This window comes from Ignavibacteriota bacterium, assembly GCA_016707525.1.
GTDB lineage: Bacteria > Bacteroidota > Ignavibacteria > UBA10030 > UBA6906 > JAGDMK01.
This window is the reverse complement of the sequence record JADJHP010000002.1, coordinates 247,844-363,186: the sequence shown is the minus strand read 5'-3', so window position 1 is coordinate 363,186 and position 115,343 is coordinate 247,844. Positions and strand designations below refer to the sequence as shown.

Below are 115,343 nucleotides of genomic sequence, written 5' to 3'. Positions count from 1 at the left end.
CCCAATGCATGTAACACCTTTGCGAACCCGGACCGGATCGTGCCGCACCCGGTCACCCCGGAGGTCTCAGGGGATACGATCGCAATGACCATGGCTCCCCTCTCCATCATGCATCTTCGGATCACCGTTTCCTGATCCCAGGGGCACGCTGCAACAAGGAAGAACTCCATGATCTCAAGCTCCCGCACTACCCGGTGCTTCATCATCGCGTGCTGTCTGGCCGTCTGCCCGCCCCGGACAGCCAGCAGTACCGGGAACGACAACGACCGTCTCTCATTCCCTTTCGCACCGGCGCGTCACGTGAATGCGATCGGCCTGCCGGATGACTGGCACAAGCCGTTGGTCACCGGGGATGGATCGCTTGCATACGATTTCGGGCCGGGCCCGTACGCCACACCGCTCACGGAGATCGGATTCCACATGAAGGCCGGCCCCGACACCGTAGCCGGACAATGGTACGATGACCCCCGCGTCCCGATAGCGTGTACGCAGCTGAAGAATGGGGCCAATGGCCTGACGGTGGAGGCATTCACCGTGATCCCGCCGCGCGGCCTTCCTCCCCCGTTCCCAGCGGCACACGGAAGGATCCGGCGTCCGGGAGGGCTTGAACGGGACGCGGTACTGGGCGTCGCCTCCCGCTGGGACCGATCCGGCATTCCGTTCTGTGGCATGGGGAACGAACCGTGCGATCCGCTATCGCGTGCAGGTCCCGCCAGGGTCGAGCCGCGTTGTGGCACTCGGCCTCTGTGAACCATACAAGGGCACGAAGCGGGCGCGCCTGGAATCGCTGGAGATCGAAGGAGCTCCTGCCCGCATCGTGGATCCGATGCCCGATGGACAGAGGAACAGGCCGTACGTTCATCTGTTCAAGGGGACGGACACCGATCGCAACGGATGGTTGACCATTGAGGTCCATGCTGCACCGGACAGTCCGGATCCGAACGTGATCCTGAACGCATTCTGGATCTTCCCTTCCGGCGCGGCGGTGACAGCGGCTGATGTGATCTCAGGGGAAGCCCGCCGCTTCGCGGAACTCGCGCACGAGTGCGGAAGTGAATGGGAACAGTGGGCACCGGTGACCCGGAAGGACCTGTTGGTAGCGCGCACCACGGGCAACGCCCAACCCGTCCTCTCGATCCGTTCACGCCGACCCTTGAGCGTCGATACCGGTACCGGGACGATACTTTCCGGTGATGCACCGTTCGTCATCACCGAGCCGAAGGCCGAACGGATCGCGCGCACCGGAGACTCGTTGCAGTTGTACTTCCCGCGCGGCACCGAGCACGTGGTGGCAACGGTGCTCACAGGCAAAGCCGTATCCGCGGGGGCCATCCGCATGCCTGACGCCGACCACGAACGCTCCCGTGCCGTGCGGTACTGGACAACACAGGGTCCAGTCCCTCCTGGTGCTATCACCGTACCGGATGCACGGCTGCAATATCTTCTTGAGACCAGTGCACGGACCATCTATCAGATCCGCGATCGCGTGGACGGCGGCATCCAGTTCCAGCCCGGCCCGAGCGTGTACCGTGGGCTCTGGCTCGGCGATGTGTTCCTGAGCGGGAGTGTCGCCCTGATGCTCGGCGACACGGCCTCCGTCCGCAGTGCGCTCGAGCACGGCTTGCAGTTTCAACGGCCCTCAGGCCAATTCATCGTCCTCCGTCCGGCGGATGCGTTGAACGAAACCCCCGTCTTCATCGCCATGATGTGCCGATACGCGTCCTTCGCGCGGAACGACGCATGGCTGCATCGTCACTGGAATGTCGTGCGGGCGGGCATCGGATGGATCGATGAGGTGCAGCGCCGTACCCGCGAGGTGCCGGGCGCACCGTACGCAGGATTGATGCCACCGGGATTCGTGGACGGCGGCATTGCGCACCGCACCGCGGACTATGGCACGGTCTGGTGGGCATTGATCGCACTCGACCACGCCATCGAAGCGGGATCGCGGCTCGGGTTCGTTCGCGACGCGGCCATGTGGTCGACGCTCCGGCGCAATATGACCGATGCGGTCCGCATCGCCATCCGGCGGGACATGACCGTGGATGAGCGGGGGCTTGCCTATCTTCCCGTCGGGATCGGCGATACAACACAGGGGATCGCACCCCAGCGCGGTCAGTATGCGTTCCTGTTGCCGATCCCATACGCTGAGATCTTCTATAGTGATGACGCTGACGTCGAACACGCCGTACGGTCGACGCTCGCCATGCTCGACAGCACCACGCGTGAGGGGATCATTGCAGGGAGCGGTTGGATGCAGGATGGCATCTGGGGCTGGCTCGGGGGCATTCACTCCCTCGCGCACCTCTACAGAAGGAACAGTGCAGCCGCGTACACCTCCCTGCAGGCGTATGCGGACCATGCGACGCCTCTCGGGACGTGGGTCGAGGAGCAACAACCGAAGGACGTGGGCACGAGGACATCCGGCGACATGTCGAACGCCGAGGCCGCGGCGTTCTTCGTCCAGGCCGTCCGCTCGTTCCTGGTCCGCGAACGTGGCACCACATTGCACCTGCTCGATGGGATCCCCGCTGCGTGGCTGGTCCCGGGGGCGCGGACGTCGGTGTCGAAAGGGGGATCGCTCCTCGGGCCCGTGGACCTGTCGCTTGAGGTCGCAGCAGACGGAGAGACCGCCGTGGTCAAGGTCGGGAAGGTGCCGGGGCGGAATGGGCGCGACCGGATCGTCCTGCATCTGGAAGCGCTCCGGGCATTGGGGTTCCGTCCTTCATCGGGCGGCGACGCTGCTTCCATCGAACTCCCTCTGGGGAGGGCGGCATCCTTCACGTTCGTTCGCAAAAGATAACAGTTTCTCCCGAACCATTCTTTATGTATATTGCACAACACCTGTTTCTGCCACTCCGGAAGTGTCCCATGCGTTCCTTGGCCTCTGTCCTCCTCATGCTGAGCATCATGCTCTGTGCCGGTGTCGCACCGGCCACGGCCCAAACCACCTTTTCCCCCGAAGAAAAGGAGCGCCTTGCCGCGAGCGTGCGGGAAGAATTCGCCCATGCCTGGAGTGGATATAAGAAGTATGCGTGGGGCCACGATGCCCTCCTCCCACTCAGCAAGAAGGGGTTCAACTGGTACAGTGACCCGCTCCTGATAGCTCAGATCGACGCGCTGGACACCATGATCATGATGGGGTTCAAGGCCGAGGCTGATTCCACCCGCGAGTACATCCTCACGCATCTGTCGTTCGACCACGACATGTTCGTGAAGGCGTTCGAGATCAATATCCGCCTGCTGGGCGGGCTCCTCTCCAGCTACCAGCTCACCGGGGATGAACGGTTCCTGAAGCTGGCGCGTGACCTCGGGGACCGGCTCATTCCGATCTTCAAATCTCCCAGCGGGTTGCCGTATGTGGAGGTCAATCTCAGGACCGGAGCTGTGCGCGGCACCAAGACGAATCCGGCAGAGATCGGGACCTATCTGATCGAGTTCGGCACACTCAGCCGCCTTACGGGCGAGGCGAAGTATTACAACTATGCCAAGTACGCCCTCCTCAATCTGTACGAGCGCCGGTCGGATCTGGGACTGTACGGTGACGGGATCGACTGTGTGACCGGCGAATGGACCGGTACGGATTCTCACATCTCCGCGTGCATCGATTCGTTCTTTGAATACCTCGTCAAAGGTGCGCTGATGTTCGAGGATCTCGATTGCCTCACGATGTGGCGCGAAGCCTATGTGGCCCTGAACACGTACGTGGCCGACTCCACCGCCTCCGGGCTGTGGTATGGCAAGGTGAACATGAACACCGGCGCGCGCACGGCAACGGTCACCGGGGCGCTGGATGCATTTTATCCGGCGGTACTGAGCCTTGCAGGCGACGTGAAGCAGGCGGTCGACATGCAGGAATCATTCTTCACCATGTGGAAACGCCACGGGCTCGAACCCACGGAATTCGACTACACCACGATGAAAGCGGTGAAACCCGCCTACTACCTGAACCCCGAGATCATGGAATCGGCATTCTATCTCTACCGGGCCACGGGAGATCAGCGGTATCTGGAAATGGGCAAGGTCTTCCTGGACAGTCTGAAGACCCATTGCCGCACTGATGCCGGCTACGCGGAGTTGAAGAGCGTGATCACGAAGGAAAAGATGGACCGGATGGAGACCTACTTCCTTGCTGAAACGCTGAAGTACCTGTACCTCCTCTTTGCATCCGAGAGCGCTGTGAACCTCGATGGCGTCTTCTTCACAACGGAGGCCCATCCCCTGAGAAAGACCTGGTAGCCGTGGAACGGCCGCTTGGTGCAGAAGAAGAGGCCTCCCGTCTCCTGGCACTGTTCACGGGAAGGGACCAACTCGGTGACGCGATCGAGTTCATGCGCCATCACTTCGACGTCATCCAGGCGCGTTCGCAACTTCTGCTGACGCTGGCGACACTCGCTCTGACGATCACGGGATTTTCCGGGCCGAAGATCGCGCAGACGAATCTCTTCGCCCGATACAGCATGGCCCTCGGGATCGTCTTCGTCCTCTCGGCGGTCGTGATCCTGCTCCTGGGCGGCCTCCGCATCCGGTGGACCACGCAATTCCTGGGCGATGACCCTCAGGAGACGTTGGTCAGGATCATCCGGTATCGCAACCACAAGACACGCCTGTATTTCGTTGAACTTGGCCTCCTGGTCATTGGCCTGACGGCGTACGTTGCCAGCGTGGTGACGTACCTGCTCTACGGCCCCTGACCCCCGCGGCAATCGCATTGTACGGACGATCACTTCATTGGCGAAAGGGCTCACTCATGAAGTTACGCATAGTATTGCCGCTGATCCTTCTGACCACGGCCGTGCTCGGAGGCTGCGGCAAACGCGAAGGTTCTGCGACTTCCGGCAAGATGACCATCGCCGTTATACCGAAGGGAACAACACACGAGTTCTGGAAAGCCATCCACGCCGGCGCCGCGAAGGCGGGACAGGAGATGAACGTCGAGATCATCTGGAAAGGCCCGATGCGGGAAGACGACCGGGAGCAACAGATCTCCGTGATGGAAGACTTCATCAGCCGTGGCGTCAACGGCATCGTCCTTGCACCCCTCGATGACATCGCCCTGCGCGGGCCGGTGGCCAATGCCAAAGCGGCCGGGATCCCGGTGGTGATCATCGACTCCGATCTCAAGAGCGATGACTACGTCAGCTTCGCGGCCACGGACAATTACCTCGGCGGCAAGATGGGAGCCCTGGAGCTGATCCGGCTGCTGCATGGCAAAGGCCGCGTGGTCATGCTCCGGGTGATGGAGGGCGGTGCGAGCACCACCAACCGCGAGCGCGGTTTCCTCGAGACCATTGTCACGGCACCGGGGATCACGGTGGTGAGTTCGAATCAATACGGCGGGCCCACGGTCGAGTCGGCCTACCGGATGAGCGAGAACATCCTGGCGCCGCTCACGGACAAGTCCGGCGCCCTGACGATCGACGGCATCTTCACCCCCAACGAATCCACGACCTTCGGCATGCTCCGCGCATTGCAGGATGGCGGTCACGCCGGCAAGATCACCTTCGTCGGTTTTGATGCCTCGCCGAAGCTGGTCGAAGCGCTGCGGGTCGGCCAGCTGAATGCCTTCGTGGTCCAGAACCCGATGGGCATGGGATATATCGGCGTGAAGACCGTCGTCAGCCATCTGCGCGGCGAGAAGGTCGAGAAGCGCATCGACACGGGAGTCACCCTTGTGACACCGGAGAACATTGACAGGCCTGAAATGAAAGACCTCATTCAACCGGACCTGACACGGTGGCTGGAATGACGCAGGCAACACCGGTCCCCCGTTTCGCGATGCGGGGGATCCGCAAGAGGTACGGTGCCACGGTCGCACTCCAGGGAGTGGACCTCGCCGTCGCCCCGGGAGAGGTCCATGCGCTGATCGGCGAGAACGGTGCAGGCAAAAGCACGCTCATGAAGGTTCTCGCAGGTGCCATCCGACCCGACGAGGGTGAGATGCATCTGGACGGCGCGCCGTTCTCCCCGTCCACGACGCAGGCGGCACGCGAAGCCGGCGTCGCCATGATCTATCAGGAACTCTCCCTCGCGCCGCATCTTCCGGTCGGCGACAACATCATGCTCGGCATGGAGCCGATGCGTTTCGGGCTCCGCGACCGTACCGCGATCCGGGACCGTGCCCACGAGGCCCTTGCCATGCTGGGGTATGGATCGCTCGACACCCGCACACGCGTCGGCGACCTGCCGATCGCAACGCGTCAGGTCGTGGAGATCGCCCGCGCCCTCGCGGTGGGCTGCAAGATCCTCGTGCTGGATGAACCCACAAGCAGCCTGACGCTTGCCGACATCGATCACCTGTTCGGCGTGCTGGACACCCTCCGGAGCAAAGGCCACGCGATCGTCTACATCTCGCATTTCCTCGAAGAGGTAAAACGGATCTCGGACAAGTTCACGGTCCTTCGCGATGGACAGACGGTCGGCTCCGGCGCGATCGCGGACCACAGCATCGACGAGATCGTCAACCTCATGATCGGGCGCAAACTCGAACAGCTCTATCCGCACTCGAAGCGCACACCGGGCGAGATCATGATCCACGCCGTCGGGATCGGCGCTGCACCGAAACCCGTGAACGCCACCTTCGATCTGCGCCGCGGCGAGGTCCTCGGGCTCGCCGGACTCGTCGGAGCCGGACGCACGGAGTTGCTCCGCACCCTGTTCGGACTCGAACCGGTCGTGAGCGGCGAGATCACCCTCCAGGTGCATAGCGGATGGGCCTCGCCGAAGGACCGCTGGCAGCAGGGCGCCGGAATGGTGAGCGAGGACCGGGCCACGGAAGGGCTTGCCGGATCGCTGAGCGTCGCCAGCAATATCACCATGAACCTCTCGCACGATACCAGTCCGTTCGGCATCGTGCGCCCGCGGCACATCGATACGGTCGCACGGGAGTGGATCGACCGCCTTGGCATCCGCACACGCGGACCCGAGCAGGAGGTCCGCACACTGTCCGGCGGCAATCAGCAGAAGGTCGCGATCGCCCGGCTGCTCCATGAGAAGGTGGATATCCTCCTGCTCGACGAGCCGACACGTGGCATCGATGTCGCAAGTAAATCACAGATCTACGAACTGATCGACCGTCTGGCCGCGGGCGACCCGGAGCACGATATCCGGCCCAGGGCCATCCTGCTGGTCAGCAGCTACCTGCCGGAATTGCTCGGCGTGTGCGACCGTATCGCCGTGATGCACCGCGGTACGCTCGGGCCCGCCCGCCCGGCGCACGAATGGACAGAACACGCGCTCTTGCTCGCAGCGACAGGACAAGGTAATCCCGCATGAAACGCACATCTTCACTTGCCCAGACACTCGGACCGCTCATCGGACTCATTCTGATCTTCGCGCTGTTTGCGATCGGCGGGCCGTCGAGTTTCTCGTCGTTGAACAATCTTGAGACCATCGCACGGCAGACGGCGATCGTCGGGACCGCTGCGCTCGGCATGACGCTCATCATCATTGCGGGCGGCATCGACCTGTCCGTGGGATCGATCATTGCCCTCGTCACGGTCATCACCGCGGCACTGCTGCAGGCGGGGCTCCCGCCACTCGTCGCGGCGTCCGGCGGCATCGCCACCGGCCTCCTCTGCGGATTTTTGAACGGCTATCTGGTCACGCGGCTCAAGGTCGTCCCCTTCATTGTCACCCTCGGCACCCTGCTCGTCGTGCGCGGAGCGGCCAAGGGATTTGCGCACGAGCAGAAGATCGACGCCCCGCTCACATGGTTGAAAGAGCTATTGGCAGCGCTCCCGCAGGGCGAGGGCTGGCGCATCGTCCCGTGGGGAGTGTGGCTCGCGATCGGCCTCTCGTTCCTCGTGGCCGGCGTCCTGCTGTACACCCGGCTCGGCCGCCATATCATCGCCATCGGGTCGAACGAACAGACCGCACGGCTGTGCGGCGTACCCGTGGACCGGGTCAAACTGATCGTCTATTCGCTCGGCGGTGCATTCGCCGGCGTTGCGGGTATCCTGCAGTTCTCCCGGCTCACGGTGGGCGACCCGACCGTCGCCTCGGGCGTTGAACTGGATGTCATCGCTGCCGTCGTCATCGGCGGCGGAAGCCTGAATGGCGGCGAGGGTTCGATCGCCGGCACCATCGTCGGCGCACTTATCATGACCGTCATCCGCTCGGGGTGTGCCCAGATGGGCCTCCCGAATTGGGTCCAGGAAATAGTCACCGGCGTCATCATCGTGATCGCGGTCGCCCTGGACCGCTGGAGGCAGCGCCGCAAGGCGTTGGGAGCGGCGTAAAGGAGCAGCATGCAGCAGCATCAGCAGCAATCTCAGCCAAAGATGTCACCCTTCCCGTTCTCAGGCATCCTCGAACTGGACACGCGCGGCGGTGGAGCCGTTCGCACGCGCTCCCTGACCCTCCAGCCCCAACCGGGCGACGTGATGGTCACCGCACGGCAGGTTCGGGACAACAACCTCCGTGCGGGCTCCGTCCTCGAAGGGCTCGCACGACAGGGGCGGAACCCGAACCCGATCATGGAAGAGCTCCATACCGTGAACGGCCTCGCCCCGGGTGCGTGGGTGGCTCTCCCCGACTTCACCAGCCATGATGTGATCTCTCCCTATGAGTGGATCAAACTCGAAGGACGGGACGACTCGGTCGCAGGACGGCTTGGCGACCGGCCGATGCGCGTCGTCGACCTGTTCTGCCCCATCGGCAAGGGCCAACGCGCCCTGATCGTTTCGCCACCCAAGGCCGGCAAGACGATGCTCATGCAACAACTCGCGCATGCGATCAGCCGGAACCACCCCTCCATCGAACTCGCCGTGCTCCTCATCGACGAACGGCCGGAGGAGGTCACGGATATGCGCCGATCGATCAAAGGGGAAGTGTTCGCCAGCTCAAGCGATAGTGAAGGCGGACTGCATGTGCGCCTTGCCCAGCTTGTCCTCGAATATGCGCGCCGGAAGGTCGAAACCGGCAAGGATGTGGTGGTGCTGATGGACTCCCTGACACGCCTCGGACGGGCCTTCAACGTCCACCAGCGCGGTACCGGCCGCACCATGTCCGGTGGCGTGGATGTCCGCGCTCTGGAGATCCCCAAGCGCATGTTCGGTGCCGCCCGGAAGATCGAGGGAGGAGGATCGCTGACAATGATCGCGACCGCCCTGATCCAGACCGAATCGCGCATGGATGAACTGATCTTCCAGGAGTTCAAAGGGACCGGCAACATGGAACTGGTCCTGGACCGGGAACTGGCGGACGAGCGCATCTTTCCTGCGATCAGTCTCAATCTGTCCGGTACACGCCGTGAGGAATTGCTCTTCGGCGAAGAGAACGACCGGCACCAGGCATTGCGGAGGTCACTCTCCCGGATGCGCCCGCGCGAAGCCATGCTGGCGGTCCAGAAACTGCTCGAGCAGTACCCCACCAACGCCATGCTGCTGTCCAAGTTCACGTAACCGCACATCCGGGCCCCGCAGGTTCGATGGGGCCGCGCTGTGCCGATGTGTCACATCCACAGGTCAGGATCCATCATGCGCCTACGCATTCCGACTCTTGCCGTCCTTTCGCTGCTCACGCTCTCCGCGTTCGCCGCCGACAAGAAACCCCTCGATCATACCGTCTATGACGGGTGGAAGAAGATCAGCGGGGAAGCCATCAGCGCAGATGGCGACCATATCGTCTATGTGATCGAGCCCCAGGAAGGGGATGCCGCCCTGGTCATCCGTACCGTACGAACCGGAGCCATGGATACCGTCGCGCGCGGTACAGCGCCCCGGATCTCGTGGGATTCCCGGTATGCCGCATTCATCATCAAAGCCCCCTTCGCCGAAACACGGAAAGCGAAGATCGCAAAGAAGAAACCCGATCAACTCCCCAAAGACTCCCTCGCGATCCTGCGCTTCGGAGCGGATTCCCTGGTGCGGGATCCCCGCGTGAAGTCCTTCAAGTTCCCCGAGAAGGGCGCGGGGTGGATCGCCTGGCAGATTGAGAAGGACTCCACGCGGACAGAGACGAAAAAGAAGGACGGGGCTGATGCCGATGCAGCCGATGATGCGGCGGGTAAGGACAAGAAGGATGAAGGCGCATCCCTCGTCATCCGCCGCCTCGAGGACGGCAAAGAATTCCGGTATGCCGGCGTAACGGACTACGTCTTCAATGAACCCGGGACCGGCCTCCTGTTCACATGCGCGGCGAAGGACAGCACGGTCACGCCCGGTATCTATCGCTTCGACACACGGTCCGCCACAGTGGACACACTGCTGGCCGGAAAGGGTACCTACCGTGCCGCGGCATGGGATGATGCGGGCAACCAGGCCGCGTTCCTTGCCGATCGCGACACCTCCAAAGCGAAGCAACGCTATTACACGCTGTACTACTGGAATGCAGGAGCCGACAGTGCTCTGCCCGTCGCAGATACGACGACGACCGGCGTACCCGACGGCTGGCTCGTCAGCGAGAACCGCACTCCCGATTTCTCGAAGGACGGCACCCGGCTCTTCTTCGGGACCGCCCCCGTGCCGATCCCCGAAGACACGACGCTCTTCGATGAAGAAACAGCAAAGCTGGATGTCTGGAACTGGCAGGATCCTTTCCTCCAGACACAACAGAACAAGAATCTCGAACAGGAACGCAAGCGCACCTACCTCGCCGTTCTGCATATCGATGCACGCACCATCCGCCAGCTGGGCTCCCCTTCGGTCCCCACGGTCATCCTCGCCAACGAGGGAAATGCCGGTACCGCCCTGGGGCTCTCCGACGTCCCCTACCGTCGCATGACCTCCTGGGAGAACACCGGCTCCAATGATGTGTACCTGATCGACGTGCACACCGGCGCTGCCACCCGTGTGATGGAAAAGCGCAAAGGAACCGCAGGCATCTCACCAGGGGGCCGGTACATCTCCTGGTACGACCAGAAGAGCCGTCACTGGTTCACCATGGATGTCGTGACACGAGCGACAGTACAGGTGACCAAAGGCATCACGGTCCCGCTGTACAATGAACTCCATGATATGCCCGATGATCCCCCCGCCCACGGCATCCTCGGTTGGTCCGCGAATGATTCCCTGCTGCTGATCTATGATCGCTATGATATCTGGGTCACCGATCCCACCGGGCACCGTGCGCCGGCGTCGCTCACGGGGGGCGCTGGCCGGAGGTCGCTCATGAGCTACCGATACATCCGCACCGATCCTGAAGAACGGTTCCTGACACCGGGGAACGACATCTTTCTCCGGGCGTTCAACACCAGGACCAAGGATGCGGGATATGCACGGACCTCTCTCCCGGCCTCGGGGGCGCCGGTCACGCTCGTGCAACAGGCGTTCGACTATACCACGCTGATCCGGGCGCGCAAGGACTCGGTGTTCATCTTCCAGAAGAGCAATTTCATCACCTCGCCCGAACTCTTTGTTGCGCGAGCGCCCTTCACGGACCAGACGCGGATCAGCGACATCAACCTCCAGCAGAAGGAGTACCGCTGGGGAACCGTGGAACTCTTCTCATGGCGATCCGCTGACGGCAAGCCGCTCGATGGCCTGCTCTACAAACCCGAAGGATTCGACGCGAAGAAGAAGTATCCGATGATCGTGTATTACTACGAGCGCAACTCCGACCTGTTGAACAGGTACTTCTCCCCCGCCCCGAGCGCATCAACGATCAATCCGGCGTGGTGCGCAAGCAACGGCTATGTGGTCTTCATACCGGATATCGTGTACCGGAGAGGGTATCCCGGCCAGAGCGCCGTGGATTGCATCATCCCGGGAGTGAAGAGACTCATCGCGGCGGGCTTCGTTGACGCTGCACGTATCGGCCTTCAGGGGCAAAGCTGGGGCGGGTACCAGACCGCCTTCATCGTAACGCGGACGCCCATGTTCCGTGCGGCGATGGCCGGTGCAGCGGTCGCCAATATGACCAGTGCCTACGGCGGGATCCGCTGGGAAAGCGGCGTGAGCCGGATGTTCCAGTACGAACACTCCCAGAGCCGTATCGGTGCAACCCTGTGGGAACGGCGCGATCTGTACATCGAGAACTCCCCGTTGTTCGCAGCCGATAAGGTCACCACCCCGTTGCTGCTCATGCACAATGACGAAGACGGCGCCGTGCCATGGTACCAGAGCATAGAATTCTTCTCCGCCCTGCGCCGGCTCGACAAGCCGGTGTGGATGCTCACGTATAACGGTGAGGCCCACAACCTCGTGCAGCGCAAGAACCGCAAGGACCTGTCCGTGCGCCTGATGCAATTCTTCGATCACTATCTGAAGGATGCCCCCGCACCGGTGTGGATGACCAGGGGCATCCCGGCGGTGAACAAAGGAAAAGTGTTCGGCCTGGAACCAGACACACACTGAACACGAGCGAAGCGATGACGAAGATGACTCTGACGGTGATCGAGATGCTGCGAAGATCATTCTCCGCTCTTGCAGTGATCATCCTGGTGACGGGGGCATTGAACACCGCGTTGGCCCAGGCTTCCGCGCCGACCGCGCGCTGGTACTACGAACCGCAATTCGAGCCGCCGGAACATCCGGTGGATATGCTCCATATGCGCCTGGAGGTTTCGTTCGTACCGGCAGAGGGCCTCGTCCGGGGCACGGTCACGCATCGGTTCACGCCTTTGCGCCCGCGCGTGGACTCGCTCTTCCTCAACGGCCCGGGGATCAGGGTCGCATCCGTTTCCTACCGCGGCAAACCAGCGCCGTTCACGTCAACGGACGAAGGACTGACGGTGAAGTTCGACCCGCCCGCCACATGGGGTCGCACGGACAGTATCACCATCCGCTACGACGCAAACCCGCGCCGGGGGCTGTATTTCATCGGGTGGAACGACCTGTCCGGGACAAGCAAGAAGCAGATCTGGTCGCAAGGCCAGGGCATCGACAACCGTCACTGGTTCCCGTGCTACGATGAGCAGAACGACAAGCTCACCACCGAAACCATTGTGACGTTCGATGCGAAGTACAAGGTCCTTTCCAATGGTGTCCTGGTCTCCGAGACGCGCAACCCCGACGGCACGGTCCGGTGGCACTACCGCATGAACCACCCGCACGCAACATACCTTGTCATGCTCGGGATCGGTGACTATGGCATCGAGCGCCGCCGCAGCGCGAGCGGGGTCCCTCTGTCGCTGTACTACTATCCGGAATATCGCGATCGCGTCGAACCGACATACCGGTATTCGGCGGAGGCGGTGGACTTTCTCGAGCGCGAGACCGGGGTCCCCTATCCCTGGGAATCCTATTCGCAGATCCCCGTGCAGGATTACCTGTATGGGGCCATGGAGAACACGACGGCCACCGTGTTCGGGGACTTCTTCCTCGTGGATGCCCGGGGATATCTTGACCGGAACTACGTCTATGTGAACCTGCATGAACTCACGCATCAGTGGTTCGGTGACTACATCACCGGACGGGTAGGCCGCAATGCATGGTTGCATGAGAGTTTCGCCAGCTTCTATCCCAAGCTCTTTGTGCGCGCCACGGCGGGCGAGGACGCCTACCAGTGGGCACGACGGAAAGAACAGGAGACGGCGATCGCTGCCTCGGCACGGAACCGCTTTCCGATCCTTCACTCGGGCGCCGGTTCGGAACGGGTCTATCAGAAGGGCTCTGCCGTCATCGACATGATGCGGTATACCTTCGGCGAGGAACCGGTCCGCACAGTGATCACCGGCTATCTGAAGAAGCATGCATATGGTTCCGTGGAGACCAACGACCTGTATCAGTCCTTCCAGGATGTCCTCGGTCTCTCTCCCGCGTGGTTCTTCGAGCAGTGGATCTACCGGGGGGCGAACCGCAGTATGCGCTCAGTGTCGAAGAGAACACGCTCGGCGGGCTCCGGCGTACGGTCTTCACCGTCAGGCAGACCCATCAACGGGATGAGCTCGTGGGCCTGTTCCGGATGCCGGTTGTCTTCGCGGTCCATTATGCGGACGGGACCCTGGACACCGCCCGTGTGATGATCGAGAACGAGACGCATATGGTCGTCATCCCGAACCCGGGAAGCCGGCCGGTATCGTTCGTCCTCTTTGATCCCGGCAGCTGGATCCTGAAGACCGTATCCTTCCCGAAGCCGTTCGCATGGCTGGCCGCCCAGGCGGCACAGGCCCCGCGGATGATCGACCGCTATGATGCACTCGTGGCGATGCGGACGCTCCCGCCGGAGCAGAAACGTGCCGCACTCATGCGCGCATACGACCGTGAGACCTTCCACGCGATCCGCGGCGAGGCGGTGATGCAACTTGCGGCAGATCGCCACGCCGACGCCCGCGCGCTCCTGCTGCGGGCAGTGCACGACCCCTCCGCCGAGGTGCGTCTGGGACTCATCTCGATCATCAACGGCATCGCCGAAGAAGAGCGGCCGTTCCTCGAGCCCATGCTGGCAGATTCATCCTACGAGGTCGTTGCGATGGCGCTCCGGAAGCTTGCACGGCGGTTCCCGGATGAGGCACGGTCCTACTGTGCGCGCACAGCCGCCGATCGGGGCGTGGGCCAACAGATACGGATCCTCCGTCACGAGATCCTCGCCGGCCTGGGCGAGGGGTCATCGCTCGACACCCTGGGTATGCTTGCCAGGCCGGAGTATGAATTCCGGACGCGTGTGCATGCCTTGGAAGCCCTGCGTACGCTGAACCATTGCCCCGAGGACGTTGTTCGTTCGCTGTGTGATGCGATGTCGCATGCCAATGGCCGCCTCCGGGGGCCGGCCACCGATGTCGCCCGCCACTTCCTCGCCACCTCGGCATACCGGACGCTCTTCCAGCGGGAACTGGCGGATGCATCGCGCCCCGCGTGGAAGCAGCAGATGCTGCGTACCGTGATCGAGGCCGAGTGAACATCATCGGATCATTCATCTCGAAGAAGAGCGAACAGATGCTTTCGTTGTTCGTCACGGTGTACTTCTGGGGGTTCATGCTCCTGACCTCCCTCGCGCTCTTCCCGATCGCCGTGGTCCTGCGCGTGGCCACGGCACCGTTCGACCGGCGGCTGAGACTCCTCCACCGGTTCACCTCGTTCTGGGGGTCCCTGTACACCCGGGCGAACCCGCTCTGGGAGGTCACGATCACCGGCACGGAACACCTCGCCGTCGATGCGCCTGCCGTGATCATCGCCAACCATCAGTCCTTTGCCGACATCCTGGTCTTGTTCCGTCTCCACCTCCACTATAAGTGGGTCTCCAAAGCGGAGAACTTCCGTGTGCCGCTCATCGGATGGAACATGGGATTGAACCGCTACATCCGGATCGAACGCGGTTCGATCCGCGGGAACCTGAAGATGATGAGGGATTGCGAAGTGGCGTTACGGGATGGGAACTCGCTGATGATCTTTCCGGAGGGGACCCGCTCCGTGGATGGACGGATGCGTCCGTTCAAGGAGGGGGCATTCGAACTCGCGATCAGGATGAGAAGGCCCATCCTTCCCATCCTGATCTCCGGCACCGGGAATGCTCTCCCGAAGCGCGGCATCATGCTCCGGGGCCACCACCACATGCAGGTGCGCATTCTTCCACCGATCGACCCCGAAAGCTATCGCGGCAAGAGCGCCGAACAACTCGCGAAGGAAGCGTTCGTGATGATGTCCACGTCGCTCTCCACGGGCATCACGGTGGCGCGGGGCTGACCGTCCCCCTGCTCTTCCTTATTCCTGGAGCGAGAGGGCCCCGGCCGCCGGATCGAGGTACCCGCGCAGCACGGCGTTCTCCCCCTTGAAGACCGCCCAGGTTGGCAGCGACAGGTGGCGCTTCGTCATCTGATACAACTGCAGGGCGCTGTTGCCCGCAAAGAGATAGACCATCCTCCCCGGCGCGAAGGGATTCGGCAGCGCAATGAAGAGCCCCTCGTCGGCCTCCGCATACGTCTTCCCCATCCAACGGAAGGAATTGCGGCCCAGTTCGATACCTGCCGCACGCGCAAGCGTGTCGGCGAGGGTATTGTCTGCCGCACCGCCCAGCACCACAAGGTCGTGTTCCTTCATCATACCGCCTGAGATCTCAGCATCCTGACGCAGCGGCAACAGATACTCCACGAACTGATCCGCGATCATGGTCTGGTACCGGAGGCCCAGTGTGTGGTTCGCTTCCGTCTGCCGCCCGGTCCCGTACACGATCTGTGCCGTGCTGAAATCATCGAAGAGATTCCCGTAGATCGCGTTGTTCTCGCGGCGGACGGGGATGTCATTCCCCGGATTGAACACGACGCGCAGGGGCTTCTTCTTCGTGGTGAACAGGAACTCCTGATCCGGCCCGGTGACCACGACCGGTCTCCATTCCGTATCACCCGCGGTTTCGATCGCCACGGAAGAAGTGAACGTGTACGGCGTTCCCGACTGTTGCACCCGCACTCTCAGCGTCCATGCATCGCCTGCCTGAGCCACTGTAGCGGACGCCACCGGCACGGGGAGGTCATCGCGCGTGAGCCACTGGCGCACAGCCGCGGCAGGACCGGCACCACCGGCCGCCTGCACGGCATCCAGGAATTGTGCGGTCGACATCGTCTTGCTCTTGTACCGGTCGTGCACGCTGCGCATCAACGTCAGGAATGCCGTGTTCCCCATCATCAACCGGAGCTGGTGCAGGGCGAACGTCCCGCGGATGCGCGGGATCACGTAGTGCCCGTAGCGGTCGTACACCCTTCGCGCATTCACAGGGGCGACCGATCCTTCGTGGTCCATCGTGTATTGGAGCCGGCAACTGAGGTCTGCGAACGCATCGCTCGAGCCGGTAGCGGCTCCGGACACATCCGGCGCGAGCCCGTTCAGCATCTGCCAGTACGAAGCGGTCCCGCTGACGAACCAGTTGTCGCCTCTGTGGCAGGGAGTACCGTGTTCATCCAGAGGCCCTTCTTTGCCACGGTGTACACGGATTCGACCTCGGCATATCTCGTGCTCTTCTTCACCTCCGGCATGGCGGCCTGCCTCTTCCCTTTCAACTGATCAGCGATATACACGGGATTGATCACCGTGTATCCCAGCGTCAGATGCGGCAGGGCATTGGGAAGATCGGGCATCAGACGGCTGTTCTTGTCCACGATCTTCTCCCGGAGCGTGACCTTGCCATAGTGCGCAAGGAACATCATGTGTGACGCAAGGGTCGAGTTCGTGATCTTTCCGTCGCATGCGTGCGGACGGTTGATCGGCGAGGTGGCCATGACGTTGACCGCATCCAGTTCATCGATCCGACCCTTGTGCCGCTGGTAATACTGATAGAAAGCGATGTCCCGGTTCACATTTCCGTACACCACATCGAACGGGGCATTGGAGGGATCCGGGATATATTCTCCCCGCACCCCGGGATCCTTGGCATTGTTCACGCTCCAGTAGAAGCCATCCGTTGCACCGGGGAAGTCCTTCTTTGAACTCCGCCAGAGTTTGTGGGTGGCGGTACCGAGGAGAAGGATCGCGGTCTCATCGGTCTTCGTGTCGCCGATGAGCCAATCATTGGTATACAGACCGTTGTTCCCCGTCGTCAGGATCCGCTCCACATCATCGATGCTCGAGGCGTACTGCGCGGCCTTCCGGATACGCGATGACTGCGGCTCCCCCGTGATGTCGAAGGGCGTCTGCATCACGGTAGTTTCACCGATCATGATGCCGGCATCGTTGATATAGAAATCCGCACCGGAGTGGATCCCCCCGGGAAAGGTCTGATAGACCAGCCGATGCCCTTTCGCCGGCTGGACGTCACAGATCACGTCCCAATGCACGCCGGTGTACCCGCTCCACATGAAGAGTTGTCCGAACACGATCCGGCCATCGCGCGACGCACTGCCGTTGGCGAGGAACGAGGAGCATTTGTGCAGCCGCTCCGCGGCACGCGCTTCTTCCTCATCCTTCCGGAAACTCCTGCCTGAAAGCGGATGCGCGGTCTCGGCGAGTGCGCTGCCGAGCTGGCTGAGGTCCACCGCGGAATTGATGGTGACGATATCCAGCAGGTTCACCGTGCGGCCGTGGATCCTGGCAGCGGCCCCTGCCGCACCATCGGCGATGCCCTGCATCTCTTCGAGATACTCGGGATCGTACTGGCGGAGCATGAGCGCGTCGGTCATCGTGCGCAGGTCATTCCATCCGGCGCGCGGATTGTCGCCGTTCTGGCGCACCGCAAGCTTTTCCATGTACGCAACGATCTCGGGCGCAAGCAGCGTCCCGTACTGATATCCCCGTTCGTACGGCTTCCCCTCGATGTGCACGTTGATCCACCCCTTGTCCGTGTACCGGAATGCCGGCCCGAACCACTTCACGGTCTCCGGCGGGATGTACGCACTGATATCGTTCACTTCCTCGAGGAGGACATCATCAAACCACGCCTTCCCCGTCGCCGTTCCATTGTGGCCAAGATGGAGCGCGATGCGGTCCGTGGCACGCGTGGCAAAGAAGAGGACCTCGACCCGTGTCCACTCCCGCGTCCCTGCCACCGCAGGAGAGCTCATGGTGAAGGGGAATGATCGCATGCCAATGGTCGCAGCCAGGGCCGTGGGATAGCGGGAGGTCGGATCAGCGGCCGCATGCGCGGTCCGGACCCAGGCGGACAGCCGGTACAGATGGCCTATGGTGAGACTCACTTCAACGGAAGTTGCAACACTGCTCCCGGGCCCTTTGTTGTCGATGAGAAGGCTGGCGATGCCTGAGCGCGCGATGGTGGTATCCCGGAAGGACCGGTTCTCCCCGTCGGGAGCGATCGAGACGCTCCACCATCGGGGAAGGCCGTCCTTGCCCTCCTCAAATCCTGGATTGGCAAAGGCGTGGGTCTGCCCGCTGGCGACCGGGCAGAAGACCAGTAATGAAATGAGCAAGTGCGGTGACCGTGTGATACGCGGGGCGCATGGTTCTCTTTCTGAAATGGCGATATCGTGTATGCTACGAAATGGCAACGAACGAAGCAAGGTTTCGCGTTGCTCTTGGTGTCTCTTCTTGCTACATTTTTGCAGACATCACATCAGCATCTGCGGAAACGTGATCACCTTCACCTCCATCAGCAAGACCTTCGGCGGCACGACGGCACTCGACGGCGTCTCGTTCTCACTCGAACGCGGCCGGGTCCATGCACTCATGGGTGAGAACGGGGCGGGAAAATCCACGCTCGGCAGGATCCTCGCCGGGATCCTCCGGCCCGACCATGGCGAGGTCCTCCTCGGCGGAACCCCGCGCCGCTTCACCTCACCACGCGATGCGCGCCATGCAGGGATCGCCATGGTCCACCAGGAACTGGCCCTCTGCCCGGATCTGAGCGTGGCAGAGAATCTCTGCCTCGGCAACTATCCCGTCCGGATGAGGCCGCTCATCGACCCGGCAGAGATGACATCCCGGGCGAAGGCCATGCTCGCCGATGTGGGTTCGGCGATCGACCCCCGGGCCGCCGTGCGCACATTGCCGGTCGCACTCCGCCAGGTGGTCCAGATCGCAGGCGCCGTGGGCACAGGCGCGTCGATCCTGATCTTTGATGAGCCGACAAGCTCGTTGTCGGAGGCGGAAACGGGCCATCTGTTCTCACTCATCCGGCAACTGCGCGACCGCGGCACGACGATCCTGTATGTCTCGCACCGCATGAGGGAGGTGTTCGCGCTTGCAGACACGATCACCGTACTGCGTGACGGGAAGTTCATCGGGTCGCTGGGGCGCGATCGGGCGACCGAAGGAGAGATCGTCTCGATGATGATCGGCCGGGAGCTCGACACACATCTTCCCCGCCCCGCCGCACCGGCTCCCGGGGGCAGCATCCTCGAGGTCCAGAACCTTACATCGGAGGGCAGGTTTGCGGATGTCAATTTCACCGTGCATGGGGGAGAGATCGTAGGGATCGCCGGACTCGTCGGTGCCGGGCGAAGTGAGCTCGCGGCCGCGATCATGGGGCTCGACCGCGCAGCCACCGGGGATGTACGCATCGATGGCCATTCACTCCGGGGGCTCCCGACGGGAAGGCGCATTGACGCAGGACTCGGGTTTGTCCCGGAGGATCGGAAAGCGCAGGGCCTGGCCCTCATGCTTTCATGCAGAATGAATCACTCCTTCCCGCTCCTCCGGTCACTCCGGCGGTTCCTGTTCCTCGACAGGAAGAAGGAGACCGGGATGCTGGAAGGATCGTTTCGCGCGCTCGCCATCAAGGCACCGGACTTCGAGACCCCCGTCGGGCATCTGAGTGGGGGCAACCAGCAGAAGATCGTGCTTGCACGATGGTTGGCAGGCAAGGCACATCTGCTCATCCTGGACGAACCCACCCGCGGGGTGGACATCGGCGCGAAGAGTGCTCTGCACGGTACGATCGAGCAGCTGGCCGGTCGGGGAATGGGGATCATCCTGATCTCATCCGAGCTGCCGGAATTGCTCCGGCTGTCGACACGGATCCTGGTGATGCGTGAGGGACGGATCGTCGGCGAAGTGCACAGGCAGGATACCGATCAGGAGCACCTGCTCAGAATGATGTCCGGACTTGCCGCATAGAATTGTCAGCAGAGATCGCAGGAACACAACAAGGGCCACTATCATGACACGTTCCGAACTACGCAAACACCAGAAACGCGCGCTCGGGTATCTGAAGAAGGCGCACCTGCCCGTCACGCCGCAGGAGGCACGGAACATCGAGGTCGCGGATTTCGGGTTGGACGACATCGCCCACTTCGGCCTGGAGCTGGTCGTGTACGAGAACAACGAACGGTACTGTGCCAAGGAATTGGTGATGTTCCCCGGCCAGATCTGCCCCGAACACCGTCATCCTCCCCACGCCCGGACCGGACCGGGGAAGCGCGAAACCTTCCGCTGCCGCTGGGGCGTGGTGTACCTGTATCTCGAAGGCCCACCGGCCCGCCGCCCGAAAGGCAAAGTGCCCGCGGACAAGAAAGACGTATTCACCGTCTGGCATGAGATCGTGCTCAAGCCCGGCCAACAGTACACGCTCCCATCGAACACCCTGCATTGGTTCCAGTCCGGGCCTCAAGGAGCGGTCGTCTCGGAGTTCTCTTCCTCGAGCGACGATGAAAGTGACATCTTCACGGACCCCCAAATCAAGAGAATCCCGGTGATCGAATAATGACATCCAAGCAACGCTTTCTCGCAGTCCTCAACCGGCAGGTCCCCGACCGTCTGCCGGTGACCACGCACCATGTGATGCCGTACTATCTGGACAAATATCTGAACGGCATTTCCAACGACGCGTTCTTCGACATGTTCGGCATGGACCCCATCCAATGGGTCTTCGATCACACACCGGCCCCGGGGACAGGCGACTATTACGACCCCGATCACACGCCCGGGTATCTGGAACCGCGGCGGATCGCCTCGGACAACTGGCGCATCACGACCGAAGAGCTCCCCGATCCGCAGTACAAGACCGTGCGGTACACGTTCCACACGCCGAAGAAGAACCTGACGCTTGTCCTCCAGAGCAATGACTATACATCGTGGGTGACCGAGCGGCTCATCAAAGAGAAGAGCGACATCGACATCATCGGGGAATTTGCGACGAAGCCGCTGTGTGATGTCGATGCCGTGAACGCGAAGGCCGCCGCGTACGGAGAACGCGGATTGATCCGGGGAACCGTCGTCTGTTTCGATGTGTACGGGCAACCCGGGTGCTGGCAGGATGCCTCCGTCCTGTACGGGATCGAGGACCTGATCATGGCAACGTATGACGATCCGGAATGGGTCCATGCCCTGCTGAAGATCCTGATGGACCGGAAGCGCGTCTTCATTGATTCGATGCAGGGTGCACAGATCGATGTCTCCGAGCTGGGGGGGGGCGATGCGTCCTCCACCGTGATCTCGCCGAAGATCTTCGACACATTCGTCGCGCCCTACGATGCGCCGTTGATCGACGCCGCGCATGCCGCCGGGCAGCGCATCGTGTATCACACGTGTGGCGGGATGATGCCGTTCCTGGAGCGGCTCGCGGACATGAAGCCGGATGCCATGGAGACGTTCACGCCTCCCGGCATGGGGGCGGATGTGGACCTGCGCGAAGCGAAGCGGCGGATCGGCGACAGGGTCTGCTTCATCGGGGGATTTGACCAGAAGGAGTACTTCAACCAGTGCACGCCGGAGGAAACGCGCGCGGCGGTGCGTGCATGTTTCGACGCGGCGGGGCCGGGGGGTGGGTATATCCTCTGCCCGTCCGATCATTTCTTCGATGCGAAGTCGCCGTTGCTCGAGGCGTTCGCGGATGAAGCGAGGAAGTGCGTCTACTAGAAGGTATGACGTGCGAAGGGCGCACGCCCTTCGCACGTCATTGCCGCCTGTTCATCCACCGCACACCCTTCCTGAACACCACCACGCCGATCGCCAGAGGGGCAAGGCCACTCACGACCCCTCCGATCACCACATCCACGATGTGCTCCGTGCGCACCACGCCGATCATAAATGCAAGGATCAGCCCCAACGTCACCATCCCGCCGAATGACGCGACGAGCCCTCCCACGACGCTGACGATGATCCCGGTGATGCGCCGGCGGACGCGCGCTGCATCCGACTCCGCCGGCGCAGCATCGGGGGCACCGGACAGATCCGCGGTGGCAGGCGGGAGATCCTGATCATCACCGTCACCGAATACCAGGACACCGGATGACCTACGAGGGAGTGCCAGTGCCGGGCCATGGGCGAGTTGCTCCCTGCGCAGGCGCCGCACCAGCCGGAGGGTCCAGATCCAGCAGCCGAACAACACAACGAGCGTGAACACACCCAGGGCGAAGACCGTCCAGACCTCCTCCACTTCGGCCATCGCCATCAGCGGGAAGTCATAGAGCATGTGCAGGAGAACCGCGAAACCGTAGCCACGAAGGATGTAGCGTGTGCGCTCCGCGGGGAGGCGCCACGCCTGTCCGACATGGTAGCCCATGATCGCGCCGACGAACGCATGCAACGGCACGGCCGTGAACGCCCGCGAGACGGCGACACTGATGCCTCCCCCGAAGACGAACAGGATGTTCTCCAACGTCGCGAAGCCGAGCGATGCGACCACGCCGTAGACGATACCATCCATCGGTTCGTCGAAGGCACGGTGGCGCATATTGTAGCCGAGGAGGACGAGAAGCTTCACGAACTCCTCGGGGATCGCGGCGACGAAGAGTGCGCCGAGAAGACTCGAGGCGATGGGGTTCGGCACCAATGCCACGGCATGCTGCAACGGGTAACCGATGAGGAGGATCGGGAAAACCGTCAGGACGCCGAGGCCGAACGTTGTCCACAGGACCCTCGGCGGCTCGGGATAGGCATCGCGCGCATGGAAGTACCACACGAGGAGCGCGGAGGGAACGACGGCAGAGACGGCGAGCAGCGAAGTCAGCATCGTGCGCGTCAGGCCTCCCATGTGCGGAGGCCATACCGGCTCAGGTACAGAGGAATATTCCGGAACAGCGGGTCGGATTCTTCGATCTCCCGGATCATCTTGCGTTTCATGCTCGACACATCGCCTGCAAGGAGGGTCACCGATCCCCCCGCGCCGCCCGCGCCATTCACCTTCCACCCGATCGCTCCGTGCCGCTTCGCGATCTCGATCACTTTCAGGGCATCCGCGCTCACCAGGTCCGGATGGAGGTGCGACTGCGCTTCCGTGTTCACGACCATCGCATGGCCGAACGCAGCGAAATCACCGGCATACACCGCATCCCGCGACATCTCTGCCGTGCCGCGCAGTGCCTCCAACCGGGGGCAGCCCGGCCCTTCATGTTCGAGTTCGCGGATCACCTTCTTGTGCAGCTCGGTGGAATCGTGGGAACGGCCCAGGAAGATCAGGACCAGGCGGCGTTCAAGTTCCCACCAGATGCTGTTCGGGACCTGTATCTGGGACACCGATGCCCACGGGAATTTCTGCATCTCGATATAGTTGATCCCCCCATAGGCGGAGCAGAGCTGGTCCTGGATGCCACATTGGAGATGCAACATTTCCATCTCCACATGATGGGCGGCCATGGCGACCTCATGCGGGGTCATGTGCCCCGGCGTAAGCCTGTCCAGCGCTCCGAGCAAGGCCACCGACACAGCGGCCGATGTTCCGGTCGATGCACCCGCCGGGGCCTCCGAAAAGATCGTGACCTCCAATGACAGCTCCGCCGGCACTTTCATATACTGGATGGCCGCTTCCAGCAAGGGGTGTTTCGTCCACGCCTGACCCTCCGGTGACATCGCGTAGCGGTCACCGTAGTTCTCGGCCTGGATGATCACCCGATCATGCGAACGGTCGGCGGCGAAGACCTCGACCTGCACCTCCGCATATGGATAGATGCCGATATTGAAGATCTTGCCGTGGCCGGCAAACCAGGTGTCCGTCCACCCCCCGTTATCGACGATGCGTATGGGGGCGACGCTATTGATGACCCGAAGAGGCGTGCGGCTGTTCATGGACGAGGGCTCATGGTAAGTGTATCATATAATGTAGACAGAGCGCTTCCAAAGTTCAAGTTGAGTTTCCGACCAGAATTCCGTACTTTTTCGCAGACGACTCTGCTACCCGAGTGCCAACCAATGGAACGCCAGGACCCCGGTCCTGCAACTGAAAGTGCCGATCACCCCGGAGATCAAGGAATCATGAAAACCATTTATCTTGTCGCCAGTGGCGACCTGCGCGCTTCCGCCAATCAGAAATGCGAGGCCGCACAGGCAGCGATGGAGCAGCAGGTCATCGCCGCCGTCGAAAAACTCGGCGGGTCGGTCACCCGTGCCCACGCCTACGATCCCGTCAAGAAGCACGGCTTCATCGACAGCCAGAAGTATGGCATGGAGGTGTTCCGGTCGATCCCCCCGAAAGCGCCGGTCATCGTCGCCGAAGCCGTGTGGCAGTACACGCACCACGTGCTCCCCGGTCTGATCACGCACAAGGGCCCGATCCTCACCGTCGCCAACTGGAGCGGCCAGTGGCCCGGGCTGGTGGGCATGCTCAATCTCAATGGCTCCCTGACCAAGGCCGGCGTGGAGTACAGTACATTGTGGAGCGAGGACTTCACCGACAGCTTCTTCCTGAAGGGGCTTGCCCAGTGGCTGAAGAAGGGCAGAGTGAAGCACGACACCTCGCACGCCATCCCGTACAAAGAAGCACGCATCCCCGGCCAGGCCGAGAAGGTCGGCGTCGAATTCGCGAAGGCGTTCCGCGAGAAGAAGGCGATCATGGGGATCTTCGACGAAGGATGCATGGGCATGTACAATGCCATCATCCCGGATGAACTCCTGTTCAAGACCGGTATCTTCAAGGAGCGCCTCAGCCAGTCCTCCCTGTATGCGAAGATGCTGACCGTCTCCGACGCCGAAGCCCGCGAGGTGTACGACTGGATCCTGGCGAAAGGGATGAAGTTCACGTACGGCCCGAATGAAGCCACGGATCTCACCGAGGCACAGGTCCTGGGCCAGTGCAAGATGTACATCGCGGCAGTGCGTATCGCCGACGAGTTCGGCTGCTCGACGATCGGCATCCAGTATCAGCAGGGGCTGAAGGATCTTGCGCCGGCATCCGATCTTGCCGAAGGCCTGCTGAACAACACTGACCGACCGCCTGTGCGTCACGAGAAGACCGGCGACGTACTCTATGCCGGCGAGGCGCTCCCCCACTTCAATGAAGTGGATGAATGCGCAGGGTTCGATGGCCTGGTCACGTATGGGCTGTGGCGCGAACTCGGCTATCCGCCGGAGAACACGCTGCACGATGTGCGGTGGGGGCGTTCCTATAAGGATGGTGATGTGCGGGGATTCGTGTGGGTGCTGGAGATCTCCGGTGCGGTACCGCCAGCACACCTCGTCGACGGCTTTGCCGGTACGGTGGGCGAACGCCAGCCTCCCATGTACTTCCGCCTCGGCGGTTCTACGGTCAAGGGCATCAGCAAACCCGGCAGCATCGTCTGGAGCCGCGTGTATGTCGCAGATGACCGCCTGCAGTGCGATCTCGGGCTCGGCGAGGTCGTGCCGCTCCCCATCGAGGAGACACAGGACCGCTGGAACCAGACCACCCCGCAGTGGCCGATCATGCATGCCGTCCTGAAGGGGGTATCGCGCGATCAGATGATGGCCAAGCACAAGGCGAATCACATCCAGGTCGTGTACGCGCCCGATGCTGCAGGGGCACGCAAGGCGATGTTCGCCAAGGCTGCTGCCATGCGCGAGCTCGGGCTGAAAGTGCACTTCTGTGGCGTCGGCAAGTAAACATCCCGTGATACGAGCGCTCCTCTCGCTGGCACTCGTGCTGGCGGTAGGAGCGCTCTTCCATGCGGATGGTGCATTCTTTCAGTGGGACACCCACCGTGACATGCTCAGGGGTGTCTCGGTGTTCGGCATCCTTGCATGCGGCATGACCCTCGTCATCATCGCCGGAGGGATCGACCTTTCCGTCGGCAGTATCCTCGGAGCCTGTGCCGTCGTCTTCTCCCTCCTCTCGATCCATCTGGGCCTGCCTGCCTTCGTTGCCATCGGCATCACCCTGGCGCTCGGACTCGCCTGCGGCGTCGTGTCCGGATCCGTGATCGCCCGGTTTCGCGTGCAACCGTTCATCGCTACCCTGGCCATGATGGTCTTCGCCCGCGGGTTGGCGAAGTTCATTTCCGGCGGACAAAAGATCTCCACGGCGGTCCAGCGTCCGGATGGCACTTATGCGTACGTCGACGTCCCGCCGCTCTTCGATGCTATCGGTGCACGGATCGCCGGCGACAATGTCGCGGTCGTCACGATCGTCATGCTGGTCTCCCTGGCCCTCTGCGGCATCCTCCTTTCACGCACGACCTGGGGCCGGGAACTCTTCGCCGTGGGAGGCAATGAGGAAGCGGCCCGCTACGCCGGCATCCCGGTCGGAGCCACCAAGGTCCTCGCCTATGGCCTCAGCGGACTCTTCTGTGCCGTGGCCGGCATCTGCCAGGCGGCGCAGGAACTCCAGGGCGATCCCGAAGCGGGATCGACCTATGAACTCAGCGCCATCGCCATGGTTGTCATCGGCGGCACAAGCTTGCAGGGTGGCCGCGGATCGGTGTGGCTGACGCTGCTCGGCGTGCTCATCATCGGGTACCTCGAAAAGATCCTGAGCATCAATGCTGTCGGCGAAGAAATGCGCCTCATGCTCACAGGCGTGATCATTCTCGGGGCGGTATTGCTGCAGCGCAACCCGTGACCATACCAGGGCGGTGCATGCACCGCCCCTACAAACGCAATGTGCGGCGCCGATCATTGCATGGACGCATCGTCCCACCGGAACGTCTGCAGCGCGGTGCATATCATGGCACGGATACAAGGTACCACCAGGATGCATTCCATGATCGACCAGTGTCCGGTGTAGGGGCGGTGCATGCACCGCCCCACGGATGTCCCGGCAGACGGAATACTTCATCCCTTCCACCAACGAGAAGGTCCTATGAAACACCTCACCTGTCTCACGCTCTTCACGATCCTCCTCACGGCGACCATCTCCCTCCCCTCCTACGGCCAGCAGCACCGGTGGACGATCGGGATGAGCCAGTGCAATCTCGGCGAACCGTGGCGCGTCCAGATGAACGCCGATATCAAAAAGGCTGCTGAGGCACATCCTGAACTCACCGTCATCTTCAAGGATGCCCAGAACGATAATCTCCGTCAGGGAGCCCACGTCGAAGAGTTCATCCGCGCCGGCGTCGATCTGATCATCATCTCTCCGAAGGAAGCCGCGCCATTGACCAAACCCGTGAGCGCGGCATTCAAGAAGGGGATCCCTGTCATCGTCCTGGACCGCCGCGTCCTCGGGAACGAGTACACGTGCTTCATCGGGGCCGACAACAAACGCATCGGCAAGGCAGCAGGCGCCTGGATCGCGAAACTGCTCGGCGGCAAAGGGAGGGTCGTGGAACTCAAGGGGCTCATGACCTCCACCCCGGGACAGGACCGGAACGCCGGCTTCCGCGAAGGGATCAAGGGGACCGGCATCGACATCATCTTCGAAGCGGACATGAAATGGCTGGAGCCCAATGCCCGCAAGGAGATGGAATCGGCACTCGCCCGATTCCCCGTCATCGACCTCGTCTATGCGCATAACGACCCCGGGGCCCACGGTGCCTACCTCGCAGCCCGCGCCGCGGGACGGGAGAAGAAGATGGTGTTCGTCGGGATCGATGCCCTCCCCCAGGAGGGACAGATGTATGTGAAGCAGGGGCTTCTCGCGGCATCCTTCGAGTATCCTACCGGCGGGCGTGAAGCGATCGAGAACGCGTTGCTCATCCTCTCCGGCAAGACCGCTCCCCGCGAAGTCACCCTGCGGTCCCGTGTCTTCACCAAAGACAATCTCGCCGGTGGCGGCGAGTGGCTGTCCAACTGAAGGAGCACATCATGCGACGCACACTGGTCACTCTTATCCTTCTCATGGTCATCGGAGACGGTATGAACGCACAAGAGCAGTTCAACGGGCTCGGCATGGGGCTGGGCAACCTGTCGCGGCTGTCACGGGCTAAGACGCGCTCGATCAGCGCCGAAAACCCGGACGGGGAGAAGGGCAAGGGAGGCATGGCGACGGAAGGGACGGGCGCCAACGCCGCACGCGACCTGGGGAAGACCTGGAAGATCGCACCCTGTGTCCGTATCAAGCCGAAGCAAACATTCACCGTCGCGGACATCCCGGGCGAAGGTGCCATCCAGCAGATCTGGATGACCCCCACGGGGAACTGGCGGTACACGATCATGCGCATCTACTGGGATGACGAACAGACGCCGTCCGTCGAGGCTCCCATCGGCGATTTCTTTGCATGCGGATGGGGACAGTATGCGCAGATCTCTTCACTCGCCATCTGCGTGAACCCCGGGAGTGCCTTCAACTGCTACTGGGAGATGCCTTTCCGCAAGCGCGCACGGATCACGGTCGAGAACATCGCCGATGAAGAGATGACGCTCTTTTACCAGGTGAACTACACGCTCACCGATGTGCCGAAGGATGCCGCGTACTTCCACGCCCAATTCCGCCGGGTGAACCCCGTGCCCTACAAGTCGGTGTACACACTGCTCGACGGCGTGAAGGGATGGGGGCAGTATATCGGCACGTACATGGCGTGGGGGGTCAACAGCACAGGGTGGTGGGGTGAAGGGGAGATCAAATTCTATCTCGACGGCGATGGCGAGTTCCCGACCATCTGCGGTACGGGGACGGAGGACTATTTCTGCGGCTCATACAACTTCGAGAACCAGAAGACCCATCAGTACCAGGAGTTCACCACACCCTATGCAGGCCTCCCGCAGGTCATCCGGCCCGATGGGCTGTATCAGTCGCAGCAACGGTTCGGACTGTACCGCTGGCACATCATGGACCCTATCCGGTTCGACAGGGACCTGCGTGTCACGATCCAGGCGCTCGGATGGAGGTCCGGTGGGCGTTATCTCCCGCTCCAGGACGATATTGCATCCGTGGCGTTCTGGTACCAGACCGAACCGCATGCCCCGTTCCCGGCATTGCCTGATCGCGATGTGCTCGAGGTGAAGTGAGTCGCGATCCTGACACCGTGACGGACGCCGGGCTCTCAGGCCTCCGTCACGGTGAACCCGAGTTCCCGCAATGCCTGCACCACCGCGGGTGATGCGCCTGCTGCCTTCACCCGTGTCGCCGTGAACTCCCTCCGCACGGGATACTGCGCGCGTAATGCGCGGAACGCCTGCGATCTCTCGTCGGGCGCCAGCAGTTCCGTCAGGCGCAAACGGGCATCATCCTGCTCGATATCGTAACACCGGGTCACCACTCCACGCAGCACCCCGTGCTCGTCCGGCGCACTGTGCACGGAGACCTCGCCATTCCAGGCCGGAGGCACGCCGTGCGGCTCCGGCCATGTGAGCCCGAGTCCGAAGTGCGCCACAAGTGCCTCAAACATCATCCGCGCAGCATTGATCTTTCCATCCAGCGAATAGCCGGCGATGTGCGGGGTACCGAGAAGGACATGGCCGAGCAACCCCACGTCGATCGATGGCTCGCGCTCCCAGACATCCAGAACGGCCCCGCGAAGATGTCCGGAGATGAGCGCCCCACTCAGCGCGTGGCCATCCACAACGGGACCCCGTGCCGTATTGAAGAGCATGCTTCCGCGCTTCATACGTGCGATCCGCGCGGCATCCCAGAGATGCAGCGTGGGGTCGTCGCCGCTCTCCGTCAACGGCACGTGAAGCGAGATGACATCCGCTGTCATCAATTCCTCCAGCGGGCGGTAGCGTGGATCGCCGGTTGCGCGCGCCAGGGGCGGATCATTCACGATGACCTGCATTCCAAGAGCACGGCCAACCCTGGCCACGCGTGAGCCGACATTACCGGCACCGACGATGCCGAGCGTCGCTCCATGCAGGGAGAGCCCGGTCTTCCCCGCTGCGACAAGAAGCGCTGCCGCCATGTACCCGGCCACCGAATCCGCATTGCTGCCGGGGGCGGAGGCGAATCCGATCCCCTGCTCCTGCAGCCACGCCGTATTCACATGGTCGGTACCGATCGTCGCGGTCCCTACGAACCGGACACGCGTCCCTTCCAGAAGGCGCGGCCCGACATGCGTCTCCGAGCGGACGATCACCGCATCGGCTTCCCGGAGATGGTCCGCATCGATCATGGGGGTATGGAGCACGCGCACCTCACATGCCGGAGAGAGCGCTTCCGCGAGGAAGGGATTCTTACTGTCGATGACAACGATCATAACGGGGATCCTGTTCGTATGGCACCAGCACTACTGCGTGCTGCGTGTGTCCGTGGCTCCGGACACCTTCGTGGCTGCCTCGGCGTCCAGCGCATCCACCACGGCATTCGCTTGCTGGGCAGCATTGCTGATATGGAATTGCATCTCGTGATAGGCAGCGTCCTCATCCCGCAGGCGGATCGCCTGCAGGATCCTGCGGTATTCCTCGACCTCTTTCCCCCTGGCTTCGGGCGCGTGCGCATGCACGAGGCCACGGATGCGCGGGATAAGGGCGTACACCGGCTGCATCATCAGCGGGACGACGGGGTTCCGGGTGGCATCCGCGATCATCTGGTGGAACTCCTGGTCCAGGCGGTACTCGGTGACCCGGTCCCCGGGCTCGAGATCCTCCATCATAAGCAGGTGCTTCTCCATCGCCCAGATGTTCGCCGGCGTCCGGTTGGCCGCGGCCCAGCGGCAGACCGTCGGTTCGACCGCCTGCCGCACATTGAATACGTAGAGAATATAGTCCTTGTCGAAGTTCAGGGTGAGATACATGCCGACACCCGCCGTCGCATCGCGCGAAGACAATGCGTTGACAAAGATCCCTGTCCGCTTGCGGATGCTCACCAGCCCTTTTGCGCTCAGCATCCGCAGGGCCTCGCGGACCACCGTCCGGCTGACAGAGAAGGCTTTGCACAGCTCCTGTTCCGTCGGGAGCTTCTGGCCGGCACCGATACCATGCGACAGGATCGAACCTTCGATCGTATCCACGATCTCCTGGCTCAAGGTCGCGGGGCGCTCAATTCGTGTGAAGGGCATCGACATGGTATGCGTGGACTCCTTCGTGGCCTACTACAGCAGGATGATGAACGGCGTGACCTGCCGCCCATAATACCGGGGCGGTGCGGCACACAGGGACATCCCCCGCACACCAGCACCGCCCGGAAACCTTCCACCGATCATTCGCCCCGCTAGGGGGAGGGAGATCAGTGGTTCTTTTGTCCGACGTAGCTGACGATATCCTCCCCGCCGTCCACGCCGATGACGTTGCCGGAGACCCAGGCGCCGCCCATCTGGCACAACAGGACCATCGCCTGAGCGACATCCTCGGGGGTCGTGAGGCGCCCGCCGGGGTTCTTCGCCTGCGCCACTTCCAGCATCTTCACGGCACCGGGGATCTTCCGGAGGGCCGGGGTATCCGTCACGCCGGCCATCATCGCATTCGCGGTGATACCGAGGGGGCCGAGCTCCATGGAGAGCTGGCGGATGTGGGATTCAAGGGCTGCCTTTGCCGCCGACACCGCACCATAGCTCGGGAGCACACTATGCCCGCCGGAGCTGGTCAGGGCGAAGACACGTCCACCCTTCTTCATGAGGTTGCGCATGACGAGTCCCTGCACCCAGTAGACCAGGCTGTTCGCCATGACGTCCACGGTCATTTCCATCTGGGCCTGGGAGATAGTATCTTCCACCTTCTTGCCGATGAACGGTTTCAAGGTGCCGAACGCCAGAGAGTGAAGGAGAACCTTGATCGTGTTCCCCGAATTGGCGGCGAACCGCTCCTGGATCTCGTCCAGCGTCTCATTCCGTTTGATCGCATCAGCCGCATTCATATTGAAGAACACCGCTTCGCGGCCGTAGTGCTTGATCTCCTTGATCACCGCCTGCACCGCCGGCATCGTCGCCTGACGGTCCAGGTGGACACCGAACACGTTCATGCCGTTGCGTGCGAACTCCACCGCCGCCGCCCCGCCGAACCCGCTCGATGCGCCGAGCACCAGCGCCCATTCATTCGGCTTGAAATGCGTTTCCTGCTTCATGCGTTCTCCTTGTGGTTCATCTATTCTACTGTGACACTCTTTGCCAGATTGCGCGGCTGGTCCACGTTGGTCCCGCGCGCGACAGCGATATAGTACGCCAGCAACTGCAGCGGGATGATGTTCAGGATCGGGCCGAAGAATCCGTAGGTGCGTGGCACCCGGATCACGAATTCCGCGAGCTCCTCGATATCCGTATCGTCCTCATTGGCGACCGCGATGATGCGGCCGCGCCGGGCGCGGACCTCCTGAATGTTGCTCACCACCTTATCATAGATCCCATCCTTGGGCACGATGAACACGACGGGCATATTCTCGTCGATCAGCGCGATCGGCCCGTGCTTCATCTCCGCGGCCGGATACCCCTCGGCATGGATGTACGAGATCTCCTTCAGCTTCAGCGCACCCTCCAGGGCGACAGGGAAGTTCGCCCCGCGGCCGAGGTAGAGGAAGTTCTTCGCGTCCTTGAACTCCTCGGCGATCTTCTTGATCTTCTCCGTCTCTTTCAGGATGGTCTCGACCTTGTCCGGCAACGTGGCGAGTTCCCGCGCGAGGATCTGCCCGCGCTCACGCGACATCCCCCGCACGCGCGCGAGAAGGATGGTGATCAGGGCCAGTACCGTCAACTGCGACGTGAAGGCCTTGGTCGAGGCAACGCCGATCTCGGGCCCGGCATGCGCGTACACGCCTCCGTCCGATTCGCGGGCGATGCTGCTGCCGACGACGTTCACGATACCGAGCACCGTGGCACCCTTGGTCTTCGCATCACGGAGTGCCGAGAGCGTATCCGCGGTCTCACCGCTCTGACTGATCAGGAACACCACGTCGTCAATGTTCACGATCGGGTCCCGGTACCGGAACTCCGAAGCATATTCGACTTCCGTGGGGATACGGGCGATCTGCTCGAACATGTACTCGCCCACCAACGCAGCGTGCCACGAGGTTCCGCACGCGGTCAGGATCAACCGGCGGGCGCTCAGCAGCTTGCCGATGATGTTCTGGAGGCCGCCCAGCTTGACGTCCCCCTCTTCCACAAGCAAACGCCCGCGCATGGCGTTGAGGATCGTCGCCGGCTGCTCGTGGATCTCTTTGAGCATGAAGTGATCGTACCCGCCACGTTCGATCTGCGACAGTTCGAGCGTCACCTGGTGGATCGTCTTCTGCACCGTCACATCGTCGATCGTCATGGTCCTGACGCCCGAGGTGGTGATGTCCGCCACCTCCCCGTCATCCAGATACACGACCTTGCGCGTATGCTCGACGATCGCTGAAGCATCGGAGGCAATGAAATTCTCGCCGTCGCCCACCCCGATCAGGAGCGGACTCCCCTTGCGTGCCGCAACGATGCGGCCGGGGTCATTCTTCGCGATCACCACGAGGCCATAGGTACCATCCACTTCCGACAGCGCAAGGCGAACGGCCGTTGGAAGGTCGCGGCACTCCTCGTACATCACACCGACCAGGTGTGCCAGCACTTCGGTGTCCGTCGCGCCAAGGAACGTGTGCCCGTCGCGCAGCAACTTGGTCTTGATCGCCTGATAATTCTCGACGATCCCGTTATGGACCAGCGTGATCTGCTTCTTCTGGTCCCAGTGCGGGTGGGCATTGGTATCACTGGGTTCACCGTGGGTCGCCCACCGGGTATGCCCCATCCCGAGGGTTGCAAAGAGCGTCCCCTCCTCTTCGCCCAACGCGGCGGCCAGATTGGAGACCTTCCCGACCTTCTTCTGGATGAAGAATTCCTTGTCCCGGACCAGCGCGATGCCGGCGGAATCATACCCCCGGTACTCGAGGCGGCGGAGGCCTTCAAGGATGACCGGAACGCAATTCCGGGTGCCAATATAGCCGACAATACCGCACATCTGTCACCCCCTGCGTCGTGGAGAAACCTAAACATATGTATTTCGGTACCGGAAATCAACCAACGCGCCGGAGGCCGATTACCCCCATCATCCTGCCCGATGCTGCACCCTCCCGCCGGTGGGAATGATACAGGTCCGATCCGCAAATGGTACACGCCCTATCCACGATGATCGCCTCATCGCGTACACCGCATCCCATCAACAATTCCCGGTTGGCATTCTTGAGGTCCGCCTTCCGGCCGTCTCCGGCCTCGATAACACAGGAAGCAGGCAAACGGGAGAAGACCTCTTCGCCGACGGTATAGCAGCAGACCCCTGCGGATGGACCGATATAGGCCCTGATCCTGGCCGGCTGTGCTCCCAACTCCCGCACCATCGCCGCCACTCCCGAGGACACGATACCGGCAACCGTGCCCCGCCAGCCGGCATGAACCACGGCAACCGCTTGAGCTTCCGGATCGTACAGAAAGACCGGAACGCAGTCGGCAATGGTGACACACAGATACAGGTCCGCGGTCGCCGTGCAGATCCCATCGGTCGCATCCATGACCCCCGGAGCCTGTACGTGGCGCACCGTGTCGCCGTGCACCTGCCGCTGAAAGACAACCCGGTCCAGGGGCACGCCCGCTGCCCCGAAGAACCGCCGTCGGTTCTCCTCGACGGCGGCGGGATCATCCCCGACGGAGAATGACAGGTTCATCCCGAAGGACCCTCCGCTCACACCGCCGATCCTTGTGCTCAACGCACACACCAATCGATCATCGTCGGCGGCGAGCGCCGGGCGCAGGATCATACGGGCACCTCCCCTGCAGGTATCTCCATCACCACGGTCGTTCCTTTCCCGATCGCGCTCTCGATGGTGATGGTCCCCCCGAGGTCATCGATCGTCTTTTTCACTATCGCAAGGCCCAAACCCATCCCGTCGGTCTTCGTCGAGAATTTTGGCTGGAACAGCTTCGGTTTCACATCATCCGGTATCCCCTGCCCGTGATCGGTGAACGAGACCTGCACGAGTCCGGGCGCAGCACTCACACGCACCTCCATCGTGCCGGTGCCCCCCATCGCCTGGACACCGTTCCGGATGATATTGATGCACGCACGCCGCAATTCCTCGCGGTCGGCCTGGATCGGAGGCAGAGGGGCATCCACCTGCACCTCGAACTGCACCGCAGTATCCTGCCGGAAGAGGGCCACGGCCTCGCGGACGATCTCGCCCGGATCGCATGCGGCCACGATCCGCCGGGGCATGCGTGCGAACGACGCGAACTCGGCCGCGATCCGTCCGAGCGCATCGATCTGAGAGATCGTCGTGCGTGTGACCCGCTCCATGATCTCGGGGAAATCCGGGGCGCCATCCAGATACGTCCTTCGCAGGTGCTGGATCGACAGCTTCATCGGCGTGAGCGGGTTGCGGATCTCGTGGGCGACCTGCCGGGCCATCTCCTTCCACGCCAGTTCCCGCTCCACCTTCACCAGCGAATCCCGGCTCCGCGCGATCTCGCGGGTCATGCTATCGAAGGCATGCACCAACTCCCCGATCTCGCCATCCGCACGGGGGAGGCGGCCGCTGATATCCAGATCCCCCTTCCCCACCTCCCGGGCAAGGGATGTGAGTCGGAGAACCGGCGATGCGAACCGGTGTGCAAGGACCGGTGTGATGATGAGCATGGCGAGGAGCACCACGGCGTACACGCCGAACAACACGGCATGCCGTGCCACGAGGCCACGGTCCATCTCATCCTGCCTGAACACGGTCGGCACCGACACAACACCGATGACGCCACCCGCAGCGTCGATCACCGGACGGTAGCCCACCACATACCGGAACTGCCCGATGTGTTCCGTTTCCACCCAGAACCACTTGCCCCCGAGCACGACTTCCGCATACGCGCTCCCGCTGATCCGTGGATCGAGAAGCCCTGACGTGTAGAGTTCGGGGCGGCTGCTGATCCGGAGTTCATTCCCCACGTACATATTGAAGTCCGTGCCCGTGTTCGACGCGATCAGTTCGACACGGTCGGGCCGTATCTCCAATTCAGAAGAGGCATCCGCGTGCTCCCCGATCCCGGCAATATCCTGCGCGATGCCGGAGGTCTGATCTTCCAGCCGCAATGCGGTGTTCTCTATCATCCGATCGCGCACATCCAGTTGACTGTACACAAGGAGCACGCCGAGCGGCAGGAGGGTCACAAGGAACATCATCCCGAGAAGCCGGTCCCTGAATGTGAGCTGCACCGCTTGTCCGGCAAGCAGTTTCCGGAACATGAGCACCCCGCCCCAGCACGCCAGGAGAAGGACGTAAACGAACACGACCTTCACGAGTCCAACCAGACGCATGATGAGCGGTTGCTCTTCCATACTGAGTCCGACAACGCTCCGGCCTTCGTCACCGCGGACCGCGTAGAAGGTCTCATAGTGGGTCCCGCCGATCGCTTCGCTCCGCCATGTCATGGGCGGAGTCAGCACGGGTAACGTCTCGCGGAGGTCCTGCGGCAAGACATGGGTGAAAGGGAATGCCTTGTTGGTGGACCGGAGGAAGAGCCCGTCACGGTATTCCGTGATGGTGATCGGTCGATAGAACGACTCCAGGGTCTCGCGGGAGAGGCCGCGAAGCACCGCAGGGTTGGCACCGCGGAAGAGCTGCTCTTCCCCGGCGGCCACGGTCACGCGAACATGCACCGGAAAACGTTCCGACCCTGCGCCGACAGGAACGGATCCGGCGTACACGCGCACAGCGCTCACCCCATCGCCGATACTCTTGACCCGGAGCACACCCACTGTATCGAGCGGCACCGACCCTCCAACCTGTTCTGCGACCCCGGTCTGCCCACCGATCGCGAACCTGCTTACGGTATTCCCATCGGGATCGAGCACTTCGAAGATCGAAGAGTACCCTTCGCGGCACGCAGCGCTCTGCGCCCAGGCACGCAGGGCCAGCGCCGGATCGTCTGCACTGCTTGCCGACGTGCCGACCACCGATGTCAGGTGCTGCAGCCCGTCTTCAACGATGAACTTCAACCAGCCGTCCACGGGCCGGATGACCTCCGCAGCGAATGTCTCGATCTTGCTGCGGTCGCGTTCGCGGACATGCAGATCGAGGACCGGCAGGAGCAGCATCACCGAGCACACAAGGAATGCGAGGAAGCGACTCGGACCGGCGAGGGACCACCACCGGCCACCACCCTCGTTGCTCATGCGCAGAACAATCACGACGACCAGGAGCCACCCGGCGAGCATGGGCACGGACATGAGCGGTTCATCCTGCAGCGCGTACAACGCGATCCCTGCCGCACCCAGAAGGGCCGTTCCCGTCCAGCGGACCCAGCGGACAAGGGCATGCACGATCTCGATCGCTACCCCGCTCAGCATCGCCGCAAGCAGGATGCCATTGAGCAGCAGCACCCCCATGACCGGTGGAGGCAGGAGAAGCGCCGGGTCCCCGATGGTCAACGTAGAGTCGTACATCATGCTGCGCACCGCTGCGGCGAACCCGCGTACAAGCAGGAAGATGAGCGCTGCAGACAACACCGAGGCGAAGAGCCGGACCACGAACGGCCTCCGCGCCACAGCATCTCTGTAGTATGCACGCGAGACCGAGGGGATCCCGAGAACGAAGGTGAGCAGGAGCGTTACCACCGTGAACAGCATATCTCCCGGGGATCGTGCGAGCCCTCCGCCGAACATGGAGGCGTACACGATCGGATCGAACAACGCGGTCCCGAGCAGGCGACCGGGTATATCGAGAGACAGCAGGGTGAAGCGCACGGACCAGAGGACCGCCATGATCCCCACCGTTCGGGGTACAGGCGATGCGCGCTCCATCAGCCACCGCACGAGAAGGACGGCCATGCCGACGAGGGCGATCGCGGCCAGGGCGTAGATGAGATCCGTGAAGAGGGCATACCACTGATCGCCGAGCCCCGGCCCCGATGTCGCGGCAACGCGCACGTCACCAACACGAACACTGTCGATGCCAACGAGAGCCATAGCCCGCCACAGAGTGTCCGGCGCACTGATCGTATCGGGCGGAAACACGAATTCCACAGGGACGCCGATGGCATCCGAGACCCGTTCAGCCAGCCCTTCCCGGCCGAGGAACCGGTTGCGGAGCGGCGAGGCGACCTCGATCGTCTGGCGGATGACGATGACGCCGATGATGCGTGCATCATGCCGCACGGGCACCGCGACAAAGAGCTGGGATGAGACCGCATTGCGGGAAACGAAGGAGCACGTCCGGCCGGCAAGCGCGAGTCCGATCTCCCGCCGCCCTTCATCACCGCTCTGTCCGCTCCACCCGGCGAGTTCGCCTTGTGAATCGTACACCTCGACCCCGGTGCCGGACGAGGCCGCGATCCTCCTGACGGCGTCGAAGAGTGGACGCCGGTCCGTGGTCTCGCCGTTCAGGTACATGATGACCGCCGGGACCGCTCCTACCTCGTCGGCCAGTTCGCGGGATGTACGCTGGAGATCGGTGAACGCGTGCGCGGCAGCGTGCAAATGCTCTTGCGACCGCGTCTCCGCCAGTTCGGCCCAGCGCGCAGGCGAAGAGGAGCCCTCATACGTCCGGAAGGCCCAGGCACCGAGGGACAGGAGTGCGAAAAGAGCAACGAACGCGACCTCACGCCTGCGGCGGGTGGAAAGCGGCGATGACACCCCGGGAACACTGCCAGCGAGCATGGGATCCTAGTACATGTTCAGGTGAGTGATCACCCAGCGGTCGCCCGACAGGTGCAGCGCGACATAGATCTGAAGGTCCTCACGCATTCCGCGCGTGATGAATGATGCAGCACCTGTCGCGTACGGGGCCCCATCGGTCTCGCCGTAGGTCGTGAAGGCGACCGAGGATGGCTTGCGTGCTTTGAGAAACGCCGACAGGATGTAGTAGGCCTGGGTGGAAGAATGATAGCCGCCTTCCGAACCACGGAGCTGCATGTAGACGCGGGAGTCCAGGTACGCTGCCACCGGCTCAACATTGCCTGCGGCCAACCCCTGCTCCACGGCGGAAAAGACCTCGCGCGAACCGGCTGCCACGGACTCCTTGCCACGGGATGGCAGGAGGGATCTACGCAATTGGGAGGGTGTTCCTTGCGGCAGAGCCCCGGCGCCCTCGGCCTGTCCGGCCGGAGGGACTCCGGGACTCCACACATCCAACAGCAGTATGTACAGCATGATCGAGAACACGTTCCGGCCTTCCTGAAGCGATGCAAAAAAGTACACCATGCCGGACTGAAAGTCAACCGCATTACTTGCGGTGACGTTCTCCTGCCGGGGACTTCTTCAGGAGCCGGTTGGACGGCACGAGCTGATATGCCCAGTCGAACACCAGCCGCCCTGAAGAAACAGACGACACACGGAACTTGGCATAGTGGTCGTCCCACGTCCATACCACGTAGGTATGCCCGGTCACAAGCGGAACTTCATGGATGGAGGACCATCCGCTCAGGGGGGCCTGGCTGATATCGAGGATCGACGAGGTTGCCCCCAGATCCTGAATGTCCGTGTCATCGTCCACCCGCATGGCGGGGCCGGAGGTTCCGGTCACAAAGTACATATCAGCATACTGGTCGTCGATGGGAACGACGCTGTACTTCGAGAAGTCGTACCCGGCCTGCCCCGACGCGACGCCCGAGTTATACAACAGCACATCATACCCTTCGGGCCGGGGGATGTCGTAGGCGACGTCATTGCTCAGTTCGCTCTCGTTCCCGTCATAATCATATGCAGAGACCGCGTAGTAGTACAGAACGCCATTCCTCGCCTCATCGTCCATGTAATAGGCACCATGCACCGTGCCGACGTATTCGTAGCGCCCGCCATAGGTATTGCTCACATACACATTGTACCCCGCAACCTCGGGGTCACGGTCCTCGTGCCAGTACAACTCGATGAAATTGTCACCGGTCGCGGTGCGCAAACCCGTCGGCGCTTCTGGCGGGTCATTGTCCGGGTGATGAAGCAGATCGTGGCACCCGGGCGCAACGATGGCGATGAGGAGGATGGAGAGGATCGAAAGGATGGTTTTCATAGGTGCCTCACGTTGATATGGTTCGGTAACACCATCATCAAACGCAAAGCATGTGCCATGCAGACGAACGCCGGAACAGGCCTTCACAAGCCTGATTCCGGCGTTTCTTAACAACCTCTGTAGCGGAAACCGTTCAGGCGTCCACTAATCAGGACGGTGTCACCCAGCTCGCCTGACCGTTATTCAGGACGCCAACCGGCCGGCCGGTGAGCTTGAAACCACCGAACGGGCTGTTGCGGGATTGTGACCGGAACGCCTGCGGGTGAACGACCCAATCGGCCGCCGGGTCGAAGATGGTGAGGTTCGCCATGGCCCCCGCCTCGATGCGGATCTCGGGGAGATGGAGGATGCGCCGCGGATTCACGGAGAACTTCTCTACGAGCTGGGTCAACGTCACGACGTTCTTCTTCAGCAATTCCGTGACAGCGAGCCCGATCGCGGTTTCGAGTCCGACGATGCCAAAGGGCGCGACCTGAAACTCGACTTCCTTTTCATCGAAGGAATGTGGGGCATGGTCGGTGGCGATCGCATCGATCGTCCCATCGCGCAGCCCTTCCTTGATCGCCTCGATATCCTCGTGCGTACGCAACGGCGGGTTCATCTTGGTATTGGTGTCATACCCCCGCAGCGCCTCATCCGTCAGGGTGAAATGGTGGGGCGCAACCTCACAGGTCACCGGCAGGCCCTTCGCCTTGGCAGCGCGTACCGCTGCCACCGCCTCTGCGGTGCTGACGTGCGCGACGTGATACTGCCCGCCTGTGTATTCGGCCAGACGGATATCGCGCACGACCATCAGTTCCTCGGCGAGGCGCGGTATCACCGGCAACCCGAGCTGGGTGGACACGAACCCCTCATTGGCCACGCCGCCCTTGCTCAGGGCAGGGTCTTCCGCGTGCTGGATCACCGGCTTCGCATACATCGCGCTGTATTCCAGCGCCCGGCGCATCAGCTCGCTGTCGAACACCGGTGACCCGTCGTCCGAGAAGGCCACCGCACCGGCGGTCGCCAGTTCCGCCAGGGGTGCCAGGTGCTCCCCCTTCCGCCCCATGGTCACGGCGCCGATCGGATACACATCCACCAGGCCATTCAGCGCTTCCTTCGCCTTGCTCTGGATGAACCGGATCACGGATTCATCGTCGATCGGAGGATTCGTGTTGGGCATGCAGCAGACAGCGGTGAAGCCGCCCGCGGCCGCGGACGCACAGCCGCTGGCGATGGTCTCTTTGTACTCGAATCCCGGTTCCCGGAAGTGCACATGCATGTCCAGGAATCCGGGCGCCACGATCTTCCCGCGCAGTTCGATCGCCTGCGCGTTCGGTGCGGAAAGCCCCTTGCCGATCCTGTCGATGCGGCCGTCCACGATCAGCAGATCGGTTTCTTCATCGCGGCCGGTCACCGGGTCCACCACACGGCCGTTCTTCAATAGGAGTTGCATGGTCATTGCCTCGTCAGTGGGTGGAGTTCAATTCTTTGCAGACAGCAGGTAGAGCACCGCCATGCGGATGGCGACGCCGTTGAGCACCTGCTGCAGGATCACCGAGTGCTCGCTGTCCGCCACATCCGCCGAGATCTCCACGTCACGGTTGATGGGGCCCGGGTGCAGGATCGTGATCGCGCGGCCCGCCTTCTCCAGCCGTTTGCGGGTGATGCCGTAGAAGTTGTGATACTCGCGCAGCGAAGGGAAGAGACGGCTGGCGTCCCGTTCCAGCTGGATGCGGAGCACATTCACGGCATCGACCGAGGGGAGGACATCGTCGATATGGTGATACACTTCAACCCCGAGTTTCTCCACGTCGCGCGGGATCATCGTCGCGGGGCCGCACACCGACACCCGTGCGCCCATGGTCTTCAGGCCGAAGATGTTCGAGCGCGCCACGCGGCTGTGGGAGATGTCGCCCACGATGCACACATGCAGGTCCTGCAGGCGGGAGAGCTTCTCCCGGATGGTGTACATATCCAGCAGCGCCTGCGTGGGGTGCTCGTGTGAACCGTCCCCGGCGTTGATGACGTTGGCTTCGATGATACGCGAAAGATATTCGGTGGCACCGGCGGCGGCGTGGCGCATCACCACCATGTCCACCTTCATTGCTTCGATGTTCCGCGCGGTATCCTTCAGCGTCTCTCCCTTGCTCACGCTGCTCCCCGATGCAGCGAAACCGAGGACATCGGCGGAGAGCCGTCGCTCGGCAAGTTCGAACGACAGGCGCGTCCGCGTGGAGTTCTCAAAGAACATATTGGCGACGGTCTTGCCCTGCAACGGGGGGACCTTCTTGATAGGCCGGTCAAGGACCTCGCGGAAGCTGACGGCGGTATCCAGGATGAGCTGGATATCCTCGCGCCGCATCCCGTCAAGACCCAGGAGGTGTCTGCTCTGCAACGGCATGGTCGTATTCCTTGTCTGGTCGGATCAGTCTTCTTCGGGATGCATCAGGAGTACCGCATCTTCACCGTCGCTCTCCTTCACATGGACACGGATCGATTCGGGGGCGGCGGTCGGGATGTTCTTGCCGACGTAGTCGGCGCGGATCGGGAGCTGCCGGTGACCGCGGTCCACAAGGACGGCGAGTTGGATCGTGCGTGGCCGCCCGATGTCGATCAGGGCACCCAGTGCCGCGCGGATGGTGCGGCCGGAGAAGAGCACATCGTCGATGAGGATCACATCCTTACCGTTCAGGTCGAAGAGGATGTCGGTCCCTTTGAGTTGCGGCTGCTCGAGTTTGCCATGCAGGTCGTCCCGGTAGAGGGTGATGTCCAACGACCCGATGGCGAGGGTGGTCTTCTCGACCGATTCGATGATCCGTGCGATGCGGCGTGCGATGAATTCGCCGCGGGTACGGATGCCGACGATGACGATATTGCCGGCACCCTTGTTCTTTTCCAGGATCTCGTGTGCCAGGCGGGTGATCGTCCGCTCGAACCCGTCGCCGTCGATGATCAGCGCTTTGAGGCGTCTCATGATAGCCTTTCGGTGTGAGGGAACAGGATGGATGAAGGATGGTCAAAAACGAAAGATCCTCCGCACGCCGTAGCGAACGGAGGATACACGATGGGGGTGGTGCAACGATGCATTGCCGGGTCCCTTCCCTGCCTCTCGGGCAGGATTTAAAGGGGTGGGCGATATAGGACTTGAACCTATGACCTCACGGATGTGAACCGTGCGCTCTGACCAACTGAGCTAATCGCCCTTTGAATTGTACCAATATACGCATTTCTCAGCGTCAACGCAAGTCGCGGGGCGACGAACGGTTCCTACTTCTGCCGCTTCAATATATAATAGTAGTCCTTGCCGTACGACGCTACGACCACCAGCTCCCAGCCTTCCGACCCGAGGGTATTGAGTTGCTGGATCGTCATGTTCGCACCGTCACGGTACTCCCAGGCCGCCACTTTCGGTGATGAACGCCCCTGTTGTGCATCAGCCTTCCAACCGATCGCGAACGCCAGAAGCACGCATACCAGAACCACGAGCGCTGTACGATACTGCCGCATGTGACCCTCCATTGTCATGTGCTTTCCATCTATCCTTCACTCCGGTCCAACCGGAGTATCTGCTGTACGTTCCTGTACAGCATCTCGGGCGTATAGCCGTCCTCGTCCTCCATGGTGTATTGCACGAAGAACTCACGGCAGATATCGATCCCCGGCCGCCCTGTGTTGGCGGGCTTTTCCCCTTCCTTGATGCAATACAGTGCCGCCGACTTGATGCCGCGCGTCCAGATCCGCTTCCCTCCGGCATCCTTCTTCTCGAGCCCCTCCAGTGGTATCGCGCGCTGCATCAATCGCGGCTGAAGTTCCCGATAGTGGACCTGCAGATAGTTCATGCCGCCGATGATCAGCCGCTGATGCGCCATGTCCGCGGTCACCTGCCGCAGCAGGCGCTGCTTCTCCACCACCTCCTCCGCGGTCAGTTGGTCGTTCCGCTTGGCATAGCGGACGCGCAACATGTGCTCACCGCGCGTCGCGATCTCGCCCTCAAGCGGCATCGCGAACTGGTTCTCTTCGATCTCCTTCTTCCGGTCTTCGAGGTCCGCCAACGCGGCGTTCGCCTCGTCCTTGATGTCCGTGACCGTGCATGTCACCACCTGGTCTTCACGTCTGCACACCAACGTGACCCTGCCGCCTTCCGGGCGTGTCACATGGATGACATTCAGCTCATCAAGAATGCTGATGAACTGCTGTTCGGTCATTGTTATCCCGGGTGTACGCTGTCGGGCTTCTACCATCCGCTCCCTTTCTTGCAGGCCATCACATACTCCTCCCCCACTCCACCGGAGAATGACCTGCAACTACCGTACCACGGGAAACCGCTTCCAATGCGCGGTCTTGACATGGGAAGCAAACCCCCGAGCGCTGATCGGGTACAATATTAGCCACCTGTCCCATCTTCGCGCTCCGCGGCGAAGTACTCCTGGATCCTGTCCGCCGTTTTGCGCCCGACCAGCTCCTCGAGCTGCTCCCGCGAAGCGAAGCGCACCCCCTGCACGGACCCGAATGCCTCCAGGAGCTCTTTGGCCCGCTTCTTCCCTACGCCTTCGATCAGGTCCAGTTCCGTCTGAAGCGTGCGCTTCTCCCGGAGCGACCGGTGGAATGTTATGGCGAACCTGTGTGCTTCGTCCCGGATCTGCTGCAGCAGCCGCAACCCACCCGATGCCTTCGGGATCAATTCGGGGTCGCTCCTCCCGGGAAGGAAGACCTCCTCCAGCTGCTTCGCCAATCCGATCACCGGCTGGGAGGTCAACCCAAGCGCATTCAGGACCTCCACGGCACTCGACAATTGCCCCTTGCCGCCATCCACCATCAGGAGGTCGGGCATGGCCGCCTGTTCCTCCAGCAACCGCTTGAACCGTCGTTCCACCACTTCCCGCATGCTCGCGAAATCGTTGGGGCCATCGACGCTACGGATCTTGAACTTCCGGTATTCGCTCTTCTTCGGCTTGCCATCGACGAATACGACCAGCGAAGCCACCGAGTCCGTCCCCTGCGTATTGGATATATCGAAACATTCGATCCGGCGCGGTGGAACCTCCAGCCGGAGGTCTCGTTGGAGCGCGAGGATACCATGCGGGATCGTGTCGGCCCGCTTCAGGCGTTGCACCTTCAGCTCATCCAGGAGGAACTGCGCATTCGTCCGCGTCAGCGCCACCAACTTCGCCTCTTCACCCTCACTCGGCACGCGTACGGCGACCGGGCTGCCGCGACGCCGGGTGAGCCATTCTTCCACCGCCGGGGTCTCGTCCGGCGCTGCCGAGACGAGCACTTCCTGCGGGACCTCCTGTGCCTCGAGATAGTGCTGTTGTACCATCGTCGCAAGGATCTCCGCCGGCGGTTTCCCCTCGACGGAGTTCATATAGTAATGCTGCCGGCCGATCATCTTCCCGTCGCGCACTTTGAAGATCACGCCGCAGGCGTCGTCGTTCTCCGCCGCGTACGCCATGATGTCCCGGTCACAGGCATCAAGGTCCACTGCCTTCTGCCGCTCGGCGTATGCCTCCAGGCCGCGGATACGGTCCCGGACCAATGCGGCCTCTTCGAACTTTCTCTGCGACGCAAGCTTCTCCATCTCCTCGCGCAGCATCCCGGCCAGGGTCTCGGTCTTCCCCTTCAACAACACGGCCGCCTGGTCGATCATCGCATTGTAACGCTCCGCCGATACCACACCCTCGCACGGACCTTCACACTTCTTGATGTGGTAATCCAGGCACAGTTTCACCTTCTTCTTCGCGATGACGTCCGCATCCAGCCGGAAATTGCAGCTCCGCACCATGAACAGGTCACGGATGACCTTCAGTGCCGCCCGGACGTTCTTGACGTCCGTGTACGGGCCGAAGTAGCGCGAACCGTCGCGCCGGATATTCCGGGTGATGAAGATGCGGGGGTACGGCTCATTGGTGATGACGATGTACGGATAACTCTTGTCATCCTTCAGTACGACGTTGTACCGCGGACGGAGCTTCTTGATGAGGTTGGATTCGAGGATCAGCGCTTCGACCTCGGAATCGGTCACGATGATCTCGATGTCGGTGGCCCTCGAGAGCATCTGCTCGATCCGCGGGTCCATTGCCCGCGACTGCTGGAAATATTGCCGGACGCGGTTGCGGAGGTTCTTCGCTTTGCCGACGTACAGGACCTTGCCCGTCGGATCCTTGTGCTGGTACACGCCGGGACCCGTCGGCAGCGATTCCAGCTTCTCTGCCAGCGAGACCTCTTCTGCCGTGATCCGGATCGTCAGCGTCGGCTGGTCCATCCCCGGTCCTGATGCTCCTGTGGTCACCGTCGCGCCCGCCTACCGGATCAGAAGCATGGGACGCGAATGGCGGCGTTCGCCGACCTGCAGCGTGTACAGGTACACACCACTCGCCAACTGCGAGGCATCGAACGACACGCGTTGTTCACCAATGGTGCCATGCCCGGAATACAGCACGGCGACCTCACGCCCGAGCACGTCGTGCACCACAAGCCGTACACGCGCTCCCGCGGCATCGCCGGCGGAGAACCGGATGACCGTCGTACCATTGAAAGGATTCGGGTAATTCTGCTCGAGCATCATGTGCTCCGGCACCCGCATCACTTCCTCGACCGCCGTCGCGGTGTACGTCACCTGCTTGAGTACCCGATCCTGCGGATCGAGCTCGATGCTGTCGGCGGCGAACCCGGGCCGGAATGCATAGGTCGCCGACCGGGCATCATTCCACACCGTGACGGTCGTATCATGCCCGCCTCCCCGGATGCGGAGCTGCAGCCACATCGGAAACACCGGCCATGAAGCGCTCTGCAATTGGCTGACCGTAACCTTGAGCGTATCGCCGGCCCAACCGCGCCGCACATTGTAGATCGGCCATCCCGTACCATGAACCCATGCATCGAAGAACCATGCCGTGGAGGAACCGGCAACGGAGTCGACCACCGCCTGGAACTGCGCGGTGGTTGCATTGCTGCCTGCATACCGTGCACGATACGCGCGAAGCGTGCGGAAGAACACGGAATCGCCAACCGCCCCACGCAGCGTGTGCAGGATCCACGCCCCCTTGCTATACACCACGTCATCAAACAGATTGAACCCTGCCCTCCGGGTCGTACACCGCACCCTGCCATGACCCATAGTAGAAATGCTGGAGCGAGTTCATCATGTAGGAACGGAGTCCGTCCGGACCGCCCTTGAGTTCATGCCAGAGGGCCTCGCTGTACGTGGCAAAGCTTTCGTTCAGCCAGATGTCGGCCCACGTCGCGCATGTCACCAGATCGCCCCACCATTGGTGAGCAAGTTCATGGACCACCACCCTTTCATCGGTTTTCAGATACCTGTTCATGGTGGTGATCGACTGATGCTCCATACCGCCGTAGCTGAAGGGTACGACACACACCATCCCGTACTTGTCGAATGGATACGGGCCAAAAATCTCCGACAGCCCGGCCGTCATTTCGTGCACCACAGGGAGATATGCGGCGGTCTCGACCGAATCGGGTGCCCAGACATAGTACTGCAGGGGGATCGTGTCCCCTGCCGCGCGGACGAACGGCATCGACGATACCGTGAATCGGGAGGCCGTGATCGCCATCAGGTACGGAGCGATCAGATGGTCCTCGCGCCAGTGCCAGCGGATGAATCCGGCAACCGGGTGATCCGTACCGAGCAGCTTCCCGTTCGACACTGCCACGTATCCATCCGGCACGGTCACGCGGATGTCCGCCGTTGCCTTGTCGGTGGGGTCATCGTGACAGGGCATCCAGAAGCGGGCGTCCGACGGTTCCGACATCGTGTAGCCGAGGTGCGCGGGGATGCCGAGAGAATCCCGGAAGTAGTAGTACCCCCACCGACCTCCGGGCCGCTTCACGCCGGCAAGGCGGCGGTACCCGATGCTGACGGCAAGCGTTTCACCGCTCATGAAGTGCACACCGGAGGGTGCGATGAGCGCGATCGCCTCCGCAAATGAATCGGTCGCGACCGAACACGCCACTCCATTGACGCGTGCCGAGTCGATCTGCAACCGGGCGGCGTGGAGCACGACCCTGTCCGTCATGCCCCCGGCGATGTTCTTCAAAACGACACGGAGGGAGGCATTCCCACCCATCAATTCTTCGGTCATCGCCAGCGTGAGGTTCAGTTCATAGTGGATCACATCCACCGCGTCAATATCCCATGCCACACCCGCAAGAGAGACGACCGACGGCGCAAGCCGTTGTTTGCTGAAGCCCCCGGGCTCCTGTGCACACACCGGCACGGTGGTCAGCCATGACCCGGCTGCGAGGAACCACAGAGCGGCGACGCCCATGCGGGGCATCAACCACCGGTCACCGGTCTTTCCGAACGCGCGCATAGATCCCTTTCCCGTTGGCAACAAGTAATCCCGCCATGACCATCGCCGCTCCCGAAAAGACGGTTGCCGGCAGCCGTTCCCCGAGGGCAACGGCACCGAGCAGGACGGCAACGATCGGATTGATGAAACTCGACAGCGACACATAGACCGCATCGATCTTCTTCAGGAGCCAGTAGTAGGCAACGAATGTCACCACCGAGCCCACGATGGTCAGATACGCCAGGGAGATCACGGCCCGGGTCGTCCAGACCACCGTCCGGTCTCCCTCCACCGCCACGCTGAGCAGCAGCACCATGATCCCGCCCATGGCCATACCCACGAAATTCATGGAAAGGGGGCTCACCGGTTCACCGTGCTTCTTGATGAGGACAAGGGCCAGCGCCTGAAGGACGACGCTGACGAGCACCGCCGACATTCCGAGGAGGGCGCGCGTATCCGCGATGGAGGACTCTGAATAATAGATGATGACCACACCGGCAAAGCCGAGCGCGATCGCCACACCCTTGCTGACGGTCATCGGTTCATCGCGGAGCATCAGGTGCGACAGGACCGCCACACAGAACGGGAATGCGCCGAACAGAATGCTGCTCAGGCCCGTCGGGATGTACTGCTGCCCCCAGTAAATGAGGGCGAACGGGATCCCGATCGTGAGCACGCCCAGGGAGAGATACACCTTCCATGCGCTCGGCGTCAGCGGAATAGCGAGGCCACGGACACGCACGATGCCATACAGTATCACCGAGGCCACAACGCAACGGACGCCCGCAGAGAGGAACGGCGGAATGGTCTCGAGGCCGATGCGGATGGCCAGCCACGTGGTGCCCCACACAGTGGAGATGATCGCGAAAGCGACCCAGATCATAACGCGTTCAGAATTCTTCATAGAAGAAATATACCGATTTCTTCAAAAAGAAGGGATGCGCCTTGACCTTCTGGAAGAAATTTCACTGGTTGACATAGTAACCGGAGAAGAGCGATGAAACGTGGTCTTTTCGCTGTGGGGGCGAGCACAGTTCTTATAACGGCACTGGCATGCGGGCAGGGTGGCTACTATCAGAGCCGCACGATGGTCCTCGAGCCGCGGACGGTCTGGGCTCCTGTCACCAATATGCCCGTGGGTGTGAACCGGGAGGACGTCAAGGCGATCGGTATGGGCCGCGCACAGGTGGCAGTGGGAACGACGTTCACCGCCCTCTCGTACAATCCTGCCCTGCTGGCACGAAAGCGCTTTGCGCTGGAAGTCCCGAGCGTTCAGGCAAGTCTTCCCACCGAGACCTACGACGCGCTGTTCTTCATGAAGGACCACATGGCGGAGTTCAAGGACGCACTCTTCCTGAAGGACGTGAAGCGCGGCGTGGATGAATACAAGGCCGCAACGACCAACGGTGCGCGCCTTGCCGCGCTCGGCAAGATCCAGGGAAGCCTCCGCTTCCCGCGGGAACTGCTGGAGACCGTCATCGGCCCGAGCAGCAGTCCGAAGACCCATGGCGTTCTCGTCATCCCCTCGGTCACCGCACAGGTCGGGAACTGGGGCTTCTCGATCTATGGCAACCTGCAATCCGGCTTCCAGGTCCTTCAGAGCTCCACCCTGGAACAACTGGCCGACGTGCAACTGCCATCGACACTGGACGATATCGTTGCCATCACGCGCGGCATCGCCGCCCTCTCCACCGTCCTGGATGCCGTACTCACCCCTGAAGGAGAGATCATCGTCGATGAAGCCATGCCGAAAGCCTTCGCGGTGTCCTACATGGACATCGTCGGGACCGCCGGATACGGCATGCAGGTGAACGCGGACCTGAGTGTGGGCGCTTCGCTGAAGATCGTGAACCGCCGCTTCTCCACGAAGCGCGTGGCATCGGACACGTTCGACGACCTGTTGGGCGAGGTCCGGAAAGATTTTACGGAGAACATCACCGGCCTCACGATGGACCTGGGAGCCCTGTACCGCCTCCCGCGGACCGGCACGGAGCTCGGCATCTCGATACAGAACATCCTCCCTATCCGTGCGATCCGGTCATCCATGAATGCAACGTACACGGCGTCCGGGACCGACTACGACCGCGATGGCCTCGGGCGCTTCATCCTGAATGCTGCGGGAGATACCGCGCTGGTGGGATATGAGCAGCGGGTGACTGTCGATGCGCCGTTCGAACTCCAGATGCCGATCATCGTGAGCATCGGCGCGCATCACGCCATCACCCCCGACTGGAATGTCGCACTGGATGTGCATGATGTGGCGAAGCAGGATCAGCGGTACGACAACTATCTGGACAGGGTTCGTGTCGGGACGGAATACCGGGTGCATGCGATAGCGGACTGGCTGGGGATCGCAGGCCGGCTGGGGATGGCAGATCGCCAGTGGACGCTGGGGTTGGGCGTGAACCTCGGACGCGTGTTGCAGATCGACGGCGCCTATGCCCACGACAGCTACGTGCAGGCAAGGTCGTACTTTTTACAGGCAAGGCTGGGGTGGTAACACAGGCTTCTACTCCCCGTACCCCAGCCGCTTCAGCCACGACGCATCTTCCCGCCACTTCTCCCGCACCTTCACCTTCAGGTCCAGGAAGACGGAATGCCCGATGAAGTTCTCGATGTCGCGGCGCGCCTGGCCCCCGATCTCCTTCAGCTTCGCCCCTTTCTTGCCGATGAGGATCCCCTTCTGTGAATCCCGTTCGACGTAGATCTCCGCGGCGATGAACCACTTCCCGTACTCGCGCTCCTTGAAGTCGATCACCTCCACCGTGGTGGCGTAGGGGATCTCCTCGTGGCATCCGAGGAACACCTTCTCGCGGATGATCTCCGATGCGAAGAACCGCTCACTGTGCTCGCTGATGATGTCCGGCGGGTACAGCGGGGGATGCTGCGGGAGGAGCGGACGCACGGCGCGCAAGATGTCGTGGGTCGCCTCGCCCGTCAACGCCGACACCGGGAAGATCTCCCGGAAGGGGAATGCCTTCGCATAGAAATCGATGATCGGCAGCAGCAGCTGCTTCTGGATCGCGTCGACCTTGTTGATGACGAGGAGGACCGGCCTGGCGAGGTCGCGCAGTTTCTGGAATGCCTCCGCGTGGGCCAGGTCTTCCCCGGTCTTCGGATCGAGTGCGTCCACCATGAACAACAGGACGTCCGCATCCGCGATCGCACGGGTGGCGAACTGCATCATGGCCTGCTGCAACAGATACTTGGGCTTGATGATCCCCGGCGTATCGAGGAACACGATCTGGGAGGCATCATCGGTGAGGATACCGAGGATCCGGTGCCGTGTGGTCTGCGGCTTGCTGCTGACGATGGAGATCTTCTGATTGAGGAACCGGTTCATCAGGGTCGACTTCCCGACGTTCGGTTCGCCCACGATCGTCACATATCCTGCACGGAACGGACGGTCGCCCTGCGGCGCGGCATCGTTCCCCTCCACCACACCCCCGTCCATGCTGTTCTCATCCATCACAGTGCGGCCTCGCCGGATTCTCCGGTGCGGACCCGGACCGCATCCTCAACATTGATGATGAAGATCTTGCCGTCACCCACCTGCCCGGTCTTCGCGGTGCGCACGATCGTGTCCACGACCTGCGCCTCGAGATGGTCCGGCACCACGACCTCGAGCTTGATCTTCGGAAGAAAATCGATCTGGTATTCCGACCCGCGGTAGAGCTCCGTATGGCCTTTCTGACGGCCGTACCCCTTCACTTCGGTCAGGGTCATACCCTTCACGCCGATCTCGGCCAGGGCCTCACGGACGTCGTCGATACGGAACGGCCGGACGATCGCTTCGATCTTCTTCATGCGGATGCATCCTTTACATTGTCGGTGTTGGTGATCATCGACCGTGGCACTGCTTGTATTTCTTTCCGCTGCCGCAGGGACAGGGGTCATTGCGGCCCGTCTTGTCGCCGACCTGGATCGGCTGCGGCTTTCCGGCGCGCGATGCGGGGTCGGCCTGCGGAGCCATCTCGCCTCCCTGCCCGCTTTCCTGGTGCGCCCGGAATCCCATCCCATCCGCGGAATCATGCGCGGTGTGGATCTGCTGCGGGCGCTGTGGCCCACGCAACGGCAACTGCTGCTGGTTCGCCGGGAAGAGCCGGAAGACCGACGTCACCGTCTCGGCATTCACCTGTTCGATCAGTTCCATGAACATCCGGAAGGCTTCGGTCTTGTACTCCACGAGCGGGTCCTTCTGCCCGTAGGCACGCAAATGGATCCCTTCCTTCAGGTCATCCATCTCCCGGAGATGATCCTTCCACTTCTCATCGATCACCTGCAGCACCACCATCTTTTCGATCTGCGCCATCATCTCGGGACCGAGCTTCTCCTCCTTGCGGTGGTAGAACTCCGTCGCCGCTTTGATGATCTCCCCGCGCACGCCGTCCGGCCCGATCTCCTGCCAGCGTTGCGGCGCGATCGGCAATTCCACGAGCAGCGTCGTCCGGAGGTCGTCCGTGAGGCCCTCGACTTCGCCGTTCGCATAATACTTGTCGACAAGGCGCTGGGCGTAATCGTCGACGAGGTCGAGGATGTCGTCCTTGATGCGGTCCGCGACCAGCGCTTTGCGGCGCCGGGTATAGATCACCTCGCGCTGCTGGTTCATGACGTTGTCGTATTCCAGCAGGCGCTTGCGGATGCCGAAGTTGTTCTCTTCCACCTTCTTCTGCGCACGTTCCACCGACCTGGTGATCATGCGGTGCTGGATCACCTCGCCCTCTTTCAGCCCCATCCGCTCCATGATCCCGGCGATGCGGTCGCTGCCGAACAGGCGCATCAGGTCGTCTTCCAGCGAGAGGAAGAACTGCGAGGAACCGGGGTCGCCCTGACGGCCGGACCGGCCACGGAGCTGACGGTCGATGCGTCGTGCCTCATGCCGCTCGGTACCGATGATATGCAATCCGCCGGCATCACGGACACCCGGGCCGAGCTTGATATCGGTACCGCGGCCGGCCATGTTCGTGGCGATGGTGACCATGCCCGGCAACCCGGCGTGGGCCACGATCTCCGCTTCCCGCTGGTGGTGCTTGGCATTCAGGACGTTATGCGACATCCCTTTCCGCTTGAGCATGCGGCTGATGGTCTCCGACACATCAACGCTCGTCGTGCCCACCAGCACAGGCCGGTTCAGCGCCCGCATCTTCTCGATCTCCTCGATGAGGGCATTGTACTTCTCGCGCTTCGTCTTGTAGACGAAGTCGTCCATATCGGCACGCACCATCGGACGGTTGGTCGGGACGACCACCACATCCAGCTTATAGATGTCGAAGAATTCGCCGGCTTCGGTCTCCGCGGTGCCGGTCATGCCCGCAAGCTTCTTGTACAGGCGGAAGTAATTCTGCAGGGTGATCGTCGCAAGCGTCTGCATGTCGCGTTCGACCTTCACCCCCTCCTTCGCCTCGATCGCCTGATGGAGCCCATCCGAATACCGGCGGCCCGGCAGGAGGCGTCCCGTGAATTCATCGACGATCTGGACCTTGCCGTCATCACTGACGACGTACTCGTCATCCTTCTCATAGAGCGAGTATGCCCGCAGGAGCTGGGTCACGGTATGGATCCGGTCGCTCCGCTCCGCGTACAGCAGGTTCAATTCATCCTTCTTCTGGCGCACGTCATCAGGCGTGAGCGCAGTGTCCGTCTCCAGCATGCTGAACTCCGTCCCGAGGTCAGGCAGCACGAAGAAATCCTTGTCACCGACGATCGGGGTCAGGTACTCCCGGCCCTTCTCGGTCATGTTGATCTGATGGTTCTTCTCGTCGATGGCGTAAAACAGTTCGTCATCGATCTCGTGCATCCGGCGCGATTGGTCGCGGAGGTATTCGGTCTCCGTCTGCTGGACCAGCTTCTTCGAGGAGGGCTCACCGAGGACCTTCAGCACACGCGGATGCTTCGGCAGTCCGCGGGAAGCGCGCAGCAACAGGACACCGGCCTCTTCCTCCTTGCCATCGGCCAGGAGTTTTTCGGCCTCCGCAACGATCCTGGAGATGTAGGTCTTTTGCGCGTTGACGATCCGCTCCACCGACGGCTTCATCTCATTGAACTTATGGTCCTCGCTCTTGGTCGGGCCGCTGATGATGAGCGGTGTCCGGGCCTCGTCGATGAGGACGGAGTCGACCTCATCCACGATCGCATAGTAGTGCTCGCGCTGCACGAGGTCGATCTTGTCGACCACCATATTGTCGCGCAGATAGTCGAACCCGAACTCGTTGTTGGTGCCGTAGGTGATATCGCAGCCGTACTCGCGCCGGCGCTGCGCGCTGTCCATCGTGTTCTGGATGCAACCAACGGTCAGGCCCAGGAACTCATACAGCTGCCCCATCCACACGCTGTCGCGCTTGGCAAGGTAGTCGTTCACGGTCACTAGATGCACACCGCGCCCGGCCAGGGCATTCAGGTAGACCGGCATGGTGGCGACGAGGGTCTTGCCTTCGCCGGTGGCCATTTCCGCGATACGGCCTTCGTGAAGCACCATGCCACCGACGAGCTGCACGTCGAACGGGACCATGTCCCAGATGGCCGGACTCCCCATCAGATCGAACTTCCACTGGCGGTCCTTGAGCTTCTGGCAGGCCTGTTTCACCACGGCGAACGCTTCGGGGATCAGCTCATCGAGGATGTCCGAGGTGACATCGTCACGCTCTTTCTCCAGCTCCCCGATCTCATCCAGGGTCCGCTCGCGCTCCGCCCCGTCTTCGATCTCGATAAGGGAAGTCCGCTTCTCCGCGATCTTCTCTTCGAGTTCCCGGACCCCCTCATGGATCCGGGCCCGGAATTCATCGGTCTTTCCGCGCAATTGTTCGTCGGACAGCTCCGCCAGGGCCGGCAACAGGGCAGTGATCTCGTCGACCACCGGCGTGAGGCGTTTCACGTCCTTTTCATGCTTGCTGCCGAAGAGTTTCTTGAAGAAATCCAGCATCGTCGTCACCACAGTTATGATTGCAGAAGAGTAATATAACGACATTCGTACTACCAAGCAATCTGTTGCATTTCGGCCAAAAGTTGATGAATTTGAGGTTTCATAGCCTTTTCACGATATCGAGGGTTCCATGATCCGCCCGCTCTCCGTCCTCCTCCTGGCCGCCATCCTTGCAGGCTGCACAGGCGCGTATCGTAGTACGTTGGAACCGCCCCCGCGGTTGAGCTCTCTCAGCATTTCGTCGTCAACCTCCCTGAAACAGCAATTGGATCCACTGTTCGCCGACTCTCTCTTCCCCCCGGCCAATGTCGGGGTGAAGATCGTCTCGCTGACCAACGACCGCGAGCTGTATTCGCTGAACGAGCGCATGCTGTTCAATCCGGCATCGAACCAGAAGCTCTTCACGTCCGCCGCGGCGCTCAGCCTCCTGGGCAAGGATGCGACGTTCCCCACGATCGTCACGGCCGATACCGCCCGCAGGCGCATCATCATCACCGGCGGTGGCGACCCGATCCTCTCCACGACCGATCTGGACTCCATCGCGAAGATGTGCGCTGCCGGACTCCCCCCGGGAGCATCCTGGGATGTCGGGGTGAACGTGTGCCTGTTCGATAGCCTGTACTGGGGGGCGGGATGGACCTGGGATGAAGAGCCCTCGGACTATGGGATGTTCCTGTCGCCACTCATGCTGAACCTCAACACCGTCACGGTCAAGGTCACACCATCGCTCACGCCCGGCACCGCGCCCATCGTTGTCGTCGACCCCCCGAGCGCCTACACGCCGGTCGTGAATACCGCCGTCACAACGGCGGACAGCGTCACCCAACCCCTCCGCGTCACCCGCAACTGGATGGAACGCTCCAATACGATCCTTGTCACCGGCATGGCAGGTCTGAGGGACCGCACACGTGTCGACGTGCTGAGCGTCTGGAAGCCCGAATTGTACGCGGGCACGGTGTTCAGTGAACTCCTCGGGAAATACGGGGTCGCGACCACGGGCCGGATCGTCCTGGATTCCTCCGACACGATGGCTCCGGCCCTCTTCACCTTCGAGCACCGCATCGATACCGTGCTCACCTTCATGAACAAGGTGAGCGACAATCTTACCGCGGAAACCATGCTGAAGGTCCTTGCTGCACGAAAGGCCGGAGTCCCGGGTTCGGCGGAGAACGGTGCCCATATCGTCAACCAGTTCCTCGCCACCGCAGGGATCGATACGAACCTGATCGCGGTCGCCGACGGGTCGGGCCTTTCGCGCTACGACCTGACAACACCGGCGGCGACGATCAGATTGCTGAAGAAGATGTACGCGGACCAGGAGAACTTTCCGCTCTACTACTATACGCTGCCGATCGCAGGTGTGGATGGTACGATCGGCCGGAGGATGCGGGGAACACTGGCAGCGGGAAACCTGCATGCAAAGACCGGGACCCTGAGTGGTGTCACGGCGTTGTCGGGATATGTGAGAACGCTGGATGGAGAATGGCTGGCGTTCTCGATCATGATGCAGAACTATGCCGGGAGTTCACGCGAGTACCGCGCGGTACAGGATGCCATCGGGGCGATCCTGGCGGGCCTCCGGAAGATCGACTGAAGCGCAACGGCGGGATCAGAGGAACCGCAGGCAGACCCAGTAGATGAGGATTTGAACGAGAGTAAGAGGAATACCGGCGCGCGCGAACTCCATGAATGTCAGCGTGGCGCCGGTCCGCTTTTCGGCATTCTGAATGATGATCACATTGCTCGCCGCCCCGAGGATGAACAGATTTCCGGCGATCGTGCTGCCGGCGGCGAGTGCCATCAGTTCCGGGACTCCGGCGCCACCCTGCAGCATCAGGGGCTGGAACAGGGCCACGAGCGGCACATTCGAGATCAGCTGACTGAGCAGGACACCGACGCCGAGGATCATCGCCGGTGAGCGGAGGTCCACCTGCCTGTGCCAGCAGCCCCTGAAAGAACCCCGTCTGCCAGACGCTCTCCATCACCACGAACATCGCCGCAAAGAAGACCAGCGTTTGCCAATCGATACGCCGCAGGATCCCCCATCGCTTCGGACTCCCTACGAGCACCGGGAGCGCCGCTCCCAGCGCGATATGCGGAAGAAGCAGCACATCTCCCTTCCCCACCACACCGGCGACGACCTTCGCCATGATCAGCACCACCACACTCACCAGCGAGATGCGGGAGAGCAACGCAAGATCCCGATCGTGGATGGGCTCCTGCGAGTGCTTCAGTTCGGCGGTGTGGAAATCGTCCGGATACAGACGGCGCAAAATGACAACGGTGAGGGCAAGGCCGATCAACGTGGGAAGGAACAGCCAGCGAAGGAACGTCAGGAATGGCTGGGGGATACCGCCGTGGACGGCCACCAGCAGGTTCTGCGGGTTACCGATAGGACTCATGACGCTGCCGGTGGTCACGGCGAACGCAAGAGCCAGGAGCAGCATTGCCGGACGCATCCCGTGTTTGCGTGCGAGCAGAAGGACGACAGGGGTCCCGATGATCGCGAGCGTATCGTTCATCAGGACCGCGGAGGCGAGCCCCGCGCCCACGACGACCATCACGACAAGCGCATCCCTCGTGGCGGCCCGGCGAAAGATCCTGTAGGAGACGTGCGCGAGATAGCCGCTTTCTTCAAGGGCCTGCCCCACAACGAACATCCCGAACAGGAACAGCATCACATCGAGATCGATGGCCCGGAGAGCATCACCCGGAACGATCGATCCGCTGAGGAGAACGACGAGCGCTCCCCCCAGCATGATCTGCCAGATCTGCAACCGGACAGGGCCGATCTGGCGGACCATGATGAGAAGAAAGACAGCGGTCAGGACCCCGAGCGGAACGTTCACAGCTAGCGGTCACTCCCCCGCCTGTGACACACCAAGGAACCTGATCTGTAAAGGTTCAAGAAGCTCTTTGGCCGCATTCACCTGGTGCCGCGCAACGAGCAGCTGGGCAGGTTGGACGAGCGGTTCGAGCTGGTTGAAGTTCTTCCCCTGAATGAAGTACTGGATGTCGGTTCCTTCGAGGATCGATTCCACGATCGCGATGTCGCCGGCATTGAATGTCGAGAGGATGCTGACCATTTCTTCCCCGGAATGGTCGGGCTCGGCGGGAAGAGCTGCAACGAGCGGGACACCGCATCCCGCGCACGTGGTAACGCCATCAACATATTCGGCTTTGCATTCGGGACAGAACATGGTGCCTCCCGCATTGTGGATGCTGATACAAGCTACCAAACATCCTGGCGGCAATCAAGCACCAGGGCCGTGCCCTGGTACGGGACATCACGGTGCAACACACATGTGCCCGGCCCCGCGGAGCGGAACCGGGCACACTATTCACCAGCGGACGACGACCATCAATCCAACGGCTTGATACGCACGTTCCCACCTGATGTATGGGCGTAGATCAGCTCGCCGCCGCCGTTGACGGTTCCCTTCACCCGGTCCTCACTGATCTTGCCGGAGACCATCACCGGGAGGTCGCATACCACTTCGCCGCCGCTTGTCCCCGCATCGATCATGGCACCGACACTCTTGCCGATCAAGATCGTCACATTCCCGCCGGAAGTCTCGGCGTGGATACCCTTGTTCGCACCCCGCACCTTGATCACGACGTTCCCGCCGGAGGTCTCCAGGCGAACCTTCCCTTCCACATCCTCGGCGGCGATATCGCCACCAGACGTTTCACCGTGCACAGTACCCACGACGTTCTTCACTTTCACATTTCCCCCCGACGTCTCCGCCTTCACGTCACCTTTCACCGCATCAACACGGATGTCACCGCCGGAGGTCCCCAGCGTCGCGGCGCCGTCCACATGATCGATCGACACGTTGCCCCCCGAGGTTTCGCCGTTGACCGTTCCGGTGAGCGTGGACACCGCAAGATCACCGCCGGAGGTCTGCATGCGGACGTTGTAGGCCCGCGGGACCGTCACGGTGAACCGTACGTCGAGGTTGGCCCCCCGCAGGAAGCGCCAGAAATCCTTCGGTGCTTTTCCTGTCACGTCCACGTTGTTCCCGCTCTGATTCGCCTCAACGACGAACTTCGCGACATCGCTGCTCCGCCCCTCGATGGTGGCGGTCACGATGACCTCGGATCCCGAACCTCCGCTCACGGAGACCGAACCCGATTCGGTGGAAAGGGAGAGCGTCCCCCCGGCCCCGACCTGGAATTTCTTTTCGAATGTCTTCACTTCTGCAAAGCCTGCAGCGCAGGCGACGGCAACGACGATGGCAATGGCGGATAACATGAAGATCCTGTGCATGGGGATCGCTCCTGGATGTGACGCATCGTGGGTATGGGTGTTCTCTCTCTTAGACGCTGTCTGCGCGGGAAAGGTTGCGGCGTTCCTTTGCTTTTCGGGGGTGTTTTCAGTACTTTGACGCATCCCACCCGTACCATCGAATGGAATCCTATGTGGAAATCCTTGCCTCTTCTCCTCTTCTGTTTCGTGGCGGCATGTTCCCGCCCGGGAACTGAGGAACGGAACACGATGACATCGAAACCCGTTGAGCAGCAGCCTGTCCCGGCCATTCCCGCGTTCAACGCCGAACGGGCCTTCAGCTACCTTCTCAAACAGACCTCCTTCGGCCCGCGGAATCCCAATTCGGCCGGACACGAAGCATGCAAGAATTACTTCATCGCCACTCTTCGCGCGAACGCGGACGACGTCCGGGTCCAGGAATTCACGGAGAATGGGTATAACGGGGAAAAACTCCGGCTCACCAACATCATCGCCTCGTTCCGGCCACAGGAGAAGGACCGCATCCTCCTCTGCGCACATTGGGACACGCGCCCGCGGGCGGAACGCGACGAGGATCCCAAAAAACGCGACCTGCCGATCCTCGGCGCCAATGATGCCGCAAGCGGTGCCGCGGTGCTCCTCGAACTCGCTTCGCTCCTGCACAACACTCCTCCCCGGATCGGCGTCGACATTGTCCTCCTCGACGGCGAGGACTACGGCAAAGAATCGGATCACAACCTCTACCTCCTGGGGTCCCGGCATTTTGCCAGGACGAAGCCTCCTGACTATCTTCCGCGGTTCGGTATCTTGCTGGACATGGTAGGCGACGCGCAGCTGGAACTCCCGCGGGAAATGAATTCCTTCAAGTATGCACCGGATATCGTCTCCATGGTCTGGGGTACGGCACGCGAACTCGGGATCACCCAGTTCGTGGACGAGAACGGCGAGGAGATCCTCGACGATCACGTTCCGCTGAACGAGGCCGGGATCAAGACCATCGACATCATCGACTTCGCCTATCCGGACCAGACCCACCGGTACTGGCATACGCACGAGGACACCCCCGAGCATTGCAGCGCGGAGAGCCTCGGTGCCGTAGGAACGGTCCTGACACACGTCGTCTACAAACAGAAGAAATGACATGATCGAGATCACCATTCCCGCGGGAGAGGAACTCCGCCAGCAGCTCATCGCCATGCTCGGGCAGCTGGGGGTGGAAGGATTCTGGGAGGACGGCGACCTTCTGAAGTGCTACGTGCCCGAACCGAAATGGTCTCCGGCCATGCAGGAGGAGATGAGGTCCGTCATCGGCATGCTCGTCAGCCCCAGCACCCACCCTCTTCCCCCGATGCATGTGCAGACGCTCGCGGAGCGGAACTGGAACGAGGAGTGGGAAAAGACCATCCAACCGATCCACGTCACTCCGCACATCGTGATCACTCCCTCCTGGCATGTGTACACTGCTGCACCGGGGGAGATGGTCCTCACGATCGATCCAAAAATGTCCTTCGGCACCGGCTACCACGAGAGCACGCGGCTCATCCTTGGCCTTGTGGAACAGTATGTCCGTCCGGGCATGACGGTGCTGGATATCGGCACCGGTACCGGGGTCCTGGCCATCGCCGCCATCCGGCTCGGCGCAACGCACGCGGTCGCGTGCGACATCGATGAATGGTCCTATGACAATGCGATCGAGAACGCCACCCTCAATGGCGTTGCGGAGAAGATGACGATCCTCGAGGGCGACATCGCGGTCACCCCCGACCAGCCCTACGATCTGGTCATTGCCAACATCCAGCGGAACGTCCTCATCCCCCTCATTCCGGCGATGCGGTCGCGGCTGGCCCCCGGCGGGACGCTCCTCCTGGCCGGACTCCTGAACATCGATCGCGACGCCATGACCGAAGCACTGCGCGAACACGGCTTCACGGTCCTGCAGGAAGGCGCGGAGAACGAATGGATCGCTCTCGCGGCCAACCGGTGACCACGCCTTGATGACCATCGCATCGATCGATATCGGCACGAATACCGTCCTCCTCCTCGTCGGGACCGTCGGAACCGATGGGCGGATCGGGGTGCTCCATGATTCGGTCCAGGCACCGCGGCTCGGGCAGGGCGTCGATGCTGCCCGGCGCCTCGCTCCGGCATCGATCATCCGTGTGCTTCGCGTCCTGTCCGAGTACCGCTCCATCATGGAGCCATTCCATCCGGACCTGACGATCGTTGCCGCAACGAGCGCCGTCAGGGATGCACAGAACAGGCAGGAGTTCATAGAGCGTGTCAGAGAGGCGATGGGATGGGACGTGCGGGTGTTGAGCGGGAATGAAGAGGCGGAGTGGACGTTCGCCGGCACCGTGAGTGGCTCATCGCAGCCCGGAAGTGCACTGGTGGTCGACATCGGGGGCGGGAGTACCGAGATCAGCATCGGCACGGGGCTGCGGCCGTCCTTTCACACGAGCATCGATATCGGCGCCGTGAGGCTCACCGAGCGATTGCTCCCTTCCACACCGCCGCGACCCGAAGAATTGGCGGCGGCACGCGCAGAGATCGTGGCACAAATCGCCGCCATTCCGGCCAATACCTTCACGAACGGCATCGCTTATGCCGTTGCCGGTACGCCGACGACACTGGCCGCGCATTGTGCCGGCCTGCGCACCTTTGACCGTGGCGTGGTGGATGGCTACGAACTGAGCAGGAATGCTGTGGAAGGGACACTGCGGCATCTCGCGAGCCTCACCCCCGCGGAGATCAGGAAGCTGGGGAGTCATTTCGAAGGGAGAGAGGACGTCATCACAGCGGGCGCGCTCATCCTCTCGCAGGTCATGGACCATTTCGGCCTGGAACGCATCCGCGTCAGCGTGCGCGGCCTGCGCTATGGCGCCCTCCTCGCCGCTGCTACCGCACGCTGACCATCCTCCCGATCACCCGCTGCAGCACCGCTGTCACCGCCTGCACATCGTCTTCGGTGTTCATACTGCCGAACGAGAACCGGAGCGTGGCCCGCGCCGTGGCCTCATCCCGCCCCATCGCCAGGAGGACATGCGATGGCTGCACGCTGCCGGAGGTACATGCAGAACCGCTGGAGGCCGAGATCCCATCGAGGTCGAGGTTCGTCACGAGCATCTCCCCTTCCATCGGATACCGTGCCGCATCGAACGAGACACTGAGAAGGTGAGGCACCCTGTTGGCCCGGTCCCCGTTCACCAACACCCCCGGGAACGCGCGGACGATCTCCTCCTCCAGACCGTCACGCAGGCGGGCCAGACGCCCCATGGTCATCTCCCGTTCCGCGACCGCAAGCCGGAGGGCTTCCGCGCAACCCACCGCCAATGCCACATTCTCCGTTCCGGGACGTTTCCCGCGTTCCTGCCCGCCGCCGTGCATCACGGGCTGGACGTCCACCCCGCGACGGATATACAAGGCGCCGATGCCCTTGGGCCCATAGAACTTGTGGGCGCTGAGCGAAAGCATATGGACGCCGAGGTCATCCACGGCGACGGGGATCTTCCCAATGGATTGTACGGCATCCGTGTGAACGATCGATCCATGCTCCCTTGCGAGATCCGCGATGGCCCGGACAGGCTGGATCGTCCCGGTCTCATTGTTGGCGTGCATCACCGAAATGATCCCCGCCCCCTTCTGCAACTCCTTTTCGATCTCAGCGAGATCAACGACGCCTGCGCCATTCACCGGGAGGATGTGGACCTCCGCACCGAGGGACTGCAGATGCAGGCATGTATCCAGGACCGCATGGTGTTCCGACGCCGCCGTGATGACCCGTGCCGGCCGCCCCGTCACGCTGCCGACCACCGCCAGAGTGTCGGCCTCCGTTCCGCCGCTGGTGAAGAAGATCTCGGAGACATGGGCGCCGATCGCATCGGCAACCGCAGCGCGTGCGGATTCAAGCGCCGACTTCGCCTGCCTGCCGTGCCAGTGCACGGACGACGCGTTCCCGAACATGGAGCCAAGGTGCGGCTCCATCGCGTCCCGGACGCGTGGGTCGATGGGTGTCGTTGCTGCGTGATCAAGATAGATGTGCTGCATACGTGTCGTTCCTCCAACCATTCAAACATCACCGGTGCGGCACCGGTTCCGGGCGGATCACTTCACGAAGAGCATGGCACGTGTGAGCACCATGGGACCTGCTGAGAGGCGGCAGAAATAGACCCCTCCGGCCACGGTGACTCCCCGATCATCCCTTCCATCCCATTGAAGGAGATGCCTCCCGGCACGCGTGTACGCATTGTGCAATTCCCGGACGATCCTCCCCAGGACATCTGTCACTTCCACTCTTGACCATCCCGCGGTCGGCACCGCAAACTCGATCGCCGTGGAAGGGTTGAAGGGGTTGGGGTAGTTGCACAACAACGCCTCCGTTTCCGGGACAGCGGCGTCGATCACGCGGGTCATGCTTGTTGCCATGGACACGTGCTCTTCCGACCACGCCGAAGACCGGCCATGAGCATCGCGCACCCGCACCCTGAACCTGACCGGGATCGTTCCCGTGGTATCATAGATCACGCTGGAATCGCTGCAGGTGAATGCCGGACCGGCGTAGATCGGGGTCCACGTCTCGCCCGGCCCCGCACGGCGTTGAAGTTCTGACCAGACAACATCCGTCTCGAGAGGAGGCCCTGTCGCCCATTGCGTTCCCCAGGCCAGGGAGAGGACGGGGCCACGGGCGATCCCGGGCGGCACGCCCAGATGACGCTTCGCCGGAGCGATCGCCAGGGGATCGGTGGAGATCGCCACCGTCGCAGTCGTGCCGCTCTGTCCGGTGACCTCGAGCGCGAAACCTGCAGGAGCCCCGGCCCACGTGAGCGCAGCAGGGTTGCTGCATGGCGAGAACACCCGCGTTCCCGCGGTATCGAACGCACCACGAAAACCCTCTCCCGCGAAGTGCGGACCGCAGGTGACATCACCGGCGCCGTTGCGATACGCAAGCATCCAGTTCACAAGGCTGGAGGGTGTCGCGATCTGATCCCGATGTGATGATCCGTGGAAGATGTCGGGAGTTCCGCGTGTGAAGACCGGCACCGTCGTCCCGAAACACGGGGCGGGCGCTCCGGCTGCGCGCCACTGCCACAGGCCGTCGGAAGGGAGGATCCGGCAATTGTCCAATTCGATGTACGGCCCCTGCTGATGCAGGAGCCACACCCCGCGATCGCGGGGCTCGATCGTGACGTCATCGAACACCGAGATCCCCTGGTGGTTCTCGAGATAGATGTACTCGTCCGGCTCACCCGCGGGCGGATGGAGCTTCGCTGCATCGCCGGTGGTGATGAAGTCGCCGAGCGTGACCGTGGACGGCGCTTCCACGACGCGGGGGGTGATCCATCCGAGGGATTCGCGGTCGTAGGTATTCGCACAACCGGACATCCTCTCGCCGTTGCAGAGCATTCCCCAGTACTGGAACTTACCGTCGGGTTTGGAGCCATTGTACGGATGGAAGATGCCGAGGAGCCAGTGGCTCATCTCATGGACCATCGTGCGCATGACGCGGACCGGTGCATCGCCATACGGGTACTCGCAGGTCACACCGGAGCCGACAGGCATGGGATAGTAGGCCGGGTAGCCCATGGCGATGCGCTTGCCATCGGCGGGGATCGCCGGTTTGTAGCCGAGGGATGCCTCACCGAGATACCCCCACATGGTCGTCCGCCACACCATGATCACCATATCCACGATGCTGTCAGGTGCATTGACGTGCGTATAGTTCCCGGTGCGGGTCCAATTGTCGTAGCGTGAAAAATCGACGAGCGGGTCGACGGATTCGGGGAGGATCGCCATGTTGGCAGCGCCGTAGGAGCCGCTCGCGCGGTACTCTTCCTGGGAGTGTTTCGATTCCACCCACACGGCATCGCCGATGACGTGCAGTGTGCCGAGCGACATCTGGCGGAAGTAGTTCGTGAGATTGAACGCATCGGTGGAGCGGGTGGCCGTGTCCGGGTCGACGAAGTTGTTCATGAACAACGGCGCCTGGCGCGCGGGCCAGTAGGCATGGGAGGTGGTATCGTCAGGGAAGCTGGCGAAGACAAGGAGGATACGCAGCACGCCGGTGGAAGGAAGATAGATCCCGCCGTTGCCGTTGGCGGCGCGAAGGGTTGCCGGTACCGGATGCGTGCCGCACTGCCGCGCATGCGGATGGTCCGCGGAGAATACGCCCGCGGCGAAGAGCGACAGGGTGACCAGAAGCCGGATCCGGAGCACGGGCATCCTTTCACAAAAAGGGCCGGGGCAGGCGACTGCTGTCACCTGCCCCGGCCTGATCGCTTCCTGAGCGGAACGCCTCAGGTTACTTCATGAGAACCATCTTCTTTGCCGCAACGAAGTCGCCTGCCGCCATGCGATAGAGGTACACGCCGCTGGCAACCTTGTTACCGGAGAGGTTCGTGCCATCCCACGCCGCCTGCATGTTGCCGGCGCGCATGGTCTGATCGACGAGCGTCTTCACCAGTGCACCTGTCACATCATACACCTGCAGGAGCACGTGGCCGTCCTTCGGCATCGAGAAGCTGATGCTGGTGGTCGGGTTGAAGGGGTTCGGGTAGTTCTGGTTCAGGCCGAACTCGGTGGGCATGCCGTCGGTCGCTTCGACCGCGAGCGGGGTCCAGCCGAGAGCCTTGTACAGGATCCGGACCGCATACTTCGTGTTGTGGACACCCTTCGACCGGTCTTCGTACACGAAGTACCAGTTCCAGATGTTCTGAATGAGGTCCGGACGGTTCTTCACCGCCAGGGAGTCCTTGCGCATCGTGACCGGCATGTTCGTGACCGCATCGAGCGGCAGCTTTGCCTTCAGTGCTGCAAGCAGACCATCGACCTCCGACTGCACGCCTTCGATCGCACCATCGCGGTCGTAGTCATACAGGGCGCGGATGTCGTCGAAATCTTCGATCTCGCCGTGGCACGGAGCGCACGCATCGGTCGGCTTATAGACTCCTGCTGCGAACAGCGTGTCGCTCATGCTGAACGAATGGTTGGCAAGCATGTTCCCGCCGCCATCGAGGCGGTTCTTGCGGTCCTGCATGTGGCAGCCAACGCATCCGCCTTCGACACCAGCGTGGGTCATGAGGCCCGTGAAGCTGTTGTCATCATACTGATACGCACCCGCACCGAAGAGCATCTCGCCCTGGGTGTTGTAGTGCGGATAGAAGCGGTCTGCCCAGCCGTAGTACGGTGCCGTCTTTGTGATGCGTGCCTTCACTGCATAGCGGCCGCCATGGCAGATCATACAAATGTTGCCGGTGCTGGAGCGGAACTGTGCCGGAAGTACGTAGCCACCCTTCAGCGAGTCGCCCTTCAACGTCATGGTACGCAGTGCGAACTCATTGTCGTTGCCGTGCGGATCGTGGCAGACCTGGCAGCTGATGGAGGTCATCGCATCGCGCGACAGGACCCACTTCGAGGCGATGCCGGTGGTGTCCATGTTGTTGTTGAAGTAGTACATCAAACCGGCGCCGACGTGGCAGGGCTGGCAATTGGCGCGCCCACCCTCAGCAGCTGCACCGATCTCAACTTCATTGTGCTTCGACTGGTGGAAGAACGTCCCGAGGCTGTGGCGGCGCGAGCCGTCATGGCACTGGTTGCACATATCCGGTGAATACTTGGACATGCCGATCCGGGTCGCCTGGGCCGATGTCGCGTGGGCCTGGGCCGGTCCGTGGCAGGATTCGCAGCCGATGTTCCCGAGCTTCTTCTCATCCGCCGTCAACAGGTTCCATTTCGAGCTGTCGCCCGTGGTGATCCAGTAGTCGCCTGCGTATGATTCGAGGCCTTTGTACCAGGTGGTGTCCCAACCGGACTGCTTCACCTTGATGCCGAAGTTGTTGTTGGCAGCGGTCGGATCCCAACCGGTGGTGTGGCACTTGATGCAACCGGCGGCATAGGCGCCCTTGCCGCGTTCCATCTCTTCGTGACCGGTCATGGAGCGGAAGAACATCGTTCCGTGGACAGACTTTTCCCACGCGGTCTTGATGGTCGTGGCACCCGGATGGCAGAAGCATCCGGCGTTCGCATCGGTGGAAACGCCCACGTAGGTGCTGGCCCAGATGGTGTCATAGGCGGTCTGTGTACCGACCTGTGCGCTGACGATATATTCACCGACAGTGTCAACCTTCACGCTGTTGATCCACTTGCCGTTGGCGCTGTCCAACGTTGCGGCCGAACCGGCCGGCTTCGTGACCAGCGTCCAGGTCGGGGTTCCAACCTGGGCCGAACCCAGTGTATCAACCGTCCAATATGCTCTGCTCTTGGTACCAACCGCGCGCAGGCCCGTGGAGATGTTCCACGCCGGCGCCGGCGAACCCTTCACCGGCAGGGTCATCTGATTCAGCGACCGGCCGATCTTCTTGACCTTGACCTGCGCGGTCGCGTCGAACATCGGCGCGAGCACGAGGGCAACGATGAGTAACACGCCGAAAACAGGAATCAAACGCTTCATGGCGCTACCTCTCTTGTTGTGTTAAGTTTGAATGAGAAGACCCGATCCACGCTATCCGACACTCTTTCTTCACCCCTTCATGCGGTTACTCCAGCCGCCCTACGGTACAGCACACTGATGATGCAGGATCGATGGACAGAGTCTTCTCGGCTGGTCCAAATGCGAAGGGAGATGGAAATGAACGTGGAGGTGAAACCGTGTACATCGTCTTTTATTAGTCAACACCTGTGCCACACATCTACGAATGGTCGCAATTGTAAATATTCTCACCAACCCCGAAAATCAGGCTAAATATCACGATTATTGCAATGTTCGGGTTTGAGGGTGCGTCGCATCTGTTGACATATTCAACAATGTGAATCGGGGGTTTTTTACAATTAGGAATGTCCCTCCAAATTTGGGAATCTCCCCAAAAATGAAAAAAGGGCACCCGGAGGGCGATCCAGGTGCCCAGAATATCGCATAAAACGCAACCAGAGCTATTGCTCCTCCGTGCGCATCCGCCGCCGTTGGGTGTCGCGCACCGCCTCACGCAACTCCTTCTCAAAGGTCCGCTCGAACGCCAGGAGCTTCGCTCGCTGCGGTATCGTCAGGACGTCCGAGAGGCTCGTGAAGAATTTCGCCTTCTCCTCGCCCATCCGCTGGTCGATGCCGACAAGGGCGGGGAACATCTTTTCCAGCTCCTTTTCATCGGCGTTATCCTTGATCATCTGCTCGAGCTTGTTCAGCATCTCATGCCGCTCGTGCATCAGCTCGCGGCGGCGTTTGTCGAACTCGCTCAGCCGTGCAAAGAACCGTACGGATTGCTCTTCCTTCAATTCCAGTTCGTCGATCATCCGCACTTTGCGCAGTTGCTCGACGCGCTCGAACCGCGGATCTCCCGGACGGCCGGGCTGGGCCTGTGCCTGCATGGACATCAGTACCAGCGCCAGTGCGATCATCATCACAGTGCGCATGATTACTTGCTCCTCTATTTTATATTCGAACTCAGCACGGCAAGGACCTCACGCACTTCCTGGTCGGAGAGGTCCTCTACCAGCGTCGATGTGCTGCCGTTCTCGACGTAATACTCACGCGCCAGGTCCGACGGCAGGCGCAACAGATCCGTTTCAAGTCCACCCACAAATGCCGTGTCCCCGGAGGCCAGCGAGGCCACATACAGGGAATCCACGGCCGACGGCGGCATGGCCATCGCCACATCCCGGAAGGACCGCACCATGCCACCCCGGTCCGGTGCATAATAGTACAGCCCGATCAGGAAGGAGAGCACCGCCACGATCCCGGGTATCGCCACGCGTGCCGCCCAGCTCAGGGACAGCGCCCTGCCGCTCGTTGCATCGTCGATGGCCGCATTCACGCGGACCGGCAGGTTCTGCCAGTATGCCGCCGGCGGCGCCGGTGACGGCAGATCATCTGCGACCTCCGCCTGTAACGCACGCTGGAGTGCCTCTTCCTCATCGTCGGTAGGCTGACGCTTGTCAAACCGTAAGCGCATGTTTCAACGACCTCTGGACTTTCCGCAGTGCATGAAAGTAATTCGCTTTCAACCCACCCACCGATGTCTTCAGGATGAACGCGATCTCTTCGTACGACAGTTCATCATAGTAGCGCAGCACGAACACGGCGCGTTGCTTATCGGGCAACCGGGCCACCGCCTGCTGGATCCGTGATTCGAGTTCCTTTGCTTCCAGATCCTTGTGCGGATCCTCCTTCGACGGTGGAAAGACCTTCTGTGCCAGCTCGCTTTCCCTGAGGTAATCCATCACATGACGTTTCCGCAGGGCGTTCAGCGACAGATTCACCGCGATACGGTACAGCCAGGTATAGAACCCGGAATCTCCTCGAAAATCACCCAGGTTCAGGAATGCCTTGAGGAACGCCTCCTGCACGACATCGTCGGCATCGGCATGGTTCCCCAGCATGCGCCGGGCCACCCAGTAGATCTTCTCCTTGTACCGGTTCATGAGTTGAGTGTACGCGCGGCGATCGCCCGCCCGCACCTCATTCACCAGTTCAAGGTCCGTGAGCTGTTCCATACCTTTAGACACCCCGCAACAAGAGTCGTTTAACCGGCAACACCTGTCTTTGCGAAGGATTTTCGAAGTTTTTTGAGGGTATCCCGCATGTCCTCGGATATCACCTTGGTATCGGCGAGAACGGGCATGAAATTCGTATCGCCGTTCCAGCGCGGGACGACGTGGAAGTGGAGATGGTCGGCAACGCCCGCCCCACTCACCCGTCCGATGTTCGTTCCGAAGTTGTACCCCTGGGGATGCATGACATCGTCCAGCGCCCGGATCGAGCGCTGGACGGTCTGCATGATCTCGGCAAGTTCCTCACCGGTGAGCGAATGGATATCCGCCGTCTGCCGGTTCGGGACAACCATGAGGTGGCCGCTGTTGTACGGATAGCGGTTCATGATGACAAAGCAGAGTTTCCCGCGCCACACGATCAGGTGGCGGTCGTCATCCTTCGCCTTGAGGGCCGCGGAGAACAGGCTCGCGCGTGAACGCTTCTTCGCCGGCTTCTTCTTGAAGGACGCGATGTACTGCGACCGCCACGGTGACCACATCCGATCCATGGGCGACTCAGACTTCCGCTTCTTTATGCTTGTTCTTCTCCGCGGCGGCGATGACCTTCTCTGCCTGTTCACGCGGCACTTCTTCGTAGTGGGACATGCTCGCGTGGTACACGCCGCGCCCGCCCGTCATCGAGCGGAGCACCGTCGCATACCGGTGGATCTCCGCCGCCGGGATCGTGGCGCGGATGACCTGATACCGGCCCTCCGAATCCATGCCCGCGATCTTGCCGCGCCGCGAGGAGATATCACCCATCACATCACCCATCGCATCCTCGGGGACGCGCACCTCGATGTTGTAGATCGGCTCGAGCAGGATCGGCTTGGCTTCCATGAACCCCTTCCGGAACGCCTGCGATCCGGCAAGCTTGAAGGCCATTTCGGACGAATCGACGTCATGGTAGGAACCGTAGTGCAGTGCCACCCGGATATCCACCACCGGATACCCTGCGACCACACCTTCCTTCATGCACTCGATCACGCCCTTCTCCACCGCCGGAATGAACTTGTTGGGCACCACGCCGCCGACGATCTCGTCCAGGAACTCGAATCCCTGGCCGCGCTTCAACGGCTCGATGCGGAGATGCACATGGCCGTACTGACCGTGTCCACCCGTCTGCTTCTTGTGCTTGTACTCGGCATCCTTCACCACGGCCTTGATGGTCTCACGGTACGGAACGCGCGGCTCCACAAGATCCACATCCACGTTGTAGCGCGCCTTCAGCCGCTTCACCATCATGTCCAGGTGCACTTCACCCTGCCCGCTGCAGATCGTCTGATGGAGCTCGCCGTCCACGCGGAACTGGAACGTCGGGTCCTCCTGGTGCATCGCATGCAGGCCGGTCGAGATCTTGTCCTCGTCACCCTTGGACCGGGGGACGACCGCCATATTGAAGACGGATTCGGGGAACACGATCGGCGGATACGAGATCGGATGCGCCTTGCCGCTCAGCGTGTCGTTCGGGTGGGTGTCCTTGAGCTTCACCACCGCACCGAGATCGCCTGCCATCAGATGACCGATCTCTTTGCGGTCCTTGCCTGACATCACGAACAGCTGGGCAAGGCGTTCCGGCTTCCCGTTATGGGCATTGACCATATCGAGGCCGGGAGACACCGTGCCGCTGAACACGCGGAACAGGGAGAGTTCGCCGACGTGCGATTCGGAGACGGCCTTGAAGACGAACATGGACGGCAGCCCGGCGGGGTCCTGCACGACCTTCACTTCCTTGTCGCCTTCCTTCGCGTCCACCGTTCCGCGCTCCACCGGGCCCGGGGTGAAATCGATGAGGGCATCGAGGAGGGCGGTCAGCCCGATGTTCTGTGTGGACGATGCGCAGAGGAGGGGGAAGAGTTTGCGCTGGCGGATGCCGGTCTTGAGTCCTGCCTTGACCTCCTCGGGAGAGAGCGTACCCTTCTCGAGATAGGTGTTCAGGAGATTCTCATCCGTTTCGGCGATCACTTCGAGCACCTGCTGGCGGAATTCCTGGGCGCGGGCCTGGGCACTGCCGGGGATCTCTTCTTCGGTGAACTTGCCGTTGGTGCCCGGGGTGTACTTCAGCACCTTCATGCGGATCACGTCCACGATGCTGTCGAACCCGAGTCCCTGCTTCAGCGGGAACTGCAGCGGCACGATATCGTGGCTGAGGTTCTCGCGCGCCTGGGCCAGCACGCGGTCGAAGTCCGCGTTCTCCTGGTCCAGCTTGTTCATGATGAGCACGACGCTGTTCTGGTACTCCTGCGTGTACCGCCAGACGATCTCGGTCCCCACCTCGACGCCTTCCACGGCCTTCACCAGGAGGAGCGCGGTGTCGGTCACCCGGAGGGCGGCCTTCACGTCGCCGGTGAAGTCGGTGTACCCCGGCGTATCGAGGATGTTGATCTTATTCCCCTTCCATTCGCAGTTCAGCAGGGAGCTGCTGACAGAGATGCGGCGTTCGATCTCATCGGCGCGGTAATCGGAGACGGTATTCCCTTCTTCGACCCGGCCGAGGCGCGTCGTAGCGCCGGCGGAGAACAGAAGTGCTTCGGCGGTCATCGTTTTACCGGCCCCGCCATGGCCGATGAGGCTCACGTTGCGAATGTGATCGGGTGTGTATTCCTTCATGGGGTCTCTTGATCCTCCAGTCTGAACGCCGGCGAGATCAGTCCGTGCGGACTGTGGCGGCGGTGGTTGGGACAGAACAGTGTTCACGCAAGGGGAACCACGGGGACACGCTGGTCGCTACCGCGGGCGGGAGCGGCCACCGTGCGTACTGCGGCTCTCCGCAGGCATGGTGTGCCGGTCAGACGGCGTGGGACGCCGGCACGTCAGATGCGGACGCGGTCAAAAAAAGTCCGTACACCTTTGAAGACCGCGGCAACGAATCCGACGGTCTCAAGGATCGGCCCCTCGATGCGTTCTTGCACTCGCCGCTCGAGGTCCACAACATTATCAGCAATGGCTCTGATCGACCCGATGGACTCGCGGACCGCGGCCACCTGGTCGTCGATATTGTCGGTGATGTTCTTCACCCGCGTGGTGATGTACTCCATGTTGTCGAGAACGGGGATGGCGCGGGTGGTGATCTCCTTCACATCCTTTTCCAGATTGGTCATGACATCCCGGAGGCGGAGGAGGACGACGATCATGTAGATACAGAGGGCAGAGAGACAGAGCAGCGCGATGATGAGTGCTAGGTTGAGTGCGAGTTCCACAAACTCCTCCTTGATCGCATGCGGAGCCGCTTAGGAGCGGCGACGCTCTTCTTTGAATGCATCCATCCCGGCTTTCATCGCGTGTTTCACGCGTGACGCTTCTTCACCCACCGAGCCGGTCTTCTGGCGGGCGTCGGTCAGCACCTTCTCCGCATCCACCAGCAGCGTATCCGCCTTCCGCTTCGCGTCGGTGATCAGGCTCTCGGAGCGCTTCTTGGCTTCGCTCACCATGTCGCCGGCCTTCGTGCGCGCGACGGTCAGATACTCTTCAGCATCGTCCCGGAACTCATCGGCCTTCTCTTTCAGGTCCGCACGCAACTCGCGGCCGCTCTTCGGCGCGTACAGCAATGCGACCACCGCACCGATGGCCCCGCCGGCAAGCAGGCCGATCACCAGGCCCTTCAGCATGCCCTCGTTCTTCGTCATAGTACGCCTCATCCTGATGGAACACAGACGTGGAGTGGTCAACAAAAAAGTATAGTACAATCCACAACGAAATGCAACGCCGTCGGACCCTCAACGGGCAGGGGCGCGCATGCACCGTGAAGACCCCGCAAGCAGCGGATCCCGGGAACCGGGATCCCTGCCTGCCGTTCACGCCCTGCGCAAACCATCTGCCCGGGTCCAGCGCTGGCCCGCCAGCATACGGGCGCTAGCGGATCTTCTTCTTGTGACGCTGTTTTCTCAGCCGCTTCTTGCGCTTATGTGTCGCCATCTTGTGGCGCTTGCGCTTCTTACCGCAGGGCATGATGCCTCCTTTCTTCTCTCACTTAGGGAATAGATGAATGTTGCTGCAGCATCCGCTGGGCCCTCGTACCGAGATCCGTCGTCGGACCCAGCTCCACCGCCTTGCGGAACCACCGGTTCGATATATCGAGATCGCCCTTCTGCAGGTTGACCACACCCAGATTGAACGCCGCCGGTTGATGTGTCGGCGTGCCGCGCAAGGCGGCCTCCATCTCCGTGATCGCGAGCGCGAAATACCGCGCCGTGTTCACGGTGTCCTGCATCCCGAGTTGATAATAACAGACACCCATATCGACACGGGCGTCCGGATCCTTGGGATGCGTCTTCAAATACTTCGCATAGACCTCCACGGCACGCAGGTAGTCGCCGTTGTCGTGCAGGCCGTTGGCCAGGGCCAGCACCGTCTTCGTATCGTTGGGGCTCACCTTCACCGCCGCTTCCAGCGCTGCGATGTCCACGGCCGGCTGCTGCTGCATCATCGGCGGCATCGTCATCGGCGCGGACGCTGCCGCGGGTGACGCTGCCGGTGCGTGATCGCGCGAGAGTTCCACATAGGCGAGCACGCCCACGAGCGCGAGGACCGCCACCACCGCAATGATCTGCCACGGCTCGATGGCGCGCTTCGGTGTCGCGTCGCGCATACTGTGCTGCTTCCTCTGCTGCTGTCCGCCCCGCTGGCCCTTCACCACGCCGAGCTTCGCACCGCATGAGGAACACGTGACAGCACCCGGCTCATTCAACTGGCCGCAGTTCAGGCACGCTTTGCCCGCACCCGCCGCGGGCGCAGCAGCGCTCCATGACAGGCGTTCACCGCATGCAGGGCACCGCTCCGCTCCGAATGTGACACCGGCTCCACAGGAGCCACAGATCGCTTTCGCCTCCGCCATCGTCCCGTCCCTTACGGCTGTGCTGATTTCTTCATGTTCTCATTGACGAGCGTCTTGACCTCCTTGGACACCTTGAACAACGGCACCCAGTGCTCGTCGACCATCACCTGTTCGCCGGTGCGCGGGTTGCGCGCAACGCGGCCCTTCCGCTTCTTCACCTTGTAGCTGCCGAAGCCGCGGATCTCGATGTTCTTCCCTTCCTTCAGCGCATTGATGACCGTGGAGATGAAGCCGTCCACCACCGCCTCGGTCTCAACCTTCGTCAATCCGGTGGCAGTCGCAATCGTATCCACAATGTCCGCCTTTGTCACCGCCGATCCTCCTGAAGTGATTGGTCAGTCCCGTCTACCACCGGGGATCCCTACCGGCCCGTGAACCTGAACGACATCACCGGCCACGACAGCATCTCCTGCGTGGCGGCACGCACCTGCTCTGTCACATCACCCGTCATCGACTCCAACCATGTGCGGCGTTTCTTCTCGCGCACCAGCGACGGCTCGCCTTCGATGCCCGCGATCTCTGCCGTGATCTGGATGGCATCCTCATAGGTCCCGATCGTGTCCACCAGTCCCGCCACCACCGCCTGCTCACCCGTGAACACACGTCCGTCGGCGAGCTCGCTGGCGTACGCGGAATCGAAGCCGCGTTCATCGGCGACCACCGTGATGAACTGCCGGTGCACATCATCCATGAGCGCCTGGAAATACTTCTGGTCCTTCTCCGTCATCGGGCGCGACGACGACCCGGCATCCTTGAGTGCGCCCGCCTTGATCGTCTTGATGTCCACGCCGACCTTGCCGAGCAGCTCATGCATCTGCAGGAACTCGGAGATCACACCGATGCTGCCGGTGAGCGTGCCGCGGTTGGCAACAAGGCGCGATGCGCCGCAGGCAACGTAGTACCCGCCGCTCGCGGCGAGCGAACCCATCGACACCACCACAGGCTTCCCGCTCTCACGCGTCTTGCGCACTTCTTCGTACATCTCCTGGCTCGCCACCACCCCGCCACCCGGAGAATCGATGCGGATGAGGATCGCACGGATGGAGGACTGCTCTCGGAACTTCTTCACCTGCCGGACAAAATCTTCCGAGGACGTGATCACGCCCTGCAGTTCGACGACACCGATCTTGTCACCCGACCCCGTCGTGACGGTCTCAGTACCGCCGCCGCCAAGGTTGCCGATCATGGAGACGAAGACGACGGTGATGAGAAGGCCGGTGACGAGCACAATGCCAAGGATGACAAGGAACCACTTTGTGGATTTCGACATGGGGGCAGACCCGGGAGGGTGCTGTAAGTTGTTGATTTACAATATAATAATAAAACATCGAGAAAGAGTCAACAAACGAGGGGAAATGCAACAGGGCCCGCCGAAGCGGGCCCTGTTGCACTGGTGAAACACGAGGGGTCGTTCCGGTCACTTCACCCGGACTTCGATCTCCTTTGCCTTTGCTTCCTCGGCCTTGGGCAAGGTGACCGACAGGATCCCGTCGGTGTACGCGGCTTCGATCTTGTCGGATTTGACACCCGACGGGAGCGTGAAGGTCCGCTGAAAAGCACCATAACTCCGTTCGATCCTGTGGTAGGAGGCTTCCCTCGCGTCCTTCTCCTGCTTCTTCTCCCCGCGTATGGTGAGCTGACGGTCCTGAACGACGATCTTCACATCGTTCCGGTTCACCCCGGGGAGCTCGACCTTCACCACATAGGCATCGGTGCTCTCGGCCACATCCACGGCCGGATCCCACGACGGCATGTGTAACTCCTCTTCCCCCGCATTGCCACGGAAGAAATTGTCGAACATCCGGTTGATCTCCCTCTGCATCGACCACACCTCCGACGGCAAAGTCGGAAGTTCACGGCTTGGTGTCCAGCGCATCAGTGTCATCGGTGGTTCCTCCTCTCTGCAGTACGTGTCTTAGCTGATGGTTATCTCGCGCGACCTGGAGGCCGCACTTTTGAGCAATTTCACGGTCAAAACACCTGATTCAAAACGGGCATCAATGCTCCCGGTGTCGATGCCCTCTCCCAGCGTGAATGTCCGGAAAAACGTGGCCGGTCGCACTTCGCGGACCAGCACCTTCATGTCGGACGGCTGTCCGGCCGGAGCAACAGCCCTCACCTTCAACTCGCCCTTCTCGTGGAGGAGCGAGATGCCTTCCTTCTGCACGCCCGGCAGATCGAGCATCACAACGAATGCATCGCTGGTCTCATACACATCCGCCGTGGGAATGCGACAACGATCGTAGCTGTTTTCGGTGTTCATCTGCTGATCACGCACATCAATGGATCGTTCCATGGTTGTCATTCTCCTCAGTTATCGGATCGAGATCTCGCGTGGCCGGGCCTCTTCCGCAGTGGGAAGCACGATCTGCAGCACGCCATTCTTCAGCTCTGCACTCACCGCGCCGGCATTGACGGGCTTCGCCAGCCGGAGGTCACGCCGGAACGTGCCGGCATACGATTCGTTACGCACCCAATGAGCCCCCTCGGGAAGCTGACGCTCCTTGCGCTCACCGATGATCGAGAGCACGCTACCCTCGAAAGCGATCTTGACATCCTCCCTGACCACCCCGGGAAGCTCGAGCGTGACAATGGTCTCTTTTTCGTTCTCCGCAACGTTCATCAACGGGGAACGGTGTCTTACCGGTGCGGCGACGGGATACGAGTCGGTTCCGAACAAAGACTCCAGTTCCTTTTCGAGGTTCAAAATGTTGTGCAGTGCCGGACGGATCACCGGAAAGCGCTCGATTCGCATCATCATTGTTCTATCTCCTGTGATTGAATGGACAGATGGTGTTGTGTTCTCAATTCTGCCAGTAGTAATTCAATCAGTGTGCCATTTTACTAACTCATTAATTTTCAATCAATTAGCAAGACATGACAAAAGAACCGCTAGCCCAACGTGTCATAATGTCACTATTACGAGCCACATTGTCGCATTACTTATGACTTGCTGGCAACATGTACGCCCTAATGTCACACTAAGTCGTCACATTGACAGTCAACAAAAAAGGTGGACGCATTTCCGCGCCCACCTTCACAATTATGCTTATATGTCTTATGTATTACGAATGCTGATCTTCGAGCCATCGCTCCGCATCAAGCGCAGCCTGACATCCGGAACCCGCCGCCGTGATCGCCTGCCGATAAACACTGTCGGCAACATCCCCGGCTGCAAAGACACCCGGAATATTCGTCCGCGTGGACCGCTCCTTCGTTACCAGATACCCGACACTGTCCATGTCCAATTGGCCCGCGAATAACCCTGTGTTCGGCTGGTGGCCAATACCCATGAACACACCATCGGTCTTCATGTCCGCTACCACACCGGTCTTAAGGTTCTTGAGCCTGATCCCCGTCACGACCTTCTTGCCGTTCTCCGACGTCCCGAGGATCTCCTCGATCACCGAATCCCAGGCGAAGGCGATCTTCGGATTCTTTGCCGCCTTCTCCTGCATCACCTTCGATGCCCGCAGCGCATCGCGGCGATGAATGATCGTCACTTTGGTCGCGAACCGCGTCAGGAACGTGGCCTCTTCAACTGCCGTATCGCCGCCACCGACCACCACGACCTCAAGGCCGCGGTAGAAGAACCCATCGCACGTTGCGCAGGCAGACACCCCGTATCCCATGTACTCCTTCTCGGATGGTAGTCCAAGTAACTTTGCCGATGCTCCGGTCGCCACGATGACCGCATCTGCCGTGAACTCCTCCCCGTCACTCCAGAGATGGAAGGGACGAACACCCAGGTCCACTTTCGCGATGTTCTTGTACACCGATCGCGCGCCGAATTTATGCGCCTGGTTCCGCATGTGGTCCATCAGCTCCGGACCCATGATACCGGCCGGAAAACCGGGATAGTTCTCCACTTCGGTGGTGATGGTGAGCTGTCCGCCCGGCTGCACCCCTTCGAACACAACGGGACTCAGGTTCGCCCGTGCGGTATACAGCGCAGCGGTGAGCCCGGCCGGGCCGGACCCAACGATGATGACCTTGTGATGCTGTGGCATGGAAATCTCCGGGATGGTCTCAATACTCGTAGGATGCTCACAACGATGGATTCGGGTCAGTGTGGGCGCTGACCCTTCTGAAACGCGATGCAATTCCGTTGCATCCCGGCCGCCTTCGCGCGCAGCACTGGCGTCCCCGCGAAGAGCTCCCCCGAATTCCTTCTCGGTCAGTCCGATCAGCACCTCCGCATCCGGTGCCAACGTGCCGCCCCGCGGTGTGAAAGCTGTTTCCGCCGTCGGGTGGGCACGCTTCGCATTCCACGGACACACGTCCTGACAGACATCGCAACCGAAGATCCACCCATCGAGCGATGCTTCGGCATCAGGCGCGAACGCCCCGCGGTGTTCGATGGTAAGATACGCAATACATTTTCCCGCATCCAGTACATACGGCTCAACGATCGCCGCTGTCGGACATGCATCGATGCACGCCGTGCAGCTCCCGCACCGGTCCACCGCCGGCTCGTCCGCGTCCAACACCGCGGTGGTCAACACGACACCGAGGAACACCCAGGAACCATCCGCGGGAGAAATGAGCGTGGTATGCTTCCCGATCCACCCGATCCCCGCACGCTGTGCCCAGGGCTTTTCCATCACCGGGCCAGTATCGACATACCATGTCGAAGACGTGCCCGGAAAAGCCTCTCCCAGCCATCGCACGAACTCGGTCATCCGCCCGCGCATCACATCATGGTAATCATCTCCCCGTGCATAGCGCGAGATCTTCGGCGTTCCTTCCGGCACGACCGAGGGCACGAAGTAGTTCATCGACACAACGATGATGGAGGCCAGACCGGGAAGCAGGGCGGAGGGATCGCCGCGTTCCGCCTTCCGTTTCTCCATCCAATGCATGGACGCCGCATACCCGCGGTCCAGCCATTGCTGCAATCGCACCGCATCATCGCCGCCCTCCGAGGCATCTGCGATACCCACGGCAGAGAACCCCAGAGCGCGTGCACGCGTCTTCACGTCTGCCGTCATCTGCCGGCGGTCAACCACCGTTCGCCTCCGGCACCGTGATCCACACCGCCCCATCCTTCACTGATGTCGGATACACCTGCAACTTTCCGCCGCCGCGTGTCGCCTCGCCGGTGGCGATCGAATACGTCCACCCGTGCAGCGGACACATCACCTCGAGGCCCTCGCGCATCCCCTCATGGAGCGTGGGCACATGGTGGTGCCGGCAGATCGCGCTCACGGCGTAGTACCGGTCCTCCACTTTCCATACGGCAACCTCATCGTCGGGCAGGATCACGCGCACCGCACGTTTCGGGGGAAAGTCCTCGACCATCGACACCTTCACCATCTGTCCTGCCATCCCATCCTCACATGTCTACCTGTTCACCGAACCGGAACCCCTTCCCGGTCCACTCCACACGCCCGGCCGCGATCGCCGGATCATGTTCAAAGAACAACACCCACCGCTCCTCCGCCGCACGGGTCAGCGTCTTCCGCTTCTCCTCCAGCGTCACCAGCGGACGCAGGTCATACCCCATGATCCACGGGAGCTGACAGTGGCTGTGCAGGGGGACGAGGTCCGCACAATACAGCAGCGTCGACTGTCCATCGGAGATGAGCGGACACTGGAGAGCCGTGGTGTGCCCGGACATCGTGATCACACGGAAGCCGGGGAACAATTCCTTCTCGCCATCCACCTGCACGAGCTGTCTGCTCTGGATGAGCGGCTGGAAGTCGTCATGCAGAAAACTCGCGCGGTCGCGTTCGGTGGGAGCAAGCGCCGCTGCGAGATGTGCCCGCTGCACGTGGTACCGCGCATGCGGAAACGACGGTTCCACACCCCGTGCTGTGCGCCGCGTTGCGCCGCCGGCATGGTCGAAATGGAGATGGGTCAGGACCACATCGGTGACATCCTCCGGCTGCACGCCGTGCGCACGAAGCGACCGGTCAAGGTCCGTAGCAGCATCGTCCAGTCCATAGATCTCCCGGAACTTCGGATCGTACTTGTCGCCGTTGCCGGTGTCCACCAGGATGGTGCGTCCTTCGCCGCGCACGAGGAGGGCGCGCGCGCTCATCCGGATGCGGTTGCGCGCATCCGCCGGGTGCGATCGTTCCCAGAGAGGTTTGGGGACCACGCCGAACATGGCTCCGCCGTCCAGGGCGAACGTCCCGGTCTCGATCCCATGCAGTTCATACGTTCCGATCTTCATCACCATGTCCTCCGCCATTCCTCAAGAACACAAAGGCCGGCCCTACCTGTCCGGTCGCGGACGTGGTAAAGGTCGGCCTGTCGCATGCTCGATGCCATCAACCGCGCAGGGATCAGCCCTTGCGGAAGTGTGAGGTGGATGCGCTCAGCTCGGGGAAGTCCTTGCCAGGATGAAGGACCTTCGCCTTCGAGAGGAGAGCATCTTCCGCCTCGACGCGGTCCGTATCCGGCACGCAGCAGTCAACCGGGCACACCGCGGCGCACTGCTCCTGATCAAAATGACCGACGCATTCCGTGCACTTTTCGGGGACGATATAATAGAAGTCGTTGGACAGCGCATCATGCATACCGCCGTTCAATTCGTATTGCACGCCGCCTGCATAGATGGCCGTATTCGGGCATTCGGGTTCGCATGCACCACAGTTGATGCATTCTTCAGTGATCTTTGTCGCCATGAGAATCTTCCTCCGTTATTGATCTGTGACTCGTAAAAAAACCTCTGGAGTACCAGAACTTAACCAAAACACTCTGCAATTGCAACACACCCTCAAAAATACCCCCAAAACGCCAAAAAAAGCTACCACGGGGGCGCGAGGGCGCAGGGTTGAGGTCCGCTTTTCTCCATCTTCGCTGCGCCTGAGCGCCTTTGCGAGAGACAGGCTTTCCGCGCGTTCACTTTATGTTGAAGTATTTCGCCTCGGGGTGATGCACAATGATGGCGTTCGTGCTCTGCTCCGGCTCTAATGAGAACTCATCCGTCAGCCGCACCCCGATCCGCTCCCCGTCCAGGAGCCGGAAGAGTACGGTCTGGGCCTCCAGATCGGGACAGGCCGGGTACCCGAAGCTGTACCGGGAGCCCTGGTAGCCCTGCGAGAACAACCGGCGGACATCCTTTGCATCCTTGCCTGCTATGCCCAGATCAGCACGCATGTTCTTATGCCAGAGCTCGGCAAGTGCCTCGGCGGTCTCGACACTCAGGCCATGGAAATAGAGATAGTCCGCATAGACGTTCGAGGAGAAGAGCGCAGCGGAATGTTCCGCGGCCTGCTTGCCCATGGTCACCAGCTGGAAACCCACAACATCCACCCTCCCCGATGAACGGGGGGCAAAATAATCCGCGAGGCACAGGTGACGGTCACCCGTCTGCCGCGGGAACGTGAACCGCTCCCTCTCGGTCTTCTGATCGTCCTGCAGGATGATCAGGTCCTCGCCTTCGGACTGACACGGGAAATACCCGTACACGACCTTCGGTTGGAGCAGCTTCCCGGTGATGCATTGCTGCTTCAGCTTCTTCAGGACCGGATGGACCTTCTCCTCCAGAACGGCACGATAGGCATCCTCGGTCAACTTGCCCTTGCGCACCTGCCACTGTCCCCGGATGAGCGCAACCTCATTCACATAGGCGAACACATCCTCAAGCGGGATCTGCTCCACGACCTTCGATCCCCAGAACGGCGGCTTCGGCACCGGCACATCCGTTGCCACCGACGAGCGGCGTCCGGCAGACGCGGGTTTGGCTTCCGCGGTGGTGTACCGTGCATCCTCGCGCTGCGCGAGCGCGATCTTCGCTTCCGTCCCCGTCAACTGATCCTCCTCCTCGTCCCCTCCTCCGGCGTCGGCGGCACTGAGCGTCCCCGCCATGATCTGCTCCATGTACCGCAGGCCATCGAACGCATCGTTGGCGTACAGCACCGGTCCGCCGTACACGGCACGCAGGTCCTGTTCCACGTACCGCCGCGTGAGCGCAGCCCCCCCCAGGATCACCGGGATGTCGATGCCGCGTTCCTTCATGACCTCGAGATTCTCTTTCATGATGAGCGTGGACTTCACGAGCAGTCCGCTCATGCCGATCGCGGCGGCCTTGTGTTCTCCGGCGGCATGCAGCATGGTCTCGATCGGACACTTGATGCCGAGGTTCACGACCTTGTACCCGTTGTTCGTGAGGATGATGTCCACGAGGTTCTTCCCGATGTCGTGCACATCCCCCTTCACCGTGGCAAGCACCATGATCCCCTTGCTCGCCGAGGAGGCCTTGTCCATGAACTGTTCGAGATGCGCCACGGCCGCCTTCATCACCTCCGCCGACTGCAGGACGAACGGCAGCTGCATCTGTCCGCTCCCGAAGAGTTCGCCGACGGTCTTCATGCCATCCAGCAGGATGGTGTTGATGATCGCCAGAGCCGGATACGTCTTCAGGGCCTCGTCCAGATCGGCATGCAACCCGACCCGGTCCCCATCGATGACGCGTTGCTTCAGACGGTCCTCGACCTTCGCGCTGACCGCTGCCGGTTCCTTCTTTGCCGCCGTGTGGGTGGCGTAGTATGCCATAAGCTCGGTGAGGGGATCATAGACGAGCCTGCGGGTGTTCGGGTTCTCGCTCATGCCGGCACCTCCTCGAATTGCCGTTCGTCGAAGATGAGCTGCCTGCAGATCTCCCTCCCCCGTTCATCGATCTTGTACAGCGGCATGATCCGGGCCGCATGCACGATCGCCATATCCAATCCCGCCTCGATGGCATAGTGGAGGAACACACTGTTCAGTACATGACGCGAAGCCGGGGACAACCCGAACGAGATATTGCTGACACCCAGGATGGTCTTCACTCCCGGGAGTTCCTTCTTGATGCGTGTGATCGCGTCGAGCGTCTCGATGCCCGCACGGCGGAACTCCTCATCGCCGGAGCCGAGCGTGAAGGTGAGCGCGTCGAAGATCAGGTCGTGGGGCTTCATGCCGTAGGTATGGACCGCAAGGTCGTGGATACGGCGGGCGATGGCGACCTTCCGGTCCGCCGTCTTCGCCATCCCTTCTTCATCGATCGTCAGGGCGATGACCGCCGCGCCGTACTTCCGGCACAGCGGCAGAATGGCCTTGATGCGTTCCTCGCCGTCCTCCAGGTTGATGGAGTTGATGACGGCCTTGCCGCCGATCAACTGCAGCGACTCTTCGATCACCGGCGCTTCGGTGGAATCGATGACCACGGGAAGCGGCACCTGGGTGTTGAAGCGGTACAGGATCTCGCGCATATCCTTCGTTTCGTTGCGGCCCACATACGCGGCACACACGTCCACCATATGGGCGCCCTCCTTCACCGCCTCCTTCCCCATCGCCACGATACCTTCCCAGTCCTCTTGGGCGAGGAGGTCCCGGAACTGCTTGCTCCCATTGGCGTTGGTCCGTTCGCCCACAAGCACGGGCGGCGGATCCAGATGCAGCGGCGAATACTGGTACAGGCTGGACGCGCTCGGGATGAATTCCGGCTTCCGTGCCGACGGCGCGAGGTTCCCGACCGATGCCACGAGCTGGCGGATGTGCTCGGGGGTCGTGCCGCAGCAACCGCCCACCACGCTCACCCCGAGGTCCTTCACAAAATGGGTGAGGAACTTCGTGAAGTCGGGCGGGGTCAGGTGGTAATGCGCATGCCCCCCGATGTTCTCGGGGATGCCGGCGTTGGGCATGACGAAGATGGGCTTGGGGCTCATGGAGGCAAGGGTGCGCACATGCTCCGACATCTCCATGGGGCCGGTGGCGCAGTTCATGCCGATCACATCGATGTCGTACGGTTCCAGCGACACCAGTGCCGAACCGACCTCGGTGCCGAGCAGCATGGTGCCCATGGTCTCGACGGTGATCGAGACGATGATGGGAACCCGGCGTTTGGCCGAGGCGAAATATGCGAACGTGCCATACAGTGCCGCTTTGGACTGCAGGACGTCCTGACAGGTCTCGATGCACAACAGGTCGGCCCCGCCTTCCACCAGCCCCTTTGCCTGTTCTTCATAGGAGTCGGCCATCGCACGGAACGTGATATGCCCGAGCGACGGCAATTTCGTGGTCGGACCCATGGAGCCGGCGACGAAGCGAGGGTGTGCTGCCGTCGCGTAGGACTGCGCCAGTTCCTTCGCAAGTTGTGCGGACGCGAACGAGAGTTCGTAGGCGCGGTGGGCGATGTCGTATTCCGCGAGAACGATGGACGACGAGCCGAAGCTGTCCGTCTCGATGATATCGGCACCCGCTTCGAGATAGTCGCGGTGCACATTCTGCACGGCCGAGGGCTTCGAGACCACGAGGATCTCGTTGCAGCCGTTCAGGTGTTCGCCGCCGAAATCATCGGCGGTCAGGTGCTGGCCCTGCAAATGGGTCCCGGTCGCACCATCGAACACCAGCACTTTCTCGCGGAGCATGTCGATGAATGACGGCATGAGGTCTCCTAAGGCATCCGTTGTTGTGTTGTACGGTACTCGTGCATCATTGTGCGGACGACGTCCGCTGCGGGCAGGACAGCATGCACCAGTCCGGCGCTCTGTCCCGCCTCGAACATCCCTTCTTCCACATTCCCTTCGCCGATCCCCAGCTTCTCGCGCTTGCTGCCGAGGAGCGCTTCAAGTTCCTCCCGAGTCGCGCCACGGCGTTCGGCGTCCATCGCCCGCAGGGTGAACGGTGTCCGCAGCATCCTGACCGGCATGAGTCCACGCATGGTCAGCACCGTATCGCGGTCCGTGGCCTCGACGACGCGTTGCTTGTACATCGCGTGTGCATCGGATTCCACCGTCGCCGCGAACCGCGTCCCCACCTGGACGCCGCCCGCGCCCAGTGCGAGTGCCGCGGCCATCCCCCGGCCGTCGGCGATACCGCCGGCGGCCACCACCGGCACGCGCACGGCATCCACCACCTGTGGCACGAGCGTTAGCGTCGTGATCTCATCCACGCCATTGTGCCCGCCCGCCTCACACCCTTCCGCGACCACGGCATCGCACCCTGCATCGGCGGCTTTGCGGGCATGCTTCACGGTGGCGACCACATGCAGCACGGTGCATCCGTTGTTCTTGAGCCGCGGGGTAAGGGCCGAGGGATCGCCTGACGACGTGATGACGATCCCGACGCGTTCTTCCTCGCAGACCCCGATCAGGGCGAGCCTGTCTTCCCGCATCAGCGGGATATTCACACCGAAGGGCGCGTTCGTTGCACGGCGCACATCACGCACCGCCTGCCGCAGCGCGTCGGGCTTCATCGAACCGGCACCCAGAACGCCGAGTGCACCTGCCTCCGAAACAGCAACGGCGAGCTTTGCGCCCGCCGTCCACACCATCCCGCCCTGGATGATCGGGTAACGGATACCGAGGAGCCGGGAGAGCGGCGTCAGCAGCGGCGAGGGGATCTCAGGTGCCATGCGCTGCGCTCAGTTGCTGCTGATGAGGTCGGGGATGACTGCCGCAACGCCTGTCAGGGAGTAGACGGCGCATCCGGGTTCCTGCGGACGCAGGGTCAGCAGGTGCTCGCCGAACTGCCGGTTGCGGACGATATTATAGAGCCGCGCCCCCTTCAGCGTAATGATACTCCTCTTCCCCGGACCGACGGTCACATCGCGCCCCGCGTCCCCCGCTGTCAGCGGTGCGCCATCCTGCTCCACCTTCATCGTCCCGGTGCCACGTTCCGGCGATTCGAGGACCAGGTTGGCCTCAATACCCTGATAGCGGACCATCACCGCCCCGTCCGTACCCGCCTCGCCTTCCCAGCGGAAGCATTCACGCTCATTCAGCCACGCACCCCGCAGATACATTCTCCCGTCCTGATAGAACCCGGGGTCTGCATACGCGATCACCGATTCGGGCGCAAGGCCCTCCACATTCCCGACGCTGCCACGCAGATACCCGGCGAGGATCTCGGGGGTTGCCCGGTAGCATACCACACCCGGACGGTCCGTTTCGTGGAACGGCGCGGTGAGGTCAGGCATCGCTTCTCTGTAGCTGTAGCCAAAGAGCAGCACCTGCAGTGACCGCTCGAAGGACAGATAACCGCCGTCGCCCGAACTCTGGCAGCGGATGAAACCATCCATATCCACAAGATGCAATGACGGCCACGTCCGGTTGCCATACAGCGACCAGATCATCTGGGAATTATCCATGACCACGGGGAACGTAATCCCCAGCCGCTCGATGGCATGCTGGACGTTCTCGGGATCCTGTCCGAAGCGGAAACGAGGGGTGTGCACACCGACGACCTGTGCTCCCATGTGCGCGTATTTCGCCGCCCAATCCTGTACGTACGGCAGCGCACGCAACGATGCACTGGAGGAGAAGTCCCAGAAGAACACAAGGACTACCTGTCCGTGGTGGTCACCGAGAAGAAGCGGCGCACCATTGAGCCAGTAGTCCCCGAGCAGTTCCCGCGCCACGACACGGCGCGGCATGATCTCTTGAATGGTCATATTCGTGCGAAAAATATACCCATTCAGGGGTTGAATTGCAAACAAGGGGGAGGCGCGCAGGAAATCGCCACTGCAAGGCGCAAAAAAACCTCTCTTTCGCTCCCACAACGGCGCGAAGGCCCAAACGAAGAAGAAAACGTGATCTGCCAGAAACGGCGCCGCAGCGCCCTGGCGAGAGCCTTCGTGCGGCTCTAGAGCAGCCGCGAAGAGAGGAGTTTGAGGGTCGTGAGGATGATGATCGTAATGAACACCGGCCGGATGAAACGGGTCCCCCGCTTCACCACCATACCGGAACCCAAACGTGCCCCGGTGATCTGTCCCGCCGCCATAACGATACCCGGCAGCCACAGGACGTAGCCACCAACAGCGAAGACGATGAACGAAATGATATTGCTCGTGAAGTTCATGACCTTCGTGTATCCCGTGGCCTTTCGCAGGTCGAAGCCCAGGCCGAGCACGAACGCGATCGCCCAGAACGTCCCAACCCCCGGTCCGAAGAAGCCGTCGTAGGATCCCAGGAGGAGGCCGAACACCACGGAGAATGCGTTGCGGGTCATGCGGGCCCGCCGTGCGGCACTGCCGAGATCGGGCGAGACGAGCATCAGGACCGCGATGGCGAGAAGCAGGAACGGAATGATCACGTTGAGTGCCGCAGGATCGACCTGTTGCACAGCGAAGGTGCCCGCCGCGCTCCCCACGAATGTCCAGATGATCCCGGGGAGGGCATCAGGGAGGCTCACGACCTCCGAGCGGACGAAGTGCCGCGCCGCGGTGAAGCTGCCGAAGCTCGCCTGGAATTTGTTCGTGCCCAGCACCATCGGTGGGGGCACACCGATGGCGAGCAACATCGGCACCGTCACCAACCCTCCGCCGCCGGCGATGGCGTCGATCCACCCCGCAAGGAACGCACCTGCGAACAGCACCGGGTACATCCAGAGGGCGACGTCGAAGGTCATCGGCGCCGGTCGAGCTTCTTGCCGTCCACGACGACGACGAACTCGCCCTTCATATCCTTGCTGCCGAGCTGACGATAGAGCCCGGCCGCCGTGGCATGAAAGATCTGTTCATCCGGCATGGTGAGGTTGAACGCGAGGCAGCACCGCCGCGTCTCCCCGAACGTCTCGGCGAGGTCACGCAGCAGCGAAGAGAGCCGGTATGGCGTTTCCATGATCACGATGGTGCGTTGCTCCTGCAGGAGCTGGCGCAATTCGACACGCCGGCGTTCCTTCTTCGGCGAGAGCCATCCATAATACAGGAACTGATCGATGGCAAAGCCGGAAACGGTGAGGGCGGGCATCAGGGACGATGCACCCGGGACCGGCACGACCCGGATCTGTTGTTCCACGGCACGGCGGACGAGCATTTGTCCGGGATCGGAAAAGACCGGCGTGCCACAATCTGAGATGACCGCAACATTCTTGCCGGCGCACAGCAACTCGATGATCGTTTGTGTCGCAGCGGCTTCGTTGTGTTCGTTGAGCATCTCGAGCGGTTTGCTGATCTCCAGACGCCGCAACAGACGCTCCCCTTCCCGCCGTTCTTCACAGACAATGAGGTCGGCCTCGCGCAGGACCTTCAGTCCCCGGACGGTCATGTCGTCCGGATTCCCGATCGGTGTCGCGACCAGAGACAGGATGCCGTTCATGCCGCCCGGCCCTTCTCCACCGTTTCCCACGCCAGCAGGAGCAGCGCCGTGGCGGGCACGGCGATCAGCAATCCCACGAACCCGAGGAAGTAGCCGAACACCATCAGGCAGAGGATCAGCACAACGGGATGCAGGCCCACCTGCGGCCCGATGATCTTCGGACCCAGGACCGTGGCTTCCAGCAGCTTCTGGGAGATGTACAGGATGATGACGCCGACGACCTTGGTGAGTACGGGTTCGCCGCTGAACAGCGCGACCATGGAGGCAACGACGAGGCTGATGACCAGACCGACGTACGGGATGAAATTGAGTACCGCGGTCATCAGGCCGAGGACGAGGGCATAGTGCACGCCCATCAGCGAGAGGACCGTCGCCGAGAGGGCACCCTGGATGACCGCAACGATCGCCGCTCCGCGGAAATACGCACCCAGGACACCGTCGATGCGGCCCATCACCGAACGCACACGATCCTGCCGCCGTGCGGGGAATGACCGGTAGAACCGGGCGGAGATCGCGGGGAAATCCTTGAGAAGGTAGAAGACCACAAAGGGTATGATGACCGCGTTGATGATATGCAGCGCCACAGAGGTGACGCTGGTGACAAGGCCGAGCATCCCTTCCACCAGCCCGGTCATGATACCTTCGACGCGCGGAACGAGTTGCGTCTGCATCAGTTCCTGCACGCTGGAGGCCTGGATGCCGAATCTGCCGAGCAAGTCAACGATCGCACCGGACTCCAGCCAATCGTCCGCCTGGACAAGGAGCACGCGCACACCCGACAGGATCCCTTCGAATTGCACGACCACCAGCGGGAGAACGAAGATCACGACCGACGCGATGATGCCGACGAAGACCAGGACGATACCGGCGCTCCCGGCCCAGCGCGGGATCCCCCGTTTCGCCAACCGTCCCACGAGCGGATCGAAGATGTATGCGAGGAGATACGCGAACAGGAACGGCGCCAGGATGCCGAACAGTGTGTTGAACGCCCAGAGTCCGACGAGCAGCGCTGCAAGGATGAGCGAGCGGCGGACGAACTCGTGGTCGCGATAGGGCAAGAGAAGGAAGACCGCTCCCGCAAGGAGGACGAAAGGAGACAGGATCGAGGATACCGTGAGTGCGACCGCGACGAGGGCGAGAAGCGCGAGAATGTGAAAGAGAGTCTCGGGCCGGACGGGTACGGCAGGTTCAGGGGGTGGCGGTGGCTGGACCGGGGGTGGTTCGCTCCGCACGGACCTGACGGGCGCCGGGTTCCGACGACGTGGCATGCTCACCTCCCTGTATGACCGAAACCACCTGCACCGCGCTGCGTGTCCTCCAGCGAATCCCGCTCTTCCCATTCGGCACGCACGAACGGCGCGATCACCATCTGGGCGATACGTTCTCCGCGCTGGATCACGAACGGTGCTTTGCCGAAATTGCTGAGGATGATCCTGACCTCACCGCGGTAATCGGAGTCGATGGTTCCGGGAGAGTTGAGCACCCCGATACCGTGCTTGATGGCGAGTCCGCTGCGTGGCCTGACCTGTGCTTCAAACCCCGGGGGGACGGCGATCGCAAATCCCGTGGGCACGAGCACCGTCTCACCCGGCGCAACGGTCATGGGGGCGTCGACCGCGGCGCGGATATCCATGCCCGCCGAGCCTTCGGTGGCATAGCCCGGCAGCGGCACATCGTGCGTGGCGGGAGAGAGGCGTGTGATCGCTATCTTCATGCGCCTGCCCGGACCCGCAGGTGTTTTTCGAACTCCTCGGGGAAGCGTTTGAGGAAGCTCTGCACCGGCCAGGCTGCGGCATCACCGAGGGCACAGATCGTGTTCCCCTCGATGTTGTTCGCAACGTTCAGCAGCAGGTCCATGTCCGCCCCGGCCGCATCGTTGTGCGCAAAGCGGTGGAGGATCTTCTCCATCCAACCGGTCCCCTCGCGGCACGGCGTGCACTGGCCGCAGGATTCATGGTGATAGAAATGTGCGATGCGCGCAAGCACCGGCACGAGGTCCGTGTCCTCATCCATGACGATCAATCCGGCGGTACCGACGGACGACCCGGCGGCCTTGAGGCTGTCGGCATCCATACAGACGCCTTCGATGTTCTCGCCGCGCAGGATCATCGTGGAGGAGCCACCCGGGATGATGGCTTTGATCTTCTTGCCACCCGGAACGCCACCCGCATAGTTATTGATGATGTCGAGGATCGGCACGCCGGTCGGCATCTCGTACACACCCGGCTTGTTCACGTGTCCGCTCACGCCCACGAGGATCGGGCCAGGATGTTTCGGTGAACCGATCTTCGCATAGGCTTCGGCCCCGAGGCGGAGGACGACGGGCACATTGGCGATGGTCTCGACGTTGTTGATCGTCGTCGGGCAACCCCAGAGTCCGTTCTGTGCCGGAAAGGGCGGCTTCACGCGCGGATACCCGCGCTGCCCCTCGAGGGAATTCATCAGCGACGATTCCTCGCCGCAGATGTAGGCGCCGGCGCCGCGATGCAGATACAGGTTCGTGCTGAAGCCCGAGCCCATGATGTTCGCGCCGATGTACCCTTTGGCATATGCCTGGTCGACCGCCTTCTGCAGGAGGTCGATCCAGTGCTTGTACTCGCCGCGGATATAGATGTACGCAGTGGTGATGCCCATCGCATAGCAGGCGATCATAGCGCCTTCAATGAGCAGATGCGGATTGCATTCGAAGATCTGGCGGTCCTTGAAGGTGCCCGGCTCGCTCTCATCCCCGTTGATGCACAGATACTTCGGCTTCGGCGAATCCTTGGGCATGAACGTCCACTTCAGGCCTGTCGGGAAACAGGCGCCGCCGCGCCGCGAAGGTTGGAGCGCTTCACCTCGTCGGTGATGGCTTCAGGGGTCTTGCCCAACGCGGCGCGAAGCTGGGCGTAGCCGCCGTGGGCTTCATACACTTCGATCGTGTGCAGGTCGGGGATCGGAGGGAGGATGAGGGGTTCCATGCTATTTCAGTCCCTCCAGGATGACATCCACCTTCTGCGGATCCAGATTCTCATAGTACCTGTCGCCGATCTGCATCGCCGGTGCGGTGCCGCAGGAGCCGAGGCATTCCGCCTCCACGAGCGTGAAGCGCCGGTCCGGGGTGGTTTCGCCCACCTTGATGGCCAGGCGGTTCTCGATGTGCGTGAGGATCCGTTCGCTGTTGCGGAGCATACAGGAAACGTTCGTGCACACTTCGATCTTGTGGCGGCCGACCGGCTGGCGGTTGAACATGGTGTAGAACGACACCACGCCAAACACGTGATGGTCCGGGATGCTCAGAAGGCGTGCGATGTACCGCATCCCGTCTTCCGAGATCCAGCCGTGCTCACCCTGCCACATCCACAGGGCCTCGAGGACCACTGCCTGGGGATGGGGGTAGCGCTTCTTCAGTTCGTCGATGCGCCGGAGATTCTCCTCCGACAAACGTGCCGCGTGTGTCTCGCTCATAGGGCCTTTGCTGTGGGGTGCACAGGCAGGGCGGCATGTGCCGCCCCCTGCGTGTCTTATTTATCTGCTTCACCCATCACAGGATCCAGACTGCCGATCACTGCGACGATATCAGAGATCATGCCGCCTTTCAGCATGATCGGGAGTGCCGAGAGGTTGCAGGTCGAGGGGGAACGGATCTTCATCCTCCAGGGATGGCCCGTGCCATCCGAAACGATGTAGAACCCCAACTCGCCTTTCGACGACTCGATCGCCTGGTAGACCTCGCCGACCGGAGGATTGATGCCCATATTGATGAGCATGAAGTCGTGGATCAGCTCCTCCATCTTCGTATAGGTGCGTTCCTTCCCGGGCAGCACCTTCTTGGTCTCGAACAGATTGTACGGGCCCTCGGGGAGTGCATCCAGCGCCTGCCGGAGGATCTTCGCGCTTTCACGGATCTCCGCGAGGCGCACATAGAACCGCGCCAGCGCATCGCTCTCGGTGAGCGTGATGACGTTGAAGTCGAGCTCGGGGTACACAAGGTACGGCTGGTCGCGGCGAAGGTCACGCGGAACACCCGCGGCACGGAGCACCGGGCCGGTCACGCCCCAGGCGATCGCATCCGCCGGAGAGATGTACCCGACATTCTCGCAGCGGTCGACGAAGATCTTGTTGCGCTGGAGGAGTGCTTCGACCTCCTTGAGGTCGGTCTCCATATGGTCCAGATACGTGCGGAGCATCGTGGTGCACTGCGGCACCCAGTCCTGCTGGAGGCCACCGATGCGGGCGTAGCTTGTGGTGAACCGTGCGCCGCAGAGGACGTCGTAGATGTCCAGCAACTTCTCACGCTCGCGGAAGGCCCAGAGAAGGATCGTGAGCGCACCCACATCCATCGCCATACTGCCCACGCCGACGAGGTGCGAGGCAATGCGCGCCATCTCGCACACCAGCACACGGATGAACTGGGCGCGGCGGGGAGCCTCGATGCCGGCGAGTTTCTCGACCGCCAGCACATACGCAACGTTGTTCGACAGCGGCGAGAGGTAATCCAGGCGGTCGGTGTGCGGGATGAACTCGTGATACGTGGAGCCTTCCGCGATCTTCTCGTAGCCGCGGTGCAGATAGCCGAGTTCCGGAACGGCAGCGAGCACCGTCTCCCCATCCAGCTTGATGAGCAGCCGGAGCACGCCATGGGTCGCAGGGTGCTGCGGACCCATATTCAGGATCATCGTATTATCGAGCGGGTCGTCAAGAAGGACCGCAGTATCCTGATCTTCCAGCGCTGCCAGGATCTGGCTGCGGCGTGGTTCGTGTGATGATTTTGCTGGCACGGATGATTTCCGATGGTCGTGATTCAGGTGACGGTCCCCTGTCAACGCCGGGGCAGTGGCAGAGAGTCGGGTATCCCCATGGTCGGGAAATCCTTGCGCAGGGGGAAATGCTCGAACTCCTCGGGCATGTACATCCGGCGCAGGTCGGGATGCCCCTTGAACGTGATGCCGAACATGTCGAACGTTTCACGCTCGTGCCAGTTCGCCGACGCCCAGATGCCGGTGACGCTGTCCACGACCGGCGGGTCCGCATCGACGGGCACACGCAGCCGCACATAGCGTTTGTGCGTCAGAGAGTAGAGGTGATAGACCACCTCGAACCGCTGCTCCGCCCGGAAACGGTCCACCGCCGTGATGTCGATGGCCATGTCCACCGCGAATGCCGGGTCGGACTTGAGCACATTGCAGACGGTCAGCAACCCGGACGCGTGAACGATGATCGTGAGTTCACCACGGAACTCCGATGTACCGGCGATGGCATCCGGACAGAGTTCCTTGAGACGGTCGAGCACGGCCTGGGTCATGACGCGGATTCCGGGATGAAGATCTTTTCATTGCGTGCACTCTGTCGCCCGTCTGTTCGCGCTGCACCTTCTTCTGCAATTCCATGAGCGCGTTCAACAGGGCTTCGGGGCGCGGCGGGCAGCCTGCCACGAACACGTCGACCGGGATGAACTGGTCGATCCCCTGCACGACGGAATAGGAACGGAACATGCCGCCGGAGGAGGCACACGCTCCCATGGAGATCACCCACTTGGGTTCCGGCATCTGGTCGTAGATCTTGCGCACCACCGTGGACATCTTGTAGGTCACCGTGCCGGCGACGATCATCACGTCGCATTGGCGGGGTGTGAACCGCATGACCTCGGAGCCGAACCGGGAAATATCGAACCGCGGCGACGCCGTGGCCATCATTTCGATGGCGCAGCAGGAGATCCCCATCGGCATCGGCCACAGGGAATTCTTCCGCGCCCATGCGATCACCTGATCCAGTGTCGTGGTCAGGAACCCTTCACCCTGCAGATTGTCTATACCCATCGCTCCACCTTCCCTTCCCTCTCACGATTGTCAATCTTCCATTGACAATCGTCGATCCATCAATTGCCTGGCTTTCATCGCCAGTCCATCCCTCCCTTTCTCCACTCATAGATCAGCCCGATCACCAGGATCACGAGGAAGAACATCATCCCGATGATGCCTGCGGGGGCGAGCTGGCGGAAGACGACCGCCCAGGGGTACATGAACACGATCTCGATATCGAAGACGATGAACAGCATGGCCACCAGGTAGAACTTGACCGAGAAGCGTTCGCGGGCCGTGCGGACCGGCTCCATGCCGCTCTCATAGGTGGAGAGTTTCTCTTCTGTCGGTTTGCGGGGGCCGAGAAACCGGTTGATGTTGGCGAACACGACCCCGGCAACGACGCCGATGAGGATCATGATCGCTATCGGAATGTATTGTTCCATTGCTCCAGCCACGCGTTCGGGGAGAAAACACGCCTTTAGGTACGAAATGTACCGAAAACGGCCACGAATGTCAACGAATCGGGGGGACCATTGCCCCTCCGGGAACACCGCTCCCTACAGGATCCAACGATCCCCCCGGATGATGTAGTTCCATACCCCGGGCAACGTATGATGCCCGGGACCGGCTCTTAGCTGATCCCTTCGTACATATTATCGATCAGATGGCCATACCGTTCTTCGATCACCTTCCTCCGCACCTTCTGGGTGGGGGTCAATTCCCCTTCCTCGATGGAGAATTGCTTTTCCAGGAGGGTGAACCGCCGCACGCGTTCGTAGTTCGCCATGTCTTTCTGGATATCGTTGATCTCGGTGTCGATCAGGTCATTGATGGACGGATCCTTCACCAGGTCGGCAATGGAGGTATACGGGATATTGCGGGAATCGGCGTATTCCTTCAAGGAGTCGAAATCCGGCACGATCAGCGCCGTCAGGAACATCCGCCTGTCGCCGATGAGCATGAACTGCTCGATGTACTTGCTCGAAAGGAAGAGGTTCTCGATCGGCTGGGGAGCGATGTTCTTGCCCCCCGAGCTCACGAAGAGATGCTTCTTCCTGTCAGTGATGTGGATGAATCCCTCGGAGTCGATGAGGCCGATATCGCCGGTGTGCAGCCAGCCGTCCTCGTCGATCGCCTGGCGGGTCGCTTCCTCATTATTATAGTAGCCCTTCATGATGTTCGGCCCGCGGGCCAGGATCTCACCGTCCCCGGCGATCTTCACCTCCACACCCGGGATGGCGTGGCCGACAGTTCCGAACTTATAGCGGTTGATCTGGTTCACGGAGATGACCGGTGAGCTCTCGGTAAGGCCGTATCCCTCGATGATCGCCAGGCCGACAGCCTCGAAGAACTCCCCGAACTCCTTGCCGAGCGCCGCACCGCCGGACACAAAGAAGCGCATCTTGCCGCCGGTGCGCTCGCGCAGTTTGGAATACACGAGAGCGTTGGCGATCGCGCGCTGGAGCCGGAGGAAGAGCGGCACCGACCCCGCACGCACGGCGCGCGCATAGCGATGACCGACGTCGATCCCCCAGTAAAAGATCCTCTTCTTAAGAGGCGAGCCGGCGTCCACCTGCTTGATCACCCTGCTATAGATGCGTTCGAAGAGCCGTGGGACCGTCGTGATGATCGTGGGATTCACTTCCAGCATATTGTCGCGCACGGTATCCACGCTCTCGGCATAGGCGATGGTCGCCCCACAGGCCAATGCCGTATAGTACCCGGCCATCCGCTCGAAGGTGTGGCTCAATGGGAGGAATGACAACATCGTATCGGCCGGGCCGAAATCGATCACCTGCGCAGAGCTGATGACATTGCTCACCAGGTTGTTGTGGGTGAGCATGACGCCCTTCGGGACCCCTGTGGTGCCCGATGTATAGATGATGGTCAGCAGGTCGTCGGGCTTCACCTTCGCAATGCTCTTTTCCAGCATCTCCGGATGGTCGGCCCGGTACCGGGCGCCTTCCTCCATGACGGAGGTCCAGCCCACGGTATCCGGTTCGGGGATCGGCCCCTTCTCGACGATGAGGATCACCTTCTCGAGGGTCTTGATCTCCGGATAGGCGCGCATCACTTTGTTGAGCTGGAACTGGTTGGAGACGATGGCGAGCTTCACCCCGCATCATTGAAGATGAACTCGATCTGTTTCGAGGTCATCGTGGGGTACAGCGGCACATCCACCGCCCCGAGCGCGACGATCGCCTGATCGGCGATGATCCATTCCGGCCGGTTCTCGGACACGATCGCGACACGGTCGCCGCGTTCGACGCCGAGCGCCGCCAATCCGTTCGCGAATGTTTCCACGCGCGCATGCAGGTCACTGTAGCTGATCCCTTTGTACGAGCCCTCTGACTTATACCGCACAACGGGGCGCGTTTCACCAGCGAACTTCGCAGTCAGCCTCTGGAACAACTCCGGGATCGTACGGAACTCGACCGCAACTGCCATGAGGGGATTCCTGCTTGTGTGGAGGAGAGGGGGTTAGGCACCCCATAATAGGGCAGGCATGTTACAAATGCAAGGCGGCGGGATCATCTTCGTGAGAGCGGATCGCGGTGTGGTCAAATGTGACCAGCGCATGAATGATGTAAAGTCATGTGACGAAAGACGCAAATATTAACTTGACTTCTCTCCCACATGCTCGTATATTTTTTCCGCCAGTCTCAAGCAATGCTGAAATTGATTACTGGAAGTGTAAGCTATTACAGGCCTTTTTGAGATCGCCATCAGTGCCGGATCCTCGGGTCTTCGGAATGTCAGCAGAGGTTTCCATTCCAGCTACAGACACCACTACAGGCCGGCGAATCACCTGTTGTTGACATCGAGCTCATGCTTCTCCGTTCCGCATCCAGGACGGATGTGGTTGATTGTTCTTGATTCTCGCATACGTTCAGGGAGTCCTTTACATGGCACGCAAGGAAACGATGACCGGTTCCGCCCAGACAACCCGCTATGCTTCTCCGATCCCCCCCGCATTTCCGATGAACGAATCCGTCATGGACCTCGCCCTTGATTGCCGCGACTATTACGGCGAGAACGAGCTGGCAGCGGATGTCCTCCGGTCGAAGTACCTTGCACCCTCCGAGCAGGGGCCGATGCATCTGTGGGACCGCATCGCACGCGCCGTTGCATCGGTCGAACAGACGAACAAAGATGAATGGCACAAACGGTTCCTCGAGATCCTGTTCGACTTCACGTTCGTGCCGGGCGGACGCGTGATGCATGGTGCCGGACGCGAAGATGCACGCCGCCGCCCCACCCTGTCGAACTGCTATGTGATCCCGATCGAAGAGGACAGCCTCGAAGGTATCTATCGCGCCCTGAGTGAATCCGCCATGGTCTACAGGACCGGTGGTGGTGTGGGTGTGGACCTCTCCATGCTGCGGCCCGAGGGGGCCCAGGTGAACGCAACGATCGATCATTCTCCCGGCGCGACCGCGTTCATGAACCTGTTCAGCGAAAGCACGAACACGGTGTCGCAGGCAGGCCGCCGCGGCGCCCTCATGCTCACGATGCGTGTCGACCATCCCGATATCGAGCACTTCATCACGATCAAGAACGACGCACGGCGCACACGCGTCCAGTATGCGAACATCAGCGTCCTCATCACCCATGAATTCATGGACGCCGTCAGCAACGACCGCCCCTTCGAGCTGCGCTGGAACGGCAAGGTCTACCGCACGATCAACGCGCGCGAGCTCTGGTTCAAGATCGTGAAGAACGCCCATGCCTCGGCGGAACCCGGCATCATCTTCTGGGATACGATGCGGGATCATCACAATGTGGAGTACGCGAACCCGCTGGTCAGTACCAACCCGTGCGGCGAGCAGCCTCTCGCCGCCTACACGGCATGCAATCTGGGGAACATCAACCTCAGCAAGTTCGTGGATGCTTCAGGACAGTTCGACTATGAGCGCCTCGCCGAGGTGGCCCGCGTGGCAACGCGCTTCATGGACGACATCATCGAATACAACATGGACAACCACGCGCTGGACAAGATCAAGAAAGCCGTGGCGTCCGACCGCCGTATCGGGCTCGGTATCACCGGCCTCGCCGATGCGCTCATTCTGATGAAGATCCGCTACGATTCGCAGGCGGCCCTGGATGAAACGGACCGTATCATGCGTGTCATCCGCGACGAGGCGTATCGCACCTCCATCGCCCTGGCCCGGGAAAAGGGCGCCTTCCCGCTCTTCCAGTGGGAAGGGTTCTCACGCAGCAAGTTCATCCAGGGCCTCCCGGCCGACATCCAGGCCGATATCAAGAAGTACGGCATCCGGAACAGCACCGTGCTGACCGTCCCGCCCGTCGGGACCGGCTCCATCGTGGCGCAGACCAGTTCCGGTATCGAGCCGGTGTTCTGCACGAGCTACCGCCGCCGCGTGAAGAATCACGACGGCGAGACCTTCACCGAATATAAGGTCTATCATCCGCTGGTGAAGAAGCTCTTCGGCGATGATGTGAGCCTGCCCGATTTCGTCGTGACCGCCCACGACATCGACCCGTATTTCCGGGTGAAGATGCAGGGCGTGATCCAGCGCTATGTGGACAGCAGCATCTCCTCGACCGTGAACCTCGCCGAAGATGTCTCCGTGGAGACCGTCGGGGATATCTACATGACGGCATACAAGGCAGGGTTGAAGGGCATCACGGTGTACCGCGAAGGAAGCCGCGAAGGCATCCTGCAGACCGAAGAGTATGTGAAGAAGCAGGCCGCGCAGGAAGCGGCACGGGCCGCGGCACCCCATCCCGTGGTGAAGGGACCCCGCCAGCGCCCGAACCGCACCCACGGCGTCACGGAACGGGTGAAGACCGGCGAAGGCTACCTCTACGTGACGGTGAACGAGGATGAGAACGGGATGTGCGAAGTGTTCACGACCATCGGCAAGGCGGGCGGGAATGCGGCAGCACAGAGCGAAGCGATTTCGCGCCTGATCTCGCTCGCCCTCCGTTCAGGCATCGAAGCACGTGAGGTCGTGAAGCAGCTCAAAGGCATCTCCGGACCGTCGCCGGTGTGGGACGGCCAGGGCGGCATGATCATGTCGACGCCCGATGCCATCGGCAAGGTGCTGGAGCGCTATCTCGAGGAACGTGATGCGATCGTGGCGGGACGCATCGTGCAACCTTCATCCGTGCAGGCCACCCCGCCGTCACCGGCACATGTGCATGCACCGGTCCACGCGAACACGACCGTCACACGCTCCACCTGCCCCGAATGCGGCAGCACGGTGGAACATGTGAGCGGGTGCGTGGTGTGCTACCAGTGCGGATGGTCGAAGTGCTGAAGGGGCTGTACGAGAGAAGAGCGAAGAAAGAAGCAGTGCCGTGAAATACGAAAAGGGCAAGAGAAGCGGAATCTCTCTTGCCCTTTTCCCTATGCAGGCCCTGCCCCCGTTCCCTTCTCCTGCTCCCTACGTCCTTCTCCCTTGCATCACAACGCGCCCTTCACCAACTTCTCGAACTCCTGCTCCGTCACCGACCCGACGTGCTTGCTCAGGATGTTCCCCTTCCGGTCCACGACGAACGTCGTCGGGATCCCTTCGATCCCGCCGTACAGATCCGCGAGCGCACCGTCACCGATCACGATGGGATAGTTGATCGGGTTCTTCGCCAGCCACGGCTTCACATCGTCCCACCCCCCGCGGTCGAGGGAAATGCCGACGATCTCAACACCCTTCGCCTTGTACTTGTCATAGACCTTCATCATGCCCGGGATCTCACGGCGGCACGGACCGCACCACGTCGCCCAGAAATTCACGATCACGACCTTTCCCTGGAGCTGCTTCAGCTCAACGGTCTTCCCGTCGGCCGTCTTCAGTGTGAAGTTCGGCGCGGGATCGGCGGCGAGAGCAATGCCGGCGGTGAAGCCCAGGAGCAGGACTGCGGAAGCAAGGATATGGAACAGTTTCATGGACACCTCATCAGGATAATGACTGTTGAATGGACGACCCGTGCGACCTGTACCGTATGAACACTGATACGACTACCGGCGTTCCTTGCCCAGTTTTTTCACGTATGGTTTTCCCCAGGAATCCATGAACGCCACAACCTTACCCGTATCATAGCCCTTGCCCGACTCGAGTTCGCCGGTGTTCTGCGAGTGCAGGAGCATGCCGTTCTCGTCCAGGACGAACAGGTGGGGGTAGCCGGAGATCTTCGGGAACCCCGAGAGGAATCGCTCGTTCTTCTGCTGGGGGCTATAGTGCACTTTGACGACCACGAAGCCCTGGTGCAACTGGTCCGCCAGATCGGGGTTCTTCATGAACAGCGTGTCGAGCCTGTGGCACCAGATGCACCACTCGCCGCCGACGTCCAGGAGGATCCGTTTCCCGGTACGCTTCGCTTCACCCATCGCGACCTTCACGTCGGCCTCGGGATCCCGCGCGGGGTCGAACTTCTCCACCGCCGCGGCCTTCACACCCTTGCCGGACCCCTGTGCCCGGAGGGAGCCGGTCCACACCACCACGCACAACGCAAGCACCACCAACGCAAGCCCCTGCTTCATCGCATCTCTCCTCATTGACCATCCACTGTATTCGACTCGTCCCTTTCGTGCGCCATCAACCCACAAGGCCCGGCATTCCGGACGCACCGGCCCTGATCAGAGCACATCATGAAATGTACGAAGGGAGGGGACATGATGCAACCCGGTCGGGAAGCGGAGTGCGGGGTGACCACTGCCGGACCGGTGGCGAATGTGGGGTGACCAGCGCCGGACCGGTGGCGGAATGCGTCGTGATGGCGGCCATATCGATTGTAGGGGCGGTGCATGCACCGCCCCTCCATGCGGAAACGCCGCTATTCGTAACGGAGGCTCTCTACCGGATCCACGGCAGCTGCCCGGCGCGCCGGGAAGTAACCTGCCAGCAATCCGATGACCATGAGGACCCCACCCGTCAACAGCATCGTTCCCACGGAGAGGATCGGTTTGCCCAGGAATCGCATCGCCCCATCATCCGAAGGGAGGAGCTGTACGATGGCGATGACACCCCAGGATATGAACATGCCGAGGGCCCCGCCGATCACGGCAAGAAGGAGGGCTTCAAAGATGAACTGCGCATGGATGTGACGGCGCCGGGCGCCGACGGCCAGCCGGATGCCGATCTCGCGCGTCCGCTCCTTCACCACCACGTACATCACGTTGGCGACGCCGACGCCGGCGATGAGCAGGGTAAGGAACCCGACGCCAAAGAGGAACATCGCCACGCCCGTGCCGATCTTCCGGCTCATCTTTTCGCCTTCAATGAAATCCCAGATGAACAGGGTTCGTTCATCATCAGGGTGGAAATGATATTTCCGCGCCAGCACCCGGAAGATCTCCTTCTTCACTTCCTCCTGGCGTGCCGGGTCGCCGGGCCGCACCACGAGAGAATTCACATACTGCCACCCGAACATGGTGCGCATGGTCGAGTTCGGCATGATGGCCCGACGGCTGTCCGGACCGTTGTTCATACTCGTCTGGATCTTGTTCTGGATGATGCCGATCACCGTGAACGGCACCCGCTCCAGCATCACGGTCTGTCCGACCGGGTCCTGGGTGCCAAAGAGGTCTCTGGCGATCTCATCGCCCAGGACGAGAACACGCCGCTGGCCGGCCACATCCCTGTCGTTCAGGAATCGCCCGCCGGCCGCCGGATACATCCGGCGCATTTCTTCAAACGCAGGGTCGACCCCCTCACATTCCGTGTTCGTGGAGTTCTTCCCGACAGCGAGGCGGACGCCGGCCCGGTACTGCGCGGTGACCTCGGCGATCGAGGGAATGGCCGCGAGCAGCAACGGTGCATCCTCTTCGCTGAGCCGGATGCGCCTCCCCTTCGGGACCCCGTCATACGCCATACCGGTCTCACCGCCGTAGAGGATCATGATCTGGTTCCCGGCGTTCATCAGACCATTCAGCATCTGCGTGCCGAGGCCCTCACCGAACGAGAGGAGCAGGACCACGGCGATCGTCCCCCACGTCATCGCCATGATGGTCAGGAATGCCCGCGTCCGCTGCGAGTTCAGGTCCTGGAGAAAATCGTTGAACAATTCACGCCACATGATGTTCCGGTCCTCTCAGGTGCGCAGACAGTCGACGATCGTGAGATTGGCGGCGCGGCGTGCGGGCATGAGCCCGGCCAGAAGGCCGACGACCGCAAGGACCGCCGCAGTGACGAGCGCCACCTCGATGGAGATCTCGGGAGCCCCAACGAACTCACGGATCGGGATCTGCTGGAGCGCCTGGGTAATGCCGTAGGCGATCACGAACCCGACCGAGGAGCCCAGCAGGATGATGAACATCGTTTCCATGAAGAACTGCATGATGATGTCCCGCTTCCTCGCCCCCACCGCCCGTTTGATCCCGATCTCCCTGGTCCGTTCCTGGACCACGATATACATGATGTTGGCAACACCCAATCCGCCGACCGCGAGCGTGAAGCTGCCGATGATCCCCATGAAGATGTTGAACGCGAGAAAGAACACGAACAGGAACTCCTCCATCTCCGCCGTGTTCCAGATGAACACGGCATCCTTGTCCGCCGGGTCGAACTTGTACTTGCGCCCCAGCACCGCGCGAACGTCCTCCATCGTGGCTTCCGAACGCATCGGGTCCTTCGTGGTGAGGACGATATTGCTCAGCCCCGACTCCCCGAACACCGCGGCAAAGGTCGTGGAAGGGATGAAGACCCGGTCCGCATCACGCCTGTTGTACGATGAATTCTGGATCTTCTTCTGCATCACGCCGATCACGGTGAACGGCACAGCGCCGACGTACACCAATCTGCCGATCGGGTCGGTCTCACCGAACAGCAGCCGGGCGGTCTCGTCGCCCAGCATGGTCACGCGCCGGCGCTCCTTGACATCGAGGTCGTTGATGAAACGCCCGCCGGGCGCCGCGATGATGTTCCGGATATTGGCGTAGACGGGAATGATGCCGGAGATCGCCGGATTGATGATATTCTCACCCACGCGGACGGAGGTCTCGTTCCGCATGTACTCCGGACTGATCTCCTTCACATCCGGGACCTGCGTCATGATCAGGCGCACATCCTCTTCCCGCAACGGGATGGGGCGGTCGACACCAAATCCCTGCCACGGCTTCGTCGTCCTGCCCGGCCAGAGGATCGCGACGGATTCGCCGATGCCGTGCATATTGATCGAGAGCTGCTTCTTGAAACCCATGCCAAAGGCAAGAAGGACCACGATCGCCACGGTGCCCCAGATGATGCCGAACACGGTGAGCGCGGTGCGGAGCTTCTGTGCACGCAGATCGCGGATGAACTCCCGGAGCGTATTGAGCACGCCGCTCATTCGATCTTCTTCACCGGTTTCTCGAGGATCTCCTGGCCGAGCGCCAGGCCCGACAACACTTCGATCCTGATCGCATCGCTCAACCCGGTCGTGATCTGCCGCTCTTCTTCGCCGGACGTGCCGGCCGGGATCTTGACGAATGCTGAATCGTTGCGGAACGTCACACACCGCTCGGGGATCGTGAGCACGCTGTCCTTGCGCTGGATGAAGATATTGGCATTCGCCGAAAAACCCGCACGGAGGGTGGCATTGCTCCCCCGCGGAACGGTGACCTCGATCGGGAACACGGTGGCAGCTTCCTTCTTCTCGGCCTTGAGGGAGATCTTGGAGAGTGTCCCGGCGATCTTCGCCAGCGGCAGGGCACCGATCTTCAGTTCCGCCTCCATCCCCTCGCGCAACCGGCCGACATCGATCTCGTCCACAGAACCCTTGAACACCAGCCGCTCCATGTTCGCCATCTTCATCAACACGGTGCCTTCCTGATAGGAGGTCAGGGGGGTGACGGGATCACCGACCTCAACCGTCTTGCTCAGGACGTAGCCATCGATGGGAGCCTTGATGATGGACTCGATGTGGGTATTTTCGATGGTCACCTTCCCGCTTTCGAACAGCGCCAGGCGCTCGCGGGAGATCTTCAACTGCAGCTGGGCCTCGTTGAACTTGCGCTCGAACTCTTCGTACTCCCTGTCGGAAGAAAGCTCTTTCTTCTTCAGCGATTCCTGCCGGACCTTCTCTTTGGTCAAATTCACCATCTCCACCTCGCGGAGCTGGACCTGCCGTTTGGCATCTGCCAGCTCCAGCGGCGTCGGATCCGGTTTCACCTCCAGCAGAGGCTGCCCGGCCTTGACGAATGCTCCCGCATCGGCGAAGATACGGCTGACCACCCCCGACACCTTCGATTTCACGGAGATCTCATTCTCCGGCTCGATGGTGCCGACGGCAAGGGCCTTATCGACGATATTGTCGCGGGTGACTTTGATCCGTACCGGGCCTCCATCGGCCTCACTGTTGGAACGCCCGAAAACCAGGTAGGCCGCTCCTGCCAGGGCAACGACGACAACTCCACCCATGATCAGACGGGATCTCTTCATGTGCAAACCTCCGGGGAAACGCAGGAAAAGGGATCGGTAACTACCCCTCCTTGTACGGGCAAAAAGCGCCTCCGGTTGCGGTTTCGTAGAACTCCAGGGCGGGTTTTTGTGTTACAGACCCATATGGGGGGTCCCTCCGCGGTTGGCTTGCTTCCAGCTGGAAAATCCGCTATAATCGGGACACCAATTCCACCATCCCTGTACCAATCACCAATGTGAGACATCCATGATCACCGTTGGACAGCAGTTCCCTGACTTCAACCTCGATGCGTGCGTTTCCCGCGAGAAGGGGAAGGAATTCTCATCCGTTTCCTACTCCGAGATCCAGAAGCAGAAGAAGTGGCTTGTCATCTTCTTCTGGCCGAAGGATTTTACCTTCGTCTGCCCGACCGAGATAAAGGGATTCAATGAGAAGTTCTCCGAGTTCCGTGATCGCGATGCGGTCCTCGTCGGCGGCAGTACCGATACCAGGAATGTTCATCTCGCATGGCGGAACAGCCATGCGGACCTGAAGGATCTGAAATTCCCGATGGTCGCCGATCATGCCAAGACCCTGACCACGGCCCTCGGGATCCTCACCGGCCCGGAACAGGTCGCACTGCGCGCGACCTTCATCGTGGATCCGGAAGGGATCATCCGCTGGGTCAATATCAATGACCTGGACGTCGGACGCAACGTGGACGAGACGATCCGCGTTCTGGACGCGCTCCAGACCGATGAGCTCTGCCCCTGCAACTGGCAGAAGGGCGAAGAAGTCCTTCACCCCTGATCCATGAGCACGAACACCGATCCGTCCCCCCCCCGCAGACAAAGCGGGGACGGACCTGTTCTCCGGCCGTGCGACCGGCAACTGTCCTGAACCAGAATGGCACCCATGGAAGAGACCCGTACAGACCTGCTGGCCGACCTTGGCCTGGCAGATGCATCGTACCCCGCGTTGACCGCCTTCGTAGCGGGAGACCACAAGTATATCCGTGACCTTCGCATCAATCTGAAGAACACGATCGGATCGGTCAATCTCGGTGGAAAGAAGCAGGCGTATCTCATCGCCCTCGCCGTGGCCGCCAACGAACGCGCCGCGGATCTTGCGGCATCCTTCTCCGCTTCGGCGAAGAATGAAGGCGCCACAGATGCCGAGGTCGCCGAAGCCTATGCGATCGCCTCCCTTCTGGCGACGCTCAACGTGTTCTACCGGTTCCGTCACTTCACCGACAACAAGCAGTATGAGACCATGCAGGCCGGGATCAAAATGACGATCATGGCGCGGCCGGTGCTCAGCAAGATGTTCTTTGAGCTCACCTCCCTCGTCGTCAGTGCCGTCAACGGTTGCCAGTCCTGCGTCAACAGCCACGAGATCGCCGTCCGCAACGAGGGGGGCACTCCGGAGCTCATTTTCGATGCGATCCGCCTTGGTGCTGTGGTCCGCGGACTGTGCGTGGCTCTGCACGCCGCACCGCCTGCAACGATCTGAAGCCTCCGGCGGAAAGTCCTGAGCCATGGCACAGGACGATCCGCTGGAAGCATTTCACCCCCTGGTGCGCCGATGGTTCCGGCGCGCCTATGGTGACCCGAGTCCGCCGCAGCGGCTCGGATGGCCCCCTATTGCCGCAGGCGAGAACACCCTCATCCTCGCCCCGACCGGGTCCGGTAAGACCCTCGCATCATTCCTCTGGGCCATCAATCACGTCGTCGAACAACTGCTCGACGCCCCGCTCGCTCCCGGCATCCGCATTCTCTACGTTTCACCGCTGAAAGCCCTCAACAACGATATTGCGCGTAACCTCGAAGCCCCGCTCGCAGGCATCAGAAAAGAAGCGCTGGAGGAAGGCATCGCCCTGCCGCCGATCCGCACGGCAGTGCGCACCGGGGACACGTCGACGCAGCAGCGCCGCGCCATCGCCACCGATCCACCGCATATCCTGATCACGACGCCGGAATCGCTCTACCTGATGCTGACGTCCCCGGTGACCCGCATGATCTTCCGCACACTCCAGTACGTGATCGTGGACGAGATCCACGCCGTGTGCGGGAACAAGCGGGGCGTCCACCTGTCGCTTTCCCTCGAACGGCTCCAGGAGATCGCGGACCAGGAATTGGTGCGCGTGGGACTCTCGGCAACGCAGCGGCCGCTCGAACGCATCGCGGAATTCCTCGGAGGGTTCGCGCCCGACCCGGGAGCACGGAAGGCTCTCTCCCACGCCCGGTCACGATCGTGGATGCAGGCAGGCGCAAAGAGATGGACCTGCAGGTGATCTGCGCACCGGATGACTTTTCTCTGTTACCGCAGGACAGCGTGTGGCCGCTGGTCTTTGATGAGATCATGGAGGACATCCGGTCGCACCGGACGACGCTCATCTTCGTGAACAACCGCCGTCTCGCGGAACGCGTGGCCGCCGCCCTGAACGAGCGGCTGACGGAGGTTCCCGGCCCGGTGACGCAACTCTACAATGTTCCCCGGTCCACCGCTTGGTCCGATCCGGACCATGCCCCGCAGCCCGTGGCGGACATCCCCCAACTCGTCCAGGCGTACCACGGCAGCATGTCGCGCGAGGCCCGCGAGGAAATGGAGCAGAAGCTCAAGGCCGGTGAACTCCGCGCACTGGTGTCCACCTCCGCACTGGAACTCGGTATCGACATCGGGACCGTGGACCTGGTCATCCAACTGCAGTCGCCACACGGGATCGCCCGTGGGTTGCAGAGGGTGGGCCGGTCCGGTCACCTCGTGAGCGCAACGAGCAAGGGACGCATCTACGCCAGCCACCGCGAAGACCTGGTGGAATCCATGGTCGTGGCCAGAGCAATGGCAGAGCATGAGGTGGAGATCACAACGATCCCGCAGAACTCGCTGGATGTCCTTGCACAACAGATCATCGCCATGGTCGCTGTGGAGCCGTGGCCTGTGGACAGATTGTTCAGCGTTGTCCGCCGCTCGGCATGCTACCACACGCTTTCACGTGATCTGTACATGCGGGTCCTGGACATGCTCGCGGGGCGCTTCGCTCACGAAGCGTTTCGAGACCTCCGGCCACGGATCTCCTGGGATCGCGTGAACAATATGCTCGCAGCGCTGCCCGGAACGCGCCATCTCGCGACGACGAGCGGCGGCACGATCGCGGACCGTGGCTATTTCGGTGTGTACCTGGAGGATGGACGCACACGGGTCGGCGAGGTCGATGAGGAGTTCGTGTATGAGAGCCGCACGGGTGACACGTTCCTTCTCGGTTCAAGTGTGTGGCGCGTCATGGACATCGACGCGAACCGCATCATCGTGTCGCCTGCGCCGGGCCAGCCCGCGAGGATGCCGTTCTGGCGTGGCGAAGGGATCGGCAGAAGTTTTGAACTGGGAAGCGAGATCGGTGCGTTCCGGCGCGAATTGGAGGCACGGGTCGACACGGCAGGCGCCCTTCCCTGGATCCAGAAAGAGTACCCCGTCGACCCCCGCGGCGCGTGGAACGTGCTCGAATACGCCCGACGCCAGAAGGAGGCCACCGGCTGCCTGCCGACGGACCGTCACCTCATCATTGAATCATTCCGCGATGAAGTGGGCGACCCGCGCGTCGTTGTGCATTGCTGCTTCGGCCGACGGGTGAACGGACTTCTTGGCCTGTACCTGGCCCATGTCATGGCAACCCGCACGGGCGTCGAACCGCAGATGCTGTACAACGACGATGGCATCCTGCTCCGGTGCCACGACGCCGACGAGATCCCGGTCGATCTCTTTGCGGGGCTCGTCCCGGAAGACGTGGAGCAGTTCGTCCTCGACGAGATCCTCCATGCCCCGCTGTTCGGGGGCCAGTTCCGGCAGAATGCCGGCCGGGCCTTGCTGATGCCGCGCGCCATGCCGGGCAAACGCACCCCTTTGTGGCTCCAGCGGCTCCGTGCGACCGATCTGCTCCATGCGGTCCGGCAGTTCGAAGATTTCCCGATCGTGATCGAGACGGTACGCGAAGTGTTGAACGACGTGCTGGACTTTCCGCGGTTCCGGGAGCTCCTGCGGCGGCTCGTGGATGGCTCTCTGACGGTTTCCACCGTGCACACCGAATTCCCCTCGCCCTTCGCGGCAGGACTCCTGTTCGATTTCATCGCCGTGTACATGTATGAATGGGACCAGCCCCGGCAGGACCGCCAGAGCCAGTACCTCACCCTCAACCGTGAACTGCTTGCATCGGTGGTCGACATCGAGGCGGTGGGCTCGCTGATCAAGCCCGAAGCGATCGCTGATGTGGAATCGGCACTGCAGCACGCACGGGAAGGATACCGGGCCCGCACGCCAGAAGAATTGATGGAACTGCTCGTGCGGCTCGGCGATCTTTCAGAAGAAGAGGTCGCTGAACGCGTGGAGGGAGATGCGCGGGCGATGCTCGAAATACTCGCCGGCAACGGGCGTGCGGCGCGGACGGACAGTACTCCAACGCCACTCTGGATCGCCGGGGAGAACAGCGCACAGTACGCCCGGATCACGGACGACGAAGCCTCGGCGGCAATACTTCGCAGGTTCGTGGAGCACCACGGGCCCGTCAGCACATCGGAGCTGGCACGGCGCTATGGCTTTTCCGAAGACCGCATCCACCGCGCAACGACACGCTGGACGAACGACCGTTCCATGGTGAAAGGGCGGTTCCGCCCTGCGCCGGAAGGGCGAACGGCGGAACAGGAATGGTGCTACAGGCCGAACCTGGAGACCATCCACAGGCGTTCGATCATCCTTCTCAGGAAGGAGATCCATCCCTGTACCCTTCCCGAATTCACCCGTTTCGCTATCGAATGGCATGGCGCGGTCCAGCCCCCGGCGTCAGCGGACCCGGTGCATGCACTCGAGCTCACATTGGACCATCTTGCCGGGCTTTCGCTTCCGGCGGAGTACTGGGAGATGCACGTGCTTCCGGCGTATCGCGCGAAGCATCCGCACCCGGACGCGCCCGCGCTCCCTGCGCTGCCGGGGTTCGTCTGGTGCGGCGATGGTCCCGGAAAGCTGCGCGTATTCCGACGTGGAGAGGGGGCCGTGTTCCTCGAGCCCTCCGATCCCTCATTGCTGGAGAACTTGAACGAGGCACCTGGGCGCGTCTACCGCTTCCTGAAAGAGAACGGTGCGTCGTTCCTGCAGGATATCCGCAATGGTTCCGGACTCACCCTCGCTGCGCTCAACGCCGCCCTCGCCGAGCTCTTCTGGTCGCGGCTGATCACCAATGACGATCTCCCGGAGATCCTGGCACTCAAGCGTGCAACCCGATCGGATGGCAAGGAACCGGTCGAGCCGGTGCAGGTGATCGGGCCGCATTCGCGTCGCCGTTTTGCCCCGATCGTTCAGCATGCACGCAAGGCGTTGCGCGATGTGCCCGGCTGGAGCGGCCGCTGGTCGATCCTCCACCTTCCCGCCGTGCTGGGCCCCGCTCTGGATCCGGCGGAACGCGCCGCACGGCGCGTGGATGTGCTCCTCGCACGGCATGGCGTTCTTGCCCGGGAGTTCTGCCGGCGGGATGAGATCGCGCTCTGGCCGGAACTGATCGGAGAGTTGCAGCGCCGTGAGATGCGCGGCGAGATCAGGAGGGGGTATTTCGTGGAAGGGCTTTCGGGAATGCAGTTCGCCGTACCCGAAGCGGTCGACCGGATCAGGCGTGTCCGCGGAGAAGCCCCGGGATCGCGGATCGTCATGCTCAATGCCTGCGATCCGGCGAACCCGTACGGCAACGGCATCGACCTGCCTTTCGCAGGCGCCCGGAATGTCCGCACCCCCTCAACCTACTGCGTGTTCGCGGGTGGAACGCCCGTGCTCCTCGCTGAGCTGAACGGCGAGCGGCTCTTCAGCGCACCCGACGCCGATGGAGAGATGCTGATGGAGGCGCTGCGCTCGCTGATGGCATTGACGAAACGGCCGTCGGAGATCCGGCCCTTCCGGCAGATCCATGTGCGCTCCTGCAACGGCACCACGCCAGGAACGGATGCCCTCGCCGGACTTCTCGCAGAACTGGGATTTGTGCGCGACGCGGGACAGACGTACCGGTACGAGGGGTTTGCCTGAGGGAGTTCACTGCGCCTTGCGCGCAACCCACCAGGTCTTGAGTTTTCCGAACTCCGGGGCGAAGCTGAATGCAAAATCGTGCACTTCCAGAGGCGTCAATCCTGCAGCCCGCAGTGCGGTCAGCATTTCCTTCCGCGTAAAGCACCGTTCCTCAACACGCTCCGTTTCGATCCTTCCCCCCCTGGCCTCCGGATAGCGGACCGTCACTGCCGAATGCGCACGCCGCCGCGACGGGGCATAGCCATTCTTCAATTCAAGGATGAACTCCGGGTGCGTCTCGGTGATCGGTCCGTGCCAGAGTTTCCGGTAACACCGCTCGGTGTTCGTGTCGAATGCGAGGAGCCCCCCGGGAAGAAGTGCACGCGACGCTGATACGCAAAAGGCCTTCAGGTCGCGCAACGTGAGAAGATGGTTGACGGAATCGAAGCATGAGGTGATGAGGCCGGCCGGGGTCGCCAGCGTGAAGTCCCGCATGTCCTGCACGTCGAATGTCACCGCTGCACCCGCGGCCGCAGCCTTCTTCCGTGCCTCAGCGATCATGCCTGCCGAGGCATCGGAGCCACTCGCGGCCCAACCGCGTTTCGCCAGTTCGAGGACAAGTGTCCCGGTGCCACAGGCGACATCGCAGTGGATGCGTGCCGGTGGGACGTGGCGAGCAACCGAGGCGAGCAACCGGGGGAGGATGACCGACGTGAATTCCGGACCGTGCAGCGTTTGCCACCGGTCATAGATCCCGCACAGCGCTGTGTATCCCGCTTCCATAGCGGCCGTGCTAGGCGGTACGTGCCGGTACAGGTGCGCCGGACATGAGGGCGATGAACTCGCGGAACAGATAGTCGCTGTCATGCGGCCCCGGAGAGGCCTCGGGGTGATACTGCACCGAGAACGCCGGCAAGGAACGATGGCGGATCCCCTCGTTCGTCGTGTCGTTCAGATTGAGATGCGTGATCTCGATCGCCGACTGGTCAACGGAATCCGGATCCACGGCAAAGCCATGGTTCTGTGACGTGATCTCGATGATCCCCGTGCGCAGGTCCTTGACCGGATGATTGCCGCCACGGTGTCCGAACTTGAGTTTGTAGGTCTTCGCGCCGAGCGCGATCGACAACAACTGATGGCCGAGACAGATACCGAAGATCGGCACGCGGCCGAGGAGCGCCTTGATATTCTGGATCGCGATGGTCACCGGGGCAGGATCGCCGGGGCCATTGGAAAGGAAGACACCGTCGGGTTTCATGGCAAGCACTTCGGCGGCAGGGAAGCCGGCCGGGACGACCGTTACCGAGCACCCGAAGGCCGTAAGCCGGCGGAGGATGTTGTACTTGATCCCGTAATCGTACGCAACGACCCGGAAGCGGCGTCCGGGATCGATCCCCTGCACGCCAAGCGCGAACGGCGTGGTATCCGTCCCCTTCCACTCGTACGACCTGTCGCAGGTGACCTTCGTCGCCAGATCAAGCCCGTTCATCGACGGCACCGAGGCGACCTTTTCCAGAAGGCGCTTGTCGTCCAGCTCCGTGGTTGACAGGACACCACGCAAAGCGCCTTGCGTGCGGATCATGCGCGTCAACATGCGCGTATCAATGCCCTGCACCGCCGTGATGCCGTGCCGCGTAAGCCAGTCACCCAGCGAGGAGGACGAGCGGAAATTGCTGTGGGTCTCGGTGTACTCCTTCACGATCACACCTGCCACCCGGGGGCCGGATGACTCCATATCCTCGTCGTTCACACCATAGTTGCCGATGAGTGGATACGTCAGTGTGACGATCTGTCCGCTGTAGGAAGGATCCGTGTAGATCTCCTGGTACCCGGACATACTTGTGTTGAAGACCACCTCACCCGAGATCTCCCCGGCCGCGCCGAAGGATTCGCCAGTGAATACGGTACCATTTTCGAGAGCCAGTTTTGCTTTCAATGCCCTGTCCTGAATAATCCACAGACGATGCGCACAGTTGTGCCGGCATGTGCCCCTGCCGTCCTGACATACGGGACCGACATATTGCTAATCGATTGATTTATAAGCGATTAGCGACATGCCGGTCATGGTCACACAACAGGATCCTGTGGACAACTATGTGGATAACACTGTTGATAACTTCTTTAGAACGGAAGGTCTTCCTTGCTCGCCTCCGTTTGCGGCGCCCCATCGGAGACCGGAAATGCGTCCGCACCATCACCTGCACCGCGGCTACCGCCACCGTCCAGCATGATCATGTTCGCTGCGACGATCTCCGTCATGTACTTCTTGGTGCCTGTGTTCTTATCATCGTAGCTGCGGGTCTGGATGCGCCCTTCGATATAGATCTTCTTCCCCTTCTTGAGGTACTGCTGGCAGATCTCCGCGAGTTTGGACCAGGCCACAATGTTGTGCCACTCGGTCCGCTCCTGGGGATTCCCCTCCTGATCTTTCCAGGATTCGTTCGTCGCAAGTGAGAACGTTGCGACCGGCAACCCGGCACCTGTGTAGCGGATCTCGGGATCCTTTCCCAGGTTTCCGATCAGCATCACCTTATTGAGGCTCTTGGCCATCGCAATTCCTTTCTGAAGAGTGACGTATGCTAATGATTATCGGGTTCTTTGTCAAGCAACCCGCCGGTACCGCGCGGATCCGGAATGATATGAAGAGCCCCGGGCGTCAGGATGTACACCTTGCCTCCCGCACAACACAGGGAGAGGACAGCTCCCGCCGGTTCACCCGTCACATCGGCGACCGCCAGGCGGAGCACCGGCCGGTGGGAGGGATCGAAGAACAGCAGGTCCGTCCCATCCGCCACCACGATCCCGCGTTCGTCTCCGGCGATCCTAGCCGGTGCGCGCACCAGGCCATCGGCAAGCATGGAGAGATAATTGCCGAAGAGATCGTACACAAGAATGCGCGGCGGATCGAGGACATACACCTGATCTCCGGGACCCATCTCCACCTGCACAGGGTGGTCCAGCTTCCCTGCCCCACCTCCAAACCCCCCGAAGGAGCCTTCCATCCGGTTCGACGCATCCACCTTCACGATCCGGTTGTTCTCCGTGTCACAAATATACAGCGTCCCGAATCGAGAAACGGTGACATCCGCCGGATAGCCGAAGGAGATCGCATTGTCATCGGACGTGCGCGACGACAGGGACGACACATAGGTCAACGTCCGGTCGAAGCGCTGGATGCGGTGGTTCCCGAAGTCCGCCACGTAGATGTCCAGCCCGTTCTTTGCCCAGATCCCTGCCGGCTGATCGAAACTTCCACCTTCCCACCCCTGCCCGCCGACAGTGGCCAAGGCTTTCAATGCCGGATCGTACAGCGTGAGCGTGCCCCGTTCCCGATCCAGCACGAACACATGCCCCGCCACATCAACGTCCACGGCGGTTCCAATCATCGCGATCGTGTGCGCGGGCTGGGCGATGCCCGTACGGACGCACGCCGACGCGGCGAGGGTGAGACACATCAGGATGCGCGGAACATTCACAGGGGCACTCCTCATACCATCCGGTGGGGATCGCTCATGAGCCCGCACGGCTCTGTCAGTAGTACACCACAAGTCCCTCTTTTCCGAAGCAGCGGTACCGGTCCATTGCTCTAATGTACTGAGTCCCCGGCCAAGATGAAAGCCGCCGGCATTGCTCACCGTGCCTTCAGAGCGATCAGGTTCGCCATCAGGCGGTACACACCCGGATGATAGTTCATGAGTTGCGACTGCAGGTCAGCAGCAACGAGCGTGATCGATCCATTCCCGACCGGATAATTCGCGATGAGCCTCACCGACCCGTCCGCGGCCGCCATGATCACCTTCCCGTCCCCGCGCGAAGAGACGATCTCCTCGAAGGCCCGTGTCTCTACCCATCCGTCCCAATCCACCTGCACGATGGTGTTCGGGGCGGTCACGGCACCGTTCCACGGCGAGGTCACCGGACTCCCGGGCGGGACCGGATCCCTCCCACGGAATGAGGCGCCGAAGGTCTCGCCGAGCCATGCGGCCCCACCCCCGCGTTGCGGGAAGATCACGGCATGCCCGCCGTTCCGTATCCAGGATGCGATCCCCCTCCGAACCACCGCGGTGGACACCGTATCGGACAGGTAGTCCCGGTCGATAAGCAGAGTCGTTGACGGATGTGTTCCGGTTTCCACGCCC

At 61.7% G+C, this 115,343-nt stretch carries 99 protein-coding genes, 1 tRNA gene and 3 pseudogenes (2 of these 103 running past the window's edge); 30 read left to right on the top strand and 73 right to left on the bottom strand.

Going from position 1 to position 115,343, the window contains the following annotated elements; genetic code table 11:
- The 13 genes from IPI01_05290 to IPI01_05230 all read left to right on the top strand — a co-directional run.
- Positions 1-135 carry the end of an alpha-N-arabinofuranosidase gene (locus tag IPI01_05290; GenBank protein MBK7257211.1) on the top strand. 1,341 nt of this gene lie to the left of the window's left edge, so 135 of the gene's 1,476 nt are visible here — the last part of the coding sequence; its start codon lies off the left edge, out of view; it ends in the stop codon at positions 133-135.
- Between the two features lie 33 nt (positions 136-168).
- Positions 169-750: a hypothetical protein gene (locus IPI01_05285; protein ID MBK7257210.1), complete on the top strand. Its 582-nt coding sequence runs from the start codon at positions 169-171 to the stop codon at positions 748-750.
- Complete coding sequence (locus IPI01_05280) at positions 731-2,803, top strand: hypothetical protein (GenBank protein MBK7257209.1); 2,073 nt, start codon at positions 731-733, stop codon at positions 2,801-2,803. The genes IPI01_05285 and IPI01_05280 overlap by 20 nt, the downstream gene beginning before the upstream one ends.
- Positions 2,804-2,871: 68 nt before the next feature.
- Complete coding sequence (locus IPI01_05275) at positions 2,872-4,239, top strand: glycoside hydrolase family 47 protein (protein ID MBK7257208.1); 1,368 nt, start codon at positions 2,872-2,874, stop codon at positions 4,237-4,239.
- A 2-nt stretch (positions 4,240-4,241) separates the two neighbouring features.
- Positions 4,242-4,694 (top strand): hypothetical protein, encoded by a 453-nt coding sequence (locus IPI01_05270; protein MBK7257207.1) that lies wholly within the window; start codon positions 4,242-4,244, stop codon positions 4,692-4,694.
- A 56-nt stretch (positions 4,695-4,750) separates the two neighbouring features.
- Complete coding sequence (locus tag IPI01_05265; GenBank protein MBK7257206.1) at positions 4,751-5,749, top strand: substrate-binding domain-containing protein; 999 nt, start codon at positions 4,751-4,753, stop codon at positions 5,747-5,749.
- Entirely contained in the window at positions 5,746-7,275 is a 1,530-nt protein-coding gene (locus IPI01_05260; GenBank protein ID MBK7257205.1) for a sugar ABC transporter ATP-binding protein, read from the top strand. The genes IPI01_05265 and IPI01_05260 overlap by 4 nt, the downstream gene beginning before the upstream one ends.
- On the top strand, positions 7,272-8,240 hold the full coding sequence (locus tag IPI01_05255; protein MBK7257204.1) for an ABC transporter permease: 969 nt from the start codon (positions 7,272-7,274) through the stop codon (positions 8,238-8,240). The genes IPI01_05260 and IPI01_05255 overlap by 4 nt, the downstream gene beginning before the upstream one ends.
- Before the next feature lie 9 nt (positions 8,241-8,249).
- A complete protein-coding gene (rho, locus tag IPI01_05250) occupies positions 8,250-9,404 on the top strand; it encodes a transcription termination factor Rho (GenBank protein MBK7257203.1) in 1,155 nt (384 codons plus the stop codon).
- Between the two features lie 75 nt (positions 9,405-9,479).
- The gene (locus tag IPI01_05245; GenBank protein MBK7257202.1) at positions 9,480-12,296 is read left to right on the top strand and encodes a S9 family peptidase; all 2,817 of its coding nucleotides are present in this window, start codon (positions 9,480-9,482) and stop codon (positions 12,294-12,296) included.
- 14 nt (positions 12,297-12,310) lie between these two features.
- Complete coding sequence (locus tag IPI01_05240) at positions 12,311-13,903, top strand: M1 family metallopeptidase (protein ID MBK7257201.1); 1,593 nt, start codon at positions 12,311-12,313, stop codon at positions 13,901-13,903.
- On the top strand, positions 13,831-14,778 hold the full coding sequence (locus tag IPI01_05235; protein MBK7257200.1) for a hypothetical protein: 948 nt from the start codon (positions 13,831-13,833) through the stop codon (positions 14,776-14,778). Before IPI01_05240 ends, IPI01_05235 begins: the two co-directional genes overlap by 73 nt.
- Positions 14,775-15,563, top strand: a complete 789-nt coding sequence (locus IPI01_05230; GenBank protein MBK7257199.1) for a 1-acyl-sn-glycerol-3-phosphate acyltransferase — start codon at positions 14,775-14,777, stop codon at positions 15,561-15,563. The genes IPI01_05235 and IPI01_05230 overlap by 4 nt, the downstream gene beginning before the upstream one ends.
- Before the next feature lie 18 nt (positions 15,564-15,581).
- Here the strand turns inward: IPI01_05230 and IPI01_05225 are convergent, their stop codons facing one another.
- Together IPI01_05225 and IPI01_05220 are read right to left on the bottom strand one after the other, a co-directional pair.
- Positions 15,582-16,703, bottom strand: a complete 1,122-nt coding sequence (locus IPI01_05225) for a hypothetical protein (protein ID MBK7257198.1) — start codon at positions 16,701-16,703, stop codon at positions 15,582-15,584.
- A complete protein-coding gene (locus tag IPI01_05220) occupies positions 16,697-18,730 on the bottom strand; it encodes a hypothetical protein (GenBank protein MBK7257197.1) in 2,034 nt (677 codons plus the stop codon). The genes IPI01_05225 and IPI01_05220 overlap by 7 nt, the downstream gene beginning before the upstream one ends.
- A gap of 160 nt (positions 18,731-18,890) precedes the next feature.
- On the opposite strand from IPI01_05220, the gene IPI01_05215 reads away from it, so the two are divergent.
- The 3 genes from IPI01_05215 to IPI01_05205 are packed head-to-tail and all read left to right on the top strand — an operon-like array spanning position 18,891 to position 22,115.
- On the top strand, positions 18,891-20,375 hold the full coding sequence (locus IPI01_05215; GenBank protein ID MBK7257196.1) for a sugar ABC transporter ATP-binding protein: 1,485 nt from the start codon (positions 18,891-18,893) through the stop codon (positions 20,373-20,375).
- Between the two features lie 43 nt (positions 20,376-20,418).
- Entirely contained in the window at positions 20,419-20,961 is a 543-nt protein-coding gene (locus tag IPI01_05210; protein ID MBK7257195.1) for a D-lyxose/D-mannose family sugar isomerase, read from the top strand.
- The gene (locus tag IPI01_05205) at positions 20,961-22,115 is read left to right on the top strand and encodes a hypothetical protein (GenBank protein ID MBK7257194.1); all 1,155 of its coding nucleotides are present in this window, start codon (positions 20,961-20,963) and stop codon (positions 22,113-22,115) included. Before IPI01_05210 ends, IPI01_05205 begins: the two co-directional genes overlap by 1 nt.
- A 37-nt stretch (positions 22,116-22,152) precedes the next feature.
- On the opposite strand, the gene IPI01_05200 is transcribed toward IPI01_05205, so the two are convergent.
- Together IPI01_05200 and IPI01_05195 are read right to left on the bottom strand one after the other, a co-directional pair.
- Entirely contained in the window at positions 22,153-23,211 is a 1,059-nt protein-coding gene (locus tag IPI01_05200; protein MBK7257193.1) for a PrsW family intramembrane metalloprotease, read from the bottom strand.
- Between the two features lie 8 nt (positions 23,212-23,219).
- Positions 23,220-24,263, bottom strand: a complete 1,044-nt coding sequence (locus IPI01_05195) for a GHMP kinase (protein ID MBK7257192.1) — start codon at positions 24,261-24,263, stop codon at positions 23,220-23,222.
- A gap of 186 nt (positions 24,264-24,449) precedes the next feature.
- On the opposite strand from IPI01_05195, the gene IPI01_05190 reads away from it, so the two are divergent.
- From IPI01_05190 to IPI01_05175, 4 genes are all read left to right on the top strand, one after another.
- The gene (locus IPI01_05190) at positions 24,450-26,051 is read left to right on the top strand and encodes a fucose isomerase (protein ID MBK7257191.1); all 1,602 of its coding nucleotides are present in this window, start codon (positions 24,450-24,452) and stop codon (positions 26,049-26,051) included.
- Positions 26,035-27,006 carry an ABC transporter permease gene (locus IPI01_05185; protein MBK7257190.1) on the top strand — a complete coding sequence of 324 codons (972 nt, stop codon included), beginning with the start codon at positions 26,035-26,037 and terminating at the stop codon, positions 27,004-27,006. The genes IPI01_05190 and IPI01_05185 overlap by 17 nt, the downstream gene beginning before the upstream one ends.
- 240 nt (positions 27,007-27,246) lie before the next feature.
- The gene (locus IPI01_05180; GenBank protein ID MBK7257189.1) at positions 27,247-28,179 is read left to right on the top strand and encodes a substrate-binding domain-containing protein; all 933 of its coding nucleotides are present in this window, start codon (positions 27,247-27,249) and stop codon (positions 28,177-28,179) included.
- Between the two features lie 11 nt (positions 28,180-28,190).
- Positions 28,191-29,333, top strand: coding sequence for a DUF2961 domain-containing protein (locus tag IPI01_05175; protein MBK7257188.1), 1,143 nt, complete (start codon positions 28,191-28,193; stop codon positions 29,331-29,333).
- 35 nt (positions 29,334-29,368) lie between these two features.
- On the opposite strand, the gene IPI01_05170 is transcribed toward IPI01_05175, so the two are convergent.
- The 18 genes from IPI01_05170 to IPI01_05085 all read right to left on the bottom strand — a co-directional run bounded on the left by IPI01_05170 (position 29,369) and on the right by IPI01_05085 (position 49,380).
- Positions 29,369-30,517 carry a 4-phosphoerythronate dehydrogenase gene (locus IPI01_05170; GenBank protein MBK7257187.1) on the bottom strand — a complete coding sequence of 383 codons (1,149 nt, stop codon included), beginning with the start codon at positions 30,515-30,517 and terminating at the stop codon, positions 29,369-29,371.
- A gap of 30 nt (positions 30,518-30,547) precedes the next feature.
- On the bottom strand, positions 30,548-31,324 hold the full coding sequence (locus IPI01_05165) for a FadR family transcriptional regulator (protein MBK7257186.1): 777 nt from the start codon (positions 31,322-31,324) through the stop codon (positions 30,548-30,550).
- A gap of 161 nt (positions 31,325-31,485) precedes the next feature.
- Positions 31,486-32,319 (bottom strand): SDR family oxidoreductase, encoded by an 834-nt coding sequence (locus IPI01_05160; GenBank protein MBK7257185.1) that lies wholly within the window; start codon positions 32,317-32,319, stop codon positions 31,486-31,488.
- Between the two features lie 20 nt (positions 32,320-32,339).
- Positions 32,340-34,178, bottom strand: a complete 1,839-nt coding sequence (gene glmS, locus IPI01_05155; GenBank protein MBK7257184.1) for a glutamine--fructose-6-phosphate transaminase (isomerizing) — start codon at positions 34,176-34,178, stop codon at positions 32,340-32,342.
- A 55-nt stretch (positions 34,179-34,233) separates the two neighbouring features.
- Positions 34,234-34,971, bottom strand: a complete 738-nt coding sequence (pgeF, locus tag IPI01_05150; GenBank protein ID MBK7257183.1) for a peptidoglycan editing factor PgeF — start codon at positions 34,969-34,971, stop codon at positions 34,234-34,236.
- Entirely contained in the window at positions 34,968-38,855 is a 3,888-nt protein-coding gene (locus IPI01_05145) for a HAMP domain-containing protein (protein ID MBK7257182.1), read from the bottom strand. The genes pgeF and IPI01_05145 overlap by 4 nt, the downstream gene beginning before the upstream one ends.
- A gap of 6 nt (positions 38,856-38,861) precedes the next feature.
- A complete protein-coding gene (locus tag IPI01_05140; protein ID MBK7257181.1) occupies positions 38,862-39,359 on the bottom strand; it encodes a DUF4783 domain-containing protein in 498 nt (165 codons plus the stop codon).
- Between the two features lie 61 nt (positions 39,360-39,420).
- Positions 39,421-40,203 carry a hypothetical protein gene (locus IPI01_05135; GenBank protein ID MBK7257180.1) on the bottom strand — a complete coding sequence of 261 codons (783 nt, stop codon included), beginning with the start codon at positions 40,201-40,203 and terminating at the stop codon, positions 39,421-39,423.
- A 148-nt stretch (positions 40,204-40,351) separates the two neighbouring features.
- The gene (locus tag IPI01_05130; protein ID MBK7257179.1) at positions 40,352-41,638 is read right to left on the bottom strand and encodes a dihydroorotase; all 1,287 of its coding nucleotides are present in this window, start codon (positions 41,636-41,638) and stop codon (positions 40,352-40,354) included.
- Positions 41,639-41,665: 27 nt separating this feature from the next.
- Positions 41,666-42,586, bottom strand: coding sequence for an aspartate carbamoyltransferase catalytic subunit (locus tag IPI01_05125; GenBank protein MBK7257178.1), 921 nt, complete (start codon positions 42,584-42,586; stop codon positions 41,666-41,668).
- Between the two features lie 24 nt (positions 42,587-42,610).
- Positions 42,611-43,159, bottom strand: a complete 549-nt coding sequence (gene pyrR, locus IPI01_05120; protein MBK7257177.1) for a bifunctional pyr operon transcriptional regulator/uracil phosphoribosyltransferase PyrR — start codon at positions 43,157-43,159, stop codon at positions 42,611-42,613.
- 155 nt (positions 43,160-43,314) lie between these two features.
- Positions 43,315-43,388: transfer RNA gene (locus IPI01_05115), tRNA-Val, on the bottom strand.
- A gap of 64 nt (positions 43,389-43,452) precedes the next feature.
- Positions 43,453-43,692, bottom strand: a complete 240-nt coding sequence (locus IPI01_05110) for a hypothetical protein (protein MBK7257176.1) — start codon at positions 43,690-43,692, stop codon at positions 43,453-43,455.
- Between the two features lie 29 nt (positions 43,693-43,721).
- The gene (locus IPI01_05105) at positions 43,722-44,390 is read right to left on the bottom strand and encodes a hypothetical protein (protein MBK7257175.1); all 669 of its coding nucleotides are present in this window, start codon (positions 44,388-44,390) and stop codon (positions 43,722-43,724) included.
- Positions 44,391-44,569: 179 nt separating this feature from the next.
- Complete coding sequence (locus IPI01_05100) at positions 44,570-46,447, bottom strand: excinuclease ABC subunit C (GenBank protein ID MBK7257174.1); 1,878 nt, start codon at positions 46,445-46,447, stop codon at positions 44,570-44,572.
- A 39-nt stretch (positions 46,448-46,486) separates the two neighbouring features.
- On the bottom strand, positions 46,487-47,242 hold the full coding sequence (locus IPI01_05095) for a T9SS type A sorting domain-containing protein (GenBank protein MBK7257173.1): 756 nt from the start codon (positions 47,240-47,242) through the stop codon (positions 46,487-46,489).
- 4 nt (positions 47,243-47,246) lie between these two features.
- The gene (locus IPI01_05090) at positions 47,247-48,518 is read right to left on the bottom strand and encodes a M1 family metallopeptidase (protein MBK7257172.1); all 1,272 of its coding nucleotides are present in this window, start codon (positions 48,516-48,518) and stop codon (positions 47,247-47,249) included.
- Positions 48,493-49,380, bottom strand: coding sequence for an EamA family transporter (locus IPI01_05085; protein ID MBK7257171.1), 888 nt, complete (start codon positions 49,378-49,380; stop codon positions 48,493-48,495). Before IPI01_05085 ends, IPI01_05090 begins: the two co-directional genes overlap by 26 nt.
- A gap of 114 nt (positions 49,381-49,494) precedes the next feature.
- Here IPI01_05085 and traF point away from each other — a divergent pair, with 114 nt between their 5' ends.
- The gene (traF, locus tag IPI01_05080; GenBank protein ID MBK7257170.1) at positions 49,495-50,997 is read left to right on the top strand and encodes a conjugal transfer protein TraF; all 1,503 of its coding nucleotides are present in this window, start codon (positions 49,495-49,497) and stop codon (positions 50,995-50,997) included.
- A 9-nt stretch (positions 50,998-51,006) separates the two neighbouring features.
- Here the strand turns inward: traF and era are convergent, their stop codons facing one another.
- The 3 genes from era to secA are packed head-to-tail and all read right to left on the bottom strand — an operon-like array spanning position 51,007 to position 55,416.
- Complete coding sequence (era, locus tag IPI01_05075; protein MBK7257169.1) at positions 51,007-51,951, bottom strand: GTPase Era; 945 nt, start codon at positions 51,949-51,951, stop codon at positions 51,007-51,009.
- Between the two features lie 14 nt (positions 51,952-51,965).
- Entirely contained in the window at positions 51,966-52,304 is a 339-nt protein-coding gene (locus tag IPI01_05070; GenBank protein MBK7257168.1) for a P-II family nitrogen regulator, read from the bottom strand.
- A 34-nt stretch (positions 52,305-52,338) separates the two neighbouring features.
- The gene (gene secA / locus IPI01_05065; protein MBK7257167.1) at positions 52,339-55,416 is read right to left on the bottom strand and encodes a preprotein translocase subunit SecA; all 3,078 of its coding nucleotides are present in this window, start codon (positions 55,414-55,416) and stop codon (positions 52,339-52,341) included.
- A gap of 130 nt (positions 55,417-55,546) precedes the next feature.
- Between secA and dacB the strand changes: the two genes are divergently transcribed.
- Positions 55,547-57,010 (top strand): D-alanyl-D-alanine carboxypeptidase/D-alanyl-D-alanine-endopeptidase, encoded by a 1,464-nt coding sequence (gene dacB / locus IPI01_05060; protein ID MBK7257166.1) that lies wholly within the window; start codon positions 55,547-55,549, stop codon positions 57,008-57,010.
- A gap of 15 nt (positions 57,011-57,025) precedes the next feature.
- On the opposite strand, the pseudogene IPI01_05055 reads toward dacB, so the two are convergent.
- The 3 genes and pseudogenes from IPI01_05055 to IPI01_05045 all read right to left on the bottom strand — a co-directional run bounded on the left by IPI01_05055 (position 57,026) and on the right by IPI01_05045 (position 59,686).
- Positions 57,026-58,265: pseudogene (locus tag IPI01_05055) on the bottom strand (anion transporter).
- A gap of 9 nt (positions 58,266-58,274) precedes the next feature.
- A complete protein-coding gene (locus tag IPI01_05050; GenBank protein ID MBK7257165.1) occupies positions 58,275-58,616 on the bottom strand; it encodes a DUF2007 domain-containing protein in 342 nt (113 codons plus the stop codon).
- Between the two features lie 161 nt (positions 58,617-58,777).
- Complete coding sequence (locus tag IPI01_05045) at positions 58,778-59,686, bottom strand: DUF4097 family beta strand repeat protein (protein MBK7257164.1); 909 nt, start codon at positions 59,684-59,686, stop codon at positions 58,778-58,780.
- Between the two features lie 228 nt (positions 59,687-59,914).
- Here IPI01_05045 and IPI01_05040 point away from each other — a divergent pair, with 228 nt between their 5' ends.
- The 3 genes from IPI01_05040 to IPI01_05030 are packed head-to-tail and all read left to right on the top strand — an operon-like array spanning position 59,915 to position 62,574.
- Positions 59,915-60,805 carry a M28 family peptidase gene (locus tag IPI01_05040; GenBank protein ID MBK7257163.1) on the top strand — a complete coding sequence of 297 codons (891 nt, stop codon included), beginning with the start codon at positions 59,915-59,917 and terminating at the stop codon, positions 60,803-60,805.
- A 1-nt stretch (position 60,806) separates the two neighbouring features.
- Positions 60,807-61,649: a 50S ribosomal protein L11 methyltransferase gene (gene prmA, locus IPI01_05035; protein MBK7257162.1), complete on the top strand. Its 843-nt coding sequence runs from the start codon at positions 60,807-60,809 to the stop codon at positions 61,647-61,649.
- Positions 61,650-61,659: 10 nt separating this feature from the next.
- Entirely contained in the window at positions 61,660-62,574 is a 915-nt protein-coding gene (locus IPI01_05030; GenBank protein ID MBK7257161.1) for a Ppx/GppA family phosphatase, read from the top strand.
- On the opposite strand, the gene IPI01_05025 is transcribed toward IPI01_05030, so the two are convergent.
- The 35 genes and pseudogenes from IPI01_05025 to IPI01_04855 all read right to left on the bottom strand — a co-directional run bounded on the left by IPI01_05025 (position 62,561) and on the right by IPI01_04855 (position 97,272).
- Positions 62,561-63,709, bottom strand: a complete 1,149-nt coding sequence (locus IPI01_05025) for a cysteine desulfurase (protein ID MBK7257160.1) — start codon at positions 63,707-63,709, stop codon at positions 62,561-62,563. The genes IPI01_05030 and IPI01_05025 overlap by 14 nt on opposite strands.
- 57 nt (positions 63,710-63,766) lie before the next feature.
- Positions 63,767-65,875: a hypothetical protein gene (locus IPI01_05020; GenBank protein MBK7257159.1), complete on the bottom strand. Its 2,109-nt coding sequence runs from the start codon at positions 65,873-65,875 to the stop codon at positions 63,767-63,769.
- Positions 65,876-65,960: 85 nt separating this feature from the next.
- Entirely contained in the window at positions 65,961-68,108 is a 2,148-nt protein-coding gene (locus IPI01_05015) for a T9SS type A sorting domain-containing protein (protein ID MBK7257158.1), read from the bottom strand.
- A 479-nt stretch (positions 68,109-68,587) separates the two neighbouring features.
- The gene (locus tag IPI01_05010; GenBank protein ID MBK7257157.1) at positions 68,588-69,064 is read right to left on the bottom strand and encodes a hypothetical protein; all 477 of its coding nucleotides are present in this window, start codon (positions 69,062-69,064) and stop codon (positions 68,588-68,590) included.
- A 14-nt stretch (positions 69,065-69,078) separates the two neighbouring features.
- Positions 69,079-69,603, bottom strand: coding sequence for a hypothetical protein (locus IPI01_05005; GenBank protein ID MBK7257156.1), 525 nt, complete (start codon positions 69,601-69,603; stop codon positions 69,079-69,081).
- Positions 69,587-70,144, bottom strand: coding sequence for a sigma-70 family RNA polymerase sigma factor (locus IPI01_05000; protein ID MBK7257155.1), 558 nt, complete (start codon positions 70,142-70,144; stop codon positions 69,587-69,589). The genes IPI01_05005 and IPI01_05000 overlap by 17 nt, the downstream gene beginning before the upstream one ends.
- 29 nt (positions 70,145-70,173) lie before the next feature.
- On the bottom strand, positions 70,174-70,689 hold the full coding sequence (locus tag IPI01_04995; GenBank protein MBK7257154.1) for an HIT domain-containing protein: 516 nt from the start codon (positions 70,687-70,689) through the stop codon (positions 70,174-70,176).
- 7 nt (positions 70,690-70,696) lie between these two features.
- Entirely contained in the window at positions 70,697-72,790 is a 2,094-nt protein-coding gene (gene fusA / locus IPI01_04990; protein ID MBK7257153.1) for an elongation factor G, read from the bottom strand.
- 203 nt (positions 72,791-72,993) lie between these two features.
- Entirely contained in the window at positions 72,994-73,380 is a 387-nt protein-coding gene (locus IPI01_04985) for a DUF948 domain-containing protein (GenBank protein ID MBK7257152.1), read from the bottom strand.
- 30 nt (positions 73,381-73,410) lie between these two features.
- On the bottom strand, positions 73,411-73,806 hold the full coding sequence (locus tag IPI01_04980) for a YtxH domain-containing protein (protein MBK7257151.1): 396 nt from the start codon (positions 73,804-73,806) through the stop codon (positions 73,411-73,413).
- 344 nt (positions 73,807-74,150) lie between these two features.
- Positions 74,151-75,014 (bottom strand): tetratricopeptide repeat protein, encoded by an 864-nt coding sequence (locus IPI01_04975; GenBank protein ID MBK7257150.1) that lies wholly within the window; start codon positions 75,012-75,014, stop codon positions 74,151-74,153.
- Between the two features lie 11 nt (positions 75,015-75,025).
- Positions 75,026-75,325, bottom strand: a complete 300-nt coding sequence (locus IPI01_04970; GenBank protein MBK7257149.1) for an integration host factor subunit beta — start codon at positions 75,323-75,325, stop codon at positions 75,026-75,028.
- Positions 75,326-75,375: 50 nt separating this feature from the next.
- On the bottom strand, positions 75,376-76,284 hold the full coding sequence (gene sppA, locus IPI01_04965; protein ID MBK7257148.1) for a signal peptide peptidase SppA: 909 nt from the start codon (positions 76,282-76,284) through the stop codon (positions 75,376-75,378).
- 147 nt (positions 76,285-76,431) lie between these two features.
- Positions 76,432-76,899 (bottom strand): Hsp20/alpha crystallin family protein, encoded by a 468-nt coding sequence (locus IPI01_04960; protein MBK7257147.1) that lies wholly within the window; start codon positions 76,897-76,899, stop codon positions 76,432-76,434.
- A 30-nt stretch (positions 76,900-76,929) separates the two neighbouring features.
- The gene (locus tag IPI01_04955; protein ID MBK7257146.1) at positions 76,930-77,310 is read right to left on the bottom strand and encodes an Hsp20/alpha crystallin family protein; all 381 of its coding nucleotides are present in this window, start codon (positions 77,308-77,310) and stop codon (positions 76,930-76,932) included.
- Between the two features lie 18 nt (positions 77,311-77,328).
- Positions 77,329-77,775: an Hsp20/alpha crystallin family protein gene (locus IPI01_04950; GenBank protein MBK7257145.1), complete on the bottom strand. Its 447-nt coding sequence runs from the start codon at positions 77,773-77,775 to the stop codon at positions 77,329-77,331.
- Between the two features lie 304 nt (positions 77,776-78,079).
- Entirely contained in the window at positions 78,080-79,993 is a 1,914-nt protein-coding gene (gene trxB, locus IPI01_04945; protein ID MBK7257144.1) for a thioredoxin-disulfide reductase, read from the bottom strand.
- Positions 79,994-80,015: 22 nt separating this feature from the next.
- Positions 80,016-80,342 (bottom strand): Rieske (2Fe-2S) protein, encoded by a 327-nt coding sequence (locus tag IPI01_04940; protein ID MBK7257143.1) that lies wholly within the window; start codon positions 80,340-80,342, stop codon positions 80,016-80,018.
- 7 nt (positions 80,343-80,349) lie between these two features.
- Positions 80,350-81,192: an MBL fold metallo-hydrolase gene (locus tag IPI01_04935; GenBank protein MBK7257142.1), complete on the bottom strand. Its 843-nt coding sequence runs from the start codon at positions 81,190-81,192 to the stop codon at positions 80,350-80,352.
- 112 nt (positions 81,193-81,304) lie between these two features.
- Complete coding sequence (locus IPI01_04930; protein ID MBK7257141.1) at positions 81,305-81,646, bottom strand: YfhL family 4Fe-4S dicluster ferredoxin; 342 nt, start codon at positions 81,644-81,646, stop codon at positions 81,305-81,307.
- Positions 81,647-81,863: 217 nt separating this feature from the next.
- A pseudogene (gene metH / locus IPI01_04925) lies at positions 81,864-85,390 on the bottom strand (methionine synthase).
- Between the two features lie 8 nt (positions 85,391-85,398).
- Positions 85,399-86,358: a nitronate monooxygenase gene (locus tag IPI01_04920; protein ID MBK7257140.1), complete on the bottom strand. Its 960-nt coding sequence runs from the start codon at positions 86,356-86,358 to the stop codon at positions 85,399-85,401.
- A 9-nt stretch (positions 86,359-86,367) separates the two neighbouring features.
- Positions 86,368-87,378 carry a redoxin domain-containing protein gene (locus IPI01_04915; protein ID MBK7257139.1) on the bottom strand — a complete coding sequence of 337 codons (1,011 nt, stop codon included), beginning with the start codon at positions 87,376-87,378 and terminating at the stop codon, positions 86,368-86,370.
- 209 nt (positions 87,379-87,587) lie between these two features.
- Complete coding sequence (locus tag IPI01_04910) at positions 87,588-88,352, bottom strand: TSUP family transporter (protein ID MBK7257138.1); 765 nt, start codon at positions 88,350-88,352, stop codon at positions 87,588-87,590.
- Positions 88,349-89,041 carry a 16S rRNA (cytidine(1402)-2'-O)-methyltransferase gene (rsmI, locus tag IPI01_04905; protein MBK7257137.1) on the bottom strand — a complete coding sequence of 231 codons (693 nt, stop codon included), beginning with the start codon at positions 89,039-89,041 and terminating at the stop codon, positions 88,349-88,351. The genes IPI01_04910 and rsmI overlap by 4 nt, the downstream gene beginning before the upstream one ends.
- Positions 89,038-90,309 carry an AI-2E family transporter gene (locus tag IPI01_04900; GenBank protein MBK7257136.1) on the bottom strand — a complete coding sequence of 424 codons (1,272 nt, stop codon included), beginning with the start codon at positions 90,307-90,309 and terminating at the stop codon, positions 89,038-89,040. Before IPI01_04900 ends, rsmI begins: the two co-directional genes overlap by 4 nt.
- A gap of 2 nt (positions 90,310-90,311) precedes the next feature.
- The gene (dut, locus tag IPI01_04895; protein MBK7257135.1) at positions 90,312-90,755 is read right to left on the bottom strand and encodes a dUTP diphosphatase; all 444 of its coding nucleotides are present in this window, start codon (positions 90,753-90,755) and stop codon (positions 90,312-90,314) included.
- Positions 90,752-92,001 (bottom strand): annotated as a pseudogene (nuoF, locus tag IPI01_04890) (NADH-quinone oxidoreductase subunit NuoF). Before nuoF ends, dut begins: the two are co-directional and overlap by 4 nt.
- A gap of 1 nt (position 92,002) precedes the next feature.
- Positions 92,003-92,488 (bottom strand): NADH-quinone oxidoreductase subunit NuoE, encoded by a 486-nt coding sequence (nuoE, locus tag IPI01_04885; GenBank protein ID MBK7257134.1) that lies wholly within the window; start codon positions 92,486-92,488, stop codon positions 92,003-92,005.
- Between the two features lie 56 nt (positions 92,489-92,544).
- Positions 92,545-93,699: an NADH dehydrogenase (quinone) subunit D gene (nuoD, locus tag IPI01_04880; protein MBK7257133.1), complete on the bottom strand. Its 1,155-nt coding sequence runs from the start codon at positions 93,697-93,699 to the stop codon at positions 92,545-92,547.
- Between the two features lie 143 nt (positions 93,700-93,842).
- The gene (locus tag IPI01_04875; GenBank protein ID MBK7257132.1) at positions 93,843-94,325 is read right to left on the bottom strand and encodes an NADH-quinone oxidoreductase subunit C; all 483 of its coding nucleotides are present in this window, start codon (positions 94,323-94,325) and stop codon (positions 93,843-93,845) included.
- Positions 94,249-94,839 carry an NADH-quinone oxidoreductase subunit B gene (locus tag IPI01_04870; GenBank protein MBK7257131.1) on the bottom strand — a complete coding sequence of 197 codons (591 nt, stop codon included), beginning with the start codon at positions 94,837-94,839 and terminating at the stop codon, positions 94,249-94,251. Before IPI01_04870 ends, IPI01_04875 begins: the two co-directional genes overlap by 77 nt.
- 74 nt (positions 94,840-94,913) lie before the next feature.
- Positions 94,914-95,267 (bottom strand): NADH-quinone oxidoreductase subunit A, encoded by a 354-nt coding sequence (gene ndhC / locus IPI01_04865; GenBank protein MBK7257130.1) that lies wholly within the window; start codon positions 95,265-95,267, stop codon positions 94,914-94,916.
- A 188-nt stretch (positions 95,268-95,455) separates the two neighbouring features.
- Positions 95,456-96,895, bottom strand: coding sequence for a long-chain fatty acid--CoA ligase (locus IPI01_04860; protein MBK7257129.1), 1,440 nt, complete (start codon positions 96,893-96,895; stop codon positions 95,456-95,458).
- A gap of 41 nt (positions 96,896-96,936) precedes the next feature.
- Positions 96,937-97,272, bottom strand: a complete 336-nt coding sequence (locus tag IPI01_04855; GenBank protein MBK7257128.1) for an AMP-binding protein — start codon at positions 97,270-97,272, stop codon at positions 96,937-96,939.
- Between the two features lie 458 nt (positions 97,273-97,730).
- On the opposite strand from IPI01_04855, the gene IPI01_04850 reads away from it, so the two are divergent.
- Positions 97,731-100,109, top strand: coding sequence for an adenosylcobalamin-dependent ribonucleoside-diphosphate reductase (locus IPI01_04850; protein MBK7257127.1), 2,379 nt, complete (start codon positions 97,731-97,733; stop codon positions 100,107-100,109).
- A gap of 146 nt (positions 100,110-100,255) precedes the next feature.
- On the opposite strand, the gene IPI01_04845 is transcribed toward IPI01_04850, so the two are convergent.
- From IPI01_04845 to IPI01_04825, 5 genes are all read right to left on the bottom strand, one after another.
- Complete coding sequence (locus tag IPI01_04845) at positions 100,256-100,735, bottom strand: TlpA family protein disulfide reductase (GenBank protein MBK7257126.1); 480 nt, start codon at positions 100,733-100,735, stop codon at positions 100,256-100,258.
- A 72-nt stretch (positions 100,736-100,807) separates the two neighbouring features.
- Entirely contained in the window at positions 100,808-101,329 is a 522-nt protein-coding gene (locus IPI01_04840) for a thioredoxin family protein (protein MBK7257125.1), read from the bottom strand.
- A gap of 293 nt (positions 101,330-101,622) precedes the next feature.
- On the bottom strand, positions 101,623-102,864 hold the full coding sequence (locus IPI01_04835; GenBank protein MBK7257124.1) for an ABC transporter permease: 1,242 nt from the start codon (positions 102,862-102,864) through the stop codon (positions 101,623-101,625).
- Positions 102,865-102,879: 15 nt separating this feature from the next.
- Complete coding sequence (locus IPI01_04830) at positions 102,880-104,115, bottom strand: ABC transporter permease (protein MBK7257123.1); 1,236 nt, start codon at positions 104,113-104,115, stop codon at positions 102,880-102,882.
- A complete protein-coding gene (locus IPI01_04825) occupies positions 104,112-105,206 on the bottom strand; it encodes an efflux RND transporter periplasmic adaptor subunit (GenBank protein ID MBK7257122.1) in 1,095 nt (364 codons plus the stop codon). Before IPI01_04825 ends, IPI01_04830 begins: the two co-directional genes overlap by 4 nt.
- A 226-nt stretch (positions 105,207-105,432) precedes the next feature.
- Between IPI01_04825 and IPI01_04820 the strand changes: the two genes are divergently transcribed.
- The 4 genes from IPI01_04820 (at position 105,433) to IPI01_04805 (ending at position 111,225) form a co-directional block, all read left to right on the top strand.
- The gene (locus tag IPI01_04820) at positions 105,433-105,975 is read left to right on the top strand and encodes a peroxiredoxin (GenBank protein MBK7257121.1); all 543 of its coding nucleotides are present in this window, start codon (positions 105,433-105,435) and stop codon (positions 105,973-105,975) included.
- A gap of 105 nt (positions 105,976-106,080) precedes the next feature.
- Positions 106,081-106,677 carry a carboxymuconolactone decarboxylase family protein gene (locus IPI01_04815; GenBank protein MBK7257120.1) on the top strand — a complete coding sequence of 199 codons (597 nt, stop codon included), beginning with the start codon at positions 106,081-106,083 and terminating at the stop codon, positions 106,675-106,677.
- 25 nt (positions 106,678-106,702) lie between these two features.
- The gene (locus tag IPI01_04810; GenBank protein ID MBK7257119.1) at positions 106,703-107,458 is read left to right on the top strand and encodes a DEAD/DEAH box helicase; all 756 of its coding nucleotides are present in this window, start codon (positions 106,703-106,705) and stop codon (positions 107,456-107,458) included.
- Positions 107,419-111,225 (top strand): hypothetical protein, encoded by a 3,807-nt coding sequence (locus tag IPI01_04805; protein MBK7257118.1) that lies wholly within the window; start codon positions 107,419-107,421, stop codon positions 111,223-111,225. Before IPI01_04810 ends, IPI01_04805 begins: the two co-directional genes overlap by 40 nt.
- 6 nt (positions 111,226-111,231) lie before the next feature.
- On the opposite strand, the gene IPI01_04800 is transcribed toward IPI01_04805, so the two are convergent.
- From IPI01_04800 to IPI01_04780, 5 genes are all read right to left on the bottom strand, one after another.
- The gene (locus tag IPI01_04800) at positions 111,232-111,987 is read right to left on the bottom strand and encodes a class I SAM-dependent methyltransferase (GenBank protein ID MBK7257117.1); all 756 of its coding nucleotides are present in this window, start codon (positions 111,985-111,987) and stop codon (positions 111,232-111,234) included.
- Positions 111,988-111,997: 10 nt separating this feature from the next.
- On the bottom strand, positions 111,998-113,140 hold the full coding sequence (carA, locus tag IPI01_04795) for a glutamine-hydrolyzing carbamoyl-phosphate synthase small subunit (protein MBK7257116.1): 1,143 nt from the start codon (positions 113,138-113,140) through the stop codon (positions 111,998-112,000).
- A 185-nt stretch (positions 113,141-113,325) separates the two neighbouring features.
- Positions 113,326-113,754 carry a single-stranded DNA-binding protein gene (locus tag IPI01_04790; protein ID MBK7257115.1) on the bottom strand — a complete coding sequence of 143 codons (429 nt, stop codon included), beginning with the start codon at positions 113,752-113,754 and terminating at the stop codon, positions 113,326-113,328.
- A gap of 29 nt (positions 113,755-113,783) precedes the next feature.
- Positions 113,784-114,680: an NHL repeat-containing protein gene (locus IPI01_04785; protein MBK7257114.1), complete on the bottom strand. Its 897-nt coding sequence runs from the start codon at positions 114,678-114,680 to the stop codon at positions 113,784-113,786.
- Positions 114,681-114,835: 155 nt separating this feature from the next.
- Positions 114,836-115,343, bottom strand: partial view of a PIG-L family deacetylase gene (locus IPI01_04780; GenBank protein ID MBK7257113.1) — the end only. It continues 1,850 nt past the right edge of the window; 508 of the gene's 2,358 nt are visible here — the last part of the coding sequence; the start codon falls outside the window, past its right edge; the stop codon is at positions 114,836-114,838.

What these genes read in the sequence shown, in the direction of transcription:
- IPI01_05285 (MBK7257210.1), top strand. Translation starts at nt 169, where the DNA reads ATGATCTCAAGCTCCCGCACTACCCGGTGCTTCATCATCGCGTGCTGT.
- IPI01_05275 (MBK7257208.1), top strand. Translation starts at nt 2,872, where the DNA reads ATGCGTTCCTTGGCCTCTGTCCTCCTCATGCTGAGCATCATGCTCTGT.
- IPI01_05265 (MBK7257206.1), top strand. Translation starts at nt 4,751, where the DNA reads ATGAAGTTACGCATAGTATTGCCGCTGATCCTTCTGACCACGGCCGTG.
- IPI01_05260 (MBK7257205.1), top strand. Translation starts at nt 5,746, where the DNA reads ATGACGCAGGCAACACCGGTCCCCCGTTTCGCGATGCGGGGGATCCGC.
- IPI01_05255 (MBK7257204.1), top strand. Translation starts at nt 7,272, where the DNA reads ATGAAACGCACATCTTCACTTGCCCAGACACTCGGACCGCTCATCGGA.
- rho (MBK7257203.1), top strand. Translation starts at nt 8,250, where the DNA reads ATGCAGCAGCATCAGCAGCAATCTCAGCCAAAGATGTCACCCTTCCCG.
- IPI01_05245 (MBK7257202.1), top strand. Translation starts at nt 9,480, where the DNA reads ATGCGCCTACGCATTCCGACTCTTGCCGTCCTTTCGCTGCTCACGCTC.
- IPI01_05240 (MBK7257201.1), top strand. Translation starts at nt 12,311, where the DNA reads ATGACGAAGATGACTCTGACGGTGATCGAGATGCTGCGAAGATCATTC.
- IPI01_05225 (MBK7257198.1), bottom strand. Translation starts at nt 16,703, where the DNA reads ATGCTGAACGGGCTCGCGCCGGATGTGTCCGGAGCCGCTACCGGCTCG.
- IPI01_05210 (MBK7257195.1), top strand. Translation starts at nt 20,419, where the DNA reads ATGACACGTTCCGAACTACGCAAACACCAGAAACGCGCGCTCGGGTAT.
- IPI01_05205 (MBK7257194.1), top strand. Translation starts at nt 20,961, where the DNA reads ATGACATCCAAGCAACGCTTTCTCGCAGTCCTCAACCGGCAGGTCCCC.
- IPI01_05200 (MBK7257193.1), bottom strand. Translation starts at nt 23,211, where the DNA reads ATGCTGACTTCGCTGCTCGCCGTCTCTGCCGTCGTTCCCTCCGCGCTC.
- IPI01_05195 (MBK7257192.1), bottom strand. Translation starts at nt 24,263, where the DNA reads ATGAACAGCCGCACGCCTCTTCGGGTCATCAATAGCGTCGCCCCCATA.
- IPI01_05190 (MBK7257191.1), top strand. Translation starts at nt 24,450, where the DNA reads ATGAAAACCATTTATCTTGTCGCCAGTGGCGACCTGCGCGCTTCCGCC.
- IPI01_05180 (MBK7257189.1), top strand. Translation starts at nt 27,247, where the DNA reads ATGAAACACCTCACCTGTCTCACGCTCTTCACGATCCTCCTCACGGCG.
- IPI01_05175 (MBK7257188.1), top strand. Translation starts at nt 28,191, where the DNA reads ATGCGACGCACACTGGTCACTCTTATCCTTCTCATGGTCATCGGAGAC.
- IPI01_05170 (MBK7257187.1), bottom strand. Translation starts at nt 30,517, where the DNA reads ATGATCGTTGTCATCGACAGTAAGAATCCCTTCCTCGCGGAAGCGCTC.
- IPI01_05165 (MBK7257186.1), bottom strand. Translation starts at nt 31,324, where the DNA reads ATGTCGATGCCCTTCACACGAATTGAGCGCCCCGCGACCTTGAGCCAG.
- IPI01_05160 (MBK7257185.1), bottom strand. Translation starts at nt 32,319, where the DNA reads ATGAAGCAGGAAACGCATTTCAAGCCGAATGAATGGGCGCTGGTGCTC.
- glmS (MBK7257184.1), bottom strand. Translation starts at nt 34,178, where the DNA reads ATGTGCGGTATTGTCGGCTATATTGGCACCCGGAATTGCGTTCCGGTC.
- pgeF (MBK7257183.1), bottom strand. Translation starts at nt 34,971, where the DNA reads ATGATCCTGCGCCCGGCGCTCGCCGCCGACGATGATCGATTGGTGTGT.
- IPI01_05145 (MBK7257182.1), bottom strand. Translation starts at nt 38,855, where the DNA reads ATGCTCGCTGGCAGTGTTCCCGGGGTGTCATCGCCGCTTTCCACCCGC.
- IPI01_05135 (MBK7257180.1), bottom strand. Translation starts at nt 40,203, where the DNA reads ATGAAAACCATCCTTTCGATCCTCTCCATCCTCCTCATCGCCATCGTT.
- IPI01_05130 (MBK7257179.1), bottom strand. Translation starts at nt 41,638, where the DNA reads ATGCAACTCCTATTGAAGAACGGCCGTGTGGTGGACCCGGTGACCGGC.
- IPI01_05125 (MBK7257178.1), bottom strand. Translation starts at nt 42,586, where the DNA reads ATGCCGTTGCAGAGCAGACACCTCCTGGGTCTTGACGGGATGCGGCGC.
- pyrR (MBK7257177.1), bottom strand. Translation starts at nt 43,159, where the DNA reads ATGAGACGCCTCAAAGCGCTGATCATCGACGGCGACGGGTTCGAGCGG.
- IPI01_05110 (MBK7257176.1), bottom strand. Translation starts at nt 43,692, where the DNA reads ATGCGGCAGTATCGTACAGCGCTCGTGGTTCTGGTATGCGTGCTTCTG.
- IPI01_05105 (MBK7257175.1), bottom strand. Translation starts at nt 44,390, where the DNA reads ATGACCGAACAGCAGTTCATCAGCATTCTTGATGAGCTGAATGTCATC.
- IPI01_05100 (MBK7257174.1), bottom strand. Translation starts at nt 46,447, where the DNA reads ATGGACCAGCCGACGCTGACGATCCGGATCACGGCAGAAGAGGTCTCG.
- IPI01_05090 (MBK7257172.1), bottom strand. Translation starts at nt 48,518, where the DNA reads ATGCGCGCGTTCGGAAAGACCGGTGACCGGTGGTTGATGCCCCGCATG.
- IPI01_05085 (MBK7257171.1), bottom strand. Translation starts at nt 49,380, where the DNA reads ATGATCTGGGTCGCTTTCGCGATCATCTCCACTGTGTGGGGCACCACG.
- traF (MBK7257170.1), top strand. Translation starts at nt 49,495, where the DNA reads ATGAAACGTGGTCTTTTCGCTGTGGGGGCGAGCACAGTTCTTATAACG.
- era (MBK7257169.1), bottom strand. Translation starts at nt 51,951, where the DNA reads ATGGACGGGGGTGTGGTGGAGGGGAACGATGCCGCGCCGCAGGGCGAC.
- IPI01_05070 (MBK7257168.1), bottom strand. Translation starts at nt 52,304, where the DNA reads ATGAAGAAGATCGAAGCGATCGTCCGGCCGTTCCGTATCGACGACGTC.
- secA (MBK7257167.1), bottom strand. Translation starts at nt 55,416, where the DNA reads ATGCTGGATTTCTTCAAGAAACTCTTCGGCAGCAAGCATGAAAAGGAC.
- dacB (MBK7257166.1), top strand. Translation starts at nt 55,547, where the DNA reads ATGATCCGCCCGCTCTCCGTCCTCCTCCTGGCCGCCATCCTTGCAGGC.
- IPI01_05050 (MBK7257165.1), bottom strand. Translation starts at nt 58,616, where the DNA reads ATGTTCTGTCCCGAATGCAAAGCCGAATATGTTGATGGCGTTACCACG.
- IPI01_05045 (MBK7257164.1), bottom strand. Translation starts at nt 59,686, where the DNA reads ATGCACAGGATCTTCATGTTATCCGCCATTGCCATCGTCGTTGCCGTC.
- IPI01_05040 (MBK7257163.1), top strand. Translation starts at nt 59,915, where the DNA reads ATGACATCGAAACCCGTTGAGCAGCAGCCTGTCCCGGCCATTCCCGCG.
- prmA (MBK7257162.1), top strand. Translation starts at nt 60,807, where the DNA reads ATGATCGAGATCACCATTCCCGCGGGAGAGGAACTCCGCCAGCAGCTC.
- IPI01_05030 (MBK7257161.1), top strand. Translation starts at nt 61,660, where the DNA reads ATGACCATCGCATCGATCGATATCGGCACGAATACCGTCCTCCTCCTC.
- IPI01_05025 (MBK7257160.1), bottom strand. Translation starts at nt 63,709, where the DNA reads ATGCAGCACATCTATCTTGATCACGCAGCAACGACACCCATCGACCCA.
- IPI01_05015 (MBK7257158.1), bottom strand. Translation starts at nt 68,108, where the DNA reads ATGAAGCGTTTGATTCCTGTTTTCGGCGTGTTACTCATCGTTGCCCTC.
- IPI01_05010 (MBK7257157.1), bottom strand. Translation starts at nt 69,064, where the DNA reads ATGCGCACTGTGATGATGATCGCACTGGCGCTGGTACTGATGTCCATG.
- IPI01_05005 (MBK7257156.1), bottom strand. Translation starts at nt 69,603, where the DNA reads ATGCGCTTACGGTTTGACAAGCGTCAGCCTACCGACGATGAGGAAGAG.
- IPI01_05000 (MBK7257155.1), bottom strand. Translation starts at nt 70,144, where the DNA reads ATGGAACAGCTCACGGACCTTGAACTGGTGAATGAGGTGCGGGCGGGC.
- IPI01_04995 (MBK7257154.1), bottom strand. Translation starts at nt 70,689, where the DNA reads ATGGATCGGATGTGGTCACCGTGGCGGTCGCAGTACATCGCGTCCTTC.
- fusA (MBK7257153.1), bottom strand. Translation starts at nt 72,790, where the DNA reads ATGAAGGAATACACACCCGATCACATTCGCAACGTGAGCCTCATCGGC.
- IPI01_04980 (MBK7257151.1), bottom strand. Translation starts at nt 73,806, where the DNA reads ATGACGAAGAACGAGGGCATGCTGAAGGGCCTGGTGATCGGCCTGCTT.
- IPI01_04975 (MBK7257150.1), bottom strand. Translation starts at nt 75,014, where the DNA reads ATGGCGGAGGCGAAAGCGATCTGTGGCTCCTGTGGAGCCGGTGTCACA.
- sppA (MBK7257148.1), bottom strand. Translation starts at nt 76,284, where the DNA reads ATGTCGAAATCCACAAAGTGGTTCCTTGTCATCCTTGGCATTGTGCTC.
- IPI01_04960 (MBK7257147.1), bottom strand. Translation starts at nt 76,899, where the DNA reads ATGACACTGATGCGCTGGACACCAAGCCGTGAACTTCCGACTTTGCCG.
- IPI01_04955 (MBK7257146.1), bottom strand. Translation starts at nt 77,310, where the DNA reads ATGGAACGATCCATTGATGTGCGTGATCAGCAGATGAACACCGAAAAC.
- IPI01_04950 (MBK7257145.1), bottom strand. Translation starts at nt 77,775, where the DNA reads ATGATGATGCGAATCGAGCGCTTTCCGGTGATCCGTCCGGCACTGCAC.
- IPI01_04940 (MBK7257143.1), bottom strand. Translation starts at nt 80,342, where the DNA reads ATGGCAGGACAGATGGTGAAGGTGTCGATGGTCGAGGACTTTCCCCCG.
- IPI01_04935 (MBK7257142.1), bottom strand. Translation starts at nt 81,192, where the DNA reads ATGAAGATCGGAACGTATGAACTGCATGGGATCGAGACCGGGACGTTC.
- IPI01_04930 (MBK7257141.1), bottom strand. Translation starts at nt 81,646, where the DNA reads ATGGCGACAAAGATCACTGAAGAATGCATCAACTGTGGTGCATGCGAA.
- IPI01_04920 (MBK7257140.1), bottom strand. Translation starts at nt 86,358, where the DNA reads ATGGCACCTGAGATCCCCTCGCCGCTGCTGACGCCGCTCTCCCGGCTC.
- IPI01_04915 (MBK7257139.1), bottom strand. Translation starts at nt 87,378, where the DNA reads ATGCCGCGCCGTGTCGTGGCGCGGGAACTGCTCGGGGACTACTGGCTC.
- IPI01_04910 (MBK7257138.1), bottom strand. Translation starts at nt 88,352, where the DNA reads ATGACCTTCGACGTCGCCCTCTGGATGTACCCGGTGCTGTTCGCAGGT.
- rsmI (MBK7257137.1), bottom strand. Translation starts at nt 89,041, where the DNA reads ATGAACGGCATCCTGTCTCTGGTCGCGACACCGATCGGGAATCCGGAC.
- IPI01_04900 (MBK7257136.1), bottom strand. Translation starts at nt 90,309, where the DNA reads ATGCCACGTCGTCGGAACCCGGCGCCCGTCAGGTCCGTGCGGAGCGAA.
- dut (MBK7257135.1), bottom strand. Translation starts at nt 90,755, where the DNA reads ATGAAGATAGCGATCACACGCCTCTCTCCCGCCACGCACGATGTGCCG.
- nuoE (MBK7257134.1), bottom strand. Translation starts at nt 92,488, where the DNA reads ATGAGCGAGACACACGCGGCACGTTTGTCGGAGGAGAATCTCCGGCGC.
- nuoD (MBK7257133.1), bottom strand. Translation starts at nt 93,699, where the DNA reads ATGATCCTGAATATGGGTCCGCAGCACCCTGCGACCCATGGCGTGCTC.
- IPI01_04875 (MBK7257132.1), bottom strand. Translation starts at nt 94,325, where the DNA reads ATGACCCAGGCCGTGCTCGACCGTCTCAAGGAACTCTGTCCGGATGCC.
- IPI01_04870 (MBK7257131.1), bottom strand. Translation starts at nt 94,839, where the DNA reads ATGGGTATAGACAATCTGCAGGGTGAAGGGTTCCTGACCACGACACTG.
- ndhC (MBK7257130.1), bottom strand. Translation starts at nt 95,267, where the DNA reads ATGGAACAATACATTCCGATAGCGATCATGATCCTCATCGGCGTCGTT.
- IPI01_04860 (MBK7257129.1), bottom strand. Translation starts at nt 96,895, where the DNA reads ATGCGCGCCTATCCGGAGATCAAGACCCTCGAGAAGGTGATCCTCATC.
- IPI01_04855 (MBK7257128.1), bottom strand. Translation starts at nt 97,272, where the DNA reads ATGGCAGTTGCGGTCGAGTTCCGTACGATCCCGGAGTTGTTCCAGAGG.
- IPI01_04850 (MBK7257127.1), top strand. Translation starts at nt 97,731, where the DNA reads ATGGCACGCAAGGAAACGATGACCGGTTCCGCCCAGACAACCCGCTAT.
- IPI01_04845 (MBK7257126.1), bottom strand. Translation starts at nt 100,735, where the DNA reads ATGAAACTGTTCCATATCCTTGCTTCCGCAGTCCTGCTCCTGGGCTTC.
- IPI01_04840 (MBK7257125.1), bottom strand. Translation starts at nt 101,329, where the DNA reads ATGAAGCAGGGGCTTGCGTTGGTGGTGCTTGCGTTGTGCGTGGTGGTG.
- IPI01_04835 (MBK7257124.1), bottom strand. Translation starts at nt 102,864, where the DNA reads ATGTGGCGTGAATTGTTCAACGATTTTCTCCAGGACCTGAACTCGCAG.
- IPI01_04830 (MBK7257123.1), bottom strand. Translation starts at nt 104,115, where the DNA reads ATGAGCGGCGTGCTCAATACGCTCCGGGAGTTCATCCGCGATCTGCGT.
- IPI01_04825 (MBK7257122.1), bottom strand. Translation starts at nt 105,206, where the DNA reads ATGAAGAGATCCCGTCTGATCATGGGTGGAGTTGTCGTCGTTGCCCTG.
- IPI01_04820 (MBK7257121.1), top strand. Translation starts at nt 105,433, where the DNA reads ATGATCACCGTTGGACAGCAGTTCCCTGACTTCAACCTCGATGCGTGC.
- IPI01_04815 (MBK7257120.1), top strand. Translation starts at nt 106,081, where the DNA reads ATGGAAGAGACCCGTACAGACCTGCTGGCCGACCTTGGCCTGGCAGAT.
- IPI01_04810 (MBK7257119.1), top strand. Translation starts at nt 106,703, where the DNA reads ATGGCACAGGACGATCCGCTGGAAGCATTTCACCCCCTGGTGCGCCGA.
- IPI01_04800 (MBK7257117.1), bottom strand. Translation starts at nt 111,987, where the DNA reads ATGGAAGCGGGATACACAGCGCTGTGCGGGATCTATGACCGGTGGCAA.
- IPI01_04790 (MBK7257115.1), bottom strand. Translation starts at nt 113,754, where the DNA reads ATGGCCAAGAGCCTCAATAAGGTGATGCTGATCGGAAACCTGGGAAAG.